The following is a 115,343-nucleotide window of genomic DNA, read 5'->3' as shown; positions in this document are numbered from 1 at the left end:
GGGAGTGCGGCGTCCGGTTCGGTGTACAGCCGGGCGAGGTCGGCGAGGAGCAGCCGGTAGCTGACGGCGTCGGCGGCGACCATGTCGACATCGAGGTGGAATCGGGTGCGGTCGCCGGGGAGCAGGCTGAGCGCGGTGGAGAAGACCTCGCCCTCGTCGATGCGGAGCGTCTGGTGGGAGAGGGTCCGGCGGACGGCGTCGAGTCTCGCCCCGGCCCCGGGCCCGTCGAGGCCGCGCAGATCGTGGACGGTCAGACCCCGCCAGCCGGACCGGGGCTCGATCCTCTGGCGTCCGTCGTCGGTGAAGCGGGCGCGGAGCATCGCGTGGCGGTCCACCAGCCGCTCCAGCGCGGCGGTGAGCCGCTTCGGGTCGACGCCGTCGCCGGGGCCGGTGTCGAACTCGGTGTAGAGATGGGCGGCGACGCCGCCGAGCCGCTGCCCGCCGGTGCGGCCGATCCAGTAGGCGTGCTGCATCAGCGCGAGCGGGAAGTCGCCGTCCGGGTCGCCGGGGTCCTTCGCCTCGGCGGGCGGCGGGCTCTGCTCCGTCCGCGCCGGGGCGGGGGCGCGTTCGGCGAGCAGCCCGGTCCAGGCGGCGAGGGTGGGGTTCTCGGCGAGTTCGGCGAAGTTCACCGTCAGACCGCCGCGACGCCAGCCGCCGATCAGGCGCATCACCGCGATGGATCCCAGGCCCAGCGCGAAGAGGTTGGCGTCGTCGTCGATCGTCTCCGGTTCCTCGTCGACGAGTTCGGCGATCACCCGGCGCAGTGCGGCGGGCGTGAGTTCGTGTGGACTCATCAGTCGGTCGCTCCGAGGTCGCGGTTACGCGGGTCGCCGGGCCCCTTCCGGGCGGTCGGCGTCGGACGGCGTACGGGGGACGAGGAATCTGCTGGTGCTGCGCAGCTTCTCGCAGGTCTCCTCGAATTCGCGCTCGGGAGTGGAGTGCTCCACGATCCCGGCGCCGGCGCGCAGCCAGGTGCGGCCGTCGCGCTGGAAGACCGTCCGCAGCACGAGGGCGGCGTCGAGGGAGCCGTCCGCGTCGACGGCGAGGACGGCCCCGCTGTACAGGCCCCTGGGGAGGCTCTCGTACCGGTGGATCGCGGTGCAGGCGGCGGCCTTGGGCAGGCCGGAGGCGGTGACCGCGGGGAAGAGCGCGGCCAGCGCGTGCCAGGCGTTGCGGCCCGGGGCGAGCCGGGCGCCGACCCGGGAGGCGAGGTGCTGGACGCTGCCGCGCCGTCGTACGGTCATGAACTCGTCGACGGTGACGGAGTCGCGTTCGCACATGGTGTACAGCTCGTCGCAGGCGGCCTTGACCGAGATCGCGTGCTCGAAGATCTCCTTGGGGTCGGTGAGCAGTTCCTCGTGGCGGCCCCGGTCGGCCTCGGTGTCGCCGGAGAGCGCCCGGGTGCCGGCGAGCGGCTGGGTGGAGACCCGGCCCAGCGCGTCCACCTCGACGACGGTCTCCGGGCTGAATCCGGCCGCCCGGTGGACTCCGAGGTCGAGCAGGAAGGAGCGGGCGGGGGTGTTGCCCCGGCGGCCCAGCAGATAGGTGGCGGCGAGGTCGATCTCCTGGGGCACCGGGACGACCCGGGAGAGTATGACCTTCTGGAGCTGGTGCGCCCGGATGTCCTCGACGGCGGCGGCGACGGCCTTGCGGTACTCCTCGCCGAGTTCGCCCTCGTCCAGTGCGAGCGGGGGCGCGGCGGCGGAGCGGGGGGCCTCGGCGAGAAGGGCGGTCAGCGCCGGCAGCCGCTCCGGGTCCAGGGCCCGCAGCACAGCCTCGCCGTCCTGCCAGCGGACCTCGCTCTCGGGGACCATCAGATGCAGCAGGGGCTGGGCGCCGACGAGGTGGGGCAGTCCGTGCAGAAAGTACGCCAGCTCGAATCCGGCCCAGCCGTAGGCGCGCCATCCGGGCACGGGACAGGCGGCGAGCAGTTCGGCGATCTGCTGGAGAGGTTCCGGGCCGGTGGCGACGGTGCGGTCGCCGGCGCCGGAGCGCACTTCGATGCGGTCGGGGTGGAGCAGGATCTCATAGGCGGCTCCGGCCCCGAAGGACCACTGTCCGGCGCGCTCGTACAGCACATAGGGGGCGGTGGAGCCGTTCGCCAGGGAAGCGGCGACCTCGATGGGGTCGCCGGGGGCGTCGGCGCTGCCGACCCGGTAGTCGAATCGATCGGAGAGTGTGGTCACCGCACGCTCGCTGCATGCTGACGGTGCTCCGTGGTCCGCATGGGAAGTCCTCTTCTGGCAGCACAGAGTGCGCCGTGACAGATTCAGGTCCTGGACGGCTCAGAGGCAGGCGGGGACGCCTGCGGGTGAGGGGATCGCGCCAACGGCGGGGTGGTACGGGGGCGGTACGCGGCTGTTCGGCGGCGCGCGGGCTCGGCGCGGCGGACGCCGGCGGACGCGGGGTTACGGGGAGAGACGGCCCGCGGGGGCGACCGGGGTGTACGAGGTTCCGCTGTCGTCGTCAAAAGGGTTCGTCGTCATGGACGAGCTCATCCTCACGTCGTCGGACTGGAGATACCCGTGCCACCGTCCGACGGCACGGACAGTTAGGTAAGTCTAACCTAATCTCAGCTGTGCGCACCACTGCGCATCGCCCGAACGGCCTTATGGAGAAAGGCGATTGACGTAATGTCAGTCGCCTCCCCATTTCCCTCGTCGGGCGCGCTTCAATTCCTCCGGCGCGGTCGGAGGAATAGGGGGATCGCCGCGAGCGACGCTCCGGCGGCGGCCGGGAGCACCGCCCCGCGGCGCGGCGAACGGCGCCCGGACCGCCCGGCCGGGGAGTTCGGTGGTACGCCGTGGATCGGCGGGGCCGCGGCTCGGGGGGCTCGGATCGATGGCGCGACTCGGACCGGCGGGACGTGCCCGATCGGATCGGGCGCGCGGCCCGGATCGGATCGGGCGCACGACGCGGACCGGCGCGGACCGCACGGCTCGGACCGGCCGCGCGCCGGGGACCGGCGCCGCCGCGCCCCTCGGTTCAGCGGGCCGGGCGACTCGGGCCGGATCGGGCGCGCGGCCCGGTTCGCTTCGGGCGACTCGGCCCGGATCGGATCGGGCGCGCGGCCGGGGATCAGTTCGGCCGCGCGTCGGCGGCGGCGAGCACTCCGGACGAGGGCGGGTTCAGCCGCCGGGGATCGTCGGGCCGGGCGACGGGGACCACCAGCGGGGTCCCCACCTCGGGGTCGGGGATGATCCGGCAGGCGAGCCCGAAGACCTCCTCCACCAGCTCGGCGGTGACGATCTTCACCGGGTCGCCCTCGGCGACGATCGCGCCGTCCTTCATCACGATCAGATGGGTCGCGTACCGGCAGGCCTGATTGAGGTCGTGGAGCACCAGGACCAGGGTGTGGCCCTGCCGCCGGTGCAGATCCCAGCACAGGTCGAGCACCTCGATCTGGTGGGCGAGGTCGAGATAGGTGGTCGGCTCGTCCAGCAGCAGGATCCCGGTCCGCTGGGCGAGCGCCATGGCGAGCCAGACCCGCTGGCGCTGTCCGCCGGACAGCTCCTCGACGAACCGCTCGGCCAGCTCCAGGACCCCGGTCATCTCCATCGCCTCGACCACCGCCTCCTCGTCCGCGGCGGACCACTGGCGGAGCATGCGCTGATGGGGGTAGCGACCGCGCGCGACCAGATCGCCCACCGTGATGCCGCCGGGCGCGGTGGAGGTCTGGGGCAGCAGACCGAGCCGCCGAGCCACCTCCTTCGCGGAGTAGGAGGAGATCGGCGCGGAGTCCAGGCGGACCGTGCCGGCCCTCGGTTTGATCATCCGGGAGAGCGCCTTGAGCAGCGTGGACTTCCCACAGGCGTTGGGTCCGACGATCACCGTGAAGGAGCCGTCCGGAATGCTGACGTCCAGGGCGCCGGCCACCACCCGCTCGTCGTAGGCCAGGGTCAGCCCCTCGCCGTACAGCCGGACCTCGTGCGCGGAGTCGTTCATATCGTGTCCCTGCCCGCTTCCCGAATGGTGCGCGAAGTGATGTCCCGTACGGTCCCGGCGGGGGCGCGCCGTCATCGTCTCCGCCATTCCCGGCCCAGCAGCCAGGCCAGATACAGTCCGCCGAGCGCCGCGGTGGCGACGCCCACCGGCAGCTGGGTCGGGGCCAGCACCCGCTGTGCGGCCAGATCGCCCGCGGTCAGCAGCAGCGCGCCCATGAGGGCCGCGGGGAGCAGCCCGGCGCCGGCCGAGCGGGTCAGCCTGCGGGCCAGCTGCGGAGCGGCGAGCGCCACGAAGGCGATCGGCCCGGCGGCGGCGGTGGCCACCGAGACCAGACCGACGCTGGTCGCCAGGAGGGCGAGCCGGGTCGGTTCGGCGGGGACCCCGCGGGCCCGGGCCGTCTCGTCTCCCATCTCCAGCAGAGACATCCGGCGGCCGAGGGCGAGCGCGGCGGGCACGAGGACCAGCAGCGCGAGCGCCAGCGGCAGCGCGTGCTCCCAGCGGCGCCCGTTGAGGCTGCCGGTGAGCCAGAGCTGGGCGGTCTGCGCGTCGGCGAGCGCGGCCCGGGTCAGCAGATAGGCGTTGAACGAGGCCAGCATGGCGCTGGTCCCGATGCCGGTGAGGATGAGCCGGAAGCCCTGCACACCCCGGCGGAAGGCCAGCGCGTAGACCACCGCGGCGGTCGCCAGTCCGCCGGCGACGGCTCCGGCGGCGACGCCGTGGAGGCTGCCGCCGCCCAGCAGCAGGATCACGACCAGGGCTCCGGTGGCCGAGCCGTTGGTGAAGCCGATGACGTCCGGGCTGCCGAGCGGATTGCGGGAGACGCTCTGGAACATCGCGCCGCTGACGCCCAGCGCGACCCCGACCATGACGGCGACCAGCAGCCGGGGCAGCCGGAGCTGATGGACGATGAAGTCCAGCCCGCCGGGGCCGCCGCCGAAGAGCGTGGCGACCACATCGGGGACCGAGGCCCGGTAGCTGCCCGTGGTCAGGCTCGCGAGGCCGACGGCCGCGATCGCCACGAGGAGCAGCGCGCCGACGGCGAACGAGCGGGCGTCGAAGCGCAGGGACACCGCCCCGGTGCGGGTGCGGAGCACCTTTCCGGTGACCGGCCTGACGACGGGACGGCGCCCGTGGACCGTGCTCACAGCCCTGTGATCCTGCGCCGGCGGCTGAGCGCGATGAAGACCGGCGCGCCGAGGAACGCGGTGACGATGCCCGCCTCCAGCTCCCCCGGCGCGGCGAGCAGCCGTCCGGCGACGTCCGCGCCGAGCAGCAGCACCGGCGCGAGCAGCAGCGAGTACGTCATGACCCAGCGCTGGTCGGGGCCGGTGACCATCCGGACGATGTGCGGGACCGCCAGTCCCACGAAGGCGATGGGCCCGGCCGCGGCGGTGGCTCCGCCGCAGAGCAGGGCGACCGCCAGCGCGCCCGCCACCCGGGTCCGCTCGGTGTGCGCGCCCAGCGCCCGGCCGGTCTCGTCGCCGAGGGCCAGCGCGTTGAGCGGGCGCGCCAGGGCGAGCGCGACGATCACGCCGAGCAGGATCAGCGGGCCGACCTGGTACGCCACGTCCATGTCCCGTCCGACGAGTGAGCCCACGGCCCAGAAGCGGAACTTGTCGAAGGTCCGCACATCGTGGAGGACCACGGCGGTGACGAACGCGATCAGGGAGGCGTTGATGGCCGCCCCGGCGAGCACCATCCGGTCCGGGGTCGCGGCCCGGCCGGTGGATCCGAGCAGGTAGACGACCGTGTAGGTCGCCGCCGCGCCCAGGAAGGCGAACCAGACGTAGCCGATCGGCGAGCCGATGCCGAGCAGGGAGATCGCCACCACCACGGCGGCCGAGGCCCCGTTGTTCACGCCGAGCAGCCCGGGGTCGGCCAGCGGATTCCGGGTCAGCCCCTGCATCAGCGCCCCGGCGAGGCCGAGCCCGGCCCCGGCGAGCAGACCGAGCACGGTGCGCGGGACGCGCAACTCCTTGACGACGAAGCCCTCTTCGCCGCCGCGTCCGTGGACGAGCACGTCCCAGACGACCTGGAACGGGATGTTCCGCGCGCCGGTGGAGAGGCTGAGCACACAGATCGCGGCGAGCAGCACGGCGGCGGCGAGCAGACCGCCCCAGCGCAGCGCGGCCGTCCGGCGGCCGGGTCCGCCCGGCGCGGGCGTGCGGGTGGAGAGCGAGGGCGCTTGGGGAGCGCCGGAGGACATGGAAGCCGGATTCGGCCGCGCGTCCCCCGGCGAACCGGTCGCGATCCGCCCGTTCGACTTCACCGCCCGGTCACCGCCGCCGCAGCACGGCACACCACCTCGACCACCAGGCCTCCCCCGTCCGCACCCAGCAGTTCATAAATAATAAGGAAAGCCTAACCATCTCTCGGCGGCCAAATCAACCGAACTGGTGCGCAGTTGGGGCCCGTTGGCCCGGCCGAACCTTGCGTGCGGAGGAAGTCAGGCATACCTTACCCGGGCGGTGTGACTCGGTGCGCGGGAGGCGACGATGGGTGATTCGGGCGGCCTCTCGCGGACCAGGGACACCGCGCCCGGTCCGCTCCCCGGCGCGCGGGAGGGGGCCCGGCCGCCTGCCGCGCGCACCGGGCTGATCCTGGCGGCGGTGTGTCTGTCCCAGCTGATCGTGGCGCTGGACATCAGCGTGGTGAATGTGGCCCTGCCGGCGATCAGCCGCGATCTGGGCTTCTCGGCGGGCTCGCTGGCCTGGGTCGTGAACGCGTACACCCTGGTCTTCGGCGGTCTGCTGCTCCTCGGCGGCCGGGTGGCCGATCTGTTCGGGCACCGGCGCACCATGGTCGCCGGTCTGCTGCTGTTCGCGGTCGCCTCCCTGCTGGGCGGCTTCGCGCAGACGCCGGGCCAGCTGATCGCGGCCCGGGCCGGGCAGGGTCTCGCGGGCGCCGTGCTCGCGCCGATCGGCCTGACCGTGATCATGGTGACCTTCGCCGAGGGACCTGCCCGCACCAAGGCCATCGGCACCTGGGCGACGGTCGCCGGGTCCGGCAGCGCGCTGGGGGTGCTGGCGGGCGGCCTGCTGACCGATCTGCTCAGCTGGCGCTGGGTGCTGCTGATCAATGTGCCGCTGGTGGCCGTCGCACTCCCCCTGGCCCTGGCCTCCGTACGGGACCGGCCGGCCGGCGAGCGGCCCCGGCTCGACGTCCTCGGCGCGGTGCTCGGCACCCTGGCGATGACCGCGCTGGTGTACGGGGTGCTGGGCGCGGACCGCCACCCCTGGGGATCGGCGCGCACCGTGTCGGTGCTGGGGGCGGCCGTGGTGCTGGCCGTCGCGTTCGTCCTGTGGGAGAGGCGCTGTCCCGCGCCGATCGTCCGGCTGGGCATACTGCGCGGGCGCACGGTGTGGCTGTCCAATGTGAACGCGCTGCTGGTCGGGGCGGCGATGGTCAGCGGCTTCTATCTGGCCTCGCTGTTCCTCCAGGACGTGCTGCGCTACAGCCCGCTGGAGGCCGGGGTCGCGTTCCTGCCCTTCTGCTGCGGGGCCATCGGCGGCAGCGTGGCCGGGATGCGTCTGGTCAAGACGGTGGACCGCAGGCTCCTCATCGTCGGCGGTCTGCTGCTGGCCGCCGCCGGGATGGTCTGGTTCAGCGCGCTGGACACCTCCTCGACCTTCACCGGCGGATTCCTCGGCCCCTCGCTGGTGGCGAGCGTCGGGATCGGTCTGAGCATGGTCACCAACACCTACATGGGGACCTCCGGGGTCGCCCATCACGAGGCCGGTCTCGCCAGCGGACTGCTCAACGCGGCCCGCCAGTGCGGCGGCAGCATCGGTCTCGCGGTGCTGTCCACCGTCGCGGTCACCGCGGGCCGCGCCTCGGCGGGCGCGGGAGCCGGGGCCCGGGAGGCCCTCGCGGCGGGCTACGGCCGCGCCTTCCTCGTCACCGGCGCGCTCGCGCTGGCCGCCGCCCTCCTCACCGCCCTGACCCTCCCCCGGGCCCGGCCCGCCGGGGACGGCGCTCGCCCCGAGAAGGCGTGAGGCGGCGGCCGTGACGGGCCGGGGGTACGGGAGAGGGCACGCCCGGCTCCGGCCGGTGCACTGCGGACCGGAGCGACGCCGTTCCGGGAGCCCGGCGCCCCCGGAAGAAGCGCCGACGCCGTTGGAGGGCGGGCGGGTAGCAGGGGGAGCCCGGCCGCCCTACGGGTCGGGGCGGGGGGCGATCACCTCGGTGCCGTCATGGACGGTGATGGCCTGGGCGGGGCAGATGTCGGCGGCCTCCAGGAGCCGTTCGTCCGGCTCGGCCGCCTCCACCCGCGCCCGGGCGTGGTCGTCGTCCAGCGCGAACACCTCGGGCGCGATCCCGGCGCACATGCCCGAGGCCAGACAGAGCCGCGGGTCGACGCGCACGCTCCAGGCCACGGCGGTCACCACGCGACCGGCAGCACGCGCGGTCCGCGCACCAGCATCTCGGACTTCCAGGTCACGTCACCGGCCGTGCGCAGTCCCGGGAAGCGCGCGATGAGTCCGGCCAGCGCCTCCTGGAGCTCCAGCCGGGCCAGCGGCGCGCCCAGGCAGTGGTGCACGCCATGGCCGAATCCGAGGTGCTGATTGCCCTCGCGGGCGATGTCGAGCACGCCCGGGGAGCTGAACCGGAGCGCGTCGCGATTGGCCGCGCCGGTCGCGACCAGGACGGGGGTGCCGGCCCGGACCAGGGTGCCGCCGACCTCGACGTCCTCGGTGGCGTACCGGGGCGCGGAGGATCCGCTGCCCAGGGGCACGAACCGCATCAGCTCCTCGACCGCGGCCGGGATCAGCTCGGGGCGGGTCCGGAGGCGGGCGAGCTGATCGGGGTGGTCGAGCAGGGTGAGGACGAAGTTGGGGATCTGGGTCGCGGTGGTCTCGTGTCCGGCGACCAGCACCGCCACGCACAGGTCCACGAGTTCCCGCTCGGAGAGCCGGTCGCCGCCGTCGCGGGCCTCGATGAGCGCGGTCATCAGATCGTCCTGCGGCCGGTGCCGATGACGGTCGATCAGCTCGGCCATATAGGCGCGGAGTTCGTCCTGATTGGCCGTGAACTCCTCGGCGGTGAGGGAGCTGGTCGACAGCGCGGCGTCGCTCCAGACCCGGAAGCGCGGGCGGTCGGCGGCGGGGACCCCGAGCAGTCCGCAGATCACCGCGACCGGCAGCGGCAGCGCGAAGACGTCCACCAGGTCGGCGGGCGGACCGGCGGTCTCCAGATCGTCCAGGAGGCTCGCGGTCAGCTCCCTGACCCGGGGCCGGAGCTTCTCCGCCGCGCGGACGGTGAACGACTTGGCGACGAGGGACCGCAGCCGGGTGTGGTCCGGCGGGTCCATGCCGAGAATGCCGCTCACGGTCCGGCCCTCGGCCTGCCGGGGCTCGTCGTGCCCGGCGGCCGCGGCCCGGCTGAAGCGCTGGTCGCCGAGGACGAACCGGGCGTCGGCGTAGCGCGTGACCAGCCAGGCCGGTTCGCCGTACGGCATCCGCACGGATAACAGGCCCTCCCGGTCGCGGACGCGCTCGTACTCCTCGGCGAGCCGGAGCCCGTCGTGGGCGTTGAAGGGATAGGCGAGGGGCGTGGTGTCGGCCGTCACTGCTGCCTCCGATACATGTAAGCACCTGCTTACAACCGTAGATCCGGGCCTCCGGCACGGTCAACGGCCCAATACGGCCGTTATCCTGACGGGCCCTCTGAGAGGATCGCCCGCGTGGAAGAAGCCCCGATCCCGTGCCCCGGAGAGCGCCGCCGTGACGCGTCGGCCACCCGGCGGCGGCTGCTCGAAGCGGCCCGGGACCTGTTCGCCGAGCGAGGCTACGACGGGACGACGGTCCGCGAGATCGCCGAGCGGGCCGAGGCCAATCAGGCGCTGCTGTTCCGGTACTTCGGCTCGAAGAAGGGGCTGCTGACGGAGGTCGTCGCCCAGGGCGGTCTGGAGCGGCTGCGCGCGACGCCGCCCGAGGAGCTGTTCGAGGCCTCGTTGCGCTCCATGCTGTCCGGGAGCGCCACCGGCGCGAGCGACCGTTCGCTGGAGGTCTATCTGCGGTCCGTCGGGCGGGGCGACGAGGCCGCCGGGACCCTGCGGGAGCTGGGCGAGGAGTATCAGAGCGCCCTGGCCACGCTCTCGGGCGCCGAGGACGGCGCGCTGCGGGCGGACCTGGCCATGGCCTGGCTCCTCGGCATCGGTCTCCTGCGGACGGTCGTCGCCCGCGAGCCGCTGGCGAGCGCGGACCCGGAGACCGTCTGCCGCCTCGTCCTCGGCGCGCTCGACCATGTGTGGTCCGCGCGGCCGCCGGACGGATCCGAGCCGCACGGAGCGGGTGACGGCCCGACCGGACCGCGAGACTGACCGGACCGCGAGACCGACCCGGGCCCGCCGGGCCGATCATCGGACGGCGTATTCGTATGATCGTGTGAAATACACGGCTCCGAACGAGTACGGGCCGATGCGAACCGTGCGCGGGACGGCGGTCCCGGGAACCCTTCGGCGGATGTTCCCCCTCCCGCTCACCGACCCCCGAGGAATCCGCCATGCGTCTGCGCACCGCTCTCACCGCCCTCGCCCTCACCGCCGCCGCCGTCGCCGGCTCGTCGACCGCGGCCGCCGCCCTCGACTTCGGCGACATCACCATCACCACGGAACAGAGCCCCGATGTGGTGGTGGGCTGTAACGCTGGCTCCGTAGTGCTCTCCCCCTCGGTGCAGTGCGGCGTCTTCCACATCACCGCTCCGTAGCACTTTCCCCGCGGGGCGGCACCGCTCATGGTGCCGCCCCGCGGGCCGGTCGGCCCGCAAACGGCCGCGGAACCGTTCCGCCCGTACGGCTCGCACGGCTCGGCGACATCGTCGGGGGCGTACGCACGCGAAAGGGAGCGGCCCGTCGGGCCCGCGCACCGGCGGGGACCCCTCGTCCGTCGTCAGGGCGCGATCGTGACGCTGAGCTGGGTGCCCAGCTCCCGGTAGCCCAGGGCCGCCGCCACCCGCCGGGACGCGGGGACCCTGGCCCGCCACTGCGGCAGCAGCCCGGCGGCGAGAGCGTGCGCGGTCGCCGCCGACGCGGTGAGCCGGGCGAGTCCCCGGCCCCGCTCCCGGGGCGCGGTGAGCACGCTGAGATGGGCGGCCCGCCCGGGCCAGAGCCGGTATCCGGCGGCGGCGACCGTCCGGCCGTGCGCACGGACCACGAACGCGGGTGAGGTGATCTCGTCCAGCGCGGCGTCAGCCGCGTCCCGCTCCCCCGCGACCCGCTCCAGGGCCCGCAGTTCCGGATGGCCGCCCGGAAGCCGTGCCACCTCCGGCGCACCCGCCGCGCCGGGCCTCACAGGACGGAAGCCCTCGGGGGACGCGTAGGACAGCGCCGCCGGGCCGAGCACACGCGTCACCGGCAGCACCGCGCGCAGAGCGGCCTCGTCCACGACGGCCTCGGCCGCGACCCCCGCCAGCGCGTCACGGACGACGGCGGCCGCCCCCTCGTCCGGCGCGGTCACGATCGCCGAGCCGCCCAGGGCCACCGCCCCGACCCAGCCCGCCGGACAGATTCCCGACTCCGGCGACACCACTACGCGCACCCTTCCCGACGGCGGGAACGCGACCGGCGTACCGGCGATCCCTTCCCACAGGGCACGGGCGGGGGCCAGCAGGGGATTCGTCGACATGACACCGATCCTGCCCTACCGGGGCCCGGAGGGCCGCGACTTGGCGGCCCATGGGCGGGGCTCCGCGGATCGGCGGCGGGCGGCCGCTCCCCTCGATCCGGGGCCCTCGGATGGGTTCGCACGTCTCCCCTGTCACCCGTGCCGGTGGCTCCGGGCGTGTGCACCGGGGCGCAGGCGCGGCGTCGCGCGACGATGGGCGGATGCGCCAGCGGCCCGTTCTCCTCCTCGCCCTGTCCGTCTCCGCACTGTTCGGCCTGACGGGGTGCGTCTCCGTACCGGCCGAACCGGTGGGGAGACCGGGGACGCCCAGTCCGCTCCCGGACGGGGAGCGGTCGCCGCGCCCCGCCGGTCTCCCGCCGACTCCGACGCCGGCGGCGGACGTCCGCGGGGAGCCCGCCCTCCCCGGCCCCGCGTCGGAGCCCGCGGCCGGGGCGGGAGCGGGGCTGCCGGAGCGGCACGGCGAACGGCCCGGCGGCGGTGCGGCGGACGCCGGGGCGCGGACCGGGACGCTCCGCCCGCGGCCGCCGGACCAGCGGGACCCCGGACCCCGTACCCAGCGGCCACAGCCGCCGCGTCCGGCTGTGCCGAACCCGCCCGCGCCACGGCCGAGCTACGACATGGAGAGTCTCTGCGACAGCTCCACGGGGCTCACCGATCCGTCCGTCACCGGGATGTGCCGCGACAGCTACCGCTGAGCCCGGCCACGACCTCGCCGGGCGCGGGCGGTCCGCCGATCATCCGACCCGCCGGCCCTCGTCACCGGGTCGGGCACGGCAGGGGGCGCACCGGGCGGGGTGCGCTCCCCCGGCGGCCCCGGTCACCGGCCGGGCCGTTCACGCACCGCCGCCCGGCCCCCGGCTCCGGCCCCGCCGAAAACCCCTGGGGAGGTCGGCCCCGACCACCTAGGGTGAGCCCATGCCTTGACGCCTGCCCGCGAACCCCCGGGCCCCGCCGACCACTCCTTCGTATCCGGAGAACCGGAGATCCAAAGATCCCCAACCCCACGAAGGAGACACCCCATGACTTCGTCGACCTCCGTCGACATCCCCGACGCCTTCGCCGCCGCGTACACCCGTCACCACCCGTCCGGCCACGCCTGGATCGCCGGGCTGCCCGGGCTGACGGCCGGCTTCCTGGACCGCTGGGAGCTGCGGCCGGACGGTCCCGTACGGCACGGCATGGCCTCGCTGGTGCTGCCGGTCGTCCGCGCGGACGGCACCACGGCGGTGCTGAGGCTCCAGCAGCCGAGCGAGGACAGCGCGGGCGCTCCGCTCGGACTGCGCGCCTGGAACGGCGACGGCGTGGTGCGGCTGCTCGACCACGACGGCGAGAGCGGCGTCCAGCTGCTGGAACGGCTGGACGCGACGCGTCCGCTGTCGTCGGTGGCCGACGAGACGTCGAGTCTGCGGATTCTCGGGGAGCTGCTGGCGCGCCTGGTCGCGGTGCCCGCGCCCGAGGGGCTGCGGCGGCTCTCGGACATCGCCGCGGCCATGCTCGACGAGGCGCCGCAGGCGGCGTCCCGGCTGCGCGACCCGGACGAGCGGCGGCTGCTGCGCTCCTGCGCGTCCGCCCTGGCCGAGCTGATCGGCGAACCGGGCGACCGACTGCTCCACTGGGACCTGCACGACGGCAATGTCCTCGCCGCCGAGCGCGAGCCCTGGCTGGCGATCGACCCCGAACCGCTCGCCGGGGACCCCGGGTTCGATCTGTGGCCCGCGCTGGACAGCCGGTGGGACGCGGCGGTGGCGAGCGGCGACGTGCCCGGTACGCTGCTCCGCCGCTTCGACCTGCTCACCGAGGTGATCGGGCTGGACCGGCGGCGGGCGGCCGGCTGGACGCTCGGCCGGGTCCTCCAGAACGCGCTGTGGGACATCGAGGACGGCGGGTCCGCGCTGGAACCGGCTCAGGTCGCCCTCGCCGACACGCTGCTGAAGCACCGGCACTGATCCCCCGCCCGGCCTGCTGATCGCGGCGGGCCGGGCGAGGGCTCCCGCCCAGCGGCCGGGCCCACCACAGGGTGGACCCGGCCGCCGGGGCCGTCCGGGTCGGCGGAGGCCGACCCGGGCCGGGGTCAGAGGCCGATGGGACGGCCGTCCTTGCGCCAGACCGCGACGACGGACGGGCGCACCAGCCGGCCCGGTCCGTCGGGCCAGGTGCTCGCGGGCAGCTCGACGGTGGCCCCGTCGACCTCGCCCGGATGCTGCACGGCGACCACGACGCGGCGGTCCTGGACCACCGGGCCACAGGTCTCGGCACCGGTCGGGACGGTGAGGAACTGCTTCAGCTCACCGCGCCGCTCACCGCGCACGGCGACGCCGAACAGCCCGTCGTTCGAGCCGAGTTTGTTGCCGTCGGTGGAGATCCAGAGATTGCCGTGCGGGTCGAACGTCACATTGTCCGGGCAGGAGATCGGGCTGACGCGGTCCTTGGGGAACCCGGCGAAGTACGTCGCCGGGTCCGCCGGGTCGCCCGCGACCAGGAAGAGCCGCCAGGCGAACGTGGTGCTCGACGGGTCGTTCCGGCGCTCCGCGAGTTCCAGGATCTGGCCGTGCTTGTTGAGATTGCGCGGATTGGCCTCGTCCGCGCCCGGCTTGCCGGGCTTGCCCCGGTCGGTGTTGTTGGTGAGCGCGAGATAGACCCGGCCGGTGCGCGGCGAGGGCTCGACGTCCTCGGGGCGGTCCATCTTGGTCGCGCCGACCTTGTCGGCCGCGTTCCGGGTGAAGACGTAGACCTCCTCCGCCGTCATCCCGGGCACATGGGAGACGTCGTCGGTGGCGAGCGGGATCCAGACGCCGGAGCCGTCGAACTCGCCGTCGTTCGGCAGCTTTCCGGTGCCGTCGATGTCCTGGGGGCTGTCGCCGGTGAGCTTGGCGACGTACAGCGTGCCCTCGTCCAGCAGGGTGAGGTTGTGCTCGCGCGCGGCCCGCGAGTTCCCGCGCCGCATGCGCTTGGAGGAGACGAACTTGTAGAAGTACTCAAAACGCTCGTCGTCGCCCGTGTAGACGACCGGACGGCCGTCGTCGGTCAGCCGGGGCTCCGCTCCCTCGTGTTTGAGGCGGCCGAGGGCGGTGCGCTTGCGCGGGGTGGAGTCGGGGTCGTACGGGTCCAGTTCCACCACCCAGCCGAAGCGGTGCGGCTCATTGGGCTCCTGGGCCACGTCGAAGCGGCGGTCGAACCGCTCCCACTTGCGCTCGGTGGGCCCGGGGGTGAGGCCGTACCGGCGGTCGGTCTCGCGGGCGCCGTTGGCGAAGTACTGGTTGATGTTCTCCTCGCCGTGGAGCGTGGTGCCCCACGGGGTGGTGCCGCCCGCGCAGTTGTTGAAGGTGCCCAGGACCTTGGTGCCGGTGGGGTCGGCGTCGGTCCGCAGCAGCGGGCTGCCCGCCGCCGGGCCGGTGACCTTGAACTCGGTGGTCGCGGTGACCCGGCGGTTGAGCCGGTGGCGTGGGACCGGGGTCAGCCGGCCCGTGTCGCGCTCCTCCTGGACCACGACGACGGAGAGCCCGTGCCCGGCCCAGCCGATCTCCACCTGCTCGCGGGTGGGGTTCTCCGGATCGTAGTTCCGGAACATCAGCCATTCGCTGGTGTACTCGTGATTGGCCACCATGATCTGACGGCCCCGCTCACCGGGGAGCGGGAGCAGCGAGAGGAAGTCGTTGTTGTAGCCGAACTGGCCCGCCTGGGCCTTCGCGGTCTGGTTCTCCGCGTCGAAGGCGGGCGCGCCGCGCAGGATCGGGTCGCCCCAGCGGATCACCACGCTCTGGGCGTGGCCCGCCGGAACGGTCACCCGGTCGTCCGCGTTGGGCGGGACCACGGGGAAGCGCAGACCCCGCGCGCCGTCGGGGCGGCCGTGGCCGCCGGCCCGGGCGGGGGCGGCGGCGGGCGCGGCGTGCGCCCGGCCCGCGCCGGGACCGGCGACCGTGGCGGCGCCGGCGGCGGCCGCCACCGTCACCACGGCGGCGGCCCGCACCATCGACCGGCGGGAGAGGGCCCCGGCGATGATGTCGCCCGCGTACTCGTTGTCGCTGGTGTTGGGAACTTCCAGGAAACAGGCATCACCGCAGCGGTATCGGCAGGTCAGGGCCGAACGGCCCCCCGCATGCGGCTTGGTGCTCAAGAGCGGCAGCAGACTGCGCACTGTTGTCCTCCTCCGGCGCCGTGGCGCCGACAGATTCTCAGGTCTTCTCCCGGCCGGCCGCCCGGCGGGCGGCCGGCCTCACCGAAAGAAACTCTTCCCACGCGCCCCGGGAGGAGCGGCTCGGGAACACCCCCCGGGACACCCGGAGCAGTGATCCGGGTTACAGAAGGAAAGCACCCAGCGCCAGCACCGCGGCGAGCGCGGTCAGTCCCTGGACCAGAGTCGCGGCCGTCTGGGCCCGGTAGGCGGTCTGGACGCTCATCCCGGAGAACTGCGAGACGACCCAGAAGTACGAGTCGTTGACATGGCTGACCACCATCGCGCCGGCCCCGATCGCCAGCACCGCGAGCACCTGTCCGATCGGGATCGCGCCGAGATGTCCGTCCAGTCCGAGGGCCGGCAGCAGCGGCTGGGCCAGGGTGGAGGTGATGATCAGCGAGGCGGTGCTGCTCCCCTGGGCGGTCTTCAGCAGCGCGGCCAGGCCGAAGAGCACGAGCAGGGCGGAGAGGCTGCCGAGGGCGGAGCCGTCCCCGATGAGCGAGGAGATGTAGTCGGCCATCGGCGTGGCCTTGATGACCGCGCCGAACGCGCCGCCCGCGCCGGTGATCACCAGGATCGGGGCCGCGTCGACGATGCCCTCCGCGACCCAGGTGGTGAGCGCCTTCGCGTCGCGCTCGCCGGGCAGCAGCACCAGCGCCAGGATCACCCCGATCAGCAGGGCGTTGACCGGAGCGCCGAGATCCTGGAGCAGACTGCCCAGCGCTCCGTCCACCAGGGTGCCGTCGCCGGAGGGGAAGGCGGCCACGGAGCCGACGGCCATGAGCACGATCGGCAGAACGATGGGCGTCAGGGCGCGGCCCAGGCTGGGGATGTGGTCGAACTGGGCCTTGTACTCCTCGAAGGTCTGGTGCGCGTCGGGGAGCTTGCTCTCCAGATGGCCGGTGCGGCGCAGGGCCCAGGCCAGACCGGCGAGGGCGGCGACGAGCGAGACCGGGATGGAGAAGAGGATGACCCAGATCAGACCGTCGGAGCCGATGCCCACGTTCCCGGCGGCGGCGATCGGGCCGGGGGTCGGCGGTACGAAGGTGTGCGAGGCGTAGAGGCCGGTGGCGAGGGCGGTGCCCAGGACGACGGGGTTCTTGCCGGTCTTCCGGGCGATCGAGCGCTGGAGCGGCGAGAGCACCACATAGCCGGAGTCGCAGAAGACGGGGATGGAGACGACCCATCCGATGAGGGACATGGCTATCGCCGGATGGCGTTTGCCGACGACCTTCAGCACGGCCTCGGCGAGGGTCACCGCGGCCCCGGTGCGCTCCAGCACCTTGCCGATGATCGTGCCGAAGAGGATCACCAGGCCGATTCCGGCGAGGATCGAGCCGAAGCCCTCGGCGATGGTGGTGCCGAGCTTGTCGACGAAGGGCTTCTCCGAGCCGGTCGCGGCTCCGATGCCCATGGCGACGAGGCCGAACCCGTAGGTGGCGAGGACGATGGCCAGAAAGGGGTGCATTCTGAACCGGCCGCAGAGAACGATGATCAACCCGATGCTCGCCGCCAGCGCGGCGAGCAGGGCGGGTCCGGCGCTGCTCATGGGACTCCTTGTGGGAAACGGGGACGGGGAAGCCGGTCCGGAGCGGACAGGAGCCGGGGAGTGGGGGGGCGGAGGTCGGAGGTCGGAGGTCGGGGTGGACGCTTCGTCGGACGTCTCGTCGGACGTCTCGTCGGACGTCTCGTCGGACGTCTCGTCGGACGTCTCGTCGGACGTCTCGGCAGACGCTTCGGCGGACGCCTCAGCGGAGGCGGAGCCGCACCGCCTGTTCCGCCGCGGCGGCCAGCAGGCGGTCCGCGGACTCGGTCATGGCGGTCAGGGTCCGGGGGCCGTCGGCGATGCCGACGGCCGCGGTGAGGCCGATGTCGTGCAGGTCGTCGATCGGGTGGACGATCGCTCCGGCGAGGGCGACGGCGGGCACCCCGCGCGCCGCGGCGAGCCGGGCGACCTGGGAGACGACCTTGCCCGCCGCGCTCTGCCGGTCGAGCCGGCCCTCGCCGGTGATCACCAGGTCGGCGCCGTCCAGCGCGGCCGCGAGGCCGACGGTGTCGGCGACCAGCTCACAGCCCCGGACCGGTTCGGCGCCGAGCACGGCGACCATGCCTCCGCAGGTCCCGCCGGCGGCCCCGGCGCCCGGGAGTTCGTGGACGCGTACGCCGAAGGTCTCTTCGAGGATGTCGCCGAAGCGGGTCAGCGCGCCGTCCAGCCGCCGGACGTCCTCGGGGGAGGCGCCCTTCTGCGGACCGAAGACCGCCGCCGCGCCCGCCGGTCCGATCAGCGGGTTGGTCACGTCGCAGGCGATCCGGAACCGGGTCCGCCCGACGGCGTCCGGGACCCCGCTGACGTCGATCCGGGCCAGATCGGCGAGGGCCGCGCCGCCGGGCGGCAGTTCGGCCCCGGAGGCGTCCTCGAAGCGGACGCCGAGCGCGCGCATCAGTCCGGTGCCGCCGTCGGTGCTGGCGCTGCCGCCGATGCAGACGAGCACGTCGCGCGCGCCCCGGTCGACGGCGTCGGCGATCAGCTCGCCCGTACCGGCGGTGTCGGCGCGCAGGGCGTCGGCGCCGCCCGCCACGAGCGGCAGCCCGGACGCGGCGGCGAGTTCGACCACGGCGGACCGGCGGTCGGCGGAGAGGGCGTAGCGGGCGCGGACCGGCCAGCGCAGCGGCCCGGAGACGGTCAGGAAGATCTCTTCGCCGCCGGTCGCGCCGAGGATGCAGTCGAGGGTGCCCTCGCCGCCGTCGGCCATGGGGATCCGGACCACGTCGGCGTCGGGAAGGGCTCGGCGCACTCCTGCCTCGATCGCCGTGCAGACGGCGGGGGCGGAGAGGCTGCCCTTGAAGGAGTCGGGAGCGATGACGACACGCACGGAACCAGGCCCTTCGAGGATGATTCGGCGCATCTCGGAGGGGTGATGAGCCGTGTCGGGCACTCTAGGGACCGGGGCGACGCGTCGGCATCGGCGCGGATGACGAAGTTCGGGCGTTCTCGCCGGCCGGGCTTGTGCACGGTGCACAAGTGCGGGGGCGGCCGTTGTTCAGTCGAGTTCGCGCAGGTGGAGCGCGACTTGGAGGACGACGGCGTCCTGGAAGGCGCGCGGGTCGCGTGCGGTGAGGTCCTGTACGCGGCCCAGCCGGTAGGTGAGGGTGTTGCGGTGGACGTTCAGCGCGCGGGCGGCGTCGGTGATGCTGCGGTCGTGGTCGAAGTAGGCGCGGAGGGTGTGCCGCAGTTCCGCCGAGAGGGGGCCGAGGATCCGCTCCGCGGCGGCGGCCCGGGTCTCCGGTTCGAGGCGGGCGAGCAGTACGGGCAGTTCCAGGTCGGAGAGGTGCACCTCGCCCTCCAGCCGGCGGCGCAGGGCGAAGCGGGCCTGGGCCGCGCGCTCCAGCAGCGCGGGGAAGTCGGCCGCCCGTCCGGCGTCGAGGAAGCCGGTGTCCCGCCGGCCGGCGCACAGGGCCGCCAGCCGTCCGCGCAGGGCGGCGGCCGCGTTCGCGCCGGTCACGATCCATACGGCGCCGTCGGTGTCCTCGGCCGCCAGCGCGGATCCCTCGTCGGCTTCGAGCCTCCGGTAGAGATCGTGCTCCTCCGCGCCGCCTCCGGCGGGCCCTCGGTGCAGGACGAAGAGGGCGTACGGGGGCTCGACGCGGCAGCCCACGAGCTGTCGGCGCTGTCGCCAGCTCTCCGCGGACAGCCCGCCGGCGATGAGGTCCTCGACGATCTGCTGACGGACCCGGCGCCGCCAGCCCGCCTCGCCGAGGTACGCCTGTTGCAGGGCCATCAGCTCGGCCAGCCGGGAGATGGCCCGGGCGATCTCGCCGACCTCGTGCGGCTCGCCGCTGACGCCGACGACGCCGACGACCTCGCCGCCCAGCCGCAGGGGCAGGTTGACGCCGGCCCGGGTCCCTCCGAGGGCGCGGGCCTCGTCCCCGGTGACGGACAGGGGCAGTCCTGTCTCCAGCACCTGCAGGGCGCCCTCGTGGCGTGTTCCCACGCGCGAGCGGTCGCTACTGGCGGTGATGGTCCCGTGTTCGTCCATGATGTTCACGTTGACTCCGAGACGGGCAACGATGTCATCGACAATGGCCTGAGCGGCGGTGCCGGCAATCATCGGGCCAAGATACCCGGGCCGCCGGGGTGTGCCACGTTCCGTGACGACATCGCGTCCGGCGGCGCACCGGAGTCCGCGCGACCGCGTCCTCCGGGGCGGTCCCCCGCCCGCCCGCGCCGTCCCGCGCATCCCCGGCGCGATCCTTCGCGTACGGGCGCGGCGCGGGGATCGACGGCGTCCGAGCGGCCGGCCTCGGCCCGCCCGACCGGGTGACGGTACGTCAGAACCGCCGGGGCGGCCCGATTCCCCGTACGGCGTCCGAGCCCTCACGCGCGCCCGTGATCCGGTTCACCGCTCCCCCGGGGCGTCCGGCGGCGGCCCCTCGGGGCGCTCCCACAGTCCGGCCAGATGACGGTGGAGCACCTCCCGCGCCTGTTCCGGGGCGAGATGGCCGATGAGCACCTGCGCGGTGAGGCCGTCCGTGAGGGCGAGCAGGGTGCGGGCCTCGTGGGACGGGTCGGGACGCCGGGCGTGCGCGACGCTCTCGCCGGCCTCCGCGACGAGCCGGGTGAACATCTCCTGGAGAGCGGCGTAGTCGGCCTTCAGGCTCGCGGCGAGCGGCTCGCTGACGGCGGCCTGGGCGACGAAGGCGAGCCAGACCCGCGCCTCGGCGCGGTGCTCCTCCCCGAGCAGCGCGACCTCGGCGGCCGCGTGCCCGAGGGCGGCGGCGGCCGACCGCGCGGGGCCGCCGGGGGTGCGGGCCCCCACCCGTTCGACGACGCGGTCGCCGATGTGCCGGACGGCGAAGAGCAGCATCTCCTCCTTGGTGCGGAAGCAGCGCTGAACGGCTCCCATCGACACCTCCGCGCGGGCGGCGACGTCCCGCAGGGTGACGCCTTCCAGTCCGCGTTCGTCGGCGAGGCGGCAGACGGCCTCGGCGATCCGGCGGCGACGGTCCGCGTGGTCCACCTGTCTGGGCATGCCCGCCCGCCTCCCCGGCCCCACGGGCGCTCCGGTCGTTCTCCCGCTTCTTCCCCGCACTTTATCCGATGCGAGCGCATCGGTTCTTGGGCTACCTTTCCGATGCAAGCGCATCGGAAAGAGGAGCGAAGAGGATGACACCCATGCCGGACGCCCTGTGGAGACTGACGGCCGCCGCGCAGGCGGAGGCGGTGCGCGGTGCGGCCGTCTCGGCGGCCGAGCTGGTCGAGAGCCATCTGGAGCGCGTCGCCGAGGTCGATCCGCGCGTCAACGCGGTCACCCGGCTCATGGCGGAGCGCGCCCGGGCCGACGCGGCGCGGATCGACCGCCGCCGGGCCGCCGGCGAGACGCTGGGGCCGCTCGCGGGCGTGCCGTTCACGGTGAAGGAGAGCACCCCCGTCGAAGGCGTGCCGACCACCTTCGGCGTGCCGCGCTTCCGGAAGCTGGTGGCGCGGTCCGACGCTCCCCCGGTGGCGCGGCTGCGCGCGGCCGGGGCGATCCCCCTCGGGCACAGCAATGTGCCGACGCTGATCCTGGCCGGCGTCCACACCCGGAGCGAGCTGTTCGGCGACACGGTCAACCCCTGGGACCGGGGCCGGACGCCGGGCGGCTCCAGCGGCGGCGACGGGGTCGCCGTCGCCACGGGCATGGCGGCGCTGGGACTCGGCAACGACTCCGGCGGCTCGGTGCGGATCCCCGCCCAGTTCTGCGGGGTCGCCGGACTGAAGCCGACCCCCGGGCGCTTCCCGGCCGACCATCGCGTCCTCGGCCCCGAGGACCCGGGCCCGGCCTCCCAGGCGCTCGTCACCGACGGTCCGCTGGCGCGGAGCGTGGGCGATCTGCGGCTCGCGTACGAGGTGCTGGCCGGGACCGATCCCCGGGGTCCGAGGGCCGTGCCGGTCCCCGCCCACGGCGAGCCGCTGCCCGGGCCGGTGAAGGTCGCGGTGGTGGCGGATCCGGGCGGGCACGGCGTCCACCCCTCGGTGCGCGCCGCGATCGAGACCGCGGCCGGGGCGCTGGGGGACGCCGGGTACGACGTACGGGAGACGCCGGACGTGCCGAGGCTGGACGAGGCGCTGGAGGCGTACGGCAGGATCACCGCCACCGAGTTCGCGCCGAGCCGGCCCTCGGTGCGGAAGCTGCTCGGGCCGGGCGGGGACCGCTGTCTGGAGATGGCGATGGAGCGGACCCCGCCCGTCGACGCGGCCGAGTTCATGCGGCTGACGGGCGTCTGGCTGAACATCCGGCGCTCCTGGGCCGAGTTCCTCCATGAGTATCCGCTGCTGCTCGGCCCGGTGTTCACCGAGCCGCCGGTCGAACCGGGGCTGGAGTCGCGCGACCGGGCGGGGCGGGACCGGGTGGCCTCGGCGATGCGGCTGTGCACCGTGACCAGCTTCGTGGGCGTGCCGGCCGTCGCGGTGCCGACCGGAGTGGCCGACGGGCTGCCGTCCGGGGTCCAGATCGTGGGGCGCGCGTTCCGGGAGGATCTGTGTCTGGCCGCCGCCCAGGCGGTCGAGGACCGGTGCGGGGTCCTCACCCCGATCGATCCGCGCCCGGGCGGCCGGGGCTGATCGCCGCGCCCCGGGCGGGTCGGGGCGCGGATTTAATGGCGTGTGGCCGCGGATCCCGTTCGGGCAGACTGCGCGGATGGAATCGCGAGCGCCGTGGGAGAGGGCCCTGCGCCATGTCGGGGCACGGGCCTTTGGCGGGCCGCTCGCGCCCGGGCTGCGGGTGACGATGAACTTCCACCCCGACCGTCTGGTGCGCGGAGCGCCGGTCCTGGCGCGGCTGGCCGAGGACGGCGTCTACTACTCGCAGTTCGTGACCGGCGTCGGCAACGGCGGTCTGACCGCCCGCCCCGGCGGGGACCGCTGGCGCTGGGAGAGCCGTATCTTCGGCGGCGCGTACGACCGGTGCGCCCCGCGCGAGCGTCCGGTCTACGGCGCGCTGAACCACCGTCACAGCGCGGTCGGCGGGGCCCCGAGATTCGGTTCGTCGCACTTCCGGCTCACCTCGGCGGCCCTGGAGCGGGCGACGTTCTGCTATCCGGACAGCTCCGCCGAGCCCACCTCCTTCGGCGTCGCGGCCCGCTGCTCGCTGATCGAGCAGGCGGAGGCGGACGGCCTCGACGCCCTGGACGGCCATGTGGAGGCCCAGATCCACGGGCCGGTACTGCTCGACCGGGATGTGGAGGCGCTGGTCCTCGATCCCAGCTTCCGGGGTACGGAGGTGGAGGCCGCGGCGGACCGGCTCCCGTGCCCGGTGCGCTGGCACGACGGCTTCCGCCTCGACGTGGCGCGTCTGCGGCTCCACCCGGAGTACCGGGGGCCGCGGTACGTCGAGCTGGGCGCGGCGATCGCGGTCGCGGGCCGGCTGGACCCGCGCGCCATCGGGGTCGCCGCCCGGTCCGGCGGCCACGACCCGCAGGCGCTGAAGAAGGTCTGGCACTGTCTGGCCCGCTTCGGCGCGCCGGACGACCGGCCGGCCGCCCCGGCGGACGGCTGCCGGCTCCCGGGTCCCCGGGGCCGGTGATCGCGCCCGTTCGGCCCCCGAGGGACCCGGTGGCGCGGGGCCGAACGGCGGGCCCGGAGCGGCGCGCGGGAGGCGGGAAGATCGGTCGGGCCGGGCGAATGTCAGAATGACGCCATGACCAACAATGTTTACTTCGACATCAGCATCGACGACAAGCCCGCCGGGCGGATCGTCTTCCGCCTCTACGACGACGTGGTGCCCAAGACCGCCAAGAACTTCCGCGAGCTGGCCACCGGCGAGCACGGCTTCGGCTACGCCGAGTCGGCGTTCCACCGGATCATCCCCGGCTTCATGCTCCAGGGCGGCGACTTCACCCGGGGCGACGGCACCGGCGGCAAGAGCATCTACGGCGAGAAGTTCGCGGACGAGAACTTCCAGCTCAAGCACACCAAGCCGGGCCTGCTGTCGATGGCCAACGCCGGCAAGAACACCAATGGCTCGCAGTTCTTCATCACCACCGTGGTGACCTCGTGGCTGGACGGCAAGCACGTCGTCTTCGGCGAGGTCGTCGAGGGCCTGGACATCGTCCAGGCGATCGAGGCGCAGGGTTCGCAGAGCGGTACGCCCAAGAAGCGGGTCGTCATCACCGGTTCCGGCACCGTCTGATCCGTCTCAGAGGCCTCCGGGCGCCCGGCTCCGCGTGGAGTCGGGGCCCCGGAGGCCGCGCCCCGGCCGGGCGCGCGGCCCCCGGAACGGTCCGCGGTCAGTCGGTGAAGGTGACGCCCGAGTCCCGGCGGGTCCGGTCGACGGAGAGCCGGAACACATCGGGCCGGGCGTAGTGCCCCGCGACATCGAGATCGAGCGTCTCCTCGTAGCGGCGGCCGGTCGTGAGGGTCGCGGTGATGATGCCGGCCCGGTCGTACACGGGCTCCACGATCCAGGATCCGTCCGGGCCCGCGACGCTGGACCCTCCGTTGAAGAGCAGTCCGCTCTCCGGGGCGTCCGGGCCGACGCCGGTGCGATAGGCGTCGTACAGATCCGCGGGAAGGTCGTCCGTGGAGACGATCTGCCCGGCGGAGACGACGAAGCAGCGGCCCTCCAGGGCGTACGACCGCGCGGCGACGGTGTGGCTCTCGGGCATGTCGGGCCAGGCGGCGATGTGCACCTCCTCGTGCTGGGCGTGGAGCGCGTGCCGCGCGAGGGGGTTGAAGTGCTCCCAGCAGACGAGTCCGCCGATCCGGCCGGCCGGGGTGTCGACGACCCGCAGTCCCGCGCCGTCGCCCGCCGCCCAGACGATGCGTTCGGTGTGGGTCGGCGTCAGCTTCCGGTGCAGATTGAGGGTCCCGCCGTCCGGGCCGATGGTGATCAGGGAGTTGTAGAGCGTCCCGCTCGACCGGTCCGGGCGCTCGTTGAGCCCCATCACCACACTCACCCCGGCCTCGCGTGCCGCCGCCCGGAGGGGGGCCAGATCGTCGTCCCCGCCCGTGTGGTCGAGGACGGGGCTCTCCTGGAGCAGACGGGCGTGCCAGTGCCGTGCGGCGCCGTCGCGCCACCCGGCCAGACCGAACACCCAGGCCGGATAGCCGGTGAGCCAGGTCTCGGGGAACACGACGAGGCTCGCCCCCGTGGCCGCGGCCTCGGCGACATGGGCGGCGGCGCGGCGCAGCGAGGCTTCGAGGTCGAGCAGGGCGGACGGCTGCTGGACGATGGCGACGGTGGTCTCGTTCACGGCTGCTCCGATCCGGCGTGCCCGGACGGCCGGTACCCGGCGGCCCCCGGCCCGTACAGCTCGGGGCGCCGGTCGGCGTGCACGTCATTGAGTTCGCTGATCGCTTTGGAACGGGCCTCGGCGAGGTCGATCGTGGCGGTGACGATCGTCTCCTCGCCCAGGTGGAGCGCGGTCACCGGGTATCCGTCCGCGTCGACGATCACGGTGCCGCCGAGCCAGTCCTGGCCGCGTTCGACCCCGGTGCGGTCCGCGACGGCGACGTACATCCGGTTGACGGCGGCGTCCGCCTGCACCCGGACGATCTCGCCGGGGCGCTCGCCGTCGGGCCGGGGGTACAGCGGCCAGTTCACCGGGGCGCAGAGCAGATCCGCGCCGGCGAGGGCCGCCAGCCGGACCCACTCGGGGAACTCGACGTCGTAGCAGACCATCATGCCGATACGGCCGTACGGGGTGTCCAGCACGGGCGGCGGACGGTCCCCCGGGGTGAAGCCCCAGGTCTTCTCGCCGTTCCAGAGATGCGCCTTGCGGTAGGAGCCGCGCAGTCCGGTCTCGTCGACGAGCACGGCGGAGTTGTGGACCCGGCCGTCGGGCGCGAGTTCGGCGAATCCGCCGACGACGACGAGCCGGAGTTCGGCGGCGAGCGCCTCCCACTCGCGGATCGTCGTGCCGTCGAGGGGCTCGGCCGCGGCGCGGAGTTCGTCGGCGCTCTCGAAGACGTATCCGGAGTTCGCCAGCTCGGGGAGGACGACGATACGGGCGCCGCGGGCGGCGGCGGCGCGGATCGCGGCGCGGGCGCGTTCGCGGTTCTCCTCGACGTGCCCGACCTTCGGGGAGAGCTGGCAGCAGGCGACGGTGACGGACGGGGCCGGGACGTGCGGGGGTACGGGGGCGGTGACGGACGGGGCCGGGACGTGCGGGGCCGCGGAGGCGGCCGAGGCCGGGGCGTGCGGGGGTACGGAGGCGGAGGGCGTCGTCATCGGGGCGTTCCTTCCAGTTCGGCTTCGCCCGCGACGCGGGCCCGCTCCTCCGCGCCCCGGTCGAGACTGCGCGAGAAGATCAGATAGAGGCCGCCGGAGACGATCAGCCCGATCACGAAGGAGAAGTCCGCGCCGCCGAGGGCCTCCGCGACCGGGCCGACGTAGAAGCTGCTGGAGAAGAACGGGATCATCGCCAGGAATCCGACGACATAGGCGACGACTCCGCGCCAGGCCCAGCGTCCGTAGAGGCCGTCCGGCTTGAGGATCTCCGCGACCGCGTACTTGCCCCGGCGGACGAAGTAGAAGTCGGTGAGGTTGACCGCGGTCCACGGCACCAGGAAGTACAGCATCAGCAGGACGAAGTTGTTGAAGCTGCCGATGTAGTCGTCGGGGATGAGCAGCGCGATGACCAGGGACGCCACGCCGACGACGACCAGTCCGACCACGCGCAGCCGGACCGTCGGGCGCACCTTCCGGAATCCGTCGACGGCGCTGGTCCCGGTGAGCATGGCCCCGTAGGCGTTGACGCCCATGATGGAGATCAGCGCCAGCACCGAGGTGATCACCGCGATGGTGCCGAAGCCGGGGAAGAGCAGATCGCCGACCTGACGCAGGGCGAGGATCGGGTCGGGGTCCGGGAGGTAGCTGGACAGGATCGCGCCCAGCGACATCAGCCACACCGCGGAGAACGCGGCGCCCGCGTAGACCGAGGTGATCAGCTTCTTCGAGGAGACGTTCGCCGGCAGATAGCGGGTGTAGTCCGAGACGTACACCGCGTAGCTGATGTTGTAGCCGGCCGCGAGCGAGAACTGCACGAGGAAGGCGGTGGTGTCCCAGCCGGCGCTCGCCGCGGGCGCGCCCTCGGCGATCGGGTTCCCGGAGAAGTGGACGATGGCGACGACCGTGAGGATCGCGAAGACCACGATGAGGAGATAGGTCAGCCAGCGCTGCACGAAGTGGAGCAGATCGTGCCCGACCACCGCGATGACGATCGAGACCGCGATGAGCACCGGGTACCAGAAGAGCTTGATGTCGGGCAGGACGAGGCCGATGCCCTGGGCCGCGAGGATCGTGTCGAAGACGAGGAAGCCGACATAGACGAAGACGGTCGCGGCGAACGGCACGACCACGCCCCGGCTGCCGAACTGGGCCCGGGACTGGATCATCTGCGGCAGCCCCATCCGGGGGCCCTGGTTGGCGTGGAAGGCCATGAAGAAGGTGCCGAAGGAGACGCCGAGCAGGACGGCGAGCACGCTGAACCAGACGCTCAGCCCCATCGCCGGGCCGACGAAGCCGGTGACCATGGTCGGCAGGACGAAATTGCCGGTGAACCAGAACGGGCCCTGGTGCCAGACCTTGCCGTGCCGTTCGGAGCTGGGCACATAGTCGATCGAATGCTGCTCGATCACTCGTTCCCGCTGGTTCGCGTTCTCTGACGCGGCCGGGGCCGCGGTCTCGGGGGAAGACATCGTCGCCCTCTCACTTCACTCCCAGGAAAGTCACTCATATGCAACAAAGAATGCATATGAGGCAACTTCTGTTCCGGTAGCCTGACTCCGGATCATCACCCTGTCAAGAGTTGCAAGTGCATCGCCGCACGACACGAGGACTCCATGAAAGCGCTGCATCCGACGCCGTCCGGCGAACCGGTCCGGGTCGGCGCACGGCTGCGGGCCTCCCGGCGGGCCCAGGGGCTCACCATTGAACAGGTCGCCGCGGCGACCGGCCTGACCAGGGGATTCGTCAGCCGGGTCGAGCGGGACGAGACCTCGCCGAGCGTCGCCACCCTGGTCACCCTGTGCCAGGTACTGTCACTCTCGGTGGGCTCGCTCTTCGAGGACGCCGAGGTCGAGACGGTGCGTCTGGCGGACGCGCCGCAGGTCAACATGGGCGGCCGGGGGGTGGTCGACCGGATGATCACGCCGCGCGGGCAGTCGCGGGTCCAGGTGCTGCGCTCATGGCTCGAACCGGGGGCCGACGGCGGTGACAGTCTCTACACGATCAATTGCGAAGTGGAAGTTCTCCATGTGATCACGGGCGAGCTGTCGGTGCTCTTCAGCGACCGGACCGAGCTGCTGGCGGCGGGCGACACCCTCACCTTCCCGGGCCGCGAACCACACAACTGGCGCAATGCGGGCCCGTCGGCCGCCGAGGTGATCTGGACGTTCGTACCCGCCGCGTGGAGCGGTTCGCGCTGACGGGCGGGGCGGCCGGGCCGCCCGCGACCGGCCACGGCGAGAGCTGTCGGGCACGATCCACAACGGCCTCCGGCGAGGGCGCGGACCGCCACCCGTTCGGCGTACTCCCGGATGCCGGAGCGGGCCCGGCGGGGTCGACTGACGGCACCTGCTGAGTCGGTTCCGGAGGCGTCGATGGCATCCCAGGTGACCGCGGTGCGCGGCCCGATGATCTGGTTCCGCGGCGATCCGTTCCTCACCTCCCGCGAGGACGCCTTCGTCCATGAGGGAGACGGGCTGCTGATCTGCGAGAACGGGCGGATCACCGCGTCGGGCGACTACACGGCCCTGCGGCACAGGCTGCCGGAGGGCGTCGTCCCGGCGCACTACCCGGACCAGATGATCAGCGCGGGGTTCATCGACACGCACACCCACTATGTGCAGACCGGGATCATCGCCGCCTTCGGCTCCCAGCTGATCGACTGGCTGAACCACTACACCTTCGTGGAGGAGCAGCGGTTCTCCGACGCCGGGTACGCGCGGCGGGTCGCCTCCGCCTTCTGCGACGAGCTGCTGCGCAATGGGACGACGACGTCGCTGACGTTCTGCGCGGTGTATCCGCAGTCGGTGGACGCGCTCTTCGAGGAGGCCTCCCGGCGGAACATGCGCATCGCCGCGGGCAAGGTGCTGATGGACCGCAACGCGCCCGAAGGGCTGCTGGACACCGCCCAGTCGGGCCACGACGAGTCGAAGGCGCTGCTCGAACGGTGGCACGGCCGGGGCCGCAATCTGTACGCCATCACCCCGAGGTTCGCGCCGACCAGCACGCCCGCGCAGCTGGAGGCGGCGGGCGCGCTGTGGCGGGAGCACCCCGAGGCGCTGATGCACACCCATGTCTCGGAGAACACCGGGGAGATCTCCTGGGTGCGTTCGCTCTTCCCCGAGCGCCGCGGCTATCTCGACGTCTACGACCACTACGGACTGCTCGGCCGCCGGGCCGTCCTGGCGCACGGGGTGCATCTGACCCGGAGCGAGCGCGACAGATGCGCGGAGACGGGCACGGCCGTCTCGCACTGTCCGACCTCCAACCTCTTCCTGGGCAGCGGGCTGTTCCATGTCCACGACGCCAAGGACTCCCGGCGCCCGATGCACGTCGGGCTGGGCACCGACATCGGCGCGGGCACCAGCTTCTCGCTGCTGGCCACCATGAACGAGGCGTACAAGGTCGCCGAGCTGTCCAACTACCCCCTCGACTCCGTCAAGGCCTTCTTCCTCGCGACGCTCGGCGGGGCGCAGGCCATGGGGATCGAGGACGAGGTCGGCTCGCTCGAAGCCGGGCACGAGGCCGACTTCGTCGTGCTGGACCCCGGGGCCACCCCGCTGCTGGCCCGGCGGACCTCCCGGGCCGAGTCGGTCGAGGAACTCCTCTTCGTCCTGGCGGTCATGGGCGACGACCGGGCGGTCCGGGCCGCCTATGTGGCCGGCGCCCTCGCCCACGACCGCGACGCGCCGTCCGTCTGAGCCGACAGGAGATACCGTCATGGCGAACACCGCGGCTGCCGCGACCGGCGGGGCCGAGTACAAGAAGCACCCCGGCGCGCGTTTCCTCCACGGTCCGCACCGGACGATCGGCGGGGTCGAGGCCTGGCTCGTCTGGGGACTCTGCACGATCTTCGTCGTCTGGCTGTTCGCCATCCAGACCGGGTACGCGGTGGTCTCCCCCGAGATCCAGAAGACGGCCGCCCTCAGCGTCGCCCAGATCGGTCTGGCCGGCTCGATCTACACCTGGGCCTTCGCGCTGTGCCAGTTCTTCTCCGGGGCCCTGCTGGACCGGTTCGGCTCCCGGCCGCTGCTGACGATCGCGGTCGCCCTCGTCACCGCGGGCGCGTTCCTGTACGCGCAGACGGACAGCATGGGAACTCTGGTGGCGGCGCAGATCGTTCTCGCGATCGGCTCCTCGTTCGGCTTCGTCGGCGCGGGGTACATCGGCGGCCAGTGGTTCCCCGCCGCCCGCTACGGGCTGATGTTCGGTCTGGTGCAGTCGCTGGCGTCCCTCGGCTCCGCCTTCGGGCAGCCCGCCATCTCCTGGCAGCTGGAGATGGTCACCTGGGAGCAGCTGCTGAACGGCTTCGGCGCCGCCGGAGTGGTGCTGATCGTGCTCTTCGCCCTGCTGGTGCGGAATCCGGCCCCGGGGCCCGAGCAGTTGGCGCGGGCCACGGCCGAGGCGCGGCCGCCGCTGGTCTCCAGCATCTTCCGCGATCTCGCCGCCTGCTTCCGCAATCGCAACGTCGTGCTCTCGGCGGCGCTGGCCGGGGTCTCCTTCGGCTCCATGCTGGCCATGGGCGTGCTCTGGGGGCCCCGGGTGATGGAGGCGCGCGGCGCGGAGAGCTCGCTCGCCGCCGTGCTCACGGCCGTGTCCTGGCTCGGTCTCGCCATCGGCGCGCCGCTGTTCAATCTGCTCTCCGACCACTGGAACAACCGCCGGATCCCGGCCGTCGTCGGAGTGCTGCTCCAGGCGGCGGCGATCAGTCTGCTGATCTATCTGCCGAAGGAGACCAACAGCGTCTCGGTGGTCACGATGTTCGCCGTCGGGCTCTTCGCCGGCGCGCACATGCTCGGCTTCACGGTGGCCGGGGAGTCCGTCCCCGGCGCTCTGGTCGGCAGCTCGGCGGCGATCGTCAACGGCGTCTGCTTCATCATCGGAGGAGTCCTCCAGGCCGTCCCCGGCAGACTCCTCCCCGACGCCCCGGACCTCTCGGACTACGGCCGGGCGCTTCTGATGATGCCGATCCTGCTCGTCCTCGGCGCGTTCGCCGGCTTCTTCATCAAGGAGACGGGCGCCGCGCGCCGGGTCTGAGCCACCGGCCCGCCGGGCGGGCGCGCCCGTCAGGGAATGCGCGCCACGGCTCCCCAGCCGGCCCGCTCGGTGGCCCGTCCGGTGGTGGCGTCGGGCCGCCAGTTCGGCCAGGACACCAGCCCCGGCTCGACCAGTTCGAGTCCCTTGAAGAAGAGGGCGATCTGCTCGGGGGTGCGGAAGACGTACGGGATGGCCCCGCTGGAGTTGTAGGCGTCCTGGGCCGCGGCGTGCTCGGGGCTGTCGGCGTCGGCGTGGCTGAGGGCGAGGAAGCTGCCCGGGACCAGCCGGTCGACCAGCCGCGCGACCAGGGCGAGCGCCTCGTCGAAGTCCACGATGTGGCCGAGCACGTCCGAGATGACGAGACCGACCGGCCGGCCGAGGTCCAGCGTCCGCGCGGCTCCGGCGAGGACCCGCTCGGTGTCCCTCATGTCCGCCTCGATGTAGGCGGTCGAGCCCGTGGGCGTGAGGAGCCCCTCGACATGGAGCAGCACCAGCGGGTCGTGGTCGACGTAGACGACCCGCGCGTCCGGCGCGACGCGCTGGGCGACCTCGTGCGTGTTGTCGGTGGTCGGCAGCCCCGCCCCGAGGTCCAGGAACTGCCGTACGCCCTGCTCGGCGGCGAGATGGGTGACGGTGCGCGTCAGAAAGGCGCGCGACTCCTTCGCCATGACCTCGATCAGCGGAAACGCCTCACGGTAGGCGTCGCCGGCCGCCTGGTCGGCCCGGTAGTGGTCCTTGCCGCCGAGCCAGTAGTTCCAGACGCGCGCGGAATGGGCCACGGAGGTGTCGATGCGGCGCTTCGGGTCGTCGGTCATGGCGGTCCCTTGTCTCCCGGTGCGATCCGGGCGTTGGTGCTGTCGTCGCGGCGTCGGCGCTGTCGCTGTCTTCGTCGCGGTGTCGTCGGCGTGGTCGCTGTCGCTGTCGTCGCCCGTCGGGCACGGAAGGACGATTCTGGTACGGGCCGAGGGAAGAGGCGAGGGTCAGGGGCCGGGGATAGGTTTCCTCCGGCCGCGGTCGCGGGCGATGATCCTCGGAAGGATTCCGGCGAACGGGGAGCACGAGCGTGTACGGGACGGGCCCGAGGCTGATTCTGCTGTGCGGTCTGCCCGGGTCCGGAAAGACCACGCTGGCCGAGCGGCTGGCCGGCGCCCTGCCCGCGGTGCGCCTCTGCCCCGACGAGTGGCTCTCCGGCCTGGGCCTCGATCTGTTCGACGGCGCGGCCCGGGAGCGGGTGGAGCGCCGGCTGTGGGCCCATGCGCAGGATCTGCTCGTCGCGGGGGCGACGGTGATTCTGGAGAACGGCTTCTGGGAGCGCGCGGAGCGGGACGAGAAGCGGCTGCGCGCCCGTGAGCTGGGCGCCGCCGTCGAGCTGCGCCATCTCGACGTTCCCGCCGCCGAGCTGCGCCGCCGTGTCGCGCTGCGCGACGAGGGCGCGGGGGCCGTGGTGCTCACCCCCGAGATGCTCGCGGAGTACGCGACCCGGTTCGAGGCGCCCACCGGGGCGGAGGCCCGTCTCTTCGACCCGCCGATCGACCCGGGGCGGGACGGCGGCCCGGCCGGGGCCTGAGCGAGCCGGGGCGGCGTCCGCCCCGGAGACCGCGCGCCCGTCACCCGTACGGCCCGGGCCCACCGGGTCGGGTCCGCCGTACGGCCCGTGCGAACTCCCCGGCGCGGAGACCCATCACGACGGGATCGCGGTGGTCCGCCGGCCGGGGACGGCCAGGGGGTCCGACGCCGACGGGGCCGATCGGGTGGTTCGGCGCGGAGGCCCGCGCCGTCCGCGGTGCGAAGGGACGGCGCGCGGGCCGGGGCGTGTGGAATGGGACGGCACCCGCGTCCGCCTCGCGGCCGGACCGGGGTGCTTTCGTCCCCAGGCGGACAGACGAGGTGGAAGCATGATCAGGATCGCGATCGTCATCGGCAGCATCCGGCCGGGGCGCAATGGCGAGGCCGTGGCCCGCTGGGTGCTGGAGCAGGCCCGCACGCGCCACGACGCGGCGTACGAACTCATCGATCTCAAGGAGGTCGATCTGCCGTTCCTCGACGAGATCGCCCCGCCCTCGTTCGGTCAGTACGCCAACGAGCACACCAAGGCGTGGGCGGCGACGGTGGCCTCGTACGACGGATTCGTGTTCGTGACCCCCGAGTACAACCACTCCACGTCCGCCGCGCTGAAGAACGCGATCGACTTCATCTACCGGGAGTGGAACAACAAGGCGGCCGGGTTCGTCGGTTACGGCAGCGTCGGCGGCGCGCGCGCCATCGAACATCTGCGCGGCATCATGGCGGAGGTGCAGGTCGCGACCGTGCGCGCTCAGGTCATGCTCTCGCTCTTCACCGACTTCGAGGACTTCAGCACCTTCACCCCGGCTCCCCTGCACGGCGACGCCGTCAGCACGATGCTCGATCAGGTCGTCGCCTGGAGCGGCGCGCTGAAGCCCCTGCGGGAGACCGCCGCGTCCTGATCCCGGCGGCCGCCCGGTCCCGGCCCCGGCCCGCCGGGGGACGGCCCGCCGGATCAGTACGGGGACGTCCGGTCGGCCGACTCGCGGCGGGCGGCGGCCAGCGCGTCGTCGATGTCGCGGGCCCCGGTGGAGGCGCACAGCGCACGGGCGGTGTCCTGGAGCCGGCGGCGGACGTGGAGCGCGACGACGGGAGCCGCCGCCTCTCCGCGCAGGGCCTCGTACGTGGCGAGCAGATGGCCCAGCGCGGCGCGGGAAGTGTTCGGCACGATTCCTCCATCATCGGGAACACGTACGAGGAAATGCCGGGTACGGCCGGTCCCCCAGGTGTCGCACCCATGGTCCGTGTGCCCCCGCCGCGTCTCGCCACCCCCGACCGTTATCGTCTCGTTACGCTTCGCGTCCGCCGGGGAAGATCGTCATGCGGGCGTGACGGAACGGCGGAACAATCGTCCAGTGGAGGGAAGGGAGCGGTGATGGCCGGTATCCAGGAGCCCGACGACGACGCGATGGGCGACGAGGTCTATCAGCCGCAGACCCCGGACGACAACGAGGTCCCCGAGGACGTGGGAATCCTCGATTCCGAGGACACCCTCGTCAACCGGGGCGCCGATCCCTACGACGAGGGCTGGTCGCCGCCGGAACGGCCGCTGGGCGTCGACCACACCGGGACCACGGCGCGGGAGCAGCGGGAGGGCGAGACCCTCGACCAGCGGCTCGCCGAGGAACTTCCCGAGACCTGGGACCGGCCGCCCGACGGCGACGGCATCGGGGACGCGTCCGACACCGACGGCGAACCCCTCGACGACGAGGTGGGCGACCGGCGGGCGGGGCGGCTCGTCGCGCCGGACGAGGGCGCCCACGAGGACGACGAGAAGGACCTGCTGGCGCGGGACGAGGGCATCGCGGGTGCGGCGGCCTCCGCCGAGGAGGCGGCCATGCATGTGGTGCCGGACGACCTCCCGGACCTTCCCTGAGCCATGGCCGCCGCGGCGGCGACGCGTCGCCCCCGTCCTCGGGCTGCCCGTGGTGACGTGGCCTGAGCCCTCTCCCGACGACGAGCGGGACGCCCGCGCGGGGCCGCACCGGAAGACCCGCCCGCTCCTCGCCAGGGCCGCCGGACGGCCCTTCGCCCGGGTCGACGACGAGATCACCGACCGGGACCGCCTCTGGGTCTCCGCCCATCACGACCGCCCCGCCCTGCCGCTGCGCGTCGATCCCCGACGCGGTCTGTCCGAGGTGGACTTCGCCGTCCTGGAGGGCTGGTTCGCCCGGCTCTGAACCGGCCCGTGCGATACGGCTCCGGGGCCGCGCCGGGCCTTCCTCCCCGAGCGCGATATCTGCTGGTGGCCGAAGTCGTTGGCGTCCGGTCCCGGCACTGCTTGAGTACGGGGATGGAAATCCTCATTCTGGGCGGTACGGCATGGCTGGGCCGGGAGCTGTCCCGGCAGGCGATCGGGCGCGGCCATCGGGTGACCTGCCTCGCCCGCGGCGAGAGCGGAGCCACGGCCGACGGGGCGGTGCTGGCGGCGGCGGACCGGCGCGATCCCTCGGCGTACGAACCACTGCTCGACCGCGAGTGGGACGCGGTGATCGAGGTGTCGTGGCAGCCCGGCTTCGTCCGTGGAGCGCTCGCCGCGCTCGGCGACAGAGCACGGCACTGGGTCTATGTCTCGTCGGTCAGCGCCTACGCCTCCCACGCCGAGCCGGGGGCGGACGAGTCCGCGCCGCTTCTCGCGCCGACCGACCGGAACGAGGTCGACCGGGCACTGTACGGCGAGGCCAAGTCCGCCTGCGAGCGGGCGTCGACGGAGGCGGTGGGCGACCGGCTCCTCATCGCGCGCGCCGGTCTCATCGGCGGCCCCGGCGACCACACCGGCCGCTCCGGCTACTGGGCGGCCCGGGCGGCGCGCGACCCCCGGGGGCCGATGCTGGTGCCGAACACACCGGAGCTGCCGACGCAGACGGTCGATGTACGGGATCTCGTCGCGTGGCTGCTCGACGCGGCCGGGGCGGGGACGGCCGGCGTGTACGACGCGGTCGGACCGGTCCTCCCCTTCGCGGACTGGATCGAGCTGTCCCGCGCCGTCGGCGGGCACACCGGGCCCATGGTCGGCGCCGACTCCGCCTGGCTGCTCGAACACGGCGTGGCCGAGTACATGGGTCCCGAGTCGCTCCCGATGTGGCTGGTCGAGCCGGGCTGGGAGGGGGCATCGGCGCGGAGCGGCTCCGCGGCGGTCGGCGCGGGGCTGCGGCACCGCCCCCGGGAGGCTCTGCTCGCCGACACCCTGCGCTGGGAACGCGAGCAGGGCCTGGACCGGCCCCGGCGCGGGGGGCTCAGCGCCCGGCGCGAGAGCGAACTGCTCGCGGCGCTGGGCTGACAGCCCGATCCGGGACGGCACACCGGTCGTGGAGCACGCCCCCCGCGTCGGGCGACGGCGCGACCGGAGCGCCGCGCCGGACCGGGCCGCGCCGGATCCCGGACGAACCGGGGCGCTCCCGAGACCCCTGGTCCCGGGGATCCGGCGCGACGCGATCGGCGTGATTTTGCCGGGACGGCAAGACAGGTGGCGACGGGCCGGGCGCCCGCCGCATGATCGGTGTCGTGGCCGCCCGGCCGTGGCCGCCCGATGGTCGCCGGTGAAGACCGCCGCGCGCACGGCCGATCGGGCGGACCGACAGATCGGCGACCCGGAGGACCCATGCCACAGCACCTCAGCACCGCGGAACCCGTCCATCGTCTCGTCCCCTCCCCCGCCGGCCGGACCCATCTCGTGGAGCAGGGCTCCGGCCCGCTGGTCCTGCTGGTGCACGGATTCCCCGAATCCTGGCTCTCCTGGCGGCGTCAGCTCCCGGCGCTGGCCGCCGCCGGATACCGGGCCGCCGCGATCGACGTACGCGGGTACGGGCGTTCGTCCCGGCCCCGGGAAGCGGCCGCGTACCGGATGCTCGATCTGGTCGAGGACTGCGCGGCCGTGGTGCACGCGCTCGGCGAGCGCACCGCGGTGATCGTCGGGCACGACTGGGGAGCGCAGATCGCCGCGCACTCCGCCCTCGTCAGGCCGGACGTCTTCCGCGCGGCCGGACTGCTGAGCGTGCCCTACGCACCGCCCGGCGGACCTCGGCCCACCGAGGTGTTCGCGCGAATGGGCGGGGACGACGAGTTCTACATCGGCTTCTTCCAGGAGCCCGGCCGGGCCGAGGCCGAGATCGAACCGGATGTGCGCGGCTGGCTGGGCGGCCTCTACACCGCGCTGTCCGGCGACACCATGGCCCCGGAGGACGCCCCGCCCCCGCACTTCATCAGCCCCGGCGCGGCGATGCGCGACCGATTCCCCGCCGGGGCGCTGCCCGCCTGGCTCGGCGAGGGCGATCTCGACCGGTACGCGGCCGAGTTCGAGCGTACGGGAATGAGCGGAGCCCTCAACCGCTACCGGAACATGGACCGCGACTGGGAGGAGCTGGCCCGCTGGAACGGCGCGCCGCTCACTCAGCCGTCCCTGTTCATCGGCGGCGGGCGGGACGCCTCGACCACCTGGATGGCCGAGGCGATCCAGGCGTACCCCACCACGCTGCCGGGGCTGGTCTCCTCGCACATCCTCGACGGCTGCGGCCACTGGATCCAGCAGGAGCGCCCCGAGGAGGTGAACCGGCTGCTGACCGAATGGCTCGCCGTGCTGCCCGGCTCCTGAGCCGGGCCGTACGACGTGATTCGGCCAGAAGGCGCCGCCGCGCCAACCCGATCCCCGGGCCGGGAGGTTGACCTCTGAGGGAGGCGCGGTCCGTGTCGCTCTCGTTCGCCGGGCTTCAGGGGGAGAGCTGCTCACCAGGCTGCATGACATCGTCATCGCCGTGCTCGGCGCCTCGGTCGCCGTGGTGCTGCTGGTCGCGGGCGCGGCCGCCGCGCTGCCGGGCTCCCCCGCCCTCACCGAGGAGCGCGCCGGGGCGGTCCGGGAGGAGTCCGCCCAGGTGGTCACCCTGGTCACCGGCGACCGGGTCCGCATCGGCACATCGGGCGGGGCCCGGGGCGAGGTGCTGGAGTACCGGCCGGCGCGGGGGCGGGAGCGGGTGCCGGTGCAGATCCGCGTCCACCGGGGCCGCACCCTGGCGATCCCCGAGGACATGCGCCGGCTGATCCGCGAGGGCCGCCTCGACCGGCGGCAGTTCGATCTTGGTCGAGCTGCGCCGGGCGGGCGGCCGCGCCGTCACCGCGCGGCCCGGGCCGCGCGGTGACGGGGCGTGAGGGGCGTGCCGTCGGCGGAGGTGACCGCGATGGCGGTGGTCCGTCCGCCGGGTTCGATCCGGATGACGGGGATGGCCTTGTCCTGCGGGCCGCCGTCGCCGCCTATGGTGATCCAGCCGCTCGCGCCGGGCAGTCCCGGTCCCTCGCGCAGCGCGGACAGCGTCCGGTGGACGTCGGTGGCGGTCGGCTCGGACACCGCCGGGGTGCTCCGGACGGCCCGGGTCGCGGCGAGCAGGGCGTCGTACATCATGATGGCCCGGCCGTCGCCGAGATCGCTGTCCGGGAAGGCCTCGGCGAAGTCGCCGTCGCGGAACGGGGCGACGGCCTCCGCCGAGAACGCCCCGGGGGCCGCCTCCCAGGCCCCGGGATGGGCCAGCCCGGTGTAGACCAGGTCGATCCGGCCCTCGCGCAGCGCCCCGGACAGTTCCTCGGTCCCGAAGCCGTCGGTGCGGGTGACCTGTGTGGTGTCGTCCCCGGAGAGCACGGTCAGCCGCCTTTCGCGGCACGGGCGTTCGGCGAGCGCGGTCAGGAAGGCGGGCAGCGAGGTGCCCCGGCCCGCGAAGTAGACGACGTCCGGGGCGGCCGCGCACATCCGGGCGAGCTGGGCGCGGAAGGCGTCGGTCAGTCCGGGCTGTGAGGAGTCGAAGAGCGTCGGCTCCTCGTCGACCAGCCGCTCCCTCGGCGCCCGGGCCCGGAACTGGGTGGCCAGGGTGCTGATGTACTGGTCCCCGGCGGCGACGTCCTGGACGAGCAGCAGCCGGGCGTCGGCGTGATCGCCCGTCGAGAGGAACCGTACGGCGGCGGCCGCCTGGTCGGCGTTGGCGGGCGCGACCCGGACCAGTCCGGGGGTGCCCGCCCAGGAGTCGGCGGTGAGCACCGAGCCGAACGCGGGCAGTCCCCCGGCCGTCAGTCCGCCGATCATGTCCTGGCTGGAGGCGGTGCTGCCGCCCAGTCCGACGGCGGCCACGATCCGCTCGGCGCGCTGACGGCCCACCACCTGCCCCACGGTGTACTCCCGCTGGGCGGCGGTGCCCCCGGTCTGGGCGAAGAGCAGCCGGATGCCCACGCCTTCCTCGGCCGCCGGGTCGCGATTGGCCCGGCGCTGGGCGAAGTAGGCGCCCTCCAGGTCGTGGCGGACGGTGTCCATGAGACTGGTGCCGTCGTACTGGGCGGTGATCGGCGTCAGATAGACGATGGAGACGTACGGCCGTCCGCCCGGTTCGACGACCCGCCGGTTCTCGGCGTGGATCCGCTCCAGGACCGGGGCGAGATCGCTGTCGGGCGACCACTGGGGTCCCTCGGAGTCGGGCGAGCCCGGCGTCATGAGGCCGACGCAACTGCGGGTCGCGCCCTGCCCGATGCTCCGCAGACCGTCGGCGCAGCCGAGGTCCCGGGCGCCGGCGGCGAACCGGGGCGCGTCGCCCTGGACCACCAGGGCCGCGAGCACCGCCAGCCCGGCGGCCAGCGCCGTACCGCGTCCGCCGTACCGCCTGCGGCGGGGCGGGACCGGATCGGGTCCTGCCTCCGCCGCGCGGGCGGCCAGCCGCAGCACCTCGTCCAGGAGGGGCCGCCGGCCGGGGTCCTTGTCGAGACAGCGGACGATCAGCGGGCGCAGCGGTCCGGGCACGCCGGTCAGATCGGGCTCCTTGTGGACCACGGCGAAGGCGGCCGCGATGGGCTCCAGGCCCGCCGCCCCGGGGTCCTCGAAGGGGCTGCGGCCGATCGCGGCGAAGGTCAGGACGGAGCCCAGGGCGAAGACGTCCGTGGCCGGGGAGATGCCGTGGGGGCCGTGCAGCTGCTCGGGGGCCATGAACGCGGGGGTGCCCACCATGCCGCCGCTGCGGGTCAACGCCCGGCTCTCCGCCGCGGAGCGGGCGATGCCGAAGTCGATGACGCGGACGCCGTCCTCCGCCAGCAGCACATTGCCGGGCTTCAGGTCCCGGTGCACGATGCCCTGCCGGTGGATGTCGCGCAGGGCCTCGGCGAGCTGGCCGGCCAGCCGGGCGACGTCCGGCGCAGGCAGCGGCCCGCCGGACCGCGCCCGCGCGGCCAGTGACTCGGCGGGTACGTACTGGGTGGCCAGCCAGGGCGGATCGCCGTCCGGGGCGGCGTCGACGACGGAGGCCGTGAACGCGCCGCTGACCTTGCGGGCCGCCGCCACCTCGCGCCGGAACCGGGCCCGGAAGAGGGGATCGTCCGCGTACTCGGGACGGATGACCTTGAGCGCGACCTGCCGTCCGGCGGGGCTGCGCGCCAGATACACCACCCCCATGCCGCCGGCTCCCAGCCGCCGCTCCAGGGTGAACTCCCCGATCCGTCGCACCGGGACAACATACCCAAATCGCCGGGGCGTCGGGTCCGGCTCACCGAACGGGGGCCGGGCCCGTCCGGCGCGCCGCGCGCCCGGGTCCGGGGCCGCGCCCGCGGGACGGCGCGGGTGCGCGGCGGCCGTATCAGGGGCGCGCGGGCGGTACCCAGGGGCGCGCGGGCGCTGTCAGAGCGCCGCCTTGATGACCTCGACCTTCTTGTCCCCGGCCGCCGCCTTGACGACCTCGACCTTCTTGTCGCCGGCCGAGGCGACGGCCGGTGAGCCGAGGCCGACGACGGCGACGGTCAGGCCCAGTACGACGGATGCGGCCGCGGTGACTCGTCCGGTGTTCATGATTCCCCCACAGTGTGTCCGAATAGTGACGGCAGCCTCTCACCCGGTCCGGCGGCCGCACAACACCCGGGGAGCGTGCCGGTGTTCGGCCGGGGCGGCTCCGTTCCGAGCGCGGCTCCTCCGGGGGCGGCGCTACTCCGTTCCGGCGGGCGGGTCGGCCAGGATGCCCCGAAGGAGTCCGGTGGCCTGGCCGACCTCGATGAGATAGCCGTCGGGGTCCCGGAGATAGCAGCGCAGTTCGGCCTTGCGGTCGATGGGCGGGGTGAGGAACCGGGCGCCCTTCTCGCTCCACAGCCGATGGCAGGCCTCGATGTCCGCCACCCTGATGTTGAGGAAGCTCGTGGCGGTGCCCGGATCGTCGGGCGGGCGGAGCGTGACCCCGGGCTTGTCCGGGGTGGGGCCGCCGCCGGGGTTCATGATGAGCCAGCTGTTGGCGAGCCTGACGATGCACGGGTTCTCGTCGAGCACCGCCCGCCCGCCCAGGATCTCGGTGTAGAAGGCCCGGGACCGGGCCACATCGGCCACGGTGAGGAAGTGGGTGAGCAGCAGGCCCGTCTCCGGGGCCGGGAGGTCTTCGCGGCGCATGTCAGTCGCCCATCGTCTTCGCGCCCGCCGCGAGGGCGAGATACCAGCCCCAGGCGTCGTGGTGGTCGATGGCGTTCTGCCGGAAGCCCTTCACCGTCTCGGAGCGGTTCCAGTCCCGCTGGAGTTCACAGGCCACCGAGTTCCAGCTGGTGGGCCGGGCGCCCGCCTGGACCACCCGGGCCATCGCCGCGTCGTGGGCCTCGCGGGTGGTCGCGCCGAGGGCGTCGACGACGGGATAGACCTCGTACCCCTCGGCCAGGGCGTCCAGGGTGGGGAAGAGCAGACACGCCTCGGTCCACAGCGCGCCGATGATCAGTTTCGGGCGGCCGGCGGCCCGTACGGCGGTCAGGAAGTCCTCGTCCTCCCACGCGTTGATGGAGGTGCGGTCGATGGACGGCACCCCCTCCAGCACGGCGCGCAGCTGAGGGATGGTGTCCGCGTTGACCCCGGTGGAGACGTTGACGGTGGACAGCACGATCGGGAGACCGAAGGTGCGGGCGGTCCTGGCCAGCGCGACGACGTTGTTGACGAGATCGCCGGTGGGGATGGAGCGGACCGTGGAGATCTGTGGCGGCTGGTAGTCGATCAGCACCAGAGCGGAGTTGCCGGGGGCCAGCAGACGGTCGGACGCGGCTTCCCGGGGTGGCGTGCTGTGCATGGCTGCCTCCAGAGAACGGCTCCGGACTCTCATCATGGACCCGCCCCCACCGGGGCGAAAGCCGAGCCCGGAGCCGCCCGCCGGAGGGACCGCACACCCGGGGAGCCGCCCGCCGGAAGGGCGGGACCGCGCCGCCGCCGGGAGCCGTGGGCCGGGGCCCGGCGCGGCCCGCGGCGTCAGACCGTCTTCACCGCGCCGCCGTCGACGAGGTGGTCCGCGCCGTTGACGCTGCCCGCGAGGGGCGAGGCGAGATGGGCGACGAGCGCGGCGACCTCGGCCGGTTCGACGAGCCGGCCGGTGGTCATCCCCATGGCCGAGGGGAGCCCGGCCAGCAGCTCCTCCCGGGTCACGCCCGCGGCGCGGGCCAGCGCGGCGCCGTAGCCGTCCGGGCCCTCCCACAGCGAGGTGCGGACGGGGCCGGGCGAGACGGTGTTGACGCGTACGCCGAGCGGGCCGAACTCCTCGGCGAGCGCCTTCCCGAGGGCGGTCAGGGCCGCTTTGGCCGTGGTGTACGCGACCGGTCCGGCGTGCGGGGCGCGGGCCCCGTTGGAGGAGATGTTGACCACCGCGCCACGCCGCCGGACGAGGCCGGGGAGCGCGGCCCGGGTGGTGCGGACGGCCGCCATGAGGTTGAGGTCGAAGGCGGACCGCCACTGCTCGTCGGTGAACGAGAGGAAGCCGCCGGTCTGTCCCTCGCCGCTGTCGCCGCCGCCGACATTGTTGACCAGCACATCGAGGTCGCCGCCCAGTTCGGCGGTCGCGCGCTCCACGAGCCGGGCGGGGCCGTCGGGCGTGGACAGATCGACGACGACGGGGATCGCCCCGGTCTCCCTCAGCGCCGCGCCGACGGTCCGGGCGCCGGCCACCACCCGTACGCCCTCGGCGGCGAGCAGCGAGACGACGGCCAGTCCGATGCCCCGGCTCGCCCCCGTCACCAGAGCGGTTTTTCCGGAAAGACGCAGATCCATGAGGAACCCCCACCTGAGAACAATCGCTACGTGATTGACTCGGCAACCGTAGAAGTTGCGACACTTATGACGCAACTAGAAGGGAAGCTGCGTCCTCGTCGTAGGATTTCCGTATGCAGAGCGAGCAACGCCCCCTGCGGGCGGACGCGGAGCGGACCGTACGGGCGATCATCGAGGCCGCCGAGCGGGTGCTGAGCGCCGATCCGTCGGCGTCCATGGAGCGGATCGCGGAGGCCGCGGGGGTGGCCAGGACGACCGTGCACCGGCGTTTCGCCTCCCGGGAGGCGCTGGTGGACGCGCTGTCGGCCTGGGCGACCCGCCAGTTCCACGAGGCCGTCGAGGCGGCCAGGCCCGACACCACCCCGCCGCTCGTCGCGCTCTACCAGGTCACGGCGAACGTCCTGCGCGTGAAGATCGACTGGAGCTTCGCCATGAGCAGCCTCGCGCCGGAGAACCGGGAGGCGGCCCGGGTGCACGCCGAGGTGGTCGAGGGCTGCGACCGGCTGTTCCGGCGGGCGCTGGACGCGGGCGTGCTGCGCCCGGGCACCGACCTCGTCTGGGCGCGCCGGGTCTACTACGCCCTGATCCACGAGGCGGCCCAGGACCGCGCGGAAGGCTCGGGGGACGCCGACGAGCGCGCCGCCCGCGTCGTCGACACCCTGCTCCGCGGCGTCGGCGCCGGCTCCGGGGGCGGCGCGCTCGCCCCCTGACCTCCGGCGTCTTCGGCGTACGGCCGTCAGACACCGCCGGCCTCCCGGGCCGCCGGAGGATCGGCGGGCCTCAGTCCGAGGGCAGGCGCCGGCCGAAGAACGACCGTGCGCGGTCACGCACCGCGGGGACCGAGCGCGCCGGGTCGATCGCGCCGACCGTCGCCGTCCGGGCGGCGGCGGTCATCAGCCCGGCCGCCTGGAGCTGGGGGCCATGGCGGCGCAGTCGGTGAACACCCCGTGCCCGGCGTCGTCGGTGAACACCCCGTGCCCGGCGTCGTCGAGCTGCCGCCGGACGGCACGCCCCGACGAGCGGGCGGGCGCGGCCGCGCGGGAACGGGCGAACCCCGGCGTGCGGAAGCCGTCGGTCCCGGGCCGGGCGGTCGGGAGCAGCTCGCCCTCCCGACCGGGGACGTCCGGCGGGTAGTCCGGATAGCCCTCCAGATTGACCGCCGCCGCCACGCGCCGGTCGTCGTCCATCGCCTGGGCCGCCGTCGCGCCGGGTGGCCGTACGCGCCGACGCGCCCCGGGTCCGGGGCCCGTCCCACGGGGCGTCGCGCGACCCGGGCGACGGTCCGGCCAGGCCCCGGGGCGGGGGCCCGGCGCGTCCCCTCACGGTCCGGGCGGGGCCGACGTCTCGTGCGGGCGGCCCGCGTCGACCAGCGTGTCCCACAGGGCGAGGGCGGAATCCACCGTGGAGCGGAGGCGCTCCAGGGGGACTCCGTCGCGCGATTCGATCGACAGGCCGTGCAGGATCGTCGCGTAGAAGGCGGCGATCCGCGCGGTGTCCGTCCGGGGCGGCAGCTCCCCCTCGTCCACGGCGCGCTCCAGACGGTCCTCCAGCGCGGCCACGGCGCTGCGGCGCCACCCCGCCAGATGGGTCGCGGCCTCGCTGTTCCGGGTGGTGCGGCTCGTCGCCGACAGGACGATCATGCAGCCGCTGGGCGTTCCGGGGTCGGCGAACGCCTCGACATTGCCCCGCAGCGCGGCCTCGACGGCGGCCCTGGCCGTCGGGGCCTCGCGCAGGGCGCGGTTGGTGGCCGAGCCGACCGTGCTGTCGTAGAGCGCGACGGCCTCCCGGAAGAGCAGCTCCTTCGAGCCGAACGCGGCGTACAGACTCGCGGAGTTGATGCCCATCGCGCCGGTGAGGTCGGTCAGCCGGACGCCTTCGTAGCCGAGTTCCCAGAACAGCTCCATCGCGCGCCGCAACGCCGCGTCCCGGTCGAACGTGCGGGGCCTGCCTCGCTCGGCCATGTGCGCCTCCTTGAAAGAGAGTTGACGTAGATCGAGAGTGCCTGTTAGGTAATTATGGATCATCTGATCTGTAAATAGTTCGGCGCGATGGATGGAGCGGGGATGTCTCAGCTTGCGGGCAAGGTGGCGCTGGTGACGGGCGGGAGCCGGGGGATCGGCGCGGCGACGGCCCTGCGGCTCGCGCGGGAGGGCGCGGACGTGGTGCTGACCTATGTGAGCGCGGAGGACCGGGCGAAGGAGGTCGTCGCGTCGATCGAGGCCGCCGGCCGCAGGGGACTGGCGCTCAGGGCCGACAGCGCGGACCCGGCGGACGTCGTCGGGGCCGTCGAGCGGACGGTGGCCGAGTTCGGCCGCCTCGACATCCTGGTGAACAACGCCGGAGTCTTCCCCTACGGCCCGATCGGGGAGGTGACGCTCGAAGAGATCGACCGCACGCTGGCCGTCCATGTCCGGGCCGTCTTCCTCGCCTCCCAGGCGGCGCTGCGGCACATGGGATCGGGCGGGCGCATCATCAGCGTCGGCAGCTGCTGGGCCGCCCGCGTGCCGGTGCCCGACGTGACGCTGTACGCGATGAGCAAGTCCGCCCTGATCGGCTTCACCAAGGGACTCGCCCACGAGGCGGCGCCGAAGGGCGTCACCGTCAACATCGTCGACCCGGGCCCCACGGTGACGGACATGAACCCCGCGGGGACGGCGGAGGCGGAGGAGGAACGGCTGCGGACCGCCGCCAAGACGCTCGGCGCGGCCTCCGACACCGCCGGCGCGGTGGCCTTCCTGGCCGGCCCGGACGCCCGGTGGATCACCGGCGCGTCGCTGGCGGTGGACGGCGGCTACACCGCCTGACCCGACGGAGCACCCGGGCGGCGGACCCGCCCGGCCCGGGACCGCCCCGGACGGCGGCCGGTGCGGCGGGGGCCGCACCGCCCCTCAGAGAGTGGCCATGAGCGCGAACGTCGGCACCAGGGTCACCACGGCGCTGAGCGGCCAGTACACCCGGGCGTCCACCGTCGCTCTGCGCCGCAGGGAGCGATTGGCGAGCCACCAGACCTGGGCGAACAGCATCACGACCGGTGCTCCGATCATCAGCCACGGCAGCATGCCGTCGTTCTCCGTCGGCTCCCGCGGGATCCAGCCGAACACGGCCAGGGGCCAGTTCACGGCGAAGTACCAGAGCAGCCAGACCGGCACGGCGCCGGGAATTCCGAGCAGCAGGTTCACACCCACGGCCGCCAACGACCACTTGCGCATACGCCCAGTATCCACGCTCACGGTCGAACTCGGGTGCGTAGAGACGTCGTCGGCGGCGCCCGAGCCCGCCGGGGCCGCCACCGTGCCGGCGGCGGCCCCGGACCCGGGCGGGCGCGGAGCCGCGCACGGTGCGGGCGGACCGGGCCGTCACACGCTCCCGGCCCGCCCCCGCGCCGGCCTCAGCCGCCCGACCGTGCGGCGGGCTTCATCTCCAGCGGTACGCCCACCCTGTTGAGCGCGTTGATCAGCGCCGTCTGGGCGACCAGATGGCCGCGCTCGGCCTCGTCCGGAAAACGCTCGCACAGCTCCCGCCACAAACCGTCCGCCACCCGAACCCCGCGGGTGACCGCGTCGGCGTAGGCGAGAGCGGCCCGCTCCCTCGCGTCGAACAGCTCCGACTCCTCCCAGACCGGCAGCTGGTCCAGCCGGTCCTGGCTCTCGCCCAGCCCCCGCGTCTCGCGCGTATGCAGGTCCACGCAGTACACGCAGCCGTTGAGCTGCGAGACCCTGATCTTCACCAGCTCGCGCACCGTCTCGTCCAGCGGACCCTTCCGGATCGCGGCGTCCGCCTGGCGGATCGCCCTGTACGGTTCCGGGGCCGTGGCTCCGAGATCCATCCGTGCCATCAACACTCCTCGTTCGATCGGCTTGCCACGGCGCCGCGCCCTCGCCCGACACCGTGCGTTCTCGCCAGGGAGACGAGACAGCCCACCCCGGTGTGACAGCTTCGGGTCTCAGATGTGCGCGAGTTTCGAGGGGGCCACCTGCCGCCAGTACGCGTCGATCCGGCCGCCCCGCAGCCGTATCGTGTCGACGGAGTGCACAGCGCCCCGGCGGCGGCACAGCAGCGCGGGCTCGCCCCCGATCTCCACCGGCTCCAGGCTGTCCAGCCGCCATCTGCGGCCCACGCGCAGCAGCACCTCCGCGACGCGCCGACCACCCACGATCGGCTTCCGGGCCGCGATCACCTCGCCGCCCCCGTCGGTGAGGTAGACCGCGTCCGGATCGAGCAGCCGCACGAGCCCGTCCAGATCGCCCGCCTCGTACGCCGCGCGGAAGGCCAGCAGCACTCGTTCCCGCTCGGCGCGCGGACCGGTGGAGACGGCGTCGCCCGCCGCGGCGGCGGCGATCCTGCGCCGGGCCCGGGAGGCGAGCTGACGGGTGGCGGCGGGCGAGCGGTCGAGCACTTCCGCGATCCGCGCCGTCTCCAGGCCGAACACGTCCCGCAGCACGAAGGCGACGCGTTCCGGCGGCTTCAACTCCTCCATCACCAGCATCATGGCCGTCCCGACGGACTCGTCGACCAGCACCGGCCCGGCGGCGTCCGGCCCGGTCAGCAGCGGCTCGGGCAGCCAGGGGCCCACATACTCCTCGCGGCGCACCCGAGCCGATCTGAGGATGTCGTACGAGCGGCGTGCCGCGACCGTCACCAGCCAGGCCCTCCGGTCCGCGATCTCCTCCCATGCGGTCCGCACCGTGCGCAGCCAGACGTCCTGGGCCACGTCCTCGGCGTCCGCCACGCTGCCCAGCAGCCGGTACGCCACACCGAAGACGGCGGGCCGGTGCTCCTCCCACTCGGGGCCGGTCAGACCCGTCCCGGCCGTCGTACTACTCCTCTGGTTCTCGCTCACGACGGCAGTCTCCCCGGCCCGGCCGCGCGGACGTTCACCGCCGCTCCCGGCGGCCTTCCTCCAGCGGGGCGGGCCGCTGCCCCGTGGACCGGGGGTCAGCGCCCGAGGAAGTCGAGCACCTGGGGCCAGGAGGCGGCGCGGGCGCGGGCGTCGGCGGGACGGGAGCCGCCCATGGGGGTGACGTCGCCGGTGAGGGGGTGGACGATGCTGATCCCCGTAGGGACGTGGGGGTAGGAGCCCACCAGATGACCGGCCTCGGGGTGGACCAGGGCGCGGTGGGGCTCCCGGGTGCCCCGGCGGGCGGCGATGGACTCGGCGTAGTCACGGGCCTGCCACAGGGTGTCCTGGCCCCCGGCGATCGCGAGCACCGCTCCGCGCATCCGGTCGTACGGGATGGGTCCCTCGGGGACGGGCTCGCCGCCGAGGGTCCAGGCGGCGCCCTTCTCCGGGAACGCGCCGACCACCTCGTCGGTCGGGGCGTACACCACCGCGTCGCGGATCAGGTCCGGGTAGTGCTGGGCGAGCAGTTGGGCGGGCTCGGTGCCCCGGGAGGTCCCCATCGCGACCATCCGGCCGGCGTCGACTCCGGGCTCCCGGGCCAGCAGCCGGGCCGCGGTGGCGAAGTACTCCAGCGGGACGTTCTTGAGGATGGCGGGGGTGTCCGAGGACCGGCAGTCGAAGTAGCAGAGCAGCAGTGTCGGATGGCCCCGGGAGGCGAGGAGCGCGGCGTCGGTCGCGGGGGCGGCGCCGCCCTCGGAACCGCCGAAGAGCAGCACCGGCGCGCGGCGCGGAGCGCCCTTCGCCGGGGTGAGGAGCCGGCCGATGACCTTGTCCCGGGAGAAGACCAGCGCCCGGGAGCGGACGCCCTCGCGCATCCAGGTGCGGGTGAGTTCGCGTTCCGCGATGGCGCGGCCGTCCGACTCCACCGCGATCCGGACGGGGTAGGAGCGTTCCCGGTCCGGGCTCGTGGCATGGAAGGTCGAGGCGTTCGGGTCGTCGCCGTTCACGGGGTTCATCGACCAGAAGAGGCCCATGCCGTCGGCGGACCGGTACGTCCCCGAATCGGGCCGGTCCTGGGCGAGGTCCACCGTGCCGCGCCGGTCCGCGGTGAAGACGGCCTTGCCCGCCCAGGCGTTGCCTTCGTGGTCGTCCGCCTTCGAGGTGACGGTGATCCGCTCTCCCGCGTGCAGCCCGGTGATCTTGATTCGTACCGGCTCGTCGGCGAGCGCGGTGGGCCGGTCGACCTCGATGACGGCCTTGTCGCTCGTGCGGTCCCCGTCGTCGGAGCCGTTCGCGCAGCCCGTGGCGAGCAGGGCGAGGACCAGCGCTCCCCAAAGCCCGGTGTATCCCCCATGTTTCATGGCCCCAGTGTGGCGGAGAGCGGGAAGCGAGGGCCAGCGCCGATCACGTGATCACACCGCGGCCGGGTGTCACTTCCGGTGGGCGGCCTCGGCGGCCAGGCCGGCCCCGAACAGGGCGAGCGCGGCCGTGGCGGCGAGCAGGGAGCCGCCGGGATGCGCGGGCCACATCCAGAAGTAGGGGATTCCGCCGGGGCCGAGCCCGACCAGACCGCACAGGACGGGTACGGCGGCGACGGCGACGGGCCCGTACCGCGGTTCCGTCCACCGCCGGACGAGCAGCCCCAGGCCCAGATACCCCAGGACGTTGCGGGCCACGGCGAAGCCCAGGGGGAAGTCGATGACAGCGGCCTCCAGCAGGGCGATCACCACGGTCGCGGCGCCGGCGAGCGCCAGAGCCGCCGCCCGCAGACGCGGCATGTTCCGCACGGCGGTGACATCCGTCGTACGCGGTGCACGGCTCATCCCGTACAGCAGTACGCAGACGGGCAGCACCGGCAGGACGAGGGGTATGGGAATGCTCCCCCTCGCCCCGCCGAACAGCGCGAGCGTGGGAATGCCGGAGGTGGCGAGCATCGGCGCGACCACCAGACAGGCCACGAGCGCCGCCGCGCAGGCGACGGCGGCGTGGGCGCGCAGCCACCAGATCATGAGCCGGCCTTCGCCGCGCGGGTGTACGAGGAGGGCGACAGCTCCGGCTTCTGCGAGCAGTCCCGTACGGAGCGCAGGTTGTGCTGGAACCATGCCTTCTGCGCCTCGGTCGGCATCGCCCGTACCTTCTGGGCCAGTCGGACGGCCTCGTCCGACCCGCTCGACGCGGCGGGTTCGACGCCCGCGACCTGGGCGAGCCACGCATCGAGGGCCGAGGTGGCTTCCGAGCCGGGGTAGGTCGCGCCGGGCTCAAGCGCGCAGGCGGGCGGCCCCGACGGGAGGAGGCTGGTGGCCGTCACGATCAGGACGGTCTCCCGGTCCGGGACCCGCCGACTGAACTCCACGCGTTCGACCGGGGTGAGGCCGGCCTTTCGGAGCTTGTCGCCGGCCTCTTTCGACCAGCGGACGAAATCGTCCTCGTGCTCGTACTGTTCGGGCCAGAGGCAGACCTGTGGGGCGCTGCCGCCACAGCGCAGGAGCGACCGGTCGCGGCCCTGTTCCCCGTCCGGGCCGAGCGGGGACGCGACGGCGATCGCCGCGGCGACTCCGGCGACCGCGACCGCCACGGGCAGCACGAGACGTACCTTCCCCTCTCGTGTCGCGATCAGGATCAGCGCAGCCGTGATCACGGTGGCCGAGAACAGGGCGGTCGCGCCCAGGCTGCGCGGCGCCGGGACCTGGTCCAGGCGGCAGCAGTCGCCGATGCCCTGGCCGTTGAGGTGGCGCAGCCACGCGGGTTCGGCCGTGGCGGCGGGCCAGAAGCCCCAGAAGTAGCCGAGGACGAGCATCAGCGCCGGACTCAGCAGCCGGGGCAGCACTCCTCCCAGCAGATGTCCCAGCGCGATATGGGAGAGGACCACCGCGTACGCGACGGCGAGCACCGTCGTGTTCGGCCGGCCCGGGATGTCGAGGAGAGCGGTGTCGGAGAAGACCGCCAGAGAGGTCAGCACACCCGCCAGGCCCAGCAGCGCCACGGGGGCGAGCTGCTCGGCGGCGATCCGGAGCGGGCCCCGGGACGGCGCCCAGGTGCTCACGGCACCCTGTTTGAGCCGTGCCGCCTCCCAGGCCGCGCCGGCGCCGCAGACGGCGCTGACGACTCCGAGCAGCCCGGTGGACCGCGCGGTCACCGATTCCCAGTACTCGATGGTTCCGCCCGTATTGCCGGTGCTGAAGAACAGCAGCCCGCCGAGGAGCGGTACCGCCGCCCAGACGGCGGACCCGGAGCGCAGAAGAGTCGCGAGGCGCATCGCCGTTCACACCTCCCCTCGGACCAGGCCGCGATACGCGGTCTCCGCGCGCCGCTCGGCCGGGGCGGCCGGGGCGAGCGAAAGAAAGTCGCCGATCGTGCCCTGGAAGGCGGGCGCGCCCCGGTCGAGGACCACCACCGCCTCGTACACGTCCGCCAGGTCCTCGGTCTGGTGGGTGGAGACGATCATCCGGGTCGTCCCGGACAGCTCGCTCACCAACTCGCGGAAGACACCGCGCTGTACGGGGTCGAGTCCGGCCGTCGGCTCGTCCAGCAGGATGAGTTCCGCGCGGTGGACCAGCGCCTGGGCGATGCCGAGGCGGCGCAGCTGTCCGCCCGACAGCTGATGGCTTCGCCGGTCGGCCAGTTCGGTCAGCCGGACCCGGTCCAGTGCCTGGGCCGCCCCGTCCCACGCCCGGCGCTTCGACAGCCCTTTGAGCCAGCCCGCGTACGCGGCCTGCTCCCGGACGGTGAGACCGGGCACCGGTTCGATCCGCTGCGGCAGCCAGCCGATCCGGCGGCGGTACTCGCCCCGGTCGCGCGATCGGGCGCTGTCCAGCGAGCCCCAGGTGACCCGGCCGGTCCGGGGAGTCCGGGCGGAGGCCCCGAGCGAGAGCAGCGTGGACTTTCCCGCGCCGTTCGGCCCGAGCAGCACCGTGTGGCCGGAAGGGAACTCCAGAGTGAGCGAGTCCAGGACGGAGGTACGGGCGCGATAGCCGAATGTGCAATCCGTGTAGCGTAATAACACAGGCGATTCCGTGATTCGTGGGGACGGGGATCGAGCGGCCCGGTCTGCCACGGCAGGGCGCGGAGCGGGGACGCCGATCTGAACGATCGCGGTCGAACGTTCTCGGTAGCTACGGACAACCCACGGCCCCGCACCGGTTCCGCGGATTTTCGACAGTCCGGCGCGGTGCTCACGGTCACCCTGTCGGGCGCGGTGCGAGATGTCGCGACGACGCCGTTCCGGCCTTGTGGGAATGGGCCGGAACTCGCGGATGCGGTGATCGCCGAGGCGGGGGATGTTCACAGGAAGGGGCATACTGTGCCGTGTGACGGCTTACAACAGCATTGGCACGACTTACAGTTACACGCGCCGGCCGGATCCCCGGATCGCCGACGCGATCGGCGAGGCGCTGGGGGACGCGGGCTCGGTGATCAATGTGGGAGCCGGCGCCGGCTCGTACGAACCGCCGCAGACGGTGCTGGCGGTCGAACCCAGCTCGGTGATGATCGCCCAGCGCCCGGCCGGGTTCGCGCCGGCCGTGGAAGCGTCCGCCGAGTCGATCCCCCTCGCCGACGACTCGGCCGACGCGGTGATGGCCCTCCTGACCGTGCATCACTGGGACGACCTCGAAGCGGGTGTCGGGGAACTGCTGCGGATCGCCCGGCAGCGCGTCGTCGTCTTCACCTGGGACCAGACAGTCCTCCGCCGATTCTGGCTGCTGGACGAGTATCTGCCGGAGGCGGCCGCGTTCGACGACACTCGCGCCGTGCCGGTCGAACGGCTGACCGCGCTGCTCGGAGGGGCCCGCGTGGAGACGGTCCCGATCCCGCACGACTGCTCCGACGGATTCAGCGCCGCGTTCTGGCGCCGCCCCGAGGCCTACCTCGATCCGCGGGTGCGGGCCGGCATCTCCATGCTCGCCCTGACCGACGAGGAGATCCTGCGTCCGGGCCTGGCCCGGCTGGCGGACGATCTGTCCTCCGGTCTGTGGCACGAACGTCACGCGGACCTGCTCGACCGGGAAGCGCTCGACGTCGGCTACCGGCTTCTGGTGGCGGACGTCGGGTGATCGTTCGGCGGTACGCCTCGCCCCGGTGCCGGACGAGCCGCCGGACGGGCGAGGACGGTCCGAGTGCCCCCGTGCCGGCCGGGACGGTCAGTGACCGTCCGGGGTCGGCCGGGACGGTCAGCGGCCGTCCGGGGTCGGCCGGTGATGGACGTACTCCACCACCGTGCCGTCCGGGTGGCGGGCGTTGAACCCGGCTCCGGTCGGCACCTCCTGGAGCGGAAAGACGATCTCCGCGCCCTCGGCGACGAGCCGGTCGTAATACGGGCGCACATCGTCGACGAGCAAAGTCCCCGTGGTGCTCAGGAAAGGCCGCAGATCGTCGCGGTCGCCCTCGATGAGAAGAAAAGCGCCGACCATCGCCAGGCGGAGATTCTTCGCGGGGAATGCGAAACGGGCGTCGGCGGTGACATTTTGCAGGCGTTCGTAGAACGCAATGCCGGAATCAAGATTCCCCGGCTCCATGAACACTCTGACGAGCACCCGGGGTTCGCTCAGGTCGGAGGAGTCGGTACGTCTGCGCCAGACGTCCGGAGCAGCGGTTTCATCGGCCATCGGGCCAGTGTCGCACGCGTGATCCAATGGACGGCGGTCCAGCTTGTTTCAGCTTCATTGCGGCCTTGGGCGAAGGCGGTCGTGAGAATGTCCTCCGCGCGTACGGCATCGCCGTCGAGACGGGCGGCGGGCGAATAGCGCGCGTTCTGACAGCCCAAGGGCCTAACGGCCCGGCTGCCTCCCGATGCTGTGCCGAGAGGCCGACGCGGCGCCCTCCCCGGGCGGTCCACATGTCACCTTCCCGGGCAGCCCCTATGTCACCTTCCCCGGCGGTCCACTCGGCGCCCGGGCTACGTCCCGCGCACCACGCGGTGGCGGAGGTAGACGACTCCTGAGCCGAAGGCGCGGGTCTCGACGAGTTCGAGAGCCACCCGGCGTTCGCGGCGGGGGAAGAACGGGATGCCGCCGCCGACCAGCACCGGGCAGACCCTGGCCCGGTACTCGTCGATCAGATCCAGCGCGGCCGCCTCGGCGGCGAGCGCCGCGCCGCCGATCGCGATGTCGCCCTCCCCCGGCTCGGCCCGCAACCGCTCGATCTCCTCCGCCAGACCGCCGGAGGCCGGCCGGGCATGGCCCACCACCGTCGAGAGCGTGGTGGAGAACACCACCTTCGGGAGCGGGTTCCAGAGCGCGGCCCACTCCAGCATCGAATCGTCGAGCGACGGATCCTGGTCGGCCGTCTCCCAGTACAGCATCGTCTCGTACAGCCGCCGCCCCAGCAGATGGACGCCGATCCCCCGGATCTCGTCGGTGACGAAGCGGAAGACCTCGTCGTCGGGATCCGTCCAGTCGAAGCCGCCGTCCGGACCGACGATGTAGCCGTCGAGGGACACACCCATCGAGTAGGTCACGCTGCGCATGACAGATCCTCCTCGGGAACACGCTTCGACACGACGACCGCCGACCTCTGACCTCTCACCGCCGCGAGACTCGTCGCGGAACTCGTCGCGGCGCGCGGCATCCTCCCAGACCTCCCCGCCCCGAGCGGAGAACATCACCAGGGACGCGACCTTTCACGACACGGCTCAAAGGTTGTTACAGAAGGCTCGGGGCGATTCGTCGGCGCCGTCCTTCTGGAGGAGTCGGGCGTGCGTCGCCCGGCCGGCTCCGGGCGCGGTTCGTACAGCGTCCAGGCCCGGGACCGGTGGTCCGAGACGGGCTGCGACCCACCGCCCCCTCACGAACGGCGCGGAGGGGCTCTCCTCCGAAAGAGACACCGGCCGTATCGATCGGCGGATGTGATCGCGCCGCCCGTGAACCAGCCTGCGGGGCATGACACGAACTGACAGGGCCGCCCGACCGGGCGGCCGATGGCGGACGCCCGCGCTCGTCCACGGCAACGCGTGGTTTCCCGGCCGGTGGATCGGGGGCGTGTCCCTCGTCGTCGGACCGGTCGCATGGTCCGCCGGGCTTCTTCTGCGACATCTGGCGACGCGGACCGCGCTGAGCCGGCAGCGGTTGGAGGAGTACGAGCGAGAGCCGTTCGCCGCTCCGTCGCAGCTGGACGCCTATCTGGAGAGTCCGGCACTGATGACGGCCGGGTACGCGTGCTTCGCGGCGGGGGCCCTGCTGCTGTGGCCCGCCTTCGTCACCTTCGCGCGGATCGTCTCCGCGCGATGCCCGGGGCTCGCGCTCTGGGGCGGCACGCTCGTCGTCCTGAGTCTGTTCGCCCGCCTGTACTTCGCGGGTGTGGACCACACGGCCTTCCAACTGGCCGAGGCGTACGGCCTCGACCGGGCCGGCGCGACGGTGACGGCCGCGTACACGGACATCTCGTACGGCCCGTGGCGGATCCCGGTGACCGCCGCCGCCTGCCAGTACGCGGGGATGGCGCTCCTGGCCGTCGGAGCCTTCCGGTCCGGTACGTTCGGCCTGGGGCGCTGTCTGCTGTTCCTCGGGGCGGGGACGCTGTGGGTCGGTGTGCTCAAGGCCAGCCATCTCGTCGACGGTGTGCTGTCGAGCGCCGCGCTCTGTGCCGTGTTCGCGCCCCTGGGCATCGCGGTGCTGCGCGACGCCGTCCCCGAGCTGCGCATCGGGCGCTTCCCCGCCGCCGACCGCCGGCCGCTGCGCGGGCTGAGCTGGTGACCCGGTCCGGACGCGGCCGGATACGCTGATCGGGTGAGCGCCCAGCCCCTGCGTCAGCGACTGGAGTCCCTCGCCCTGCTCGTCGCCGTCCTCTGCGCGGCCTTCGTCCCGGCGGCCCTGCCCGGCGCGATGCCGGGCCTCGTCGGTCCTGGCACGGCGCCCGTGTCCGTCCAGGCGGCGGCCGCCGGATCGGCCGCCGCCGCGGGAGTGTGGCTGCTGCGACGGCGGGGGTCCCGGTGGCCGCTGTCGCTGATCGTGGCGGTGGACTCGGCGGTCCGCGGACCCGGGCTCCTGCTCTCCGTGGGCGTGTACGCGGCGGCGACCCACTACCGGCGTCCCCATCACCGCGTGATCCTCGCGGCGGTCGCGACCCTGCCGGCCGCCCTGCCGCTGGCGGCGGCCGTGCCCGGCCCCGGCGTCGAGCCGGCCTCCGCGATCGGCGGGGCGGCCCTGTTCGTCTGGCTCCCGCTGGCGGCCGGGCTGTGGACGAGCGCGCGTGCGGAGGCGGTGGCCGGGCTGCGCGAGCGGGCCGAGCGGCTGGAGCGGGAGCGGACCGAATCGGCGGCGCGGGCGCGGCTGGAGGAACGCGCCCGGATCGCCCGGGACATGCACGACGTGGTGGCGCACCGGGTGTCGCTGATGGTCCTGCGCGCGGGCGCTCTGGAGATCAACGCGGTGGACGAGCGCACCGCGGCGGAGGCGGAGCTGATTCGCACCACGGGCAAGGAGGCCCTGACACAGCTGCGGGCCGTGCTCGGAGTCCTCCGCCGCGCGGACGGGGAGCCGTTCGGGCCCCAGCCGTCGCTGGCGGATCTGGACCAGCTGCTCGACCAGTCCAGATCGGTCGGCGTTCCGGTGCGGCGGCGGGACGAGGGCACGGCGGCCGAGCTGTCGGTGGTGGTGGAGCACACGGCCTACCGGGTGGTGCAGGAGGCCCTGACCAATATTCACAAGCACGCGGGGGTGGTCGCCACGGAGGTGGCCGTGCGGCATCTCCCCTCCGCGCTGGAGGTCACCGTCCGCAACGCCGCGCCGCGTGAGCGTCCGCCGGAGCCGGCCGGCAGCGGCCTCGGGCTCCTCGCGCTGCGGGAGCGGGTCGAGGTGCTGGGCGGCGAGTTCACCGCCGGGCCTTCGGCGGACGGCGGATTCGGTCTCACCGCGAGGCTGCCGACATGATCCGTGTGCTCATCGCCGACGACGAGGCCCTGGTACGGGCCGGACTGCGCATGATCGTGGAGGCGGCGGACGACATCGAGGTGGTCGCCGAGGCGGAGAACGGGGCGGAGGCCGTCGCCGCCGTCGCGGGCCGGCGGCCGCATGTGGTGCTGATGGACGTTCAGATGCCCCGTATGGACGGGGTGGCCGCGCTCAGGGAGATCCACCGGCGTCCGGACCCGCCGAAGGTGGTCATGCTGACCACCTTCGACCACGACGAGTACATCGACGCCGCCCTGCGCGCCAAGGCCGTCGGCTTCCTGGTGAAGGACACCGCGCCCCGCGATCTGATCGCCGCCGTCCGTACGGCGGCGGGCGGCGGCGCCGTCCTCTCCCCCACGGTCGCCAAGCGGGTGATCGACGGCTACGCCGACCGCCGGGGCCCGGAGGCGCGCGCCGCCCGGGAACGGCTGGCGGCCCTCACCGCCCGGGAGCGGGACACCGTCCGCGAGGTGGCCCGGGGGCTGGCCAACGCGGAGATCGCCCGCGAGCTGGGCATGAGCGAGACCACCGTCAAGGCGCACATCAGCCGCTCGCTCACCAAGCTCGGGCTGACCAACCGGGTGCGGATCGCGCTCCTCGTCCGCGACGCGGAGTAGGGCCTTCCAGCGGCTTCCCGAAGGGCTCGTCGCGGTCGCTCCGAGGTCGGCGCGACGCGCCCGCTACCGCGCGGCCCCGGGTTCGTCGAGGAAGCGGAGCAGTACGGCGGCCTCCGCGCGCAGCCGTGCCGCCCGGTCGGCGTGCGCGGGCTCGGTCAAGCGCTCCGCGGCCTCCAGTCGCTCGGCGGCCTCGGCGCGCACGATGTCCGTCACGGCGCTCTCGCTCAGCTCACGCCGTGCCACATCGGTCGCGCCCGCGCCGACGGGCAGCTGTTCAAGGGCCAGGCCCCGGGGCTCCGTTCCGTCCATGGGCACGGCCTCGGCGTTGTCCAGTGCGGCGAGGGTCGAGCGCAGGGCGCTCACCGCGGCCTTGTCACGGGCGCGCATCGCGTCCGGCAGTGCGTGACGCATACGGAGACGGAGAGACATGCCGGTGACCCTATGGCGGCGGACCGGCCCCCACAACGCGATATACGCGCCTCCGGGAGCACGCCCCACCGCCCGGCGGCCGGCGGGCGATCCGGCGGACGGCAGGCATTCCGGCCGCGGACGGGCGGGGTCAGCGGGTGTCCCCCTCCCAGTTCCACTTCTTCGGGTCGCCGGGCCGCGGACCGTAGCGGGCGCGGCCGCCCGGCCCGTACCGCCCTATCTCGGTGCTGAGGGCCGCGCCCTCGGCGAGCTGTGCGGCGCTCAGGCCGGTGATGTCGAGCAGGAGCCCGTCGAGCGGGCCGCCCACCAGCTCCGCGTAGAGGTGGCCGGGCCGGGGGCCCGGATCGGGATCGTCGTGGTCCGCTCCGTAGACGCGGCCCCGCAAGATCTGTTCGTCCATGTACGACAGAGTCTCAGCCGCCACTGACAATGCGCCGGCGGAGCCGGGAGCGGCGGGCGAACGCCCGGCACGGTGCCGGGGGCCGTGCCGGGCCGCGTGGGCGCGTACGGTCGCGCGCGGCGTCCCGGCGGGGCGCGGGACCGGCGGTCGCGCGGGGCGGGACGGCGGCCGAGCGGGGGCGGGACCGGCGATTGTCAGTGGCGGCTGTCACGATGACCGAACATCACTCTGGTGAGGAGAGAGACATGGGTACGTGGGACGTCGGGCCCTTCGACAACGACACCGCCGCCGACTTCGGGGGCCATCTCGACCAGGCGCCCGAGGGGGAGCGCGGGGCCATGGTGCGGGACGCCCTCGTCCGCGCGCTCGACGACCGCGGCGATCTGGACCAGGACATCGCGGTGGTGGCGATCGCCGCGGCGGCCCTGGTCGCCGGGCAGTGTCCACAGGGGGAGCCGGTGACCACGGCGTACGGTCCGGCGCAGCCCGTTCCACGGCTCCCCGACGACCTGCGGGCACTCGCCGTACAGGTGCTCGACCGTGTGGTCGCCGAGCCCTCCGAGCTGATGGAGCTGTGGGACGAGACCGACGACGCGGGGGCCTGGCGCGAGAGCCTGGTTCGTTTGCGCACGCCGCTGCTGCCGCCGGTGCTCCAGGAGCCGATACCCCTGACCCGATCCTGATCGTCCGGCCCCCGTTCGGTGCGCGCCGGTGACCGGGGAGACTGGTGACTCGTGGCGGAACAGGTGGAACGCGTGGTGGAGCGGGCGGAGACCGGGGTACGGGAGGGGCGGGGCGCGCGGATTCGCGGGCTGCCGTTCGGGCGGGGGAAGCGGGGGCGCGTTCTCGCGCCGGCGGCCGTGCTGGTGGCCGTGCTGCTGCTGTTCCCCTCCGTCGTGCCCAATCGATTCGGACGGCCGGGCAGTCTTCTGGAGACGTTTCTGCCCTGGCTCGGGGCGGCCGTTCCCCTCCTGGCGGCCCTGGCGCTGATACGCCGCGCGCTCGTGGTGCTGCCGGTGCTCCTGCTGCCGACGGCGGCGTGGTTCGGTCTCTTCGGCGGTCTGCTGCTGCCGCCCTCCGGATCCGCCGAGTACGACCTCACCGCGCTCCAGCACAATGTGAGCGACGAGAACCCTGATCCGTCGGGGACGGCGCGGAAGCTGCTCGCGGCTCGGGCCGATCTGGTCGCCCTGCAGGAGCTGACGCCGTCCGCCCTGCCGGCGTACTCGGCCGTACTGGCTCCGGAGTATCCGTATCAGGAGGTCAGGGGCACGGTCGGCATCTGGTCCAGATATCCCCTCCACGCCGTGGAGCGCGTGGACATCAGACCGAGGGGCGTCGGGGAGGGCTGGGACCGGGGGATGAGGGCGACGGCTGTCACGCCCTGGGGCGAGACAGCCGTCTACGCGGTCCATCTGCCCTCGGTGCGTCTCAGCCCGAGCGAGGGATTCCGTTCGGCGTGGCGGGACGAGAGCGCCGCCCTGCTCGGCGCGGCGGTGGCGGCGGAGCCGCTGGACCGGGTGGTTCTGCTGGGGGATCTCAACAGCACGGTGGACGACCGGGGTCTGCGCCCGGTGTTCGCGCGGCTGGACCCGCCGCGTTCGGGTGTCGCGTTCAGCTGGCCGGCCGCCGTGCCGCTGGCCCGGATCGACCAGATACTGACGCGGGGCGCGACGGCCACGCGCGTCTGGGCCCTGCCGGAAACGGGGAGCGACCATCTCCCGATAGCCGCCCGGATCCGCCTCTGAACTCCCCCGCTCCCCCGCCGCGAACCGCCGTCCCGCCGACCGACCCGGCCCACCGGACCCTGTGACGGTCGGCGCGAGGGCCGTCGGGGCGACAGGGCCCGGGTGCGCGGCAGTCGGCAGTCGGCAGTCGGCAGTCGGCAGTCGGACGAGGGTCAGCTCAGGGCCGGGCCGCGGCCCCGGCCGCGGATCAGCGGCAGATAGACCTCGTCGACGATGTCCACGAGGACGCTGTCGGGAGCGGAGGGGACGCCTCGGGTGACGAACTCGTTGCGCAGCAGCACGACGGCCACGGCGGCGACCCGGGGGTGCAGGGCTTCGGGCGGGGCCTCGCCGCGATCGACGGCGCGCTCCAGGACGGTGAGCCACATCGCGGATCCGCCGTCGCCCGCGTGCTCGCGCAGCTGTGCCAGCAGCTCCGGCTCGTCGGCGGCGCTCGACAGCAGACTCCGGAGGATCTCACCGTGCGGTGAGGACCAGTTGCGGTTGGCGCGGCGCAGCAGTTCCAGGACGTCGCCGCGGAGTTCGCCGGTGTCCGGCGACCGCGTGTCCGCCGTGGCCAGTCGGCTGTACGCGGCGATGCCGAGCGCGGCGCGGTGGGGCCATCGGCGGTAGATGGCGTTCTTGTTGGTGCCGGCCCGCCGGGCGACCTTGTCCATGGTGAGCCCGGGGTAGCCGGATTCGACGAGCACCTCGGCCGCGGCGCGCAGGATCGCCTCTTCCAGCGCGGCCCCGCGCCGTCTCGACGGAGCGTCAGCCCGTTTCCCTTCCATATGGGTACGCATCGTACTCCGCGCCGTTCACGACAGGGTGAGCGACTCCGATTCATAGGGTACGGTGCGTACCGTATATCGACGGAGTGAGAGGCGGCGGCGTATGCGCGGCAACGGCATCACCTATGACACCGGCTTCATCAATCCCGCAGGGGTGAGCACCCGGGAGCCCTTCGACCCCGTGGCCGTGCGGCGCGAGATGCGCGTCATCCGCGACGATCTGCACTGCGACGCGGTGCGCGTCACCGGCGGCGAACCGGACCGTCTGGAGATCGCCGCGAGCCGTGCGGCCGACGCGGGCCTGGAGGTCTGGTTCTCCCCCTTCACCTGCGACCTGACCGCCGACGCACTGCTCGACCTCCTCGCCGACTGCGCCGAACGGGCGGAGCGGCTGCGCCGGAGCGGCGCCGAGGTCGTGTTCCTCACCGGATCCGAGCTGAGCGTGTTCACCGTCGGGTTCCTGCCCGGCGACTCCCTCGCCGAACGCCTGGCCCTGCTCTCCGACCCCGTCCGGCTGCGCGAGGAGCTTCCCGCGCTGCCGGACCGCGTCAACGAGTTCCTCGGGCGGGCGGTCGCCGTCGTCCGCGAGCGGTTCGGCGGACGGGTCAGCTATGCCTCACTGCCGTTCGAGGGCGTGGACTGGACGCCCTTCGACATCGTCTCGACCGACGGCGGCTACCGGGCCTCGGAGTTCGCGGACCGCTTCCGCGACGGCGTCCGCGCCCTGGTCGCCCAGGGCAAGCCCGTCGCGATCACCGAGTTCGGCTGCACCACCCACCGCGGCGCCTCCGACAAGGGCGGCCGCGGGGAGATGATCGTCGAATGGGGCGACGACGGAAGGCCGGTCGGGCTGACCGGCGACCACCCCCGGGACGAGGACGAACAGGCCGCCCATCTGCGCGAGCTGCTCGACGTGTTCAACGCCGAGGGCGTCGACACCGCGTTCGTGAACACCTTCGCGCGCTACGACCTGCCGCACCGGGGCTCCTCGCGCGACGATCTCGACCGGGCCAGCTACGGCGTGGTCAAGGTGCTGGAGGACGGCCGGGGCACCGCCTACCCCGATCTGCCCTGGGAGCCGAAGGCCGCGTTCGGCGCGCTCGCCGACTACTACCGCCGTGGCGGCGGAGCCGGTTCCGGCCCGGCGGCCTCCGGCTGATCACGTGCTCCCCTCGCGCGGGGCCTCAGTCCGCGGACGCCCCGGCGGGGCGGTCGAGTCGGCGGATCTCCTCCAGCGGGTACGGGGTCTGTCTGCTCCCGTGCCGGAAGCCGTGGAAGAAGTCCGCCATCACGGCGGCGAGCGGCGCGTGGCGGGCGAGGACGGCCGCCGCGGCCGCCGGGACTCCCTCGGGCCGCTCGCCCCGGGCATAGGCGCGCACCCGCTCCTCCCGGTCCGCTCCCACATACCCGTACAAGCCGGTGACCAGCCAGTTGACCAGGTAGAAGGCGGCGTAGCCACGGTCGTAGTCCTGATGCCGCCGGAGGAAGTCGGCGTGGTCGGGGGACAGTTCGAAGCGGGAGGAGACGGCGAGGCCGTAGTCCGCGAAGTAGAGGCGGCGGCCGTCGGTCAGGATGTTCTCGAAGTGCGCGTCGAAGTGGAGGAGTCCGCGGGCGTTCATGAAGGAGACGCCGGCCGCCAGCTCCCGCTCCACCATGGCGCAGGCCCGGTCGACGGCCTCGTCGCCCGCCTCGACACGGTCGCCCAGCCACTGGTGCAGATTGCGCGGGATGTACTCCAGGAACAGCGCGACGCTCGCCGAGGAGTCCCGGAGGGCCTCGATCCGGCGGCGTACCCCTGATCCGCCGCCCCAGTAGGCCACGGCCCGTTCGATGTCGGCGAGTTCGCCGGGCAGGGGCGCCGAGTCCGGCAGCACCCGCCAGTGGTGCATCAGGGGGAAGCCCTCGTACTCCCCCGCGAGCACCCAGTTCGTCGTCATGGTGTGCACGGCCAGCTCTCGCCAGGCCCCGAAGCCCGGTCCGCCGATCGCGCCGACGCCGTACTGGCAGTGGACGGGCAGCTCGAAGAGATTCGCCGTGGAGCGGATGTGCTCCGGTCGCCGCTCCAGGTCGGTCAGGGGCACGCGCTTCACGAAGACCGGGGTGCCGTCGATCTCCAGCAGGGCCGATGTCCCGCCGATGCCGGATCCGATCGGCTGGGCCGCGTCGACGAGTTCACGCAGCGCGTGATCGCCGTGGAGGGCCAGGGAGGTGGAGACCGCGCCGTGGGCGGTGAGGCGCGCGCCGCGCGACAGGCCGGAGGCCGTCACCGCTGCCGCCGCCCGGGCGCGGTCCCGCCGGAGTCCCGGCGCGGGAGCGGGAGACGGGGTTCCAGTTCCGCCGACGCGGACGCCACGGCGTCCGCGTGGCGCAGTTCGTCCGCGTCACGCCGGTGGGCGGCGGTGGAGTCGATCAGCACACCATCGACGTCGAACAGCACGGCGGTGAGGTTCATGGTGACCAGCTTCGCAGGTCCGCGGTCGTCGGCGGAGTACGAGGTGGTGGCCGTGGGGCCGTTCCGAGCGCCGGCTACCGGATCCGCGAGGGGGCCGCCGCCGGGCCCGCGAAGCCGCGGAGGCCGCGCGATCCCCCGCTGATGCCCGCGCGACGGCCGTCGTTCCCCGGGGAGCGCCGGCGTTCCGGCGTACTGCGGTCGCTTCTCGTGCCGGGCCGGTCCGACGGGTGACGGCGGCGCGCGGAGGCGGGCGCGGCCCCCGGGCCCGGATCGCTCCCGTATCGGCGGACGCACTGACGGCCGGACCATTACGACCGTGGGCGGGGGCGGGGCCGGTCCCATTGAGGATCGACCCCGCCCTCACCTCACCGGGCCGGACGGAGCGCCGGGATCAGACCGCCGACATCGGGTACGTCGGGTACTCGACGCCCGACACGTGCTGGACGACCCGGATGACCTGGCAGGAGTAGCCGAACTCGTTGTCGTACCAGAGGTAGAGGATCGCGTCGTCGCCCTCGACCTTGGTGGCTCCGGCGTCGACGATCGAGGCGTGGCGCGAGCCGATGAAGTCGCTGGAGACCGCGTCGGGGGCGCTGGTGAAGTCGATCTGGCGCTTGAGCGGCGAGGTCAGCGATACCTTGCGGAGGTAGTCGACGACCTCCTCACGGGTGGTCTCGCGGCCCAGCCGCAGGCTGAGGATGGCGATCGAGACGTCCGGCACCGGGACGCGGATCGAGCTGCCGGTGATCCTCGCGTCGAGATCGGGCAGCGCCTTGGCGACGGCGGCGGCCGCGCCGGTCTCGGTGATGACCATGTTGAGCGGCGCCGAGCGGCCCCTGCGGTCGGACGAGTGGTAGTTGTCCAGCAGGTTCTGGTCGTTGGTGAACGAGTGGACGGTCTCCACATGACCGCGCAGCACGCCGTACTCGTCCGCCATCGCCTTCAGCGGCGGGACGATCGCGTTGGTGGTGCAGGAGGCGCAGGACAGGATCTGCTCGTCCGGCTTGATCATGTCGTGGTTGACGCCGTGCACGATGTTGGGGACGTCGCCCTTGCCCGGCGCGGTCAGGACGACCTTGTCGACGCCGGGGCGGAGGTGCTTCGACAGGCCGGCGCGGTCACGCCACTTGCCGGTGTTGTCGATGAGGATGGCGTTCTTGATGCCGTACGCCGTGTAGTCGACCTCCGACGGGTCGTTGGCGTAGATCACCTTGATCTCGTTGCCGTTGGCGATGATCGTGCTCTTCGCCTCGTCGACGGTGATGGTGCCCTGGAACTGCCCGTGGATCGAATCACGGCGCAGCAGCGAGGCGCGCTTGACGATGTCCTGCTCGCCGCCCTGGCGGACGACGATGGCGCGCAGCCGCAGTCCGTTGCCGGAGCCGGCCTTCTCGATGAGCAGACGGGCGACGAGCCGGCCGATGCGGCCGAAGCCGTAGAGGACGACGTCGCGCGACTCGCGGCGCTCGATCTTGTTGTCGCCCGTGGCGCCGGCGACGGCCTCGGCGGTGAACTCCGCCACCGAGAGTCCCCGGTCGTCGGACCGGTAGGTCGCGGCGAGCATGCCGAGGTCGATCTGGGACGGGCCGAGATCGAGCGTCGTGAGGGCCTGGAGGAACGGCAGCGTCTCGGTGACCGAGAGTTCCTCACCGGCGATCTGCCGGGCGAAGCGGTGGGTCTTGAGGATGCTGACCACCGACTTGTTCACCAGGGAACGGCTGTGGAGAAGGATCGTGACGTCCTGCTCCCGGTGCATCTTCCCGATGATCGGGATCATCGACTCCGCGATCTCCTCGCGGTTCTTCCAGTTGGTGAACGAGTCCTCGTTGACAGTCACAGGATTCTCTTTCGAGCTAGGCGGCGCTCATATGCTAACCCCATGGAACTTTGATCATGCAAGGGGTGCCCCGAGGGGGCGGCGGCGCCCGTGCGCCGCCGCCCCCTTCGGTCACACCCGAGCCGGTTGTTCCGGCCGGTCGGGCCGCTCGGCATGGTCCTCGGGCCGCCCGGCGCGGTCGGAGCCGTCCGTATCGGCACAGTCGCCGGAGCGCCCGGAGCGCCCGGGGCGGTCGGGGTGATCGGCGCGGTCGGGGTGATCGGCTCGCTCTGCTCGCTCGGTGGCGAGCGCCGCCAGCCCGACCAGATCGTCCGCCTGCGCATCCGGCACGTCCGTGTCGAACCGGGACAGCGCCCGCATCCGCAGCGACACCGCGCCGAGGACCAGGATCGCGGCCCCGAGCAGCAGATAGAGCAGGCCGATGCCCCGGCCGGAGCCCGTCCCCAGCAGGGCCCCCGCCGTGTCGGCCAGACCGCCGCCCGGAGCCATCAGCGGCTCCAGGAACCGGCTGCCGAGCGGGGCGATCAGCAGATAGCCGATCGGCAGGGTGGACCAGGCGACCAGCTGGTTCAGGGCCATCACCCGCCCGTGGAACCGCTGCGGGACCTTCACCTGGACGATGGTCAGATAGATCCCGTTGAGCAGCGAGAGCGACGCCGACATCCCGAAGACCCCGGTGCCGACCACCAGCAGATCGGGGCGCAGACCGGTCAGCACGCAGAAGAGCGCCAGCACCGGCACCAGGAGCAGCATGCCGCGCATCCGGCGGCGGCGCGGACCGCCCCAGACGCCCATGGCGAGCCCGCCGACCACCGCGCCCACACCGCCGGCCAGCGACACCGTGGCCACCGAGCCGAGGCTGGAGAAGCCCAGCACAAGGGGCGGGACCAGCTGGAAGAGCACCGGCAGGAAGAGATTGAGCACGGCGAAGAAGACCAGCATCGCCCGGAACCCGCGCTGCCCGACGACCAGGCGGAACCCGGCCACGATCTCCTGTCGCAGGGTCTCCCGCCGCCGGGACGGCAGGGTCCGGGGGAAGCGCACGATCAGCAGGACGGTGGCCGCCGCCGCGTAGCTGACGACGTCCAGCAGCAGGACCCCGCCCAGGCCGATCGCCGCCAGCATGCCGACCGCCGCGAGCGGGGCGATCACCTGGGCGATGCCGCCGGAGACCTGGACCGCGCCGTTCGCGTGGCCGAGGTAGCGCTTGGGCACGAGCTGCGGGATCGCCGACTGGAAGGCGAGCCGCTGCCCCGTGAGCGAGACGGAGAGGATCGCCATCAGCACCCCGACGTGCCAGGGGCGCAGAGCGCCGAACAAGTGCAGCAGGGCGAGCACCGCCTCCGACGTGCCGCAGACGGCGGTCGAGATCAGCATCACCCGCCGCCGGTCGATCCGGTCGACGAGACCGCCGAGGACCGGGGCCGCGAGCAGCCCCGGCACGATGCCGAGGACCGCGAAGAGCCCGAACCAGGCGACCGAGTCGGTCGAGAGATAGATCCACAGCGGCAGGGCGAACTCGGTCAGCGCGGAGCCGGTCTGCGAGATCAGCTGTGAGGCGGCCACCGCCACGAACCGCCGGGTGTCGCGCCGGGTGCGCGGGGCCTCGGCCGGAGCCTCGGCGGCGGACTCGCGGTGCACCCCGTCCAGCCACCAGGTCGCCCGCTCGGGCCGCCGCTCGCGCACCAGCTCGTCCGCGTCCCCGCCGGCGAGAGCCGGGTGGACGACGGTGACGATCTCGGCCAGCTCGGCCGCCCGGTGCTTCAGGAAGTAGTGGCCGCCCTCGTCCAGCACGGCCACGGCGGTGGTGTCGCCGAGGAAGCCCCACTCCCGGAACCGCTCACGGTGGAACTCGGTGCCGGGGTCGGCAGAGCCGATCACCGAGACGACCGGCGACGACAGCCCGGCGGCGGGCTCGGCCAGCCGCTCGGTGAAGTACGCCTCGGCGGCCCGGGAGTCCTCGCGGACATTGTGGACGATGGTGTTCAGCTGCTCCGGCTCCAGCCCCTCCAGGTCCGCGCCCATCGAGCGGAGCCAGTTCAGATGGAGCCGTCCGCTGCGCCGCCGGTCGAGCGCGGAGAACCGCGAGAGGAGACCGAGCAGGCCCTCGGTCGGCCGGGCGAACGGGAAGATCCCGCCCAGATAGACGGCGGCGGGCTCGCGTCCGGCGGCGGCGAGGCGGCGGGCCAGCTCGACGGCGAGCGCCGCGCCCACCCCGCAGTGCCCGTACACCGCGACCGGTCCCGGGACCCCGGCGAGCACCTCCTCGGCGCAGCGCCGGGCGACCTCCTCCAGCGGCAGCGACTCCTCGGACATGCCGAGGTCGTGTCCGGGGACGGCGACGGCGTGCAGGGCCACCCCGGCGGGGAGGGCGTCGGCGAGCGGCTGGTAGACCACCGCGCTGCCGCCGCCGTACGGCAGACAGACCAGCGACAGGCTGACGTCGCCCGGAGCTTGACGTGGCGTCAGTTCATGGAGCAGTCGGCGCGGGCCGCGTTCGGACTCGGAGCGGTCCGCGAGGGCGGCGAGCGCGGCCACGGTGCGCTCCTGGAAGACGTCCATCAGCGTGATCCCTGCCCGCGGGCCGAGCAGCCGGCGCAGCGCGGCCACCATCCGCATGGCCAGCAGGGAGTGTCCGCCGAGGTCGAAGAAGTCGTCCCGTGCGCCGATCCGTTCCCTGCCGAGCAGTTCGGCCCAGAGACCGGCGACGGCCTTCTCGGTCTCGGTGCTCGGCGCGACGTACGCGGCTCCCTCGCCGGGACCGGCGGCCCCGCCGGGTTCGGGCAGGGCGCGCCGGTCGACCTTGCCGTGGGCCTGCCGGGGCAGCTCGGGGAGGAGGACGAACCGGGAGGGTACGAGATAGTCCGGCAGCTTCTCGGCGAGCAGTCGGCGCAGTTCGGCGACGGGAGGCGGCGCGGTCTCCTCGGCGGGCACCAGATAGCCGACGAGTACGAGCTCCCCGGCCGGGCCGCGCGCGGCGGCGACGGCCTGGGCGACCCCGGGCAGCCTGGCCAAGTGGGCTTCGACCTCGCCCAGTTCGACCCGATAGCCGCGGATCTTCACCTGGTCGTCGCCGCGCCCGAGGAACTCCACGACGCCGTCGGCGCGGCGGCGGGCGAGGTCGCCGGTGCGGTACATCCGGGCGGGGCCGCGTTCCCCTGCGCCTCCGTGCGGACCGGCTTCTCCGTGCGAGCCGCCGCCTCCGTCCGCTCCGGCGTCTCCGTCCGGCCCGGGATCTCCGTCCGGCTGGTGGTCGGCGTCCGGCCCGGGGCCGGCGAAAGGATCGACGCGGAAGCGTTCGGCCGTCAGTTCGGGCAGTCCGAGATAGCCGCGCGCCAGCCGGTCCCCGCCGATCCAGAGTTCGCCGGGGACTCCGGCGGGCACCGGCGACAGATGGGCGTCGAGCAGGTAGATCCGGGCCCCCGGCAGCGGCCGGCCGATGGGGGTGGTCGGCCCGGCGGCGGGCGCGTCCGGGTCGATCACATGCGTGGTGACGCCGACGGTGGCCTCGGTCGGACCGTAGTGATTGATCACCCGGCAGCCGGTGCGGGCGGCGGTCTCGGCGAGCCGGCGGCTCCACTCCCAGCCGGAGGCCTCCCCGCCGAGGATCAGCAGCCGACGCGGCAGCAGCTCCGCCGGATCGTCCACCTCGGTGCTCAGCGCGGCCAGATGGGAGGGGGTGAGCTTGACGCAGTCGACGCGCTGCTCGGCCAGGTGGGCCGCCAGCTCGGGGCCCGGGGTGCGCGGGGCGAGCAGATCCAGCCGGCCGCCGGTGGTGAGCGAGAGATAGAGCGTGGTCAGGCCGAAGTCGAAGGCCAGTGACTGGAGCAGGACATAGCGCGCGCCGTCCGGCAGCCCGGCCTCGGCGAACCGCCGCCGCACCCCGGCGAGATAGGTGAGGACCTGGCGGTGCTGGACGGCGACGCCCTTGGGGGTGCCGGTGGAGCCCGAGGTGTAGATCACATAGGCCAGGTGGTCCGGTCCCGCTCCGCCGTCCGGCGGAGTGTCGGGTACGGCGGCGAGCCGCTCCCCCAGCTCCTCCAGCAGCAGGACCGGGGCCTCGGAGCCGGTGAGCAGGGCGCGGTGGGCGCGGCTGGTGATCAGCACGACCGGCGCGGAGTCGGTCAGCATGTGGCCCAGGCGCTCGCGCGGCTGCTCCGGGTCCAGCGGAACGTACGCCGCACCCGACGCGAGGACCGCGAGCAGGGCGACGGCCTGGTCGAGCCCCTGGTCCAGACAGACGCCGACGAGGGCGTCGGGCCCGGCCCCGGCGGCGCGCAGCACATGGGCCAGCCGGTGGACCCGCCGGCCGAGTTCGGCGTAGGACAGCGTCTCGCCCCGGTGGACGAGGGCGGTCTCGTGAGGGGTGCGGTCGATCTGCGCGGCGACCGCCTCGGCGAGGGTGGCGGCCGTCGGCACGGCGGTCCCGGAGTCGTTCCACCCGTGGAGGAGCTGGTGGCGCTCGGCGGGCGTCAGCAGGTCCAGGGTGTCGACGGGCGCGTACGGGTCGGCGGCGGCCGCGCCGATCACGCGCTCCCAGTGTCCGGCGAGCCGGGCGACGGTGGCGGCGTCCCACAGATCGGTGCGGTAGGTCAGGAAGGCGTCGAGACCGCCGTCGGTCTCGGTGCAGTACAGACCGAGGTCGAGGTGGACGGCGCTGCCCTCGAAGGGGAAGGTGCGCCACTCCAGGTCGCGGGGGCTGAACTCCTGCGCGCGGTGGTTCTGGAGCGCGAAGGAGACCTGGAAGAGCGGCGGTCGGCCGAGGTCGCGCGGCAGGTCCAGCGCCTCGACCAGCCGCTCGAACGGCGTCTCCTGGTGCTGCTGGGCGCCGAGCGCGGCGGTGCGGACCCGGGCGAGGACGGTGGCGAAGTCGGGGGCGGCGGGACCCTCGGCCCCGTACCGCGCACCGGCGACGAACCCGGTCCCGGGTCCTTCCCCTGCTCCGGTCACGACGCGGGCTCCGGCTCGGGCTCCGGCTCCGGCTCGGGCCTCGGTCCCGGTCCCGGTCCCGGTCCCGGTCCCGGTCCCGGCTTCGCTCCCGCCGTCGTCCGTCGGCGGGCTCAGGTCGGCCCGGAGCGGCAGCATGGTGCTGAACAGGCCGATCAGCCCCTCGGTCTCCTCCGTCCGCCGACCCGCGAACGGGGTGCCGACGGCGAAGTCCGACTGTCCGGTCCAGCGCCCCAGGACCACCTGGAAGGCGGCCAGCAGGGTCATGTAGAGGGTGGCTCCATGAGCGCGGGACAGCGTGCGGGCGGCCCGGTACGCCGACGGGTCGAGCCGGAGGGTGAAGGTCGCGCCGCCGGGGCCCGGCGCGGCGGGCCGGGGCCGGTCGGTGGGCAGGTCCAGCGGTGGCGCCCCGGCCATCGCGTCGCGCCAGTACCGCAGGTCGGCGGCGGCCCCCGGCAGCTCCTGGCGCTCACGCTGCCAGTGCGCGAAGTCGCCGTAGGCCAGCGGAAGGGCGGGCGGCGCGGGCCGGTCGCCGGCCGCCAGCGCCTCGTAACCGGAGAGCAGTTCGTCCAGCAGCACCCCGGCGGACCAGCCGTCGCCGACCAGGTGGTGCTGGCAGATCACCAGCACATGGTCCTCGGCGTCCAGCCGCAGCAGCAGGGCGCGCAGCAGCGGCCCTTCCGCCACGTCGAACGGCCGGGCGACCTCGGCCTCGACCATCGCGCGGGCGGCGTCCTCCCGCGCCCCGGCGGGCAGCCCGGTCAGCTCGCGCAGCTCCCACGGCACGGTGAATCCGGCGGCGGGGGCGATGCGCACCCGGGGCGCGCCCTCCTCGTCGGCGGGGAAGGCGGCGCGCAGCGCGGCGTGCCGGACGGCGACCAGGCGGAGCGCCTCGGCCAGCGGCTCGGGCCGCAGCGGGCCGCGCAGCCGTCCGGCGGTGGGCAGTACATAGGCGGCCGTGCCCGGGGTCAGCTGCTCGACGAACCACAGCCGTTCCTGGGCGAGGGAGAGCGGTACGGGTTCGTCGGCCGGACGGGCCGGGATCGTCGGGGTCCGCCGGCTGTCGGCCGTGCGCTCGCGCAGCCGGCGGGCGAGCAGGGCGCGCTGCTCCTCGGTGAGCGCGGGGCGGGGGCGGCGGACGACGCGGGCGCGGGACGGCGCGGGGGACGGCCCTGGGGACGGAGGGGCGGAGGAGGCGGGAGGGGTGGTGGAAGGGGTGGGGGGAGCCGGAGGGGTGGGGAGCGCGGCCGGGGGCGCGGGGTGGTCGACGCGTTCCATCAGCTCTCCTGGGCCAGCAGTTCGAGGGTGACGGCGTCCGCGACGGCGGCCACCGTGGGCTCCTCGTAGAACACCTCCAGGGGGACCTCGACGCCGAGACGCCGGCGGATCCGTGCCGCGACCTGGGTGATCGTCAGGGAGTGCGCCCCGAGGTCGAACACATCGTCGTACAGGCCGATGGCGGGCAGTCCCATGACCTCGCACCAGACGGCCGCCACCTCGGTGGTCAGCTCGTCCCACGGTTCGTCCGCCGCCCCGGCGTCGGCCGGCTCGTCCGGGGCGGTCGGCGGCCGCTGCTCGCGGACCGGTTCGGGCAGGGCCCGCCGGTCGGTCTTGCCGTTCGGCGTCAGCGGCAGCAGCGGGAGCGCGTGGCAGACGCCGGGCAGCATCACCTCCGGCAGGGTCAGGGCGAGGAAGGCCCGCAGTTCGGAGCTGTCGGGCACGGGCACGCCGGCCCGCCAGACCGGGTAGGCGGCGAGGATCTGTCCGCCCGGATCGTCGGCGGAGCCGCGTACGGCGACGGCCGCCGCCGCCACGGCGGGGTGTTCCTGGAGCCGGGCCTCGATCTCGCCCAGTTCGATGCGGTGGCCGCGCAGCTTGACCTGGTCGTCGAGCCGGCCGAGGCAGTCCAGGGCGCCGTCGGTGCGCAGCCGGGCGAGGTCGCCGGTGCGGTAGTAGCGCGATCCGGTGCCGGGGTCGGTGACGAAGCGTTCGGCGGTGAGGTCGGGGCGGGCGCGGTAGCCCCGGGCCAGTCCCGCGCCGCCGAGGGCCAGTTCGCCGACGACCCCGTGGGGGACGGGGCGGCAGTCCGGGCCCAGGATCAGCGCGGCGGTGCCCGCGATCGGCCGGCCGATGGTCACCTCGGCGGGCTCGGCGGGGAGTTCGGCGGCGGTGGACCAGACGGTGGTCTCGGTCGGCCCGTAGACGTTCCAGAGCCGTCCGACGCGTTCGCGCAGCCGGCGGGCGAGCGGCGGCGGCAGCGCCTCGCCGCCGCTGAGCGCGGTCAGGGCGGGGGCGTTCAGCCCGGCGTCCAGCATGAGCCGCCAGCCGGACGGGGTCGCCTGCAGATGGGTGACGGCGTGCCGCTCGACGAGGCCGGTCAGCGCACGGCCGTCACGGACCTGCGTCTCGTCGGCGATCACCACCCGGCCGCCGGTGACCAGCGGCAGCAGCAGCTCCAGGGCCGAGATGTCGAAGGAGAGCGAGGTGACGGCGAGCCAGACGTCCTCGGGACCGGAGGACAGCCGGTCGCGGAAGGCGAGCAGCAGATGGGCCAGGGCCCGGTGCGGGACCTCGACGCCCTTGGGGCGGCCGGTGGAGCCCGAGGTGTAGATCAGATACGCGAGGTCGTCCGGGGTGACGTCGGGCAGTCGGCGGGCGGCGGCCGAGGACCCGGGGGCGGTCCCGGCGCGGTGGCCCGTAGCACCGCCCGAACCGTCGGCCGGGGCATCGGCCGGGTGGTCGAACACCTCGTCCAGCAGCAGCGTCAGCCCGTGCCCGGCGACCCGTTCGGCGGTGCGCCCCTGGGCCAGCGCGACCGGGGCCCCCGCGTCGGCGAGCACGAAGGCGACGCGCTCCGCCGGATAGGCGGGGTCGACCGGCAGATGGACGCCTCCGGCCAGGGAGACGGCGAGCACCGCGGCGAGCATCTCCGGGGAGCGCTCGGCGCAGATCGCGACCACCGTGCCCGGGGTGACCCCGGCGTCCACGAGCCGTCCGGCCAGCCCGAAGGCCGCCTCGGACAGCTCGCGGTAGCTGTAGGCGCGTTCGCCCGCCGTGACGGCGGGCCGCTCGGGATGCGCGGCGAAGGACCGGGCCAGCAGCGAGGGCAGGGTGGCGTCCGCCGCGTCGGCGGCGGGGTCGGGGCCGTACAGCGGGGCGGACTCCGCCTCGTCCAGCAGCGGAAGGTCGGCGAGCGCGGTGCCGGGGGCGGTGGTCACCGCGGCGAGCAGCCGGCGCAGATGGGCGCCGATCCGTTCGGCGCGGTCGGGAGCGAGCAGCGCGGTCCGGTGCATGAGGAGGACGCCGAGCCGGTCCGGACCGTCCACCAGGTGCACGCGCAGCGCGCCGCGCGCGGTGCCGGGGAAGAGCACCCAGTCGACGGCGGTGCGCACCCCCGCGAACTCGACCGGGGCGATCCGGCGGCGGTAGGTGAGCGAGACCGGGGCGAGCGCCACCCCGGGCCGCAGCCCTCGGACGGCGCGGGCGAACGGCACCGCGCGGTGCGGATAGCAGCCGCGCAGCTCGGCGCGCACCTCGCGGGCGAACTCCCCGAAGGACATGCCGGGCCGGGGGGAGGTGACGACGGGAAGCTCGTTGACGTGGACGCCGATCCGGTCGGCGTCCCCCGGTGCTCGGGTGCCGAGGTCGACGGCCACCGCCGGGCGCTCGTTGCCGTAGCGCAGCAGCAGGGTGTGCAGGGCCGTCAGCAGCAGTTCGAAGAGGGTGACGCCGAGCTTCTCGGAGGTGACGGCGAGGTCGGCACGGAGTCGCTGGTCCAGGTCGAAGGCCACGGCGGCACCGGGGCCGACTCCGTCCGGGCGTCCGGTCAGGCCGGGGAGGAGTACGGAGGAGTCGGGCAGGGGGCGGTCGGCCCAGTGGACGCTCGCGGCGGCCAGCGCCTGCGGATCGGGGTCCGGGCCTGTGCCTGTGCCTGTGTGCGGGGCCACGGCATCGGCATCGGCATCGGCGGAGGGGGCCGGGCCCGCGCCGGTGCGATGGGCGTAGCAGGCGGCGAGATCCCGCAGGAACACATCGGTGGAGGTGCCGTCGAAGACGAGGTGGTGCACGACCACCAGCAAGGTGGCGTGGGTGTCGTCGGTGCGGAGCAGGGTGAATCTGGCCGGCGGCCCCGCCGCGAGGTCGAACGGCGCGGCGCTCAGCTCGGCCAGCTCGGCGCCGAGCCGCTCCGGCGATGACTGACGTATCGTCAATTCTGGTGCCGGGCCCGGGACGAGCACGGGCTTGCCGTCGCCCTCCCGTACGGTCAGGGCCAGTGCGGGCTGCCGGGCCACCAGATCGGCGCAGGCGGCGGTCAGCGCCGGCTCGTCCAGCGCCCCCTCGAAGCGCACGGCGAACGGCATGTGGTGGACGGAGCCGAGCGGGGCGAGCCGCTCGTTGACCCAGATGCCCTGCTGGGCAGGGTTGGCGGGGATGCTGATCACAGGGATTCCTCAGTCGGTCCGGCATCGGGCGGGCGGAGAGCGATGGTCCTGGGGCGAGGCGGGCGTCCGGCCAGGGCGGTTCGTCGGCCGGCGAGGGCCGCGCGGTCGCGTCCGGCGGGGGTGCGGTGGTCGTCGGGGCAGGCGGGAGTACGGGACGGTCGACGGGGACGGCGGGGTCGACGGGGACTGGGGGCCTGGACTCGGGGCTCGGGGCTCGGGGCAGACCGGCGGGGCGGCCGGGGCCCGGGGAGCGGGAGGGACTGGGCAGGGCGGGGCAGGGCCCTGGCGATCGCGAGAGACCTGGCGGGTCGGACGGGCCGGGGATCGGGAGAGGGCCGGGGAACGGAAGCGGGCGGGGCAGGCGGGTCGGACGGGCCGGGAATCGGGAGATGCCAGGGATCGGGAGAGGCCGGGGTGGGCCGGGTGCGGGGAGGGCGGTGGCTCAGCGACCCGCGTCGGTCACGGCGTCGGTGAAGTCCTGGGCCAGGGCGGCGATCAGATCCTCGTCGAAGGCCAGCGCGTTGAACTGGATCCAGCAGTTCAGAGTCGCGTCCGGTTGTTCGACGACGGTCAGTTCCGGCACCCCGAGATCACCGCCGGGCAGCGGCCAGGGGACGGTGGTCCCGCGCGGCAGCTCCCAGGGTTCGCAGAGCAGCCCGGGCAGATGCGCGTCGGCGGCCCAGCTCTCGTAGCGCAGCCAGGCCGGGAACGCCACCACCGACGGCTTGAACTCGGAGTACGGATAGAGCTGGTGATCGAGCGCGCCGGTGGCGGCCAGCCGTACCCGCTCGGCCAGCTCGGCGAAGCCGGGCCCGCCCGAGCAGTCCACCCTCAGCAGCAGGGACTGCACCAGACAGCCGACCGCCCGCTGCGCCTCGGGCCGGGTCCTGCCGGGCACCGGGGTCATCAGCACCAGGTCCGACCGGCCGCTGCGGGCCGACAGCAGCCCGCTCCACAGGGCGGCGACGGCCATGAAGGGGGTGACCCCGAGCAGTCCGGCCCGCTCCCGCAGCCGGCCGGCCGGACCGGCCCCGACGGTGAAGGGGTACGCGACGGTGTGCACCTGGTCGACGGCGCGCCGGCCGGGGAAGGGATCGAGGGCGGACGGCGCGCCCTTCAGCGCCGCGGCGAAGTGCCGTCGCCCGGCCGGCCAGCGGGAGTTCGACCAGCGCACCAGGTCCTGGTACGACATGGTCCGCTCGGGCGGCCGCGGGGTCCGGCCGCGCCGCAGGGCGTCGTAGCAGAGTCCCAGTTCGTGCAGCAGGACGCCGATCGACCAGCCGTCGGCGACCATGTGGTGGACCGCCAGCAGGACGATGTGGTCCTCGGGGCCGCGGCTGACCACCAGCAGCCGGGCCGTCGGGTCCTCGCCCAGGTCGGTGAGCCGGTCCCGCTCGGCGATCAGCAGCGCGTTCACCTCCGTGTCGCTCGCGCCGGGCGCGTCCAGCAGAGTGATCCGCGCCCGGGGCTCCTCGTCCAGGACGGTGCGGACGAGCCCGGCGACACCGCCGGGTACCGGTACGAATCTGGTGCGCAGGGACGGGTGGCGCCGGACGAGCTCGGTCAGGGCGCGGCCGAGGGCCTCCCGGTCGAGCCGGTCGGCCACCCGGAACAGCGCGGTGACGGCGCCGACGTCGCGCCCGGACTCCTCGGCCATCCAGTCCAGGAAGTTCTCCTGCTGTCCGGTCAGCGGCACGGCGTGCGGCTGGTCCCGCAGGGCGCGCAGGAACGGCGGGATCGGGTGCGCGCCACCCGCGCCGCTCCCACCACCTGCACCACTCACATCACCTACATCACCCGCGTCGCTCATGCCGTCCGCGTCGCTCACGTCGTCCGCGCCATCCGCTCCGGCCGATGTGGGTACGGCGCCCGGCGCGCCGTCCTCCAGCCAGGCCGCCTGCGCCCGCAGCGAGGGACGCCCGAACACCAGCGCGGAGCCGGCGTCGACCCCGAACCGCTCCGAGACGGCGGCCGCCAGCCGGACGGCCCGGAAGGAGTCGCCGCCGAGCGCGAAGAACTCGTCGGCCACGCTGCGGGCCGGCCGCCCGAGCACCTCCTCCCACAGCTCCGCGAGCCGCAGCTCGGTCGCGGTGCCGGGCGGTCGGGCCTCCGGGGCGGCCGACGGGTCCGGCGCGGGGGCCGGGGCGTCGAAGAGCGGGCGGAGGCGGTGTTTGAGCACCTTGCCGGTGGCGTTGCGCGGCAGGTCGGCGGCGGTCAGGACCCGCACCGGGAGTTCGGCGCGGCTCAGCCGGGTGCTGAGGAAGAGCCGCAGCGCGTCGAGGTCCAGCCCTTCGGCCGAGGGCACCACGACGGCGACCGGCACCGCGCCCATCACCGGGTGCGGTACGCCGAGGGCCGCCGCGTCGGCGACCCCGGGGTGCTCGTGCAGCACATCCTCGATCCGCAGGGTGGAGACCTTCAGCGCGCCGGACTTGATGACATCGCTCTCCCGGTCCACCAGATGCAGATAGCCGTCCGCGTCCAGCCGCCCGAGGTCGCCCATCCGCACCCAGCCGTCGCGGAAGACGGCGGCCCCGGCGGCGGGATCGCCGACATAGCCGCGCTGCGGGCCCGGCTGGCGCAGCCAGACCTCGCCGACCTCGCCGATCGGCAGGGCCGCGCCCGACGCGTCGAGAACGCGCAGGTCCCGGGGGTCGGTCGGGCGGCCCACCGACCCGGGGCGGGACAGGTCGACCACCGTGGAGAGCTGCGCGGGCACCGCCTCGGCCGAGGTGTACACATTGACCACGGTGGCCTTGGGCAGCGCCTCGGTCAGCGCGCGGGCGACGGGGGACGGCAGGGCGGCGGCGGAGGAGCTGAGCAGCAGCACGCTGGAGAGGTCCCGGCGGTCGGGCACCCCGGAGTTGAGCAGTTCGACGGCCATCGAGGGCACCAGGAAGACGGTGCCGATCCGCAGCTCCTCCACGGCCCGGCCGAACTCCTCGGCGTCGAAACGCGGCAGGACGACGGTGGTGGGCGCGCCGGTCAGAGCCCCCAGGAGCATCATCTGACCCGCGTTGGTGCCGATCGGGAAGGCGTGGACGGAGTGCCGTGAGTGGGCGTACGGGCGCGGGCGCGGGTCGAGCCGCTGACCTGCGGTCAGATTGGCGTGCGAGGCGACGACTCCCTTCGGCACACCGGTGGTTCCGGAGGTGCCGACCACCTGGGCCGGGTCGCCGGGCGCGGACCTGAAGGGCGGTTCGCCGTCTCCCGGCGCGGCGGCCTCGACGGCGGCGAGGGTGTGCTCCGCGACATCGGACAGGCCCGGGAGCCCGGGCAGTTCGGCGCCGCGCAGCAGGGCCGTCGCCCCGCACAGTTCGGCGAGGCGTACGGCTTCGGGCTCGGCCAGGTCGGCGCGGAGCGGCAGCCCCGCCGCCCCCGCGTAGTGCACGGCCAGGAAGGCGACCGCGTACTGGTCCCAGGCCAGGTCGGCGAAGCGCAGGGCCACCAGATCGCCGGGCCGCACGCCCGCCTCCGCCAGGCCCCGGGCGGCCCGGACGGCCCGCTCGCGCCAGGCGCCGTAGGTGAGGGAACCGCCGCCGCGCACCTGGACGGCGATACTGTCGGGCCGGCCCGCGGCCCTGGAGTCCAGCAGATCGGGGACGGTCAACGAAGCGGGCGAAGCGTTGATGGTGCCCTCCAGGAGCGGTGTCCGGCTGGGGAGTTGACCCAGAATCGCGGTGTCACAAGAGACGGTCACGGGCATAGCGCGCAACCCTCGCACTTAGATATGGTCTGGACCATTCGGCGGGGCACGCGAAGAATAGCGCGACTGTCTCGTAACTGTGTTGTATTGCTGGAGAATTCGTGAAGATCGATGGAGGTCGGTCCGAGAGCGGTCCGTGACCGCGCGGGCAGGAACGCCACGGCGACACCCCTCACCAGGGAAGACGCCGGCGGGCGACAGGGCTCGCCCCATGTCGTACGGACCCGACCACGACGACTGCCCCGCCCCGCGCTCACCGGGAGCGGGAGGGGCACGGGCCGACCTGGCCGGATCGTCCGCCTCGACGCCGCACCACTCGCACCACCGGACCACAGCACCACCGGACCACAGCACCACCGGGCCACCGGGCCACCGGCTCACCCCGCACCACCGGTGCACCCCGCACCCGCCACCCGCTCACCCCGCTCACCCGCGAAGCCGAACGGCTCACCCACGACGCCGAACCGCGCCCTCGGGCAGATCGCCGTTCGACGCCGCCGCCGCGCCCTTCGCCGTCGCGCGGCCAGTGTGCGGCCGGCGTGCGACCGGAGGACCAGGCCGAGACCCGGCCGCCCTCCGAACGACGCGCCTCCGCCCCGGCCCGGCTCCGGGAGACACCTCCCGCGGGCCTTCTGACCTTGCAGTCCCCGTCGCCGTGCCCGCCGGAGAGTCCGGCGGCTCCCACGGCTCCGGCTCGGGCTCCGCCGATGCCCGACGCACCTCATCCGGCTCCGGGCGCGCTGTGCCGCCCGGGCGAGCGAGTAGGAAGAACGCATGCTGTACGCGGGAATCGCCTGGACTTCCAACGGCTACGAGATCGAGATCGTCGACGCCGGAGGAGACCGGGCCGTCGCTCCCACCCGATGGGGCGCGGAGCGGGCGGCCGATCTGACCCGGTGGCTCGGCGAGATCGGCAAGGAGTCCGAACTGCCGTGCGCCGTCGTCGTGGAGAGCACGAACGGACTGCTGGACGGGCTGCTCACGGCGGCCGGTCTCGATGTCTACCGCGCCGATCCCTGGGTGCTCCCCGAACGACCCGCCTTCGGTTCCGTTTCCGCCCGCGACCTCGCGGACCGGGCCAGCACCGACCTCGCGTCCCTCTCCCCGCTGACGGCGGAGGGCGGCGGGCAGACCGGGCGCGACGACGACTACCACAACGGGATCCGCCGCAGCGCCGAGGCGGAGTCGGCGCTCACCGCGGCGGGCCGCTGCTTCCGGCACGGGCCGCGCGATCGCCCGGAGATCGCCCTGACCTTCGACGACGGCCCCGATCCGGTCCACACCCGGGAGGTGCTCGACATTCTCCGCCGCTATGACGTGCGGGCCACCTTCTTCTGCGTCGGTCTGCACGTGAACGCGCTGCCCGACGAGGTACGGCGGATCACGGACGCGGGGCACAGCCTCGGCAACCACACCTGGTCGCATCCATTCATGCCGGATCTGACCGCCGAGCAGTTCCGTTTGCAGATCGAGCGGACCAGTGACGCCTTCGATCGCGCGGTGGGCCGGACGCCGGGCCTCTTCCGTCCGCCGTACGGCGCGCGCACCCCGGAGACGCTGGGCGAACTGCTCACGGGCGGACCGGCCATGGCGCTCTGGGACGTCGACTCCTGGGACTGGGCCCGGCCGGGGCCCGAGAAGATCGCCCAGACCGTTCTCGACCACGCACGACCGGGTTCCATGATCCTGATGCACGACGGCGGGGGCGACCGCCGCGAGAGCGTACAGGCGCTGCCCGCGGTGATCGAGGGCCTGCTCGAACGCGATCTGCGTTTCGTGTCGGCCGACGCCCTGCGGTCCGTCGCCGGCTGACCGGCCGGGCGCGGGCGCGTGGAGCGGTGCCGGGCCGCGGGGGCGGCGGCGGTCCGGCACGGCTCCGCGACAGGAGCCGTGCGCGAGGAGCCGTACGCGAGGAGCCGGGCGCGGAAGGATGTGCCCGGAAGGCCGTGCCGAGGAAGTGCCGGCCGTGCCCCGCCGCGGGGATCAGATGTCGTGCGGCACCCACGCCGCGCGTTCGCTCTCGAAGGCGAGCGTGGCCTCGGCCAGCGCCCCCGCGCGAAGCTCCCGTACCCGCCCGGCCGCCGCCAGGTCCGCCAGCCGGGCCCCGCCCAGATACGCCGCGCCCAGATCCCGGACGTCCAGCGCGAGATCCGCCGCGTCGGCGGTCCGGGCGCAGGACGCGCCCGAGGCGTCTCCGGAGAGCCGCCACCGGCCCTCGTTCCAGGGACAGAAGGAGTCCGTCACCTCGAGCACGATCTCCACCGGCGTCCGGTAGGTCCGCGCCTCCAGCGCCGCCCCGACCTCCACCAGGCGCACATATCCCTCGTCCTTGATCCGCACCGCGCAGCGGCGGAGGTCCGAGACGAGGTGCTGCCAGAAGTCGTCCACGGGCCGGTTGCGCATGCTGACGGTCGAGGTCAGATCGATGCCGAAGAGATGGCGCAGCAGCGCCGCGGAGGACGCCGGGTCCAGCCCGTACAGATCCTGCACCTCGACGGTCCCCTTGGGCCCGGCGTCGTCCCAGGCGGGCCGGGTGCGGAAGAGGGCGTAGCCGGTGGTCCGGCCGTCCCGCTCGGCGAGCACGCACTGGAGCCGGGAGGCGCCCTCCCGGTTCTCGGGGGCGTCGAGGACGCCGAGTCGCTCCCAGCCGGGCAGCCGGGTGATCATCCCGGGGCGGGCGGGGACCAGTTCGGCGTAGAGCGCCTCGCAGTCGGCGAGCGCGTCGGCCGGCGCGGCCGCGCGGATCCGGACGGCGTCCGTGCCGTCGGGTACGGCGAGCCGCACCCGGGCCGTGTCGATGTCGGCCTTGAGCAGACGTGTCGCCTCGCCGAATCCGAACCGTCCGTAGATGGCGGGCTCGGACGCGCCGAGGATGGCGAGCGGCTCGCCCCAGCCTCGGATGTCGTCCAGATGGCGGCGCATCATCGAGGTCAGCACACCGCGCCTGCGGTGGGTGGAGGCGACGCTCACCATGGTGACGCCCGCCATCCGGGCGAGCCCTCCGCCGGGCACGGCGACCTCGAAGCGGAACGATCCGGCGGTGCCGACGCAGAGATCTCCGTCCCAGACGGCGAGCGAGCGGTCGAAGTCGGTCAGCTCGCGGATCAGCTCGCGCTTCTCCGCCGATTGAGGGACGCCGCCGAAGGCCAGATCCAGCCCTTCGTACCAGCGGTCCCACTCCGACGTGCGCAGGACTCGCAGCTCAGTGGTCATATGCCATGAGTATCAGGGGGGTTCCGCCTGTCGCGACCCAATTTCGCCGACGCGCGCGGAACCGGCACCCGGATGCCGCCCGGACCGCTCGACGGGGCCAGGTCGACACCGCGCTCCCGCCTCGGGTCCCCGTCGTCGACGGTACGGATCCGGTGACCTGGCGGTCGCCGGCCCGCTCGGCGCTCACGCGGCTGGTGCGCCGAGGCCGGGGCTCTCGACGAAGCCCGGGAGGAGACGGGCGGGCGATCCGGCGGGGGGCTGCTCGGTGAGTCCGGGCGTCCTTCCCCGTTGAACACCGCCCAAACAAGCCAGTACAAGCCACTGCATGACGTTCTATCAGAGGCGCGCAGCGGGCCACCGATCACGCGGGGATACCCCTCATCGCGCCGAAGGCGTGCCGGCCGTGGACACCCGGGCCCCGGTCCTTCGCCACGTGCCCGGACGGGCCGCGCGAACGGGCCGGGCTCGCGCCCCGGAGAGGGCCGAGGTCCACGGACACCGGGGGTTCTCCGCGTACTCCGGACCCGCCCCGGCCCTCGCGTGCGGCATCGCGCTCCCGGCCGGACGACCCGTCCGGCGACGCCGCCGGGCACGCGTTGACATGGCCCTTCTGTCATCGGCGGAGTCTGAGTACCCGTACTCATGTACGAAGGTCTCGCGGGCGAGCAGAGTGTGGGCTTCACGACGGACCACCGAGGGAGCAACACCATGCGCAGGACGAGACTGGGTCTGACGACGGCGGCGCTCGCGGCCTTCGGGCTGGCGCTCGCCGGGGCCGGCCCGGCGGCGGCGAGCGGCGGGCTGCTGCCGCACCCCGGGCCGGACGGTCTGGTGTGGGCGGAGGAGTTCAGGGGAGACGGCGGCCTTGTGTCGGGTGGCGCGAACACAGGGCTGCCGACCGTTCTGACGGTCGCGTGCGAAGGCGGCGGCAGTCTGCGGGCGACGATGGAGTCGCAGCAGGCCCAGGTCGCCGACTTCACCGTCGACTGCCCCGCCGGATCCACCGGCCTCGGCTCGGTGACCATGGACCCGGGCATCGTCCGCGGATCCTTCAGCGTGGGCATCGACGCCTCGTCCCCGGAGATCCGCTGGTCGCTGGCGGTGGCGCAGCCGGAGTCCTGACAGAGCCGGCGCCCGTGACCGGGGGCGGACGCGCGATCCGCACGGGCCCGCCCCGGTACGAGCCGCGGATTCCCTCGCCGGTACGGACGTCCGCACAGACGCCTGTACGGTCGTGCGGTGAATGCGAGAAAGCGGGACGGATGCCCCCTGCACGGACCCGGAGTACGTCCCGAGCACCTGGTCGGGCGGCGTCTTGAGCGGGTGCTCGCCTCTTGGCACCGGCACGGCTCGGACGCCCCGTACGGCCCCCTGGACATCTGGCTGGTCGACAGCGAGGGAGACTCCACCCTTGTCACGACCGGATCCGACTGGTGTCTGATCGTCGAGTCCTCGGCCCCCTTCGAGGGGTACGACATGCGGGAGTGCGGCCGGGTCGAGGTCGTGCCGGACAGGAATGAGACACCGTTCGCGGCGCGCGTCGGCGAGACGGTCCTCGCCGTCCGCGAGGAGTGGGAGCAGGACGACGGGCGGACCGCGCTGGAGATCGTTTTCGACTCCGGCGCCGTCGTCCGGTGCGGGAGCCGGGCCGGGGACCTCGTCCTGTCCGCCCGGGGCGATCACGGCGGTTGACCCTGACGCAGGGGCAACCTCTCAGCATGGTCGGCATGACGACGACATCCAGCCTCCACCACGACGGCGTCCGGATCCCGGTGTCCCGCGGCGGCCGGGGACGGCCGCTGGTCCTGTGCCCCGGGCTCCATTCGACCCAGGCCGATCTGTACGAGCTGACCGCACTCCTCCGACGCGACCACGACGTGGTGACCTTCGATCTCAGGGGCCACGGCCTCGCCTCCGCCGCCGACCGGTACACCTTCGACGGGTTTCTGAGCGACCTCGCCGCCGTGCTGAACGGTCCCGCCGCCGGGATGGCGGAGCCGGACGGCCGGGGCCCGCACTCCGCGCCCCTGCTCGTGGGCTACTCGCTCGGCGCGGACCTGGCGGTTCACTACGCCGCCGAGCATCCCGGCTCCGTCGCCGGGCTGATCCTCGTCGACGGGGCGAACCCCTTGCCCGAACCGTTTCTCGCCGAGGCCGATCTGCCGTGGTTCCGCGCGCTGGCGGAGGATCAGGCGCGCGAGGCCGAGCGGACCAGGGGCACCGCGCGTCAGGTCCTGCTCTCCGCCCGGGACATCCTCGGGCTGGGCGCCGAGATCGACGGGATACGGTCCGGAATCCTCGACCGGTACCGGAGGATCGACTGCCCGATCACCATGATCATGTCGACCGCGATCGCCGGCGACAGCGGCGAGGGGCGCGCGCCACGGCACAACAGGCTCTGGCGCGCCGGCGTCGAGCGGCTCGTCCACGAGCGCCCGCACATCTCCATCTCCTGGCTCGACGCCGACCACCGGCTGGTCTTCACCCATGCCCCGGACATCGCGGAGATCATCCGGAGCGCCTGTCGCCCCGCCGAAGGGCCGGATTCGTGAGCGGCCCCGGGAAGACCGGCCCGATGCTGACCATCGGCGAAGTGGCCTCGTACGCCGGAGTGACGGTTCGCGCGGTGCGGCACTACCACGCCAAGGGGCTGCTCCCGGAGCCGGAGCGGGACCGTTCCGGCTATCGGCGATACGACGCCGCCGCCCTGGTCGAGCTGATCAGAATCCGGACCCTCGCGGAGGCCGGGGTCCCGCTGGCACGTGTTCAGGAGCTTTTGCGGGCCGGCGGGGAGGAGTTCGCCAGGGCGGTCGCGGACATCGACCGGCGGCTGTGCGCGGAGATCCGGGAGCGGCAGCGGCACCGCGAGCGGATCGCCGGTCTCACCTCGGGGGACAGTCTGGCGCTGCCCTCGGAGGTGGTCGGCCTCCTCGACCGGCTGCGCGCGCTCGGGGTCGACGAGCGGATCGTCCGGGTCGAACGCGACGGCTGGATCGCGCTGGCCGCGCACTGCCCCGCGCGTGTCCCGGAGTGGGCGGCACGCAAACGCGAGCAGATCGCCGACCCACGGCTCATCGGCTTCTTCCTCACCCTGGGCCGGGCTCTCGACCGGACCGACGACGATCCCCGGCTGGTGGAACTGGCCGACGAACTGGCCGCCCACCTGACACGGATGACCGAGGAGCAGGGCGAGGAGTACATCGGCGACGTCGCCGTCGAGCCGCCGTTCGCCCGGCTGATGGACGCCCTGGCCTATGACACCGCGCCGCCGGCTCGCCGGCTGGTCGAACTGCTCGCGAACCGGGGCTGGACGGGCTGGACCAGGCTTCAGCGGGTGGAACCGGCCGGGGCTCGACGTCCGCCGACCTCACCGGGCGAGACGGGCAGGGCGGGCGAGACGGTCGGGCCGAACAGGACGAGCGAGGCTGGCAGGACGGGCAAGACGTACGGGAGAGGTGGGACGGGCGGGGTGGACGAGAGGGGCGGGCCCGACGGATGATCCCGTCCGGCCGATGGCCCCGAGGCCGTCCCCTTTCAGGGGAATCCCCCGGCCCCTCCGCATATCCGGCGGCCCACGGCGAAAGATCGCCTCGGGGCCGGGGCGCGGCGCGCCTCCGTGCCCCGATCGCCTTCGTACCCCCGTACGCCGGGTTTCGGAATGAGGACTTCACCATGGTCACAAGGAAGACGCGGACGCCCGCTCTGACGGTCGCCGCGGCGGTGGTGCTCGGCTGTGTGGCAGCGCCGGCCGCGATGCCAACTCCCACGGCCGCCGCGGCTCCGGCGCGCGCCGCCCGCGCGGTGCCGCCGCAGCAGAACATTCCCGAGCTGGAGGCGGGCGGACCGGCCCGGAGAGTGATCTTCACCCCGGACCGGCAGGTGCGCCGCGGTCCGGGCCACCTCGACGTCGAGGCGCCGCCGTACACGAGGATCGTCGCCCTGAACATCAACTGCGACGCCCCGGGCTGCGAATCGCGCGTCGCGTACGACGGGCTGAGCGCGAGCGGGTACTTCCCGGGGAACCGCGTCACCTTCGGCCGTCCGATCACCGTCGACCTCGCGGCCGATCACGACGCGCCGTACGAAGGCGGCTACTTCAGCGGCACGTTCACCTTCCTGGGGGAGAACCAGACGCTGACCGTCAGGATCAGGGCGGAGGAGGAGTTCTGAGCCCGTCGGATCACCCGCCCGGTCCGGCGGATCCGGGGGCCTGCCGCCGCCGTGCGGCCCGCTCTCCCCGGGCCCGCCGTGATCCGCTCCCCCGCCCGTGACGGGGCCCGGGACGAGGAACGGGCCCGGGACGAGGAAAGGACCCGGGACGAGGAAAGGACCCGGCCCGGCGGCTCGGCATCCCCGCGTACGCGCCGCCGGATCCTGACGGCTCGGCACACGAGCGCCCGAGCCTCCGGAGCCTCGGCCTCGTCGGCCGACCCGGAGCGGAAGATGCGGCGGCGGACAGCGCTCCGGGCGGGACGCGTCGGGCGGGGACCGCCGGTCCCGGGGCCGGCAGCTCAGTGGGCGTGCCGGCCCCGACGGTCGGTCAGACGCACTTCCCGCGCAGCCAGGCGGTGAAGTCCTTCGTCCACGAGGTGGCCATCCGCACCGAGGACGTGGGCGAACCGAGACGGGTCAGCTCCGCCCGCCACTCCGCGTGATTGCCGGAAGCCGCCGGGGGCGGCTCCTCCCAGCCGATCCCGTCGACCCAGGCCGGATACCCCGAGAGCGCGGCCGCGAGCCCGGCCGCCCGGATCCGCTTGTCGAGTTCGGGCTTCAGCGCCGCGTCCCGCGTATAGATCATGATCTTCTGTGTGGCCATCCGCTCCGAGATCGGCGCGACGACCTCCTTCCACGCCGTGTCGCGAATCGCCGCGTCGCTGTTGAGCAGCGACTGCTTCGCCTCGCCCTTCAGCTCCACCTGCACGATCAGCTGATTCGACCGGGCGCTGTCGAGCCACTCGCGGAAGGTGTACACCGTCACCCCGGTGTACGGGCCCCGGGCGATCGTGCGGCCCTTGAGCTGGTCGGAGCCGGTCGCCCACCGCAGTTCCGTGATGGGCTCGCGCGTTCCGGTCAGCCCGTTGGTCGTGGTGTTGTGCCACATCACGCCCTTGGTGCCGTTCTTCGTCAGCTGAAGATCGGCCTCCACCCCGCCCGCGCCCCAGCTCTTCTGCTGGGCGAGGCCCTTGGGGTGGTTCGGCTGGCGGATCTGGTCGCGGTCCCAGGGATTCGCTCCGGTCGGATAGCCGCCGTGCCCGAACACCGTCGGACAGACGGGCAGCGCGGCCTTCGCCGCCGGAGCCCCGGCCGCCGGAGCCCCGCGCTCGGGGGCCGGCTGCGCGGTGGCGGCCTGCGCACTGCCGACCAGGAGTGCCGCCGCCGCGGCGACCGCCATGACTCTCGACTTCCTCACCCTGTACCTCACACCTCTCCCGGCGCGCCTCGGCGCCCGCGACCCACGCCCCGTCGCCGAACGGCGGCGGAGCGGCGCCCGGGCCCGCCGACGGCGGAATCGGGACACTTCGCCGCAGCATACGAGAGCGCCGGGACGGCCGCCGTCGCCGCAAGAGCCGAGGACAGTGCGCCCGGCCCGCGGTTCTCTCCGCTCCACCGGCCGGATCGCCGGGATGGGCGGCTCCGTCCTTCCGGCCCCGCGCACCGGGCGGCTGACGGAGCGACACCCCGGCCGGCCGCCCCGTACCGGCCTCGAATCCAGGGAGCCGGCGGCCTTCGGCGGCGCGCCGTCCCGACCCGAACAGGGGTGCCGGAGAAGGGAGATCACCGCCGCGCCGCGGCCCCCTCGACGGGACTCGCCTTGATAAAGTTAGGGTCACCTAACAAATGAGGGAGCGTCATGGCCGAGGCATCGGACGGACAGGTCGACGGGGAGCGGGCCGGGGCGGATCAGGGGCAGGCGCGGGCCACGGTGGGGCGTCTCGTCTTCGGGCAGATGGCGACCCAGGCCGTGGGCACGGCGACCCGGTTGGGCGTCTTCGAGCGGATCGGCCCGGGCGAGGCCGCCGCCGACGACCTCGCGCGCGAGCTGAGCACCCATCCCCAGGCCACCCTGCGTCTGCTGCGCGCCCTCGCCGGACTGCAACTGCTGTCCGAGCCCGAGCCCGGCGTCTTCCGGACGACCGCGGCGGGCGATCTGCTCCGTTCCGACACGCCCGGCACCATGCTCGCCATGACCACGATGTTCACCGATCCCGTGATGCTCCGCGCCTGGGACCTGCTGGGCGAGGGGGTGCGTACGGGCGAGACCACGTTCGGCGCCGTCTTCGGCACCGACTTTTTCGGTCATCTCAAGGAGCACCCGCAGCTCTCGGCCGGGTTCAACGCGGCGATGAGCCAGGGCACCCGGACCACCGCGGACACCGCGCCCCACCACTACGACTTCGGGCGCTTCGCCACCGTCGTGGACGTCGGCGGCGGCGACGGGACGCTGCTCAGCGCCATTCTCCGGGCCCACCCCGGGGTGCGCGGCATCCTCTACGACACGGCCGAGGGACTGGCCCAGGCGGCCCGGCGCTTCGAGGACGACGGCCTCACCGATCGCGTCGCCCTGCGCACCGGCGACTTCTTCACATCCGCTCCGGAGGGCGGGGATCTCTATCTGCTCAAGAGCATCATCCACGACTGGGACGACGAGCGGTGCGCCGCGATCCTGCGGCACATCAGGAAGGTCGTCCCCGACCACGGCGCCGTGCTGATCGTCGAGCCCGTCCTGCCCCCGACCGTCCCCGCCGACCAGCAGAACAACGTCTACCTCAGCGATCTGAACATGCTCGTCAACGTCGGCGGCCGCGAGCGCACCGCCGAGGACTTCACCGCCCTCCTCGCCGCGTCCGGCTTCACCCTGCGCACCGTGACCCCGCTGCCGAGCCCCAACATCTTCCAGCTCATCGAGGCGACTCCCGACCCGATCGGTCCCGGGTCGCGGCTCTGAGGCCCGCGCCCGCCCGCGAGTCCCTCGGTCCCGGCGCGCGGGCGGGCCGAGAGGCCCGGGAGGGGCGGGGCGGGCGAGTGGGGCGGCGGGGGCAGGGGTGGGGGCGGAGGAGAATGATCCCCGCACTGGCCGCACCGCCGAAGAACGGACCCGATGGACGACATGACACTGGCGCGCGTATTGACGGACGCGGCCCACGAGGCCCCCGAGCAGGTCATCGTCCATGTCCGGGGGGACGGCGGCGAGCTGACCGTCACTCTGCGGGAGCTGCTCGACGAGTCCCTGCGGGTGGCGGGCGGCTTCCGGGCGGCGGGCGTCGCGCCGGGGACCTGTGTGCCGTTGCTGGCCGATCGCAGCGAGGACTTCCAGCCGATGTTCTGGGGCGCGCTCGCGGCCGGGCTCGTACCGGTGCCGCTGGCTCCGGACGCCCGGCGGGTCCTGCCCGTGTGGGAGCAGCTGGGCCGGCCGCCCGTCGTGGTGGACGCGGCGACCGCGTCGCTGCTCCCCGAACTCCCCGAGGCCGTGCGCGCGCTGCGGCTCACGACGCTGCGGCAGGGGCCCGCGCTCCGGAAGCCGGTCGCCGCCGAGCCCGGCGATGTGGCGTTCCTCCAGTACTCCTCGGGCAGCACGGGCGCGCCGAAGGGAGTGGAGGTGACTCATGCCGCGGTGCTGGCCAACTTGGCGCAGATACGATTCTCCTCGGCGCTCGGCGCCGACGATGTGGTGGTCAGCTGGATGCCGTACTTCCACGACATGGGGCTCATCGGCACCCATCTCGCTCCGCTCGCCGCCCGCGCCAAGCAGGTGAAGATCGGTCCGCTGTCCTTCGCCAAGCGGCCCGAGGTGTGGTTCGACGTGGCGGACCGGCACCGGGCCACCGTGCTGTCCGCCGCCAACTTCGCCCTCGCGCTGACCGTACGGCGCGTGCCCGACGAGGACATCGCGCGGCTCGATCTCTCCCGGGTACGGCTGATCCTCGTGGGCGCCGAGCCGATCGCCCCCACGGTGTGGCGCGATTTCGCCCGTAAGACCAGCCTCGCGGGGCTGGACCCGGCGGCGGCCCAGCCGGTCTACGGACTGGCCGAGGCGACGCTCGCGGTGACCTTCCCCCCGCTGGGCGAGGTCGCCGAACCGCTCGTCCTGGACCGGGCCGCGCTCGGCCGGGGGCTGGCGGTGGACGCCGAACCGGGCGACGGCTCGGTGGAGCTGATGGACGTCGGCCGCCCGGTGGCGGAGTGCGCGGTGCGCATCGCCGACGACGACGGCCGTACGCTCGGCGATAGGCGCGTCGGACACATCCTGGTCCGCGGCCCCCAGCTCGCCCGCGGCTATCACCGTCTGCCCGACGCGAGCGCGGCCGCGTTCGCCGAAGGCTGGCTGCGCACCGGCGACCTCGGCTTCCTCCGGGACGGCCGGCTGTGTGTGACCGGGCGTCACAAGGATGTGCTGTTCCTCAACGGCCGCACCTTCCACGCCCCGGACATGGAGGAGGTCGCCGCGGCCACGCCCGGGCTGCCTCCCGGCGCGCCGGCGGTGATCGGGTCGACCGATCCCGTCACCGGCGGGGAGCGCGTCGTGGTCTTCGTCCCCTGGGCCCGGCCGCCCCACGACGCGTCCGAGGTACTCGAACGGGTCGCCTCCCGCGTCCGCGAGGCCCTGCGCCACGACGACGTCCGGGTGCTGGCGCTGCCTCCGGGCGCGTTCCCCCGTACGACCAGCGGGAAGCTCCAGCGGCAGTCGCTGCGGGCGCGCTTCGAGGCCGGGGCCCACTCGGGAGGGGCGGCTGTCGGCCCCCTGCCCGTGGCAGCGCGTTCGGCGACCGTTGCCGGCGGTACGGCGCCGGCTCCCCGCTCACGGGCGGACGTCGAACGGACCGTGGCCCAGGTGTGGGCCCGGGTGCTCGGCGGGTCCGGCCGGGCCATCGGCCGGTACGAGCGATTCGGCGGTCTCGGCGGGACGTCGCTCAAGGCGATGGAGGTCCTCGTGGCGCTGGAGGACGCCTTCGCCGTCACACTGCCGCCCTCGGTGATGCGCGACCACGACACGATCGCCGGGCTCACGGACCGTCTCCTCGCCGCCACCGGGACGACGGACCTCGGGACGAACGCGGCGGCGGCAGGCGTGATCGGCGGCGGGACGGCCTCCGGGGCGGCCACGGGGACGGACGACCGGACCGACGCCCCCACGGACAGCGGCACGACCACCACGAACACCGGTCGGGCGACCGCCCCCGCCGACAGCCGGACGACCGCCACGAGCAACGCTCCGGCCGACAGCCGGACGACCGCCACGGCCGACGACCGGACAGCCGTCCCCGCCGACAGCCCCGCGGCGACCTCGGCCGACGACCCGGCCGCCCCCGCCCCCGCCCCCGCCCCCGCCCCCGCCCCCGCCCCCACGAAGGATCGCGGGACCCCCTCCCCGCCGGAGCGGGCCGCCGCCCGGCGGCCCGTACCCGCCCCGATCGCGATCACCGGACTGGCCTGCCGCTTCCCCGGGGCCGACTCGCCCGAGGCGTTCTGGGACCTGCTGGAGGGCGGGCACGACGCCGTCACCCCCGTACCGTCCGGGCGGTGGAGCGCGCCGGCGGGCCCGGAGGCGCGGCCCGCGCCCGCGCGGTGGGGGGCGTTCCTCGACGATCCGGCCGCCTTCGACGCCGAGTTCTTCGGCATCGGCGCGGAGGAGGCCCGCGCGCTCGACCCGCAGGCCCGGCTCTTCCTCGAACTCGCCCATGAGGCCCTGGAACGGGCCGGTTACGCGGGGCCCCGGCGGCTCGGCCGACGGATCGGCGTCTTCGCGGCCGTCGGGGAGAGCGGCTATCGGGAGATCCTGGACCGGGCGGCCGCGGACGGCGCACCGCTGCCCGCGACGCTCACCGGCAATCTGCCCGGCCTCCTCGCCGCCCGCGTCTCCCAGAGCCTCGACCTGGACGGCCCCGCGCCGGCCGTCGACACGGCCTGCTCCTCGGGGCTGGTGGCCCTGCATCTGGCACGGCGCAGCCTGCTGGACGGCGAGTGCGACCTCGCCGTCGTCGGCGGGGTCAATCTGCACCTCACGTCCACCGGCCACCGTCTGCTGGAGGAGGCCCAGGCCCTCTCCCCCACCGGGCGCGGCCGTGCCTTCAGCGGCGCGGCCGACGGTTTCGTCCCGGGCGAGGGCGGTGCGGCGGTCGTTCTGACGCGTCTCGACGCGGCCCGTCTCGCCGACGACCCGGTGCTGGCGGTGGTCCGGGGGACGGCCGTCAACAATGACGGCAGATCGCTGAGTCTGATGGCCCCCAACCCGCTGCGCCAGCGCGAGGTGATCGTCCGGGCGTACGAGGAGGCCGGTGTGGATCCCGCCTCGGTGAGCTATGTGGAGGCGCACGGGACGGGCACGGCCGTGGGCGACCCGATCGAGCTGCGGTCGCTCGCGCACGCGTTTCCCGTACGGCCCGACGGGGAGCCCCGGCTGCTCGGTTCGGTGAAGGGCAACATCGGGCATCTGCTCAACGCGGCGGCCCTGCCCTCCCTGGTGAAGGTGGTCCTGGCACTGGGCCGGCGCAGGCTGCCCGCCTCGCCGCACGGTGCGCCGCCGTCGCCGGGCCCGGGGCAGGCCGGGTTCTCCCTGGTGACCGAGGCGGTGGACTGGACGTCGTCCGGGCCGCTCAGGGCGGGGATCAACTCCTTCGGGTTCGGCGGCACCAATGCCCATGCCGTGCTCGAACAGGCCCCGCCACCGCCGCCCCGCGCTCCGCGTGCGAGCGGGGGCCATCGTCTGCTGACCCTGTCGGCCCCCGGCGCGGCGGGGCTGCGCGCGGCGGCGGCTGACCTGGCCGCGCATCTCCACCGCCGTCCGGAGCTGGACGAGGGCGATGTGTGTCTGACCGCGAGCACGGCCCGGGACGACGCCTCCCACCGGCTGGCCGTCGTCGCGGCGGGCGATCTGCGCGAGCGTCTCGCCGCGATCGCCGCCGGGGAGTCGGGCCCGGCGACCGTCGGCGGCGTCGTCCGGTCCCGGCCGCGCGTGGTCTTTCTGCTGCCCGGTCAGGGGGCGCGGCCCGTCGGCCGGGGTCTGTACGACACGGCTCCGGTGTTCCGGGAGACGCTGGACGAGGCGTCCGCGCTCCTCGGTCCGCTGTGCGGCAGGCCCCTCCTGGAATGGTGTCTGGATCCGGACGCGGACCCCGCCGTGCGCGATCTGACGGAGGTGGCGCAGCCGCTGCTCGTCGCGTCCGGGGTGGCGCTCGCCCGTCAGCTGCGGAGCTGGGGCGTGGAGCCCGACGCGGTCGCCGGGCACAGTGTCGGCGAGATCTCCGCGGCCTGTGTCGGCGGGATGCTCAGCCTGGGGGACGCCGTGCGGTTCGCGGCCGAACGCGGTCGGCTGATGGGGGCGTTCACCGGGCCCGGAGCCATGATCGCGGTCCGTGGCGACGAGGGGACGATCGCCGACGCGGTGGCCGGGGCGGTGGCCGGAGCGGCGGGGGCGCTCGCCGTCGCCGCGTACAACGGCCCGGGTCTGCTGGTCCTCTCGGGCACGGCGCCCGCCGTGGAGGGCGCGGCCCGCGCACTGACCGCGCGGGGCGTCTCCGTACGCCCGCTCAGGGTGTCCCGGGCCTTCCACTCTCCGCTCATGCGGCCGGTCGCCGACCGGCTCGCCGACGCGGCGCGCGCGCTCGCTCCGCGGGCTCCGTCCGTTCCGCTGATGAGCACGGTGACCGCCGAGTGGGGTCCTGTGCTCGATCCGGGGTATCTGCGCGACCACGCGCTGCGGCCGGTCCGGTTCGCCGACGCGATCGAGCGGCTGACCGCCGAGGGCTATGACACGTTCGTCGAGATCGGACGGGGTTCGACCCTGTCGGGTCCGGTGCTCGCGACCGCGCGACGGCGGGCGGCGGCGGACCGGGCGGACGCCGCCGGGGGCGGGGAGCCGGAGGCCCCTGCCCGGGACGGGGACGGGGACGAGGACAGGGACAGGGACGCCGGCCGCCCCGGCCGGGTGACGGCGTTCCCCGTACTGCCGGGCCGCTCCGGGGACGCCCCGGACACCGGGCCGGACACCGGGCCGGACGCCGGCGGCGAGGGCGACGGGCCCGGGGAACTCCTGGCGACCGTGGGCCGGCTGTGGACGCGCGGTGTGCCGCTGGACCGTACGGCGCTCGACGCCGGCCGGCGCCGGGTCCCGCTGCCGCCGTACCCCTTCCGGCGCGACCGGCACTGGCCCGCCCCGCCGGCGAGCGCGCTGCTGCACCGGGTCGATTGGCGGGACACCGCGCTGCCCGGCGGTCGCGCCGAGGTGCGTTCGGTGCTGCTGACGGGCTCCGACGCGGCCTCGGTGAGCGCGCTCGCGGAGCAGCTCGCCGCCGAGGGCGTACGGACGCACCGGACGGGCGACGGGCCGCCGGACGCCGTCGTCCTGGTGGCCGGGCCCGCTCCCGACCTCCCGGATCCCGGGGCGCTCGACCGGGCGCGGGACACCGCGCTGGCGGACTTCCGCACCGCGCTCGCGCTGCTCGACGGGACGGGCGCGGACCGGCTGCTGGTGCTGACCGAGGACGTCCACACCACGGGAGCGGTCCCCGAACGGCCGCGCCCCGCCCACGCGCTGCTCACCGGACTCGTCCTGGCGCTCCCGGAGGAGACCCCGGGGTCGGCCGCCGCGAGCGTCGACCTCAGCTCGCTCGACACCCCGGCGCGGCGGCGGGAGGCCGTGCTCGCCGAACTGCGCGCGGGCGGTGCGCCGGGCCCCGCCGCCACGGTCGCCTGGCGGGCGGGGCGCAGGCTCACCCGTACCGTCGCGCCCCTGACCGGCGCGGCGGTGCCGCGCGCACTGCCGCCGAACGGGGTGTTCCTCATCACCGGGGGCGGCGGGGGGATCGGCTCCGCGCTCGCCCGCGAACTCGCCGGGGCCGGCCGCCCGACGATCGTCCTCGCGGGCCGTTCGCCGCATCCGCCCGCGGGGCTGATCGACGAACTGGGCGCGCTCGGGGCCACCGTGCGCCACCACGTCGCCGATGTGTCGGCGGAGGAGGACGTCGACGCTCTTCTCGCCGGACTGCCGGTCCTGGACGCCGTCTTCCACGCCGCGGGGACGGTGCGGCCGGGAACGCTGCGGAACAAGTCCCCGCGGGAGACCGCCGAGGCGCTGGCCGCCAAGACGCGCGGCGCCCTGCTGCTCTCCCTGGCCCTGCGGCGGCACGGTCTGCGGCCGCAGGTCTGTGTGGCGTTCTCCTCGGTCTCCTCCGTGCTGCCCGGTCTCGCGGGAGCGCTCGGCGACTACGCCGCCGCCAACGCGTTCCTGGACGCGTTCGCCGCGTCGGAGCGGCGGGCGGGCAGGCCGTGGCTGTCCGTGAACCTCGGCGCGTTCGCCGAGGTCGGGATGGCCTCGGCAGCGGGCGCACGGCCGGGCCCGGGGGCCGGGGGCAGGCCCTTGGCCACCGCTCCCGCGCTGGAGGCGCTCCGGCAGGCGTCCGGCCTCGACGCGGCGCGGCTGCTGATCGCGGATCTGGCCCCGGCGACCGCACCGCGGCCCGCCCGGGCCGCCTCGCACCCGGCCGCCGGGGCGAGGGCGTTTCCCGTACCGGCGCCGGCGGTTCGGCCTCCGGAGTGGTCGGCGACGGCGCGGCCGGAGGCCGATACGGCGTTCGCGCCGCGAACGGCCCCCGGGTGCGCGCCCGAGAGCCCGGGGCCCGATCCGGCCGCGCGCCCGGGATCCGTGGCTCGCGGCGCGCCGCGAGGTCCGGGCGGGGGCGGTACGGAGACCGCCGAGCTGCTGCGCCGGCTCCTGGCCGCCGCGCTGCGGCTGCCTCCCGCCGAGGTCGTGGACGACCAGCCGTTCCTGACCCTCGGCCTGGACTCGCTCACCGCCGTCGACCTGGTCAAACAGCTCGAACAGGAGCTGGGCGCCGGTCCGCTGCCCGCCACGCTCTTCTTCGAGCACCGGACCGTACGGGAACTGGCCGCGCACCTCGACGCGTCGCCGCCACCGGCCGGTACGGGAGCCGGGGCGCGGGCGGGAGCCGGGGCGCGGGCGGGAGCCGGGGCGCGGGCGGGAGCCGGGGCGCGGGCGGGAGCCGGGGCGCGGGCGGGGGCCGGGGCGCGGGCGGGAGCCGGGGCGCGGGCGGAGGCCGGGGAAGCCGCCCCCGCTGCCGTCCCCGACGGCGAACCGTTCCCGCTCACCCCCGTACAGCTGGCCGTCCACACCGGCGGCCGGCTCCACCCGGACGTGGTGGCCCACGGCTACGTACGCCAGAGCGTCCGCGGCCCCCTGGACGCCCGGCTGCTCGGCCGGGCGCTCGCCCTGCTCGCGGAGCGGCACACGATGCTGCGGATCCGCATCGCGAACGGCCCGAACGGCGAGGACGGCGAGGACGGCGACGACGCCGAGGGGACGGGCTCCCGGGTGACGGCGCCCAGCCAGTACGTCGCGCCTCCCGCGCCCCTGTCTTCCTGGTACGAGGTGCGCGAGCGCCCCGGCCGCGTCGAGGACGTCGAGGCAGCCCTGTGCAACCGGCCCTTCGATCTCGCCGCCGAGCCGCCCGTGCGCGCGGTGCTCGTCCGTGAGAGCCCGGATCTGGCCCATCTGGTGCTGATGATCCATCACACGGCGGGCGACGGATTCAGTCTGAACCTCCTCGGCGAGGAACTCTGGTCGCTCTACACCGCCCTCTCACTGGGGACGGAGCCGTCGCTGCCGCCCCTGGTCACCAACTTCGCGCGGTACGCCGCCGTCGTCGCCAAGGAGCGTTCCGGCCCGGCCTTCGCCGCGGACCGGCGCTACTGGGCGAAGCGGCTGGCGGCCCGGCGCGAACCGCTGCGGCTGCCGTACGACGGGGATCCCTCAGCTCCGCCCGAGGCCCCTCTCGCGGCCCGTCAGACCGCCCTCGACCCGGCGCTCACCGCCGCGTTGCGCGAGCGGGCCGCCGAGGAGGGCGTGAGCCTGTTCCATCTGCTGCTCGCCGCCCATGTGCGCTGTCTGGCGCGGTGGAGCGGGCAGCGCGGGATCGCGGTCAATGTCGCCCGCGCCCGGCGGGAGACACGGCTCGCCGGTCTGGACCGGCTGGTCGGCCCGCTCGCCGACACCCTCCCCCTCCTCTGCGAGACGGATCCGGACGAGTCGGCGCGGGCCCTGGCCGTTCGGCTGCGGGACATCTGGCTGGAGAGCGAGCGCCACGCCTCGCTCACCGGCCTCGATCTGGCCCGGCTGCTGCCGGGCGACCTCGAAGGGCCCCGCACGGTGAGCCCGGCGGGCTTCAGCTTCGCCCGCTTCCCGGCCGCGCGGGACGAACGGTGCCCGGTGACGGTCCGGCCGACCGCGGCCGGGACCGCCACCGCGGCGACCCGGCTCAGCCTGCTGTGCTGGGAGGACGGGACGATTCTGCGCTTCTCCTGGAACTTCCCCGTCCGGCTCTTCGAACCGGCGACGGTGGAACGGCTGGCCCGCGACTTCCACGCCGAACTGACGGCCCTCGCCGCACCGGTGTCCCCCGAACCGACCGCCCTCGCCGGCCCCCGACCCGCCGCACCGACCGCCCTCACCGGGACCCGCCCCGCCGAGCCGAGCGCCTCCACCGGCCCCCGCCCCGCCGCACCGGCCACCCTCGCCGACTCCCGGCCCCCCGCACCGCCCGCCCCCACCGGGCCGGATTCCGGCGCGCCCGCGCCGTGCCCGCCGGCCGAGCGGCCCGCCCCGGAGCCCCTCCTGAATCCCCTCCCGGAGGCCCGGACCGGCTCCGCCGCCCTCGTGCCCCGGCTGCTCGCCCGCTTCCGGTCCGCCCCGGACGCGGTCGCCGTCGACACCGGGACGGCCACGCTGACGTACGCGGAACTCGACCGGGCCTCCCGGTCCCTCGCGGCGCGGCTCCTGGCGCACGGGGTCGTCCCCGGAAGTCTGGTCGGCCTGCTCACCGGGCCGGGGGCCGACACCGTGGTCTCGGTCGTCGCCGTGCTGCGGGCGGGCGCGGGCTGGGTGCCGCTGGACGCCGCCCATCCGACCGCGCGCCTCGCCGACCAGATCGCCCGCTCGGGCGTCCGTACGGTGATCTGCCACGGCCCCACCCGCGCGGCGGGCGAGGCGCTCGACGGCGTCACGCTGGTGCCGGCCGACGAGGACTCCGCCGCCGCAGACGCCGCCGGGCCCCCGGCGCCCGCTCCCTCTCCGGACGGCCCCGTCGACGCGGACGCGATCGCGTACGTCATCTTCACCTCCGGCTCCACCGGCCGTCCGAAGGCCGTGCCCATCACCCACCGGTCGATGGAGAACTACCTGGACTGGGCGATCGGCGTCTTCGGTTACGACGAGCGGGACCGGCTCGCCCAGACCGCGTCGATCTGCTTCGACGCCTCGGTCCGGCAGCTGCTCGCCCCGCTGCTCGTCGGGGGGACGGTCGTGGCGGTGCCCTGGCGGCTCGTCCGCGACCCCGAGCTGCTGCTGACGCATGTCGAACGCACCCGGATCACCGTGTGGAGCTCCGTCCCGACGCTGTGGGAACAGCTGCTGACCGCGGCCGAGCACCGGGTGCGGCGCGGCGGCGTACGGCCGGATCTGTCGGCGCTGCGGTGGATCCATGTCGGCGGCGAGGCGCTGTCGCCCGCTCATGTCCGCCGCTGGTTCGACCTGTTCGGCGAAGGCGCGCGGATCGCGAATCTGTACGGGCCGACCGAGGCGACCGTCAACACGACCTGTCATGTCATCGACGTCCGGCCCGAGGACCATGTGCGGCGGCTGCCGATCGGACGTCCGGTGGCGGGCACGGAGGTGGCGGTGGTCAAGCCCGGCGGCGAGGACGCGCGGCCCGGCGAAGCGGGCGAGCTGTTCATCGCCGGGACCGGTCTGACCGCCGGATATCTGGGCGAACCGGAGCTGACCGAGGCCGCGTTCACCAGCCGGGGCGGACGGCGCTGGTATCGCAGCGGCGACCTGGTCCGGCAGGCCCCGGACGGCGTGCTGGAGTTCCTCGGACGCCTGGACGACCAGGTGAAGATCCGCGGGCACCGGGTCGAGCCGGGCGAGATCGAGGCCGTGCTCCAGGCGCGTCCGGACATCGCGCACGCCGTCGTCCTGGTCCGCGACGGACGCCTCGCCGCCTTCGTCACCTCCCGGCCCGGCTCGCCCCGGCCGGACGCCGTGGCTCTCCGGATCCATCTGGCGGCGGCCCTGCCGCCGTACATGGTGCCGTCCCGGATCACGCCCGTCGGCGAACTGCCGCTGACGGGTACGGGCAAGGTCGACCGCCGCCGGCTGCTCGCCCTCCACGCGGAAACGAACGCGAGTACGGGTACGGAGGCGGAAGCGGAGGCGGAATCCGGCGCGGGCGACCGGGTCGGCGCCCCGGACGCCGGACGCCGCACCGCGCCCAGGACGCCGACCGAGGTCCGGCTGGCCCGGATCTGGTCCGCGCTGCTCCCGGCGGAGGACGTGCGCCGCGAGGACGACTTCTTCGCGCTGGGCGGGGACTCGCTGCTCGTTCTGGAGGTCTTCGCGCGGCTGGAGCGGCAGGGCGGACCGCTTCCCCGGCCGACCGTCGTCTACCGCCACCGCACCCTGGCGGCCCTCGCCTCGGCCATCGACGCGGCGGCCTCCGAAGGGTCTGAAGGGGACGCCGCTGTCGGCGGTCCCGGCGCGGCGGACGCGGGTCCGGCCTCCGCCGCCGGGCCCGCGCCGTTCCCGCTCACCCCCGGGCAGCGGGGCTTTCTGCTCGCGGAGGCCATCGCGCCGGGCGGCACCTCGTCCTGGCTCACCCGGCTGCGTCTGCACGGGCCCCTGCGCGCCGACCGTTTCCAGGCGGCGGTGGATCTGCTCGTCGCCCGCCATCCGATGCTGCGCACGGTCTTCCCCGCCGGGGCCCGTCCGGCCGTCCAGCAGGAACTTCCGCCCTCGCTGCGCCTGCCGGTCGATTTCGAGACGCTCGCCGACCCGCGCCATGTGGAGGAGCGCGTCGCCGACGAGCGGGCGCGCCGCTTCGAACCGTGGGCCTGGCCCCTGCTCCGTCTGCGGGTGCTCACGCTCGCGCCGGAGGAACACGTGCTGGTGGTGCACGCGCACCACATCATCGGCGACGGCTACAGCGCCGCACTCCTGGTCCGGGAGCTGATGGCCGGGTACGACGCGCTGAACCGGGGCGAGCGGCCGGAACTCGACCCGCCGCGCGGCGCCTTCCGGGACCACGCCGTCCGTCTCGCCCGGGCTGCCGACGGCGAACGGGCCGTGCGACCGGTCCAGGAGCCCGGCGCCCCGGCGGCGTCCGCCCCCGGCGCGGCGGACCGGTGGGCGCGGCTGAGCACCCCGTACAGTCCACCGGTTCCGCGCGCGGACGCCGACGACGCCACGAGCGGGAACGACGGGCGGGACGGCGGGACGCGGGCGGCCGCCGTCTCCTTCCGCTCCCACGGGTTCGACATCGGGGCCGAGCGGGTGGCGGAGCTGCGCCGTCTCGCGGCCGGGGCGGGGGCCACTCTGTACGCGCCGCTGCTCACCGGCTACTACCGGGCGCTGGCGGCGGCGACCGGGCGGGCGGATCTGGTGCTCGGGCTCGCGGTGAGCGGCCGGGACCACGCCCTGCCGGACGTGCGCCGGGTGTTCGGGCCGTTCGCCACCGCCGTGCCCGTACGGCCCGCGCCCGGCGCGGATCCCGCGGGGCCGGGGCGTGCCGGGTTCCACGACGATCTGCGGCGGGTCGTCGCGGAGGCCGTCGCGGCGCGGACCTATGAGGGCGCGGTGCCCCCGCTCCCCAGCGGTCTGCCCCTGACCTCGCAGTTCTTCTTCACCTTCCTGGACTTCTCCGCCCTCGGGCCGACGGGCGGCGAGACCCTGACGGTCTCCTCGGACGACGGCGACAGCGAGTTCACGCCACCGCCGGTCGGTACGGATGTGTTCCTGTCCGCGCGTCTGGACGGGGAGCGCGTCCGGGTCACCCTGCGCGCCTCCGGGTCCGCGTTCTCCGCCGTGGGGCTGGCGGCGCTCGCGGACGCGCTGCGGGAGGAGCTGACCGGCCCCGGCCCGGACCGCCAGGCGGCGGCCCCGAGCGCTCCGGCCCTGGTCGTACCGGGCGGTCCGGCGGAGCCACGCGCGGAGACGATGGACTCCGCGCTCGTCGGCTATCTGCCGTCCCCGGCCCAGCTCGCGCGGCTGGCGCGGCTGCCGGAGACGGCGCTGCCGCGCGAGGAGCTGCGCGCCCTGCTCTTCCCGGACGGCCGGCCGCGCCATCTGGAGACCCTGAGCACCCCGCTCGGGCGGTCGGGGTTCGTGTCCGTGCCGGTCTTCGCGGACGAACTCGCGGCCGGGGACGCGCTGCTCCGGCACACCGCCCGGGGCGTGGCTCTCGCCTCGTCCCTCGGGGCGCGGACCGTATCGCTCGCCGGTCTGATCCCCTCGCTGACCGGTTACGGATTCGAGGTCGCGCGCGCCGCCGGGGCGAGGGGGGCGACCGCCGCCGTCACCACCGGGCACGCGATGACCGTCGTGTCCGTCGTCAAGACCGTGCACGCCGCGCTGGAGGCCACCGGGCAGGAGCTGGAGGGGCTGACCGTCGCGTTCGTGGGGCTCGGCTCGATCGGGTCGTCGTCGCTGGAGCTGCTGCTGTCCCAGTCCCGGCGTCCGCCCGCCCGGCTGCTGCTGTGCGATGTGCCGGGCAGCGGGCCGCGGCTGAAGGAGCTGGCGGAGCGGCTGCGCGAGCGGGGCGCGGCCGGAGATGTGGACGTCTGGGAGTCCGTCGCCGGGCTTCCCGACGCGGTGTACGGGGCCGGGCTGATCGTCGCCGCGGTCAGCGGCGGCGGGGCGCTGCTCGACGTCGACCGGCTGAGGCCGGGCACGACGGTGGTCGACGACTCCTTCCCGCACTGCTTCGACACCGGCCGCGCGATCGCCAGGATGCGGGAGAGGAGGGATGTGCTGGTGGTCGGCGGCGGGCTGCTGGCGGTCGGCGACACGGAACGGCGGGTGGCCGAGGGGCTGCCGGCCGCTGCGGCGGCCGGATATCTCGACCGGCCGTGGCTGCCCGGCACGGTCGCCTCCTGCCGGCTGGAGTCGATCGTCCACGCGTCCGGCGCGGACGTCCCCCTGGTGCGCGGTCTGGTCGACGGGCCGACGGGGCTGGCCCACTGGGCGGCGGCCGAGGCGGCGGGGACGTGTGCCGCGCCGCTGCATCTGCTCGGGCACGCCGTCGACGCCGGGACCCTCACGGGGTTCGGTCGGGAGGTCTGACGACGGCCGTCGGCGGCGCGCTCCGCCGGGCCGGGCCGCGCGCGCCGTGAACGGGCCGGTGGGCCACGGGTCTTGGGGCGGGACGCACCCCCGGCCGGAGCTAAGGTTAGCCTTACTTCACTGTGCGCTCGATGTCCTCGTGGCAGGGCAAGGAGCGGGGGCCGAAGGGCAGTTGGCCCCACGACGCGACCGGACCGGTGCGGCCGGGCGGAAGAGGAGAGACTGAACGATGCGGGTTGCCATGTTCGGCCACCAGCCCTGGGGGCATCCCCTTCCGCGAGGGCAGCGAGCCCCGCGCGCGGCCGGGAGGATCGGCCCCCGGCGGGCCCTCGCGCTCGCGAGCGCCGGCCGCCGGACCGCCCGTCGGCCGGGGCCGACGGGCGGACGCGCCGCCCACAGCCGGATCCCGGCCGGTGGTTCGCGCCCGTGAGCCGGAAAGCCATACTCTCCCCCGCTCCGCTCCCCGGCCGGGACGAGGAGCGGAGCACGACCCGTACGGTGCTGCGGGGGGCCGGGCTGCTGCTGGCCGTCGGCGTCCTGCTGCTGATGGTGGTCCTCAGCACCTGGATCGGCACCAAGGACACCTCGCTCGGGCAGGTCTGGTCCGCGATCCGGGGCGACGACGGTTCGTACGCCACCGGCGTGATCCGGGAACTGCGGCTGCCCCGGACGCTGATGGGGCTGGCCGTCGGCGCGGCGCTGGGCGTCGCGGGCGCGGTGATGCAGGCCATGACCCGCAATCCGCTCGCGGACCCCGGGCTGCTCGGTGTGAACGCCGGGGCGTCGGCGGCGGTGGTCCTGGGCATCGGCGTCCTCGGCCTCTCCACCTTCACCTCGCTGGTGTGGGCGGCCTTCGCCGGGGCCGGCGCGGCCACGGTCCTCGTCTATGTGCTCGGGGCGTCCGGGCGGGCCGGGCCGACCCCGGTGCGGCTCGCGCTGGCCGGGGCGGCGGTCAGCGCCTGTCTGGGCGGGGTGATCGGCGGGCTCACCGTGTTCAACGCGGCGACCTTCGAGTACATGCGGTTCTGGATGGTCGGCTCGCTGGCGGGCCAGGATCCGGATCTGATGGGGCAGTTGCTGCCGTTCGTGGTGACGGGTCTGGTGATCGCGCTGCTGATGGCGCGCGCGCTCAACGCGCTCGCGCTCGGCGAGGAGCTGGGCAGGGCGCTCGGCGCCGGAGTGGCGAGGACCCGGCTGGCGGCCGTCGTCACGGTGACCCTGCTGTGCGGCGCGGCGACCGCCGCCGCCGGGCCCATCGGGTTCGTCGGACTCGTCATCCCGCTGGTGGCGCGCTGGCTCACCGGCCCCGATCTGCGCTGGGTGCTGCCGTACTCGCTGGTCCTGGCGCCGATTCTGCTGCTCACCTCGGACATTCTGGGGCGGGTGGTGCTGCCCGAGGGAGAGCTGGAGGTGGGGGCCGTGACCGCTCTGGTGGGTGCGCCCGTGTTCATCGCGATGGTGCGCCGGCGGAAGGAGATCTCGCTGTGAGGACCGTCGGCGACCGTGCCCGGCCCGTGCCCGCGACCCCGGGGAGGCCGGATGCGACCCGGCCGGTGAGTCTGCTGTCGGCCAGGATCACCTTCCGGCTGCACCGGCGCACCGGGCAGGTCTGTCTGCTGGCGCTGGTGCTGTCGGCCGTGGCGCTGGTGATCAGCCTCAGCGTGGGCGCCTATCCCGTTCCGCTGCCCGATGTCGCGCGGGCGGTCTTCGAGGGCACCGGCGACCGTCTGGCGGTCCACTTCGTCAATCAGGAGCGGTTGCCGCAGGCGCTGCTGGCCATTCTGGTGGGCGCGGCGCTGGGCATCAGCGGCGCGATCTTCCAGAGCATCTCGCGCAATCCGCTGGCCAGTCCGGATGTGGTCGGCTTCAACAGCGGTGCGGCGACGGGCGCGATCGCGGTGATCGTCTCGCTCGGCGGCGCGGCCGGGGCGGCGGCGATGGCGCTGGGGGCGATCGGGGGCGGTCTGGCGACCGCGCTGGTGGTCTTCGTGCTGGCGAGCCGGGGCGGGCTGCACGGGGTGCGGCTGGTGCTGATCGGCCTCGGGGTGACCGCGATGCTCGGCTCGGTGAACTCGTATCTGCTGACCCGCTCCAGCCTCAACAACGCCCAGAGCGCGCATGTCTGGCTGGTCGGCACCTTGAACGGCCGGGGCTGGAGTTCGGTGCAGATGATCGCCGTGGCGCTGGCCTTGCTGCTGCCGGCGGCGATGCTGCTCGGGCGGCAGCTGCGGATGCTGGAGCTGGGCGACGAGCTGGCGAACGGTCTCGGGGTGCGGGTCGGCCGGGCGCGGATCACGCTGACCGTGCTGGGCATCGGGCTGTGCGCGGTGGCGGTGGCGAGCGCCGGGCCGATTCCCTTCGTGGCGCTGGCCGCGCCGCAGATCGCGGTGATGCTCACCCGCAGCCCGGGGGTGAGCGTGATCTCCGCCGGGGCGGTGGGGGCGGCGCTGCTCTCGCTGGCGCATCTGGTGTCCAGCCAGTTCTTCACCGCGCTCGCCTGGGTGGGGGACCGGGTGGGCTGGCTGAAACTGGTGGACGACTCGCAGCGGAACAATCTGCTGCCGGTGGGGGTCACCACGGCGGTGCTGGGCGGCGCGTATCTCGCCTGGGTCCTCTTCAAAAGGCGGGGGACGGGGCGCGCCTGAGCCGCTCCCCCGGCCCCTCGGCGCGCGCCCCGCGGAGGGGGCGGGGCGCGCGGCCGGGGGGACGGTTCACGCCCTTCACTCCGAACACAACAAGCCATTCCCGGCGGGCTATTGTTCCGAGTGGATCACTGAGGTTAGCCTTACCTAACCTAAAGGAGGACTCAGTGACCAATCCGTTCGAGGACGAGGACGGCACCTATCTGGTGCTCGTCAACGACGAGGGACAGCACTCCCTGTGGCCCGCCTTCGCCGAGGTTCCGGCCGGGTGGACGACCGTCCATCCGGAGGACTCGCGCCAGGCCTGTCTGGCGTATGTGGAGGAGAACTGGACCGACATGCGCCCCAAGAGCCTCGTGGAGAGCATGGCGAACGACCGGCCATGACTTCACCGCGTCGGCGAGCGAGGACGGAAGAGGCCGTGCGAGAAGAGAGTGTGGGCGCCGGTGAGCGGGACTGAGAACAGGGCCGCCGGGAGCGGGGACGGGAGCGTTCCCACCGGCGGGGCGGCGAGCGGGTCCGCGGCCCGGCGGCGGGGCGACGGCCTCGGCAGACGCGGGTTCCTCGCCGGGGCCGGCGCCCTGGGCGGCGCGGTCGCCGTGGGCGCGGGCATGGTCCTCGCCGAGGGCCGGGGCCACGCGGCGGTCCCGCCCCGGCCCGATCTGATGACGGCCGCCCTGGGCACCCCGCTCGACGAGCTGCCCGGGGCCGCCGAGGCGGCGCGGTCGGCGGCGGCCGCCGCCCGGGCGCACCCCTCGGCCGGCCGCGCGTTACGGGCCGCCCGGCGGCTCACCCCGTTCCGGGACCCGCTGCCGGTGCCCCGGGTGCTGCGCGGCCGCAAGGGGCAGCTGACCGTGGCCCTCCGGGAGGCCCGCACACGGCTGCACAGCGGTCTGCCGCCCACCCGGCTCTGGACCTACGAGGGCTCTCACGTCGGGCCCACCATCGAGGCGCGGAGCGGTCGCCCGCTCCGCATCGCCTGGGAGAACGACCTCGGCGGGGACTTCCCCGTACCGGCCGTCCGGGTGCCCTTCGCCTACGATCCCGAGCTGCCGCTGATGTGGGACCGGCCCGGCCGCGAGGGCGTCGCCCCCCGGGCGGACGTGGCGCGGCTGCCCCCCTGGGCCGTGGTCCATCTGCACGGCGCGGTCACCGGCGGCGGCAACGACGGCTGGGCGGAGAACGCGGTCCTCCCCGGCGCCGCGCAGCTGGCCGAGTATCCCAACGAACAGCCCGCGGCGGGGCTCTGGTACCACGACCACGCCATGCACATCACCCATCTCAACGTGATGACGGGGCTGGGCTCCGGCTCCTATCTGATCCGGGACGGGGAAGAGGCGGAGCTGGGCCTCCCGTCCGGCGACCGCGAGATCCCGCTGGTCTTCTTCGACCGGAATCTCGATGTGGACGACGACGGCGAGTTCACCGGCGACCTCCTCTACAAGGGCATCGTCGTCATCGCCGAGCCCTATCAGCTGGTACGCCCCTTCACCGGGCCGTTCAACCTGGTCAACGGGGTGATCTGGCCCCATCTGGAGGTGTCCGCCGGCTGGTACCGCTTCCGTGCGCTCAACGCCTCCAACAGCCGTCCCTATCGCTTGAGGATCCTGGACGAGGAGGGCGCGGAAGTGCCGTCCGAGGCGCTGGTGATGATCGGCACGGACGCCGGGCTGCTGCCCCGGCCCGCCCCGGTCACCGACGGGGTGCCCCTCACTCCGGGGGAACGCGCCGATCTGCTGGTCGACTTCTCGCGCTACCGGGGACAGCGGCTGCGGCTCGTCAACGACTCCCCCGAGCCGGGCATCCGGCCCGATCTGATGCAGTTCCGCGTCGGGTCCCGGGCCGACGCGGGCGGCTTCGCCCCGCCCGCCGTGCTCGCCTCCTCCTTCTCCCCGCCCGGCCGCGCGGAGACCGCCGGGGCGACCGAGCGCCTGGTGGTCGTCACCCCCGTCTACCCCAAGGACCCGGAACTCTGGGAGATGGAGGAGACGGGGCCGCCGAGCGGCCCGCTGCCCATCGACGGGATCATCCAGATCGAGGAGGAGGACGGCTCCGTGCGGACGTTCGAACGCGTCGCCGCCACCTTCCACGACCCGGTGCGGTTCACCGTCCCCGCCGGGGCCACGGAGCGCTGGACGTTCCTGAGCCTGGAGAGATCCCCGGGCGCGTATCCGCACCCCATGCATCTGCACGCGGTCGCCTTCCAGGGCGTCAGCCGCGAGGTGTTCGACGTCAGCTCCTTCGAGTTCTTCGAGCGGGAGGGCGGCGGCTACGGCGCGGGCACCTCCAGACCGCTGAAGCGGATCCGTACGGGAACGCTCACCGCGGCCGAGCGGGGGCCCAAGGACGTCATCAGGCTCGCGCCCGCCGAACGCCTGACGGTGGCGGCCCGTTTCGACGGACCGCCCGGCCGGTTCATGCACCACTGTCACACCTATGAGCACGAGGACATGATGATGATGCGTCCCTTCCTCGTGCAGCCGAAGGCCGTTCTCGACCTGGCCCCGCACAGCGGTCACACCGGGTCCGGCGCACACCACTGACGCGGACCGCCGCGGCCGTCGGCCGCGGCGGTCTCCCCGGGCTTTCCCGGCCGCGGCGGCACGGCCCGGGAGCGGCCGCCGGCGCTTCCCGGCGGAAAGCCCGCCCCCTCCCCCTCCCCCGCGTCCGGGGCCCGTGAGAGGCCCGGACGCCGAAGACACCGGCCGTACGGACGCCGCCTCCCGACCGGGGGGAGACGTCCGGACGTTCACGCACACCGCCGTGCCTCCGGCCGGCGCACACCGCCGCCCGGCGCCCGGGCGCCGTACCGCCTCACCCCACGCATCCATGACCACCACCACCGGACTCGGGCGAGTCCGTCTGCCGGGAGATTTCGCATGAGCATCCGCCGTGACCGTCTGCCGCTCAGCGCGGCACAGCTCGGACTCTGGTCCGCTCAGCAGTTGGACCCGGCGAGCCCGGCGTATCTGACGGCCGAGTACGTGGAGCTGACCGGACCGCTGGACGAGACGGCCTTTCTCGCCGCGCTGCGGCGGACCCTGGCCGACGCCGACGGGCTGAGCGTGCGGTTCTCGGCCGAGGGCGAGAGCGTCCGGCAGGAGCCCGGGGCCGTGCCGCCCGGCGAGACCGCCGTGCTCGACCTCAGGGACGGGCCGGACCCCATGGCGCGGGCGCTGGAGTGGATGGAGCGCGAGCGCTCCGTCGCCGTCGACCTGGAGAGCGGGGAGCTGTACCGCCACGCCCTGCTGCGGACCGGTGAGCGCCAGTGGCTCTGGTACCACCGCTGCCACCACATCCTGCTCGACGGATACGGCTACCTCCGCTTCGCCGAACGCGTCGCCGAGGTCTACGGCGCGCTGAGCGCCGGACGCGCCCCCGAGGAGCACCGGCTCGGCTCCCTCCGCGATGTGCTGACGGCGGATCAGGAGTACGCGGGATCCGAACGCGAGCGCGCGGACGCCGCGTACTGGCACGCTCTGCTGGCCGACCGGCCCGAGCCCGGCACCCTCGCCGGCCGGGAGCCGGACGGCGCGGCCGGGCACTTCCTGCGGTGCCGGCGGACCCTGCCCGCGCCGGCCGCCGAGGCGCTGGAGGAATTCGCCCGCCGCGCCAGGGCGACCTGGCCGGAGGCGGTGCTGGCCGCCTGGGCGATCTATCTGACCCGGATCACCGCCCGCGACGAGGCGGTGCTCGCCCTGCCCGTCATGAACCGGACCGGCGGCGCACTGGCCCGGGTCCCCGCCACCACCGTCAACGTCGTGCCCCTGCGGATCGCCGTCGACGAGCGGACCGGCCTCGGCCCGCTCGTCCGCTCGGTCGCCCGCGCCCTCCGCGACCAGCGGCGTCACCAAGGCTACCGGGGCGAGCGGCTCCGCAGGGACCTGGGCCTGTCCGGGCGCGGCCGGCGGCTCTTCGGCCCCCAGGTCAACATCAAGCCCTTCCCCACCCGGCTCGCCTTCGGCGACTGCTCGGGAGTGACCCGCTATCTGGCGGCCGGGGCCGTCGACGATCTCACCGTGACCGTGAACGGCCTGCCCGGCGCCGACGGACTCGACGTCACCTTCGACGCCAACCCCCGGCTGTACGGGGCCGCCGAGACGGCCGCGCACACCGAGCGGTTCACCGCGCTCCTCGCCCGCCTCGGCGACCACGGCGACGACGCCCCGGTGGGCCGCCTCTCCCTGGCCGGCCCGGCCGAGCGGCGGCTGATCCTCGGCGACCGGCACCCCGACCCCCGGGCCCGGGCCGCCGAGGAGAGCCGGGCGGCCGGTCCGGCCCCCGACCTCTGGGCCGCCTTCGCCGACCAGGCCCGGCGCACCCCCGGCGCGGAGGCGGTGCGCGGCGGCGGCCGGCTCACGTACGGCGAACTCCACGCGCGTGCCGAGCGGCTCAGCCACACCCTGCGGAGCCGGGGCGCACGCCGGGGCGCGCTCGTCGCCGTCGCCCTGCCCCGCACCGAGGCGCTCGTGGTGACCCTGCTCGCGATCGTCCGCACCGGCGCGGGCTACATCCCGCTCGACCCGGACCAGCCGCGGAGCCGGGTCGGGCGGACGGTCGCCGACTGCGCCCCGGCGCTGCTGCTCGCCGAGCCGGGCCAGGAGTGGGACGTGCCCGTGCCGACGCTGGCCGTACGGGCGGACGGCACACCGGAGGACGACGCCGTCCACGCCCCCGGGCCCGCCGCCGTTCCGCACCCGGCCGACCCCGTGTGCGTCATCCACACCTCGGGCTCCACCGGCCGCCCCAAGGGCGTGGTCGTCACCCGGGGCGCGCTCGCCAATCTCCTCGCCTCCGTGGGCGATCTGCTCCGGCTCGGCGGCACGGACCGGATGCTGGCGGTGACCACCGTCTCCTTCGACATCGCCGCGACCGAACTCTTCCTGCCCCTGCTCGGCGGCGGCGCCGTGATCGTCGCCGACTCCGACCAGGTCCGCGACCCCTTCGCGCTCGGCGCGCTGATCCGGGCCGCCCGCCCCACCGTGATGCAGGCGACGCCCTCCCTCTGGCGCGTCCTGACCGAGGCCGTGCCGGACGATCTCGCCGGGCTGCGCCTCCTCACGGCGGGCGAGCCGCTGCTGCCCGATCTCGCCCGCACGCTGGGCGCGCTGGGCGCCGGGCCGGTCGTCAATCTCTACGGTCCCACCGAGACCACCGTGTACTCCGCGGCCGGCGAGGTGACCGCCGACGACGGCCCCCCGCACGTCGGCCGGCCGGTCCGGCACACCCGGCTCCTCGTCCTGGACCGGGCGCTCGCCCCGATGCCCGCCGGGCACACCGGTGAGCTGTACATCGGCGGCGCGGGAGTGGCCCAGGGCTATCTGGGCCGGCCCGCGCTGACGGCCGAGCGCTTTCTCGCCGATCCCTTCGGACCGCCCGGCAGCAGGCTGTACCGGACCGGCGACCTGGCCCGGCGGCGTCCCGACGGTCTGCTGGAGATCGCCGGCCGGGCCGACCAGCAGCTGAAGATCCGGGGGCACCGGGTCGAACCGGGCGAGATCGAGGCGGCGCTGCTGGAGCACCCCGGCGTACGGGAGGCGGCGGTCGTCGCCCGTCCGGGGCCGGACGGGGACCTCGTGCTGGTCGCGTACCACACCGGCCCGGCGGGGCCGCAGGATCCGGCGGAGGAGCTGCGGGCGCATCTCGCGGCCCGGCTGCCGGACCATCTGCTGCCCGCGTTCCACGTCCGTCTGGACGAACTGCCGCGCACCGCCAACGGCAAGACCGACCGCGCGGCGCTGCCCGAGCCCGTGCGCCCGGAGCCGGCCGAGCACGGCGGCCGGGCCCCCGCGTCCGCCGCCGAGACCCTGCTGTGCGGGCTGTTCGCGCGGGTGCTCGGGGTCGCCGGAGCCGGACCGGACGACGACTTCTTCGCCCTCGGCGGGCACTCGCTCACCGCCGCCCGGCTGGTCACCGCGGTCCGCGCCGAGGCCGGGGCCGAACTGACCGTGCGTTCGCTCTTCGACCGTCCCACCCCGGCCCGGCTCGCCGTGGCCCTGGAGCGGGCCCGGGCCGCCCGGGAGCCGCTGCGGCCCCGGCCGAGGCCGGCCCGGCTGCCGCTCTCCGCCGGTCAGCGCCGGCTCTGGTTCCTGGAGCGGTCGGGCGAGCCGGGCGGGGCGTACAACATCCCGCTCGCGCTGCGCGTCCACGGGCCGTTGGACTTCCGGGCGCTGCGGTCGGCCGTGGGCGATCTGCTGGAGCGGCACGAGATCCTCCGTACGATCGTCCCGGCCGTCGCGGGCGAGCCCTTCCAGCGGATCCTGGACCCGGCGGAGGCGGCCCCCGCCGTCTCCCGGCACCGGGTGCCCGAGGACGTGGCCGAGCGGCGGATCGCCGCGGAGGCCGCGCGTCCGTTCGACATCGAGGCCGAGATCCCACTGCGGGTCGCGGTGTTCTCCACCGCCCCCGACCGTCACACCGTGCTGGTGGTGCTGCACCACATCGCGGGCGACGAGTGGTCCCTGCCGCCGCTGCTGGGCGATCTGGGCGCCGCGTACACGGCCCGCGCCCGGGGGCGCGCCCCGGGCTGGACCCCGCTGCCGGTGAGCTACGCGGACTTCACCCTCTGGCAGCGGGAGACCGGCCGCGACGAGCGGGAGCTGAGCGAGCACTGGCGGGAGCGGCTGCGCTCCGCGCCCGAACGGCTGACCCTGCCCTGGGCGGGCTCCGGCGTCTCGGCGGAGCCCGGGGCGGACGGCCCCGACCGGGCCGCGGTCCTCGACTTCCCGCTCGGCGCGGAGCTCCACGCCCGGGTGCGGGACCTCGCGCTGCGCACCCGCACCACCACCTTCATGGTGCTGCACGCCGCCTTCGCCGCCACTCTCTCCCAGCTGGGCTGCGGCGAGGACATCGTGCTCGGCGCGCCGGTCGCCGGACGCGACGACGAGGCGCTCCGGGACTCCGTCGGCTTCTTCATCAACACCCTGGTGCTCCGCGCCGACCTCGGCGGCCGCCCCACCTTCCTGGAGCTGCTGGAACGGATCCGGGAGACCGACCTCGCCGCCCTCGCCCACCAGGAGCTGCCGTTCGACAAGATCGTGGAGGCGGTCAACCCGGCCCGGCTGCCCGGGGTCAACCCGCTCTTCCAGGTGCTGTTCGCGGTACGGGAGGAGCTGCCCGCCGACCCCGTCCTCCCCGGGCAGCAGGGCCGCCCGGTGCTGGTGAACACGGGCCACGCCAAGTTCGACCTCCAGCTCACCGTCAGCGAGGACACCGTCCTCGGCGGGGCCACCGGCCAGTTGGAGTACCGCACCCGGCTGTGGACCCCCCAGGCCGCCGCCCGCACGGCCGCCGCCTATCTGCTGCTCCTGGAGCGGATGACCGCCGACCCGGAGCGGCCGGTGGCCGTCACCGAGCTGCTGACCGCCGGGGAGCGGGCCCAGCTCGGCGCGGAGCACACCGCGCCCGTACGCGAGGTGCCCGGCGTCTCGCTCGCCCGGCTCTGCGCCGACCAGGCGGCCCGGACGCCCGGACGGACCGCGCTGGTCAGCGGCGGCGAACAGCTGACCCACGGGGAACTCGACGACCGGGTCGCCCGGCTCGCCCGGCTGCTCGCCGAGCACGGCGCGGGCGAGGGGCGCCTGGTCGGGGTCAGCCTCCCGCGCGGGGCCGATCTCCTGATCACCCTGCTCGCCGTCGCCCGCACCGGCGCCGCCTATGTGCCCGTCGACCCCGACTTCCCCGCCGGCCGGATCCGGCAGCTGCTCACCGACGCGCGCCCCGACCTGCTGGTCACCGACCGGGCGACCGCGGCCGCCGCGGGCCCGGTGACCGGCCGGACCCTCCTGCTCGACGATCCGGACGTACGGCGGGCCCGGGACGGGGCCGCGCCGCTGCCGCCCGCCCCCGCGCGGCACGGCGCGCACCCCGCGTACGTCATCCACACCTCCGGCTCCACCGGCCGCCCCAAGGGCGTCGTGGTGACCGAGGCCGCCGTCGCCAACTTCCTGCTCTGCCTCGCCGAGACGCTGGAGTTCACCGGCCGGGAGCGGCTGCTCGCCGTCACCACCGTCGGCTTCGACATCGCCGTGCTCGAACTCTTCCTGCCGCTGATCACCGGCGGCACGGTGGTCCTCGCCGACCGCGAGCAGGTGCGGGACCCGGCGCTGCTCGCCCGGCTCCTCGCCGCCAGCGGCGCCACCGTCATGCAGGCCACCCCCTCGCTGTGGCGTTCGCTGACCGAGACCGCCCCCGAGGCGGTGCGCGGGGTGCGCGCCCTGGTGGGCGGCGAGGCGCTCGCCCCCGATCTCGCGGTCGCGCTCGCCGGGCGCTCGGCGGGACTCGTCAATCTGTACGGCCCCACCGAGACCACCGTCTGGTCCACCGCCGCCGCCCTGGACGGGCGTTCCGCCGCCGCGCCGCACGCCGGCCGCCCGCTGTGGAACACCCGCGCCCATGTCCTCGGGCGCGGTCTCCGCCCGGTGCCCACCGGGGTGACGGGCGAGCTGTATCTCGCCGGGGACGGGGTGGCGCAGGGCTATCTCGGACAGCCCGGTCTGACCTCCGAGCGCTTCACCGCCGAGCCCGGCGGGCCGTACGGCAGCCGGATGTACCGGACCGGCGACCTGGCCCGGCGGCGTCCCGACGGCACCCTGGAGATCGTCGGGCGGGCCGACCACCAGGTGAAGATCCGGGGCCACCGGGTCGAGCCCGGCGAGGTCGCCGCCGCCCTGCGCACCGACCCCAGGGTCCGGGACGCGGCGGTGGTCCCCCACACCGGCGCGGACCATCCCGCGCCCCGGCTGGTCGCCTATCTCACCGGCCCCCGCGACGCGGCCGAGGCCGCCGAGGTCAGGGAGGCCCTCGCCGAACGGCTCCCCGCGCATCTGGTGCCCGCGCTCTGTGTGGTGCTCGACGCCCTGCCGCTCACCCCCAACGGCAAGCTGGACCGGGCCGCGCTGCCCGCGCCCCGGCTCGCCGCCCTCGGCGGACGGGCCCCCCGGGGCCGGCGCGAGGAACTCCTCGCCGCGCTCTTCGCCGAGGTCCTCGGCGTGCCGGAGGTCGGGGCCGACGACGACTTCTTCGCCCTCGGCGGGCACTCCCTGCTCGCCGCCCGGCTGGCGGGGCGCACCGCCGGGGCGCTCGGCCGCGCCCTGACCGTACGCGAGGTCTTCGACGCCCCGACCGTCGCCGGGCTCGCCGCCCGTACCGCGCCGGCCGGCGCGGCCCTGCCCGTACCGGAGGCCCGGCCGCTGCCCGAACGGCCGCCGCTCTCCCCCGCGCAGGCCCGGCTCTGGTTCCTCGGCCGGCTCGACGGGCCCGTCCCGGACGCGGCCCCCGCCTATCAGCTGCCGTTCGTCCTCACCCTGGACGGCGAGGTCGACGCGGCCGCGCTCACCGCCGCCGTCGGCGATGTCGTCGCCCGGCACGAGGTGCTGCGGACCGTCTTCCCGGACGCCGAGGGCGATCCGTACCAGCGAATCCTGCCCGCCGGCGCGCCGGTGACGGTCCGGTCCGCGACCGGCCCCGGCGACACCGCGCGGATCCTCGACGAACTCTGCCGCGAGCCCTTCGATCTGGCGGCCGAGCCGCCGCTGCGGGTCACCCTGCTCCAGGAGCCCGGGCGCACCACCGTTCTGCTGCTGCTGCACCACATCGCGGGCGACGAGGGATCGGTCGAACCGCTGCTCACCGATCTCTCCGCCGCCTACGCCGCCCGGCTGGCGGGCGAGCCGGGCGGTCTGCCGCCGCTGTCGCTGACCTGTGCCCAGCACGCGCTGTGGCAGCGGGAGCTGCTCGACGGGGAGCGGTACCGTCCGCAGCTCGACTTCTGGCGGCGGACCCTGGCCGGGTCGCCCGCCGAGCTGACGCTGCCGGCGGACCGGCCGCGTCCGGCCCGGCCCAGCGGCCGGGGCGGTCTCGTCCCCTTCGAGCTGCCCGACGAGACCGCGCGCGGCCTGCGCGAACTAGCCCGGGAGAGCGGGGTCACGCCGTTCATGGCGGTGCAGGCCGCCGTGGCCGCGCTGCTGAACGCCCTCGGCGCGGGGGACGACATCCCCCTGGGGGTGCCCACCTCGGGACGTGACCGCGCGACCGAGGAGCTGGTCGGCTTTCTCGTCAACACCCTGGTCCTGCGGACCGATCTCTCCGGGAACCCCGGCTTCCGGGAGCTGCTCGGCCGGGTCCGCGCCACCACGCTGGACGCCTTCGACCACGCCGACGTGCCGTTCGAGCGGGTGGTGGAGGAGCTGAATCCCGAGCGGTCCGCCGCCAATCCGCTGTTCCAGGTGATGCTCACCCACCGCACCCGTACCGCGCCGCCGTTCACCGCGCCGGGCGTCACCGCGGATCTCGCGGTCCGGGAGACCGGCGCGGCCAAGTTCGATCTGCTCATCGGCTTCACCGACCACCCGGACTCCGGGCGGATCGACGGGGCGGTCAACTACAGCGCCGATCTCTTCGACGCCGACACCGCCGAGGGCCTCGCCCGGCGTCTCGTCACGCTGCTGACGGCGGCCGTCGCCGAGCCCGATCTGCCGGTCGGACGGCATGATCTGCTGACGGCCGGCGAGCGGCGCACCCTGCTGGACGACTGGAACCCGCCCGCGCCGGACGCCGGAGCGCCCGAGACCGGGCTGCCCGACGTGGTCGAGCGCTTCGCCGCCGCCGTCGCCTCGGCCCCGGAGGCGATCGCGGTCACCCATGAGGGCCGCTCGCTCAGCTACGCCGAACTCGACCGGCGCACCGACGCGCTCGCCCGGCAGCTCATCGCCCGGGGCGCGGGGCCCGAGGAGCGGGTGGCGCTGCTGCTGCCGCGCTCGACCGCCCTGGTGGAGGCGGTCGTGGCGGTGGCCAAGACGGGGGCCGCGTATGTGCCGCTGGACCCGGCCCACCCCGCCGACCGGCTCGCCCGCACCCTGGACGCCGCCGATCCGCTGCTCCTGCTGACCGACACGGACATCGACGGGCACGCCGCCACCGCCCTGGCGCTCGCCGCCGGGGCCGGGGACCGGCGGCCGGTGGTGCTGAATCCGAGCCGGCTCGCCGCCGGCCGCGACGGGCTGCCCGCCGGTCCCGTCACCGACGCGGAGCGCACCGCGCCGCTCCACCCCGACCACGCCGCCTATCTCATCCACACCTCCGGATCCACCGGCCGGCCCAAGGGCGTGGTCGTCTCCCGGCGCGGTCTCGCGCGGCTCTTCGACGCCACCCGGGAGCGTTTCGCCTTCGGCCCGGACGATGTGTGGACCCTCTTCCACTCGTACGCCTTCGACTTCTCCGTCTGGGAGATGTGGGGCGCGCTGCTGCACGGCGGCCGGCTCGTCGTCGTCCCGAAGGACCTCACCCGCTCCGCCCCCGACTTCCTGCGGCTGCTCCACCGCGAGGGCGTGACCGTCCTCAACCAGACCCCGTCCGCCTGCTACCAGCTCACCGAGGCCCTGACCGCGCCCGGCTCCCCCGGGGTCCCGCCGTCGCTCCATTGGCTCGTCTTCGGCGGCGAGGCGCTCGACGTCGCCCGCGTCGCCTCCTGGACGGCCGGACCGGACGCGCCCCGGCTGGTCAACATGTACGGGATCACCGAGACCACCGTCCATGTCACGGCGTACGACCTCACTCCCGAGCGGGTCGCCCGGGCCGTGGCCGAGGGCGCGGGCCCGATCGGCCGCGCCATCGGCGATCTGCGGCTGCGGGTGCTGGACGGGGCGCTGCGCCCGGTCCCGGCCGGGGTCGTCGGGGAGCTGTACGTCGCGGGTCCCGGGCAGGCGCGGGGGTATCGGGGGCAGCAC

Annotated in this window: 84 protein-coding genes (2 of these 84 cut by a window edge); 39 read left to right on the top strand and 45 right to left on the bottom strand. The window is 74.4% G+C overall.

All coding sequences use genetic code 11. The features are described 5' to 3' along the window. The 5 genes from ACF089_RS29000 to ACF089_RS28980 all read right to left on the bottom strand — a co-directional run. A protein-coding gene (locus tag ACF089_RS29000; RefSeq protein ID WP_392032718.1) for an AMP-binding protein crosses the window boundary here: on the bottom strand, nt 1-794 show its start. 2,986 nt of this gene lie to the left of the window's left edge; the window shows 794 of its 3,780 coding nt (coding positions 1-794); the start codon lies at nt 792-794; its stop codon lies beyond the left edge, outside the window. 24 nt (nt 795-818) lie between these two features. Continuing rightward, nucleotides 819-2,186 carry a salicylate synthase gene (locus ACF089_RS28995; RefSeq protein ID WP_392032715.1) on the bottom strand — a complete coding sequence of 456 codons (1,368 nt, stop codon included), beginning with the start codon at nt 2,184-2,186 and terminating at the stop codon, nt 819-821. Between the two features lie 892 nt (nt 2,187-3,078). Then, nucleotides 3,079-3,945, bottom strand: coding sequence for an ABC transporter ATP-binding protein (locus tag ACF089_RS28990; protein ID WP_392032712.1), 867 nt, complete (start codon nt 3,943-3,945; stop codon nt 3,079-3,081). Between the two features lie 71 nt (nt 3,946-4,016). Further along, entirely contained in the window at nt 4,017-5,090 is a 1,074-nt protein-coding gene (locus ACF089_RS28985) for a FecCD family ABC transporter permease (protein WP_392032709.1), read from the bottom strand. Beyond that, on the bottom strand, nt 5,087-6,151 hold the full coding sequence (locus tag ACF089_RS28980; protein WP_392032707.1) for a FecCD family ABC transporter permease: 1,065 nt from the start codon (nt 6,149-6,151) through the stop codon (nt 5,087-5,089). The genes ACF089_RS28985 and ACF089_RS28980 overlap by 4 nt, the downstream gene beginning before the upstream one ends. 289 nt (nt 6,152-6,440) lie before the next feature. Between ACF089_RS28980 and ACF089_RS28975 the strand changes: the two genes are divergently transcribed. Then, nucleotides 6,441-7,940: an MFS transporter gene (locus tag ACF089_RS28975; RefSeq protein ID WP_392032704.1), complete on the top strand. Its 1,500-nt coding sequence runs from the start codon at nt 6,441-6,443 to the stop codon at nt 7,938-7,940. Nucleotides 7,941-8,099: 159 nt separating this feature from the next. On the opposite strand, the gene ACF089_RS28970 is transcribed toward ACF089_RS28975, so the two are convergent. Further along, nucleotides 8,100-8,321 carry a ferredoxin gene (locus tag ACF089_RS28970; RefSeq protein ID WP_392032702.1) on the bottom strand — a complete coding sequence of 74 codons (222 nt, stop codon included), beginning with the start codon at nt 8,319-8,321 and terminating at the stop codon, nt 8,100-8,102. A gap of 5 nt (nt 8,322-8,326) precedes the next feature. After that, the gene (locus ACF089_RS28965) at nt 8,327-9,514 is read right to left on the bottom strand and encodes a cytochrome P450 (protein ID WP_392032699.1); all 1,188 of its coding nucleotides are present in this window, start codon (nt 9,512-9,514) and stop codon (nt 8,327-8,329) included. Between the two features lie 114 nt (nt 9,515-9,628). Here ACF089_RS28965 and ACF089_RS28960 point away from each other — a divergent pair, with 114 nt between their 5' ends. Both ACF089_RS28960 and ACF089_RS28955 read left to right on the top strand, forming a co-directional pair. Continuing rightward, a complete protein-coding gene (locus ACF089_RS28960; RefSeq protein ID WP_392032696.1) occupies nt 9,629-10,267 on the top strand; it encodes a TetR/AcrR family transcriptional regulator in 639 nt (212 codons plus the stop codon). A gap of 182 nt (nt 10,268-10,449) precedes the next feature. Continuing rightward, complete coding sequence (locus ACF089_RS28955; RefSeq protein WP_392032693.1) at nt 10,450-10,653, top strand: hypothetical protein; 204 nt, start codon at nt 10,450-10,452, stop codon at nt 10,651-10,653. Nucleotides 10,654-10,835: 182 nt separating this feature from the next. Here ACF089_RS28955 and ACF089_RS28950 read toward each other — a convergent pair whose 3' ends face one another. Next, nucleotides 10,836-11,570 carry a GNAT family N-acetyltransferase gene (locus ACF089_RS28950; RefSeq protein ID WP_392032690.1) on the bottom strand — a complete coding sequence of 245 codons (735 nt, stop codon included), beginning with the start codon at nt 11,568-11,570 and terminating at the stop codon, nt 10,836-10,838. A 1,019-nt stretch (nt 11,571-12,589) separates the two neighbouring features. Between ACF089_RS28950 and ACF089_RS28945 the strand changes: the two genes are divergently transcribed. Then, entirely contained in the window at nt 12,590-13,516 is a 927-nt protein-coding gene (locus ACF089_RS28945; protein WP_392032687.1) for an aminoglycoside phosphotransferase family protein, read from the top strand. A gap of 125 nt (nt 13,517-13,641) precedes the next feature. Here ACF089_RS28945 and ACF089_RS28940 read toward each other — a convergent pair whose 3' ends face one another. From ACF089_RS28940 to ACF089_RS28920, 5 genes are all read right to left on the bottom strand, one after another. Then, a complete protein-coding gene (locus tag ACF089_RS28940) occupies nt 13,642-15,705 on the bottom strand; it encodes a PhoX family protein (protein ID WP_392032684.1) in 2,064 nt (687 codons plus the stop codon). A 160-nt stretch (nt 15,706-15,865) separates the two neighbouring features. Then, the gene (locus tag ACF089_RS28935) at nt 15,866-17,293 is read right to left on the bottom strand and encodes a GntP family permease (RefSeq protein ID WP_392032682.1); all 1,428 of its coding nucleotides are present in this window, start codon (nt 17,291-17,293) and stop codon (nt 15,866-15,868) included. A gap of 199 nt (nt 17,294-17,492) precedes the next feature. After that, nucleotides 17,493-18,617, bottom strand: coding sequence for a glycerate kinase (locus tag ACF089_RS28930; protein WP_392032679.1), 1,125 nt, complete (start codon nt 18,615-18,617; stop codon nt 17,493-17,495). Between the two features lie 168 nt (nt 18,618-18,785). Continuing rightward, nucleotides 18,786-19,853, bottom strand: a complete 1,068-nt coding sequence (locus ACF089_RS28925) for a CdaR family transcriptional regulator (RefSeq protein WP_392032676.1) — start codon at nt 19,851-19,853, stop codon at nt 18,786-18,788. A 288-nt stretch (nt 19,854-20,141) separates the two neighbouring features. Further along, on the bottom strand, nt 20,142-20,774 hold the full coding sequence (locus ACF089_RS28920) for a TetR/AcrR family transcriptional regulator (RefSeq protein WP_392032673.1): 633 nt from the start codon (nt 20,772-20,774) through the stop codon (nt 20,142-20,144). Between the two features lie 143 nt (nt 20,775-20,917). On the opposite strand from ACF089_RS28920, the gene ACF089_RS28915 reads away from it, so the two are divergent. The 3 genes from ACF089_RS28915 to ACF089_RS28905 all read left to right on the top strand — a co-directional run bounded on the left by ACF089_RS28915 (nt 20,918) and on the right by ACF089_RS28905 (nt 23,912). After that, entirely contained in the window at nt 20,918-22,345 is a 1,428-nt protein-coding gene (locus tag ACF089_RS28915; protein WP_392032774.1) for an amidase, read from the top strand. 76 nt (nt 22,346-22,421) lie between these two features. Next, the gene (locus tag ACF089_RS28910) at nt 22,422-23,306 is read left to right on the top strand and encodes a DUF3626 domain-containing protein (RefSeq protein WP_392032670.1); all 885 of its coding nucleotides are present in this window, start codon (nt 22,422-22,424) and stop codon (nt 23,304-23,306) included. A gap of 114 nt (nt 23,307-23,420) precedes the next feature. Beyond that, nucleotides 23,421-23,912 carry a peptidylprolyl isomerase gene (locus ACF089_RS28905; RefSeq protein ID WP_392032667.1) on the top strand — a complete coding sequence of 164 codons (492 nt, stop codon included), beginning with the start codon at nt 23,421-23,423 and terminating at the stop codon, nt 23,910-23,912. Nucleotides 23,913-24,009: 97 nt separating this feature from the next. Here the strand turns inward: ACF089_RS28905 and ACF089_RS28900 are convergent, their stop codons facing one another. The 3 genes from ACF089_RS28900 to ACF089_RS28890 are packed head-to-tail and all read right to left on the bottom strand — an operon-like array spanning nt 24,010 to nt 27,421. After that, complete coding sequence (locus ACF089_RS28900) at nt 24,010-24,975, bottom strand: carbon-nitrogen hydrolase family protein (protein ID WP_392032664.1); 966 nt, start codon at nt 24,973-24,975, stop codon at nt 24,010-24,012. Continuing rightward, nucleotides 24,972-25,952, bottom strand: a complete 981-nt coding sequence (locus tag ACF089_RS28895) for a nitrilase-related carbon-nitrogen hydrolase (RefSeq protein ID WP_392032661.1) — start codon at nt 25,950-25,952, stop codon at nt 24,972-24,974. The genes ACF089_RS28900 and ACF089_RS28895 overlap by 4 nt, the downstream gene beginning before the upstream one ends. Continuing rightward, on the bottom strand, nt 25,949-27,421 hold the full coding sequence (locus ACF089_RS28890; RefSeq protein WP_392032658.1) for a purine-cytosine permease family protein: 1,473 nt from the start codon (nt 27,419-27,421) through the stop codon (nt 25,949-25,951). The genes ACF089_RS28895 and ACF089_RS28890 overlap by 4 nt, the downstream gene beginning before the upstream one ends. A gap of 144 nt (nt 27,422-27,565) precedes the next feature. On the opposite strand from ACF089_RS28890, the gene ACF089_RS28885 reads away from it, so the two are divergent. From ACF089_RS28885 to ACF089_RS28875, 3 genes are all read left to right on the top strand, one after another. Then, nucleotides 27,566-28,150, top strand: a complete 585-nt coding sequence (locus ACF089_RS28885) for a helix-turn-helix domain-containing protein (protein ID WP_392032655.1) — start codon at nt 27,566-27,568, stop codon at nt 28,148-28,150. 174 nt (nt 28,151-28,324) lie between these two features. Beyond that, nucleotides 28,325-29,650: a guanine deaminase gene (gene guaD, locus ACF089_RS28880; RefSeq protein ID WP_392032653.1), complete on the top strand. Its 1,326-nt coding sequence runs from the start codon at nt 28,325-28,327 to the stop codon at nt 29,648-29,650. Nucleotides 29,651-29,669: 19 nt separating this feature from the next. Beyond that, entirely contained in the window at nt 29,670-30,986 is a 1,317-nt protein-coding gene (locus ACF089_RS28875; RefSeq protein WP_392032650.1) for an MFS transporter, read from the top strand. Between the two features lie 29 nt (nt 30,987-31,015). Here the strand turns inward: ACF089_RS28875 and ACF089_RS28870 are convergent, their stop codons facing one another. Continuing rightward, complete coding sequence (locus ACF089_RS28870) at nt 31,016-31,801, bottom strand: SAM-dependent methyltransferase (protein WP_392032647.1); 786 nt, start codon at nt 31,799-31,801, stop codon at nt 31,016-31,018. A gap of 248 nt (nt 31,802-32,049) precedes the next feature. Between ACF089_RS28870 and ACF089_RS28865 the strand changes: the two genes are divergently transcribed. Both ACF089_RS28865 and ACF089_RS28860 read left to right on the top strand, forming a co-directional pair. Next, the gene (locus ACF089_RS28865; RefSeq protein ID WP_392032644.1) at nt 32,050-32,553 is read left to right on the top strand and encodes an AAA family ATPase; all 504 of its coding nucleotides are present in this window, start codon (nt 32,050-32,052) and stop codon (nt 32,551-32,553) included. Nucleotides 32,554-32,881: 328 nt separating this feature from the next. Then, entirely contained in the window at nt 32,882-33,451 is a 570-nt protein-coding gene (locus ACF089_RS28860) for an NADPH-dependent FMN reductase (protein WP_392032641.1), read from the top strand. Between the two features lie 53 nt (nt 33,452-33,504). On the opposite strand, the gene ACF089_RS28855 is transcribed toward ACF089_RS28860, so the two are convergent. After that, the gene (locus tag ACF089_RS28855) at nt 33,505-33,717 is read right to left on the bottom strand and encodes a DUF5133 domain-containing protein (RefSeq protein ID WP_392032639.1); all 213 of its coding nucleotides are present in this window, start codon (nt 33,715-33,717) and stop codon (nt 33,505-33,507) included. Nucleotides 33,718-33,924: 207 nt separating this feature from the next. Between ACF089_RS28855 and ACF089_RS28850 the strand changes: the two genes are divergently transcribed. The 5 genes from ACF089_RS28850 to ACF089_RS28830 all read left to right on the top strand — a co-directional run bounded on the left by ACF089_RS28850 (nt 33,925) and on the right by ACF089_RS28830 (nt 37,681). Beyond that, nucleotides 33,925-34,425, top strand: a complete 501-nt coding sequence (locus ACF089_RS28850; RefSeq protein ID WP_392032636.1) for a DUF5709 domain-containing protein — start codon at nt 33,925-33,927, stop codon at nt 34,423-34,425. Between the two features lie 52 nt (nt 34,426-34,477). After that, nucleotides 34,478-34,729, top strand: a complete 252-nt coding sequence (locus ACF089_RS28845; protein WP_392032633.1) for a hypothetical protein — start codon at nt 34,478-34,480, stop codon at nt 34,727-34,729. Nucleotides 34,730-34,842: 113 nt separating this feature from the next. Beyond that, nucleotides 34,843-35,829, top strand: coding sequence for an NAD-dependent epimerase/dehydratase family protein (locus ACF089_RS28840; protein WP_392032631.1), 987 nt, complete (start codon nt 34,843-34,845; stop codon nt 35,827-35,829). Nucleotides 35,830-36,150: 321 nt separating this feature from the next. Continuing rightward, nucleotides 36,151-37,140: an alpha/beta fold hydrolase gene (locus ACF089_RS28835; RefSeq protein ID WP_392032628.1), complete on the top strand. Its 990-nt coding sequence runs from the start codon at nt 36,151-36,153 to the stop codon at nt 37,138-37,140. 67 nt (nt 37,141-37,207) lie between these two features. Further along, a complete protein-coding gene (locus ACF089_RS28830; RefSeq protein WP_392032625.1) occupies nt 37,208-37,681 on the top strand; it encodes a hypothetical protein in 474 nt (157 codons plus the stop codon). On the opposite strand, the gene ACF089_RS28825 is transcribed toward ACF089_RS28830, so the two are convergent. The 5 genes from ACF089_RS28825 to ACF089_RS28805 form a co-directional block, all read right to left on the bottom strand. After that, the gene (locus ACF089_RS28825; RefSeq protein WP_392032622.1) at nt 37,654-40,014 is read right to left on the bottom strand and encodes a bifunctional serine/threonine-protein kinase/ABC transporter substrate-binding protein; all 2,361 of its coding nucleotides are present in this window, start codon (nt 40,012-40,014) and stop codon (nt 37,654-37,656) included. The genes ACF089_RS28830 and ACF089_RS28825 overlap by 28 nt on opposite strands. 171 nt (nt 40,015-40,185) lie before the next feature. Continuing rightward, on the bottom strand, nt 40,186-40,353 hold the full coding sequence (locus ACF089_RS28820; RefSeq protein ID WP_392032619.1) for a hypothetical protein: 168 nt from the start codon (nt 40,351-40,353) through the stop codon (nt 40,186-40,188). Between the two features lie 132 nt (nt 40,354-40,485). After that, on the bottom strand, nt 40,486-40,938 hold the full coding sequence (locus tag ACF089_RS28815) for a VOC family protein (RefSeq protein ID WP_392032616.1): 453 nt from the start codon (nt 40,936-40,938) through the stop codon (nt 40,486-40,488). A 1-nt stretch (nt 40,939) separates the two neighbouring features. Next, entirely contained in the window at nt 40,940-41,596 is a 657-nt protein-coding gene (locus ACF089_RS28810) for a hydrolase (RefSeq protein WP_392032614.1), read from the bottom strand. Between the two features lie 176 nt (nt 41,597-41,772). After that, nucleotides 41,773-42,564, bottom strand: a complete 792-nt coding sequence (locus ACF089_RS28805) for an SDR family oxidoreductase (RefSeq protein ID WP_392032611.1) — start codon at nt 42,562-42,564, stop codon at nt 41,773-41,775. 113 nt (nt 42,565-42,677) lie between these two features. On the opposite strand from ACF089_RS28805, the gene ACF089_RS28800 reads away from it, so the two are divergent. Next, nucleotides 42,678-43,274 (top strand): TetR/AcrR family transcriptional regulator, encoded by a 597-nt coding sequence (locus tag ACF089_RS28800; RefSeq protein ID WP_392032608.1) that lies wholly within the window; start codon nt 42,678-42,680, stop codon nt 43,272-43,274. Nucleotides 43,275-43,457: 183 nt separating this feature from the next. Here the strand turns inward: ACF089_RS28800 and ACF089_RS28795 are convergent, their stop codons facing one another. Next, nucleotides 43,458-43,751: a hypothetical protein gene (locus ACF089_RS28795; protein WP_392032605.1), complete on the bottom strand. Its 294-nt coding sequence runs from the start codon at nt 43,749-43,751 to the stop codon at nt 43,458-43,460. Between the two features lie 132 nt (nt 43,752-43,883). Further along, nucleotides 43,884-44,525: a TetR/AcrR family transcriptional regulator gene (locus ACF089_RS28790; protein ID WP_392032602.1), complete on the bottom strand. Its 642-nt coding sequence runs from the start codon at nt 44,523-44,525 to the stop codon at nt 43,884-43,886. 102 nt (nt 44,526-44,627) lie between these two features. On the opposite strand from ACF089_RS28790, the gene ACF089_RS28785 reads away from it, so the two are divergent. Further along, complete coding sequence (locus ACF089_RS28785; RefSeq protein WP_392032599.1) at nt 44,628-45,368, top strand: SDR family NAD(P)-dependent oxidoreductase; 741 nt, start codon at nt 44,628-44,630, stop codon at nt 45,366-45,368. Nucleotides 45,369-45,452: 84 nt separating this feature from the next. Here the strand turns inward: ACF089_RS28785 and ACF089_RS28780 are convergent, their stop codons facing one another. From ACF089_RS28780 to ACF089_RS28750, 7 genes are all read right to left on the bottom strand, one after another. Then, on the bottom strand, nt 45,453-45,773 hold the full coding sequence (locus ACF089_RS28780) for a hypothetical protein (protein ID WP_392032596.1): 321 nt from the start codon (nt 45,771-45,773) through the stop codon (nt 45,453-45,455). Between the two features lie 179 nt (nt 45,774-45,952). Then, nucleotides 45,953-46,399 carry a carboxymuconolactone decarboxylase family protein gene (locus ACF089_RS28775; protein ID WP_392032594.1) on the bottom strand — a complete coding sequence of 149 codons (447 nt, stop codon included), beginning with the start codon at nt 46,397-46,399 and terminating at the stop codon, nt 45,953-45,955. Between the two features lie 108 nt (nt 46,400-46,507). Beyond that, nucleotides 46,508-47,404: an RNA polymerase sigma factor SigJ gene (gene sigJ, locus ACF089_RS28770; protein WP_392032591.1), complete on the bottom strand. Its 897-nt coding sequence runs from the start codon at nt 47,402-47,404 to the stop codon at nt 46,508-46,510. Between the two features lie 95 nt (nt 47,405-47,499). Then, nucleotides 47,500-48,765, bottom strand: a complete 1,266-nt coding sequence (locus tag ACF089_RS28765) for an acyl-CoA thioesterase/bile acid-CoA:amino acid N-acyltransferase family protein (RefSeq protein ID WP_392032588.1) — start codon at nt 48,763-48,765, stop codon at nt 47,500-47,502. Between the two features lie 69 nt (nt 48,766-48,834). Beyond that, a complete protein-coding gene (locus ACF089_RS28760) occupies nt 48,835-49,413 on the bottom strand; it encodes a hypothetical protein (RefSeq protein WP_392032585.1) in 579 nt (192 codons plus the stop codon). Continuing rightward, nucleotides 49,410-50,660, bottom strand: coding sequence for a hypothetical protein (locus ACF089_RS28755; RefSeq protein ID WP_392032581.1), 1,251 nt, complete (start codon nt 50,658-50,660; stop codon nt 49,410-49,412). The genes ACF089_RS28760 and ACF089_RS28755 overlap by 4 nt, the downstream gene beginning before the upstream one ends. A 6-nt stretch (nt 50,661-50,666) precedes the next feature. Then, nucleotides 50,667-51,407 carry an ATP-binding cassette domain-containing protein gene (locus ACF089_RS28750; RefSeq protein ID WP_392032578.1) on the bottom strand — a complete coding sequence of 247 codons (741 nt, stop codon included), beginning with the start codon at nt 51,405-51,407 and terminating at the stop codon, nt 50,667-50,669. A 304-nt stretch (nt 51,408-51,711) separates the two neighbouring features. On the opposite strand from ACF089_RS28750, the gene ACF089_RS28745 reads away from it, so the two are divergent. Beyond that, nucleotides 51,712-52,455: a class I SAM-dependent methyltransferase gene (locus ACF089_RS28745; RefSeq protein WP_392032575.1), complete on the top strand. Its 744-nt coding sequence runs from the start codon at nt 51,712-51,714 to the stop codon at nt 52,453-52,455. Nucleotides 52,456-52,572: 117 nt separating this feature from the next. Here the strand turns inward: ACF089_RS28745 and ACF089_RS28740 are convergent, their stop codons facing one another. Together ACF089_RS28740 and ACF089_RS28735 are read right to left on the bottom strand one after the other, a co-directional pair. Continuing rightward, nucleotides 52,573-53,007, bottom strand: coding sequence for a VOC family protein (locus ACF089_RS28740; protein WP_392032572.1), 435 nt, complete (start codon nt 53,005-53,007; stop codon nt 52,573-52,575). A gap of 290 nt (nt 53,008-53,297) precedes the next feature. After that, entirely contained in the window at nt 53,298-53,867 is a 570-nt protein-coding gene (locus tag ACF089_RS28735; protein WP_392032569.1) for a dihydrofolate reductase family protein, read from the bottom strand. 412 nt (nt 53,868-54,279) lie between these two features. On the opposite strand from ACF089_RS28735, the gene ACF089_RS28730 reads away from it, so the two are divergent. Genes ACF089_RS28730 through ACF089_RS28720 form a run of 3 tightly spaced genes read left to right on the top strand, consistent with a single transcriptional unit; the run spans nt 54,280 to nt 56,906 of the window. Then, entirely contained in the window at nt 54,280-55,092 is an 813-nt protein-coding gene (locus ACF089_RS28730; protein WP_392032566.1) for a hypothetical protein, read from the top strand. A gap of 33 nt (nt 55,093-55,125) precedes the next feature. After that, nucleotides 55,126-56,268 carry a sensor histidine kinase gene (locus tag ACF089_RS28725; protein WP_392032563.1) on the top strand — a complete coding sequence of 381 codons (1,143 nt, stop codon included), beginning with the start codon at nt 55,126-55,128 and terminating at the stop codon, nt 56,266-56,268. Next, entirely contained in the window at nt 56,265-56,906 is a 642-nt protein-coding gene (locus ACF089_RS28720; protein ID WP_392032560.1) for a response regulator, read from the top strand. The genes ACF089_RS28725 and ACF089_RS28720 overlap by 4 nt, the downstream gene beginning before the upstream one ends. A gap of 63 nt (nt 56,907-56,969) precedes the next feature. On the opposite strand, the gene ACF089_RS28715 is transcribed toward ACF089_RS28720, so the two are convergent. Together ACF089_RS28715 and ACF089_RS28710 are read right to left on the bottom strand one after the other, a co-directional pair. Next, complete coding sequence (locus ACF089_RS28715) at nt 56,970-57,293, bottom strand: hypothetical protein (protein WP_392032771.1); 324 nt, start codon at nt 57,291-57,293, stop codon at nt 56,970-56,972. A 172-nt stretch (nt 57,294-57,465) separates the two neighbouring features. Continuing rightward, nucleotides 57,466-57,735, bottom strand: coding sequence for a hypothetical protein (locus ACF089_RS28710; protein WP_392032557.1), 270 nt, complete (start codon nt 57,733-57,735; stop codon nt 57,466-57,468). A gap of 245 nt (nt 57,736-57,980) precedes the next feature. Here ACF089_RS28710 and ACF089_RS28705 point away from each other — a divergent pair, with 245 nt between their 5' ends. Both ACF089_RS28705 and ACF089_RS28700 read left to right on the top strand, forming a co-directional pair. After that, nucleotides 57,981-58,418: a DUF4259 domain-containing protein gene (locus tag ACF089_RS28705; protein WP_392032554.1), complete on the top strand. Its 438-nt coding sequence runs from the start codon at nt 57,981-57,983 to the stop codon at nt 58,416-58,418. A 120-nt stretch (nt 58,419-58,538) separates the two neighbouring features. Next, on the top strand, nt 58,539-59,483 hold the full coding sequence (locus tag ACF089_RS28700; RefSeq protein WP_392032768.1) for an endonuclease/exonuclease/phosphatase family protein: 945 nt from the start codon (nt 58,539-58,541) through the stop codon (nt 59,481-59,483). A 152-nt stretch (nt 59,484-59,635) separates the two neighbouring features. On the opposite strand, the gene ACF089_RS28695 is transcribed toward ACF089_RS28700, so the two are convergent. Continuing rightward, complete coding sequence (locus tag ACF089_RS28695; RefSeq protein WP_392032551.1) at nt 59,636-60,253, bottom strand: TetR/AcrR family transcriptional regulator; 618 nt, start codon at nt 60,251-60,253, stop codon at nt 59,636-59,638. 103 nt (nt 60,254-60,356) lie between these two features. Here ACF089_RS28695 and ACF089_RS28690 point away from each other — a divergent pair, with 103 nt between their 5' ends. Further along, on the top strand, nt 60,357-61,412 hold the full coding sequence (locus tag ACF089_RS28690; RefSeq protein WP_392032548.1) for a hypothetical protein: 1,056 nt from the start codon (nt 60,357-60,359) through the stop codon (nt 61,410-61,412). 25 nt (nt 61,413-61,437) lie between these two features. Here ACF089_RS28690 and ACF089_RS28685 read toward each other — a convergent pair whose 3' ends face one another. The 6 genes from ACF089_RS28685 to ACF089_RS28660 form a co-directional block, all read right to left on the bottom strand. Beyond that, on the bottom strand, nt 61,438-62,505 hold the full coding sequence (locus tag ACF089_RS28685; RefSeq protein ID WP_392032764.1) for a protein kinase family protein: 1,068 nt from the start codon (nt 62,503-62,505) through the stop codon (nt 61,438-61,440). A gap of 11 nt (nt 62,506-62,516) precedes the next feature. Next, the gene (locus tag ACF089_RS28680; protein ID WP_392032545.1) at nt 62,517-62,705 is read right to left on the bottom strand and encodes a hypothetical protein; all 189 of its coding nucleotides are present in this window, start codon (nt 62,703-62,705) and stop codon (nt 62,517-62,519) included. A 391-nt stretch (nt 62,706-63,096) separates the two neighbouring features. After that, complete coding sequence (locus ACF089_RS28675) at nt 63,097-64,542, bottom strand: glyceraldehyde-3-phosphate dehydrogenase (protein WP_392032542.1); 1,446 nt, start codon at nt 64,540-64,542, stop codon at nt 63,097-63,099. A 111-nt stretch (nt 64,543-64,653) separates the two neighbouring features. Then, nucleotides 64,654-70,767 (bottom strand): amino acid adenylation domain-containing protein, encoded by a 6,114-nt coding sequence (locus ACF089_RS28670; RefSeq protein WP_392032539.1) that lies wholly within the window; start codon nt 70,765-70,767, stop codon nt 64,654-64,656. Continuing rightward, the gene (locus ACF089_RS28665; RefSeq protein ID WP_392032536.1) at nt 70,767-73,931 is read right to left on the bottom strand and encodes an amino acid adenylation domain-containing protein; all 3,165 of its coding nucleotides are present in this window, start codon (nt 73,929-73,931) and stop codon (nt 70,767-70,769) included. Before ACF089_RS28665 ends, ACF089_RS28670 begins: the two co-directional genes overlap by 1 nt. Before the next feature lie 442 nt (nt 73,932-74,373). Then, nucleotides 74,374-77,637 (bottom strand): AMP-binding protein, encoded by a 3,264-nt coding sequence (locus ACF089_RS28660; protein ID WP_392032534.1) that lies wholly within the window; start codon nt 77,635-77,637, stop codon nt 74,374-74,376. 774 nt (nt 77,638-78,411) lie between these two features. Here ACF089_RS28660 and ACF089_RS28655 point away from each other — a divergent pair. Further along, nucleotides 78,412-79,449 carry a polysaccharide deacetylase family protein gene (locus ACF089_RS28655; protein ID WP_392032531.1) on the top strand — a complete coding sequence of 346 codons (1,038 nt, stop codon included), beginning with the start codon at nt 78,412-78,414 and terminating at the stop codon, nt 79,447-79,449. A 171-nt stretch (nt 79,450-79,620) separates the two neighbouring features. Here the strand turns inward: ACF089_RS28655 and ACF089_RS28650 are convergent, their stop codons facing one another. Continuing rightward, on the bottom strand, nt 79,621-80,850 hold the full coding sequence (locus ACF089_RS28650) for a GNAT family N-acetyltransferase (protein ID WP_392032528.1): 1,230 nt from the start codon (nt 80,848-80,850) through the stop codon (nt 79,621-79,623). Between the two features lie 708 nt (nt 80,851-81,558). On the opposite strand from ACF089_RS28650, the gene ACF089_RS28645 reads away from it, so the two are divergent. The 5 genes from ACF089_RS28645 (at nt 81,559) to ACF089_RS28625 (ending at nt 85,020) form a co-directional block, all read left to right on the top strand. Beyond that, nucleotides 81,559-81,972 (top strand): hypothetical protein, encoded by a 414-nt coding sequence (locus ACF089_RS28645; protein ID WP_392032525.1) that lies wholly within the window; start codon nt 81,559-81,561, stop codon nt 81,970-81,972. A gap of 117 nt (nt 81,973-82,089) precedes the next feature. Beyond that, nucleotides 82,090-82,542 carry a hypothetical protein gene (locus ACF089_RS28640; RefSeq protein WP_392032522.1) on the top strand — a complete coding sequence of 151 codons (453 nt, stop codon included), beginning with the start codon at nt 82,090-82,092 and terminating at the stop codon, nt 82,540-82,542. Between the two features lie 35 nt (nt 82,543-82,577). Next, complete coding sequence (locus ACF089_RS28635; protein WP_392032520.1) at nt 82,578-83,402, top strand: alpha/beta fold hydrolase; 825 nt, start codon at nt 82,578-82,580, stop codon at nt 83,400-83,402. Nucleotides 83,403-83,425: 23 nt separating this feature from the next. Continuing rightward, nucleotides 83,426-84,349, top strand: coding sequence for a MerR family transcriptional regulator (locus tag ACF089_RS28630; protein ID WP_392032762.1), 924 nt, complete (start codon nt 83,426-83,428; stop codon nt 84,347-84,349). 173 nt (nt 84,350-84,522) lie between these two features. Further along, the gene (locus tag ACF089_RS28625) at nt 84,523-85,020 is read left to right on the top strand and encodes a hypothetical protein (protein WP_392032517.1); all 498 of its coding nucleotides are present in this window, start codon (nt 84,523-84,525) and stop codon (nt 85,018-85,020) included. A 370-nt stretch (nt 85,021-85,390) separates the two neighbouring features. On the opposite strand, the gene ACF089_RS28620 is transcribed toward ACF089_RS28625, so the two are convergent. Then, entirely contained in the window at nt 85,391-86,242 is an 852-nt protein-coding gene (locus tag ACF089_RS28620) for a hypothetical protein (RefSeq protein WP_392032515.1), read from the bottom strand. 459 nt (nt 86,243-86,701) lie between these two features. On the opposite strand from ACF089_RS28620, the gene ACF089_RS28615 reads away from it, so the two are divergent. The 7 genes from ACF089_RS28615 to ACF089_RS28585 all read left to right on the top strand — a co-directional run. Beyond that, nucleotides 86,702-87,796, top strand: coding sequence for a methyltransferase (locus tag ACF089_RS28615; RefSeq protein ID WP_392032512.1), 1,095 nt, complete (start codon nt 86,702-86,704; stop codon nt 87,794-87,796). Nucleotides 87,797-87,949: 153 nt separating this feature from the next. Continuing rightward, the gene (locus ACF089_RS28610) at nt 87,950-100,975 is read left to right on the top strand and encodes an amino acid adenylation domain-containing protein (protein WP_392032509.1); all 13,026 of its coding nucleotides are present in this window, start codon (nt 87,950-87,952) and stop codon (nt 100,973-100,975) included. A gap of 441 nt (nt 100,976-101,416) precedes the next feature. Then, nucleotides 101,417-102,463, top strand: a complete 1,047-nt coding sequence (locus tag ACF089_RS28605) for a FecCD family ABC transporter permease (RefSeq protein ID WP_392032759.1) — start codon at nt 101,417-101,419, stop codon at nt 102,461-102,463. Continuing rightward, entirely contained in the window at nt 102,460-103,620 is a 1,161-nt protein-coding gene (locus ACF089_RS28600) for a FecCD family ABC transporter permease (RefSeq protein ID WP_392032506.1), read from the top strand. The genes ACF089_RS28605 and ACF089_RS28600 overlap by 4 nt, the downstream gene beginning before the upstream one ends. 164 nt (nt 103,621-103,784) lie before the next feature. Further along, entirely contained in the window at nt 103,785-104,003 is a 219-nt protein-coding gene (locus ACF089_RS28595; RefSeq protein ID WP_392032503.1) for an MbtH family protein, read from the top strand. A 60-nt stretch (nt 104,004-104,063) separates the two neighbouring features. After that, nucleotides 104,064-106,160 (top strand): multicopper oxidase family protein, encoded by a 2,097-nt coding sequence (locus ACF089_RS28590; RefSeq protein WP_392032500.1) that lies wholly within the window; start codon nt 104,064-104,066, stop codon nt 106,158-106,160. A 336-nt stretch (nt 106,161-106,496) separates the two neighbouring features. Continuing rightward, nucleotides 106,497-115,343, top strand: partial view of an amino acid adenylation domain-containing protein gene (locus ACF089_RS28585; protein WP_392032498.1) — the start only. Its footprint extends 8,991 nt past the window's final position; only the first 8,847 of its 17,838 coding nucleotides appear in the window; it begins with the start codon at nt 106,497-106,499; its stop codon lies beyond the right edge, outside the window.

Origin of the sequence: Streptomyces sp. NPDC014894 (assembly GCF_043080985.1) — a bacterium.
Taxonomy (GTDB): domain Bacteria; phylum Actinomycetota; class Actinomycetes; order Streptomycetales; family Streptomycetaceae; genus Streptomyces.
This window is presented reverse-complemented; position numbering and strand designations above follow the sequence as displayed.

What these genes read in the sequence shown, in the direction of transcription:
- ACF089_RS28990 (WP_392032712.1), bottom strand. Translation starts at nt 3,945, where the DNA reads ATGAACGACTCCGCGCACGAGGTCCGGCTGTACGGCGAGGGGCTGACC.
- ACF089_RS28980 (WP_392032707.1), bottom strand. Translation starts at nt 6,151, where the DNA reads ATGTCCTCCGGCGCTCCCCAAGCGCCCTCGCTCTCCACCCGCACGCCC.
- ACF089_RS28975 (WP_392032704.1), top strand. Translation starts at nt 6,441, where the DNA reads ATGGGTGATTCGGGCGGCCTCTCGCGGACCAGGGACACCGCGCCCGGT.
- ACF089_RS28955 (WP_392032693.1), top strand. Translation starts at nt 10,450, where the DNA reads ATGCGTCTGCGCACCGCTCTCACCGCCCTCGCCCTCACCGCCGCCGCC.
- ACF089_RS28950 (WP_392032690.1), bottom strand. Translation starts at nt 11,570, where the DNA reads ATGTCGACGAATCCCCTGCTGGCCCCCGCCCGTGCCCTGTGGGAAGGG.
- ACF089_RS28945 (WP_392032687.1), top strand. Translation starts at nt 12,590, where the DNA reads ATGACTTCGTCGACCTCCGTCGACATCCCCGACGCCTTCGCCGCCGCG.
- ACF089_RS28935 (WP_392032682.1), bottom strand. Translation starts at nt 17,293, where the DNA reads ATGAGCAGCGCCGGACCCGCCCTGCTCGCCGCGCTGGCGGCGAGCATC.
- ACF089_RS28925 (WP_392032676.1), bottom strand. Translation starts at nt 19,853, where the DNA reads ATGATTGCCGGCACCGCCGCTCAGGCCATTGTCGATGACATCGTTGCC.
- ACF089_RS28920 (WP_392032673.1), bottom strand. Translation starts at nt 20,774, where the DNA reads ATGCCCAGACAGGTGGACCACGCGGACCGTCGCCGCCGGATCGCCGAG.
- ACF089_RS28915 (WP_392032774.1), top strand. Translation starts at nt 20,918, where the DNA reads ATGCCGGACGCCCTGTGGAGACTGACGGCCGCCGCGCAGGCGGAGGCG.
- ACF089_RS28910 (WP_392032670.1), top strand. Translation starts at nt 22,422, where the DNA reads ATGGAATCGCGAGCGCCGTGGGAGAGGGCCCTGCGCCATGTCGGGGCA.
- ACF089_RS28905 (WP_392032667.1), top strand. Translation starts at nt 23,421, where the DNA reads ATGACCAACAATGTTTACTTCGACATCAGCATCGACGACAAGCCCGCC.
- ACF089_RS28895 (WP_392032661.1), bottom strand. Translation starts at nt 25,952, where the DNA reads ATGACGACGCCCTCCGCCTCCGTACCCCCGCACGCCCCGGCCTCGGCC.
- ACF089_RS28890 (WP_392032658.1), bottom strand. Translation starts at nt 27,421, where the DNA reads ATGTCTTCCCCCGAGACCGCGGCCCCGGCCGCGTCAGAGAACGCGAAC.
- ACF089_RS28885 (WP_392032655.1), top strand. Translation starts at nt 27,566, where the DNA reads ATGAAAGCGCTGCATCCGACGCCGTCCGGCGAACCGGTCCGGGTCGGC.
- guaD (WP_392032653.1), top strand. Translation starts at nt 28,325, where the DNA reads ATGGCATCCCAGGTGACCGCGGTGCGCGGCCCGATGATCTGGTTCCGC.
- ACF089_RS28875 (WP_392032650.1), top strand. Translation starts at nt 29,670, where the DNA reads ATGGCGAACACCGCGGCTGCCGCGACCGGCGGGGCCGAGTACAAGAAG.
- ACF089_RS28870 (WP_392032647.1), bottom strand. Translation starts at nt 31,801, where the DNA reads ATGACCGACGACCCGAAGCGCCGCATCGACACCTCCGTGGCCCATTCC.
- ACF089_RS28860 (WP_392032641.1), top strand. Translation starts at nt 32,882, where the DNA reads ATGATCAGGATCGCGATCGTCATCGGCAGCATCCGGCCGGGGCGCAAT.
- ACF089_RS28850 (WP_392032636.1), top strand. Translation starts at nt 33,925, where the DNA reads ATGGCCGGTATCCAGGAGCCCGACGACGACGCGATGGGCGACGAGGTC.
- ACF089_RS28840 (WP_392032631.1), top strand. Translation starts at nt 34,843, where the DNA reads ATGGAAATCCTCATTCTGGGCGGTACGGCATGGCTGGGCCGGGAGCTG.
- ACF089_RS28835 (WP_392032628.1), top strand. Translation starts at nt 36,151, where the DNA reads ATGCCACAGCACCTCAGCACCGCGGAACCCGTCCATCGTCTCGTCCCC.
- ACF089_RS28820 (WP_392032619.1), bottom strand. Translation starts at nt 40,353, where the DNA reads ATGAACACCGGACGAGTCACCGCGGCCGCATCCGTCGTACTGGGCCTG.
- ACF089_RS28815 (WP_392032616.1), bottom strand. Translation starts at nt 40,938, where the DNA reads ATGCGCCGCGAAGACCTCCCGGCCCCGGAGACGGGCCTGCTGCTCACC.
- ACF089_RS28810 (WP_392032614.1), bottom strand. Translation starts at nt 41,596, where the DNA reads ATGCACAGCACGCCACCCCGGGAAGCCGCGTCCGACCGTCTGCTGGCC.
- ACF089_RS28805 (WP_392032611.1), bottom strand. Translation starts at nt 42,564, where the DNA reads ATGGATCTGCGTCTTTCCGGAAAAACCGCTCTGGTGACGGGGGCGAGC.
- ACF089_RS28800 (WP_392032608.1), top strand. Translation starts at nt 42,678, where the DNA reads ATGCAGAGCGAGCAACGCCCCCTGCGGGCGGACGCGGAGCGGACCGTA.
- ACF089_RS28795 (WP_392032605.1), bottom strand. Translation starts at nt 43,751, where the DNA reads ATGGACGACGACCGGCGCGTGGCGGCGGCGGTCAATCTGGAGGGCTAT.
- ACF089_RS28790 (WP_392032602.1), bottom strand. Translation starts at nt 44,525, where the DNA reads ATGGCCGAGCGAGGCAGGCCCCGCACGTTCGACCGGGACGCGGCGTTG.
- ACF089_RS28785 (WP_392032599.1), top strand. Translation starts at nt 44,628, where the DNA reads ATGTCTCAGCTTGCGGGCAAGGTGGCGCTGGTGACGGGCGGGAGCCGG.
- ACF089_RS28780 (WP_392032596.1), bottom strand. Translation starts at nt 45,773, where the DNA reads ATGCGCAAGTGGTCGTTGGCGGCCGTGGGTGTGAACCTGCTGCTCGGA.
- ACF089_RS28775 (WP_392032594.1), bottom strand. Translation starts at nt 46,399, where the DNA reads ATGGCACGGATGGATCTCGGAGCCACGGCCCCGGAACCGTACAGGGCG.
- ACF089_RS28765 (WP_392032588.1), bottom strand. Translation starts at nt 48,765, where the DNA reads ATGAAACATGGGGGATACACCGGGCTTTGGGGAGCGCTGGTCCTCGCC.
- ACF089_RS28760 (WP_392032585.1), bottom strand. Translation starts at nt 49,413, where the DNA reads ATGATCTGGTGGCTGCGCGCCCACGCCGCCGTCGCCTGCGCGGCGGCG.
- ACF089_RS28755 (WP_392032581.1), bottom strand. Translation starts at nt 50,660, where the DNA reads ATGCGCCTCGCGACTCTTCTGCGCTCCGGGTCCGCCGTCTGGGCGGCG.
- ACF089_RS28740 (WP_392032572.1), bottom strand. Translation starts at nt 53,007, where the DNA reads ATGGCCGATGAAACCGCTGCTCCGGACGTCTGGCGCAGACGTACCGAC.
- ACF089_RS28735 (WP_392032569.1), bottom strand. Translation starts at nt 53,867, where the DNA reads ATGCGCAGCGTGACCTACTCGATGGGTGTGTCCCTCGACGGCTACATC.
- ACF089_RS28730 (WP_392032566.1), top strand. Translation starts at nt 54,280, where the DNA reads ATGACACGAACTGACAGGGCCGCCCGACCGGGCGGCCGATGGCGGACG.
- ACF089_RS28720 (WP_392032560.1), top strand. Translation starts at nt 56,265, where the DNA reads ATGATCCGTGTGCTCATCGCCGACGACGAGGCCCTGGTACGGGCCGGA.
- ACF089_RS28715 (WP_392032771.1), bottom strand. Translation starts at nt 57,293, where the DNA reads ATGCGCGCCCGTGACAAGGCCGCGGTGAGCGCCCTGCGCTCGACCCTC.
- ACF089_RS28710 (WP_392032557.1), bottom strand. Translation starts at nt 57,735, where the DNA reads ATGGACGAACAGATCTTGCGGGGCCGCGTCTACGGAGCGGACCACGAC.
- ACF089_RS28705 (WP_392032554.1), top strand. Translation starts at nt 57,981, where the DNA reads ATGGGTACGTGGGACGTCGGGCCCTTCGACAACGACACCGCCGCCGAC.
- ACF089_RS28695 (WP_392032551.1), bottom strand. Translation starts at nt 60,253, where the DNA reads ATGGAAGGGAAACGGGCTGACGCTCCGTCGAGACGGCGCGGGGCCGCG.
- ACF089_RS28690 (WP_392032548.1), top strand. Translation starts at nt 60,357, where the DNA reads ATGCGCGGCAACGGCATCACCTATGACACCGGCTTCATCAATCCCGCA.
- ACF089_RS28680 (WP_392032545.1), bottom strand. Translation starts at nt 62,705, where the DNA reads ATGAACCTCACCGCCGTGCTGTTCGACGTCGATGGTGTGCTGATCGAC.
- ACF089_RS28670 (WP_392032539.1), bottom strand. Translation starts at nt 70,767, where the DNA reads ATGGAACGCGTCGACCACCCCGCGCCCCCGGCCGCGCTCCCCACCCCT.
- ACF089_RS28660 (WP_392032534.1), bottom strand. Translation starts at nt 77,637, where the DNA reads ATGCCCGTGACCGTCTCTTGTGACACCGCGATTCTGGGTCAACTCCCC.
- ACF089_RS28655 (WP_392032531.1), top strand. Translation starts at nt 78,412, where the DNA reads ATGCTGTACGCGGGAATCGCCTGGACTTCCAACGGCTACGAGATCGAG.
- ACF089_RS28650 (WP_392032528.1), bottom strand. Translation starts at nt 80,850, where the DNA reads ATGACCACTGAGCTGCGAGTCCTGCGCACGTCGGAGTGGGACCGCTGG.
- ACF089_RS28645 (WP_392032525.1), top strand. Translation starts at nt 81,559, where the DNA reads ATGCGCAGGACGAGACTGGGTCTGACGACGGCGGCGCTCGCGGCCTTC.
- ACF089_RS28635 (WP_392032520.1), top strand. Translation starts at nt 82,578, where the DNA reads ATGACGACGACATCCAGCCTCCACCACGACGGCGTCCGGATCCCGGTG.
- ACF089_RS28630 (WP_392032762.1), top strand. Translation starts at nt 83,426, where the DNA reads ATGCTGACCATCGGCGAAGTGGCCTCGTACGCCGGAGTGACGGTTCGC.
- ACF089_RS28625 (WP_392032517.1), top strand. Translation starts at nt 84,523, where the DNA reads ATGGTCACAAGGAAGACGCGGACGCCCGCTCTGACGGTCGCCGCGGCG.
- ACF089_RS28620 (WP_392032515.1), bottom strand. Translation starts at nt 86,242, where the DNA reads ATGGCGGTCGCCGCGGCGGCGGCACTCCTGGTCGGCAGTGCGCAGGCC.
- ACF089_RS28615 (WP_392032512.1), top strand. Translation starts at nt 86,702, where the DNA reads ATGGCCGAGGCATCGGACGGACAGGTCGACGGGGAGCGGGCCGGGGCG.
- ACF089_RS28610 (WP_392032509.1), top strand. Translation starts at nt 87,950, where the DNA reads ATGGACGACATGACACTGGCGCGCGTATTGACGGACGCGGCCCACGAG.